General features: G+C 71.4%; 107 protein-coding genes and 2 pseudogenes (1 of these 109 only partly in view). 54 read left to right on the top strand and 55 right to left on the bottom strand.

The genetic code is table 11. From position 1 onward, the window contains the following. Positions 1–12: 12 nt before the first annotated feature. Positions 13–1161 carry a DUF418 domain-containing protein gene (locus ACIHFD_RS17910; RefSeq protein WP_397367830.1) on the top strand — a complete coding sequence of 383 codons (1149 nt, stop codon included), beginning with the start codon at positions 13–15 and terminating at the stop codon, positions 1159–1161. Here ACIHFD_RS17910 and ACIHFD_RS17905 read toward each other — a convergent pair. Further along, positions 1145–2248 (bottom strand): sensor histidine kinase, encoded by a 1104-nt coding sequence (locus tag ACIHFD_RS17905; protein WP_397367829.1) that lies wholly within the window; start codon positions 2246–2248, stop codon positions 1145–1147. The two genes, ACIHFD_RS17910 and ACIHFD_RS17905, sit on opposite strands and share 17 nt — an antisense overlap. Continuing rightward, on the bottom strand, positions 2245–2907 hold the full coding sequence (locus ACIHFD_RS17900) for a response regulator transcription factor (protein ID WP_397367828.1): 663 nt from the start codon (positions 2905–2907) through the stop codon (positions 2245–2247). The genes ACIHFD_RS17905 and ACIHFD_RS17900 overlap by 4 nt, the downstream gene beginning before the upstream one ends. Before the next feature lie 151 nt (positions 2908–3058). On the opposite strand from ACIHFD_RS17900, the gene ACIHFD_RS17895 reads away from it, so the two are divergent. Beyond that, complete coding sequence (locus tag ACIHFD_RS17895) at positions 3059–4585, top strand: hypothetical protein (protein WP_397367827.1); 1527 nt, start codon at positions 3059–3061, stop codon at positions 4583–4585. Here ACIHFD_RS17895 and ACIHFD_RS17890 read toward each other — a convergent pair. The 4 genes from ACIHFD_RS17890 to ACIHFD_RS17875 form a co-directional block, all read right to left on the bottom strand. After that, positions 4582–5193 (bottom strand): class I SAM-dependent methyltransferase, encoded by a 612-nt coding sequence (locus ACIHFD_RS17890; protein WP_397367826.1) that lies wholly within the window; start codon positions 5191–5193, stop codon positions 4582–4584. The two genes, ACIHFD_RS17895 and ACIHFD_RS17890, sit on opposite strands and share 4 nt — an antisense overlap. A 319-nt stretch (positions 5194–5512) precedes the next feature. After that, positions 5513–5932, bottom strand: a complete 420-nt coding sequence (locus tag ACIHFD_RS17885; protein WP_397367825.1) for a hypothetical protein — start codon at positions 5930–5932, stop codon at positions 5513–5515. Positions 5933–6104: 172 nt separating this feature from the next. After that, on the bottom strand, positions 6105–7301 hold the full coding sequence (locus tag ACIHFD_RS17880; protein WP_397367824.1) for a serine hydrolase domain-containing protein: 1197 nt from the start codon (positions 7299–7301) through the stop codon (positions 6105–6107). A gap of 40 nt (positions 7302–7341) precedes the next feature. Next, positions 7342–7719, bottom strand: coding sequence for a helix-turn-helix domain-containing protein (locus ACIHFD_RS17875; RefSeq protein WP_350730880.1), 378 nt, complete (start codon positions 7717–7719; stop codon positions 7342–7344). A gap of 451 nt (positions 7720–8170) precedes the next feature. Between ACIHFD_RS17875 and ACIHFD_RS17870 the strand changes: the two genes are divergently transcribed. The 4 genes from ACIHFD_RS17870 to ACIHFD_RS17855 all read left to right on the top strand — a co-directional run bounded on the left by ACIHFD_RS17870 (position 8171) and on the right by ACIHFD_RS17855 (position 12715). Beyond that, positions 8171–9796: a DHA2 family efflux MFS transporter permease subunit gene (locus ACIHFD_RS17870; RefSeq protein WP_397367823.1), complete on the top strand. Its 1626-nt coding sequence runs from the start codon at positions 8171–8173 to the stop codon at positions 9794–9796. Between the two features lie 129 nt (positions 9797–9925). Continuing rightward, the gene (pip, locus tag ACIHFD_RS17865; RefSeq protein WP_397367922.1) at positions 9926–10879 is read left to right on the top strand and encodes a prolyl aminopeptidase; all 954 of its coding nucleotides are present in this window, start codon (positions 9926–9928) and stop codon (positions 10877–10879) included. A 397-nt stretch (positions 10880–11276) separates the two neighbouring features. Then, positions 11277–12215 carry a hypothetical protein gene (locus ACIHFD_RS17860; RefSeq protein WP_397367822.1) on the top strand — a complete coding sequence of 313 codons (939 nt, stop codon included), beginning with the start codon at positions 11277–11279 and terminating at the stop codon, positions 12213–12215. Between the two features lie 101 nt (positions 12216–12316). Next, positions 12317–12715 (top strand): hypothetical protein, encoded by a 399-nt coding sequence (locus tag ACIHFD_RS17855; RefSeq protein ID WP_397367821.1) that lies wholly within the window; start codon positions 12317–12319, stop codon positions 12713–12715. A 308-nt stretch (positions 12716–13023) separates the two neighbouring features. On the opposite strand, the gene ACIHFD_RS17850 is transcribed toward ACIHFD_RS17855, so the two are convergent. Then, positions 13024–13728, bottom strand: coding sequence for a cytidylate kinase family protein (locus ACIHFD_RS17850; RefSeq protein ID WP_397367820.1), 705 nt, complete (start codon positions 13726–13728; stop codon positions 13024–13026). A 222-nt stretch (positions 13729–13950) separates the two neighbouring features. On the opposite strand from ACIHFD_RS17850, the pseudogene ACIHFD_RS17845 reads away from it, so the two are divergent. After that, positions 13951–14767: pseudogene (locus ACIHFD_RS17845) on the top strand (transposase); the annotation flags it as partial. Beyond that, a complete protein-coding gene (locus ACIHFD_RS17840; protein WP_397367819.1) occupies positions 14764–15456 on the top strand; it encodes a dihydrofolate reductase family protein in 693 nt (230 codons plus the stop codon). The pseudogene ACIHFD_RS17845 and the gene ACIHFD_RS17840, both read left to right, overlap by 4 nt. Before the next feature lie 340 nt (positions 15457–15796). Here ACIHFD_RS17840 and ACIHFD_RS17835 read toward each other — a convergent pair whose 3' ends face one another. Then, a complete protein-coding gene (locus ACIHFD_RS17835) occupies positions 15797–16747 on the bottom strand; it encodes an NADP-dependent oxidoreductase (protein ID WP_397367818.1) in 951 nt (316 codons plus the stop codon). Between the two features lie 49 nt (positions 16748–16796). Between ACIHFD_RS17835 and ACIHFD_RS17830 the strand changes: the two genes are divergently transcribed. Next, positions 16797–17411, top strand: a complete 615-nt coding sequence (locus ACIHFD_RS17830) for a TetR/AcrR family transcriptional regulator (protein ID WP_397367817.1) — start codon at positions 16797–16799, stop codon at positions 17409–17411. Positions 17412–17461: 50 nt separating this feature from the next. On the opposite strand, the gene ACIHFD_RS17825 is transcribed toward ACIHFD_RS17830, so the two are convergent. Then, positions 17462–18235, bottom strand: coding sequence for an IclR family transcriptional regulator (locus tag ACIHFD_RS17825; protein WP_350730894.1), 774 nt, complete (start codon positions 18233–18235; stop codon positions 17462–17464). A 126-nt stretch (positions 18236–18361) separates the two neighbouring features. Here ACIHFD_RS17825 and ACIHFD_RS17820 point away from each other — a divergent pair, with 126 nt between their 5' ends. From ACIHFD_RS17820 to ACIHFD_RS17785, 8 genes are all read left to right on the top strand, one after another. Beyond that, positions 18362–19336, top strand: coding sequence for an ABC transporter substrate-binding protein (locus ACIHFD_RS17820; protein WP_397367816.1), 975 nt, complete (start codon positions 18362–18364; stop codon positions 19334–19336). Next, entirely contained in the window at positions 19329–20318 is a 990-nt protein-coding gene (locus ACIHFD_RS17815) for an ABC transporter substrate-binding protein (RefSeq protein WP_397367815.1), read from the top strand. Before ACIHFD_RS17820 ends, ACIHFD_RS17815 begins: the two co-directional genes overlap by 8 nt. Beyond that, the gene (locus ACIHFD_RS17810) at positions 20315–21136 is read left to right on the top strand and encodes an ABC transporter permease (RefSeq protein ID WP_397367814.1); all 822 of its coding nucleotides are present in this window, start codon (positions 20315–20317) and stop codon (positions 21134–21136) included. The genes ACIHFD_RS17815 and ACIHFD_RS17810 overlap by 4 nt, the downstream gene beginning before the upstream one ends. Beyond that, positions 21133–21876: an ABC transporter ATP-binding protein gene (locus ACIHFD_RS17805; protein WP_397367813.1), complete on the top strand. Its 744-nt coding sequence runs from the start codon at positions 21133–21135 to the stop codon at positions 21874–21876. Before ACIHFD_RS17810 ends, ACIHFD_RS17805 begins: the two co-directional genes overlap by 4 nt. Next, positions 21873–23324: a hypothetical protein gene (locus ACIHFD_RS17800; protein ID WP_397367812.1), complete on the top strand. Its 1452-nt coding sequence runs from the start codon at positions 21873–21875 to the stop codon at positions 23322–23324. The genes ACIHFD_RS17805 and ACIHFD_RS17800 overlap by 4 nt, the downstream gene beginning before the upstream one ends. Positions 23325–23423: 99 nt before the next feature. Then, positions 23424–24200: an LLM class flavin-dependent oxidoreductase gene (locus ACIHFD_RS17795; RefSeq protein ID WP_397367811.1), complete on the top strand. Its 777-nt coding sequence runs from the start codon at positions 23424–23426 to the stop codon at positions 24198–24200. Next, positions 24190–25290, top strand: a complete 1101-nt coding sequence (locus ACIHFD_RS17790) for an LLM class flavin-dependent oxidoreductase (RefSeq protein WP_397367810.1) — start codon at positions 24190–24192, stop codon at positions 25288–25290. Before ACIHFD_RS17795 ends, ACIHFD_RS17790 begins: the two co-directional genes overlap by 11 nt. Continuing rightward, positions 25287–26168, top strand: a complete 882-nt coding sequence (locus tag ACIHFD_RS17785) for an ABC transporter substrate-binding protein (protein ID WP_397367809.1) — start codon at positions 25287–25289, stop codon at positions 26166–26168. The genes ACIHFD_RS17790 and ACIHFD_RS17785 overlap by 4 nt, the downstream gene beginning before the upstream one ends. A gap of 12 nt (positions 26169–26180) precedes the next feature. Here the strand turns inward: ACIHFD_RS17785 and ACIHFD_RS17780 are convergent, their stop codons facing one another. Together ACIHFD_RS17780 and ACIHFD_RS17775 are read right to left on the bottom strand one after the other, a co-directional pair. Next, entirely contained in the window at positions 26181–27395 is a 1215-nt protein-coding gene (locus ACIHFD_RS17780; protein ID WP_397367921.1) for an NAD(P)-binding domain-containing protein, read from the bottom strand. A gap of 51 nt (positions 27396–27446) precedes the next feature. Then, on the bottom strand, positions 27447–27995 hold the full coding sequence (locus tag ACIHFD_RS17775; RefSeq protein WP_355196847.1) for an OsmC family protein: 549 nt from the start codon (positions 27993–27995) through the stop codon (positions 27447–27449). Between the two features lie 78 nt (positions 27996–28073). Here ACIHFD_RS17775 and ACIHFD_RS17770 point away from each other — a divergent pair, with 78 nt between their 5' ends. Genes ACIHFD_RS17770 through ACIHFD_RS17760 form a run of 3 tightly spaced genes read left to right on the top strand, consistent with a single transcriptional unit; the run spans position 28074 to position 31119 of the window. Then, positions 28074–29306 (top strand): homoserine O-acetyltransferase, encoded by a 1233-nt coding sequence (locus ACIHFD_RS17770; protein ID WP_397367808.1) that lies wholly within the window; start codon positions 28074–28076, stop codon positions 29304–29306. After that, positions 29303–30640 (top strand): O-acetylhomoserine aminocarboxypropyltransferase/cysteine synthase family protein, encoded by a 1338-nt coding sequence (locus ACIHFD_RS17765; RefSeq protein ID WP_397367807.1) that lies wholly within the window; start codon positions 29303–29305, stop codon positions 30638–30640. The genes ACIHFD_RS17770 and ACIHFD_RS17765 overlap by 4 nt, the downstream gene beginning before the upstream one ends. Beyond that, positions 30637–31119: a CoA-binding protein gene (locus ACIHFD_RS17760; protein WP_363985524.1), complete on the top strand. Its 483-nt coding sequence runs from the start codon at positions 30637–30639 to the stop codon at positions 31117–31119. The genes ACIHFD_RS17765 and ACIHFD_RS17760 overlap by 4 nt, the downstream gene beginning before the upstream one ends. Positions 31120–31252: 133 nt before the next feature. Here ACIHFD_RS17760 and ACIHFD_RS17755 read toward each other — a convergent pair whose 3' ends face one another. Together ACIHFD_RS17755 and ACIHFD_RS17750 are read right to left on the bottom strand one after the other, a co-directional pair. Beyond that, on the bottom strand, positions 31253–31906 hold the full coding sequence (locus ACIHFD_RS17755; RefSeq protein WP_397367805.1) for a response regulator: 654 nt from the start codon (positions 31904–31906) through the stop codon (positions 31253–31255). Then, a complete protein-coding gene (locus tag ACIHFD_RS17750) occupies positions 31881–33017 on the bottom strand; it encodes a sensor histidine kinase (protein WP_397367804.1) in 1137 nt (378 codons plus the stop codon). The genes ACIHFD_RS17755 and ACIHFD_RS17750 overlap by 26 nt, the downstream gene beginning before the upstream one ends. A gap of 167 nt (positions 33018–33184) precedes the next feature. Here ACIHFD_RS17750 and ACIHFD_RS17745 point away from each other — a divergent pair, with 167 nt between their 5' ends. The 3 genes from ACIHFD_RS17745 to ACIHFD_RS17735 all read left to right on the top strand — a co-directional run bounded on the left by ACIHFD_RS17745 (position 33185) and on the right by ACIHFD_RS17735 (position 37472). After that, positions 33185–35047, top strand: a complete 1863-nt coding sequence (locus ACIHFD_RS17745) for a serine hydrolase domain-containing protein (protein WP_397367803.1) — start codon at positions 33185–33187, stop codon at positions 35045–35047. Positions 35048–35354: 307 nt separating this feature from the next. Next, positions 35355–36236, top strand: a complete 882-nt coding sequence (locus ACIHFD_RS17740) for a helix-turn-helix transcriptional regulator (protein ID WP_397367920.1) — start codon at positions 35355–35357, stop codon at positions 36234–36236. A 198-nt stretch (positions 36237–36434) separates the two neighbouring features. Next, complete coding sequence (locus ACIHFD_RS17735) at positions 36435–37472, top strand: zinc-dependent alcohol dehydrogenase family protein (RefSeq protein WP_397367802.1); 1038 nt, start codon at positions 36435–36437, stop codon at positions 37470–37472. A gap of 27 nt (positions 37473–37499) precedes the next feature. Here ACIHFD_RS17735 and ACIHFD_RS17730 read toward each other — a convergent pair whose 3' ends face one another. Beyond that, positions 37500–38474, bottom strand: a complete 975-nt coding sequence (locus ACIHFD_RS17730) for an NAD(P)-dependent alcohol dehydrogenase (protein WP_397367801.1) — start codon at positions 38472–38474, stop codon at positions 37500–37502. Positions 38475–38539: 65 nt separating this feature from the next. Here ACIHFD_RS17730 and ACIHFD_RS17725 point away from each other — a divergent pair, with 65 nt between their 5' ends. Further along, positions 38540–39196, top strand: a complete 657-nt coding sequence (locus ACIHFD_RS17725) for a TetR/AcrR family transcriptional regulator (RefSeq protein ID WP_397367800.1) — start codon at positions 38540–38542, stop codon at positions 39194–39196. 128 nt (positions 39197–39324) lie between these two features. Here the strand turns inward: ACIHFD_RS17725 and ACIHFD_RS17720 are convergent, their stop codons facing one another. Next, the gene (locus ACIHFD_RS17720; protein WP_397367799.1) at positions 39325–39918 is read right to left on the bottom strand and encodes an SRPBCC family protein; all 594 of its coding nucleotides are present in this window, start codon (positions 39916–39918) and stop codon (positions 39325–39327) included. 105 nt (positions 39919–40023) lie between these two features. Here ACIHFD_RS17720 and ACIHFD_RS17715 point away from each other — a divergent pair, with 105 nt between their 5' ends. From ACIHFD_RS17715 to ACIHFD_RS17695, 5 genes are read left to right on the top strand one after another with little or no spacing between them, the layout of a single operon-like run. After that, positions 40024–40416 carry a GntR family transcriptional regulator gene (locus ACIHFD_RS17715; RefSeq protein WP_357754576.1) on the top strand — a complete coding sequence of 131 codons (393 nt, stop codon included), beginning with the start codon at positions 40024–40026 and terminating at the stop codon, positions 40414–40416. Then, entirely contained in the window at positions 40413–41303 is an 891-nt protein-coding gene (locus tag ACIHFD_RS17710; RefSeq protein ID WP_397367798.1) for an ABC transporter ATP-binding protein, read from the top strand. The genes ACIHFD_RS17715 and ACIHFD_RS17710 overlap by 4 nt, the downstream gene beginning before the upstream one ends. After that, entirely contained in the window at positions 41300–42352 is a 1053-nt protein-coding gene (locus tag ACIHFD_RS17705; protein ID WP_397367797.1) for an ABC transporter permease, read from the top strand. The genes ACIHFD_RS17710 and ACIHFD_RS17705 overlap by 4 nt, the downstream gene beginning before the upstream one ends. Beyond that, entirely contained in the window at positions 42349–43767 is a 1419-nt protein-coding gene (locus ACIHFD_RS17700; RefSeq protein ID WP_397367796.1) for a S41 family peptidase, read from the top strand. Before ACIHFD_RS17705 ends, ACIHFD_RS17700 begins: the two co-directional genes overlap by 4 nt. 13 nt (positions 43768–43780) lie before the next feature. Then, positions 43781–44935, top strand: a complete 1155-nt coding sequence (locus ACIHFD_RS17695) for an alpha/beta hydrolase family protein (protein WP_397367795.1) — start codon at positions 43781–43783, stop codon at positions 44933–44935. An 87-nt stretch (positions 44936–45022) separates the two neighbouring features. Here the strand turns inward: ACIHFD_RS17695 and ACIHFD_RS17690 are convergent, their stop codons facing one another. Beyond that, on the bottom strand, positions 45023–45841 hold the full coding sequence (locus ACIHFD_RS17690) for an APH(3'') family aminoglycoside O-phosphotransferase (RefSeq protein WP_397367794.1): 819 nt from the start codon (positions 45839–45841) through the stop codon (positions 45023–45025). Positions 45842–45955: 114 nt separating this feature from the next. On the opposite strand from ACIHFD_RS17690, the gene ACIHFD_RS17685 reads away from it, so the two are divergent. Continuing rightward, positions 45956–46834: a hypothetical protein gene (locus ACIHFD_RS17685; protein WP_397367793.1), complete on the top strand. Its 879-nt coding sequence runs from the start codon at positions 45956–45958 to the stop codon at positions 46832–46834. 14 nt (positions 46835–46848) lie between these two features. Here ACIHFD_RS17685 and ACIHFD_RS17680 read toward each other — a convergent pair whose 3' ends face one another. Next, on the bottom strand, positions 46849–47301 hold the full coding sequence (locus ACIHFD_RS17680; protein ID WP_397367791.1) for a helix-turn-helix domain-containing protein: 453 nt from the start codon (positions 47299–47301) through the stop codon (positions 46849–46851). A gap of 224 nt (positions 47302–47525) precedes the next feature. Here ACIHFD_RS17680 and ACIHFD_RS17675 point away from each other — a divergent pair, with 224 nt between their 5' ends. Continuing rightward, complete coding sequence (locus ACIHFD_RS17675) at positions 47526–47657, top strand: hypothetical protein (RefSeq protein ID WP_397367790.1); 132 nt, start codon at positions 47526–47528, stop codon at positions 47655–47657. A gap of 46 nt (positions 47658–47703) precedes the next feature. Here the strand turns inward: ACIHFD_RS17675 and ACIHFD_RS17670 are convergent, their stop codons facing one another. Both ACIHFD_RS17670 and ACIHFD_RS17665 read right to left on the bottom strand, forming a co-directional pair. Continuing rightward, positions 47704–48555, bottom strand: coding sequence for a phytanoyl-CoA dioxygenase family protein (locus ACIHFD_RS17670; protein WP_397367789.1), 852 nt, complete (start codon positions 48553–48555; stop codon positions 47704–47706). Positions 48556–48599: 44 nt separating this feature from the next. Next, positions 48600–49607: a helix-turn-helix transcriptional regulator gene (locus ACIHFD_RS17665; protein WP_397367788.1), complete on the bottom strand. Its 1008-nt coding sequence runs from the start codon at positions 49605–49607 to the stop codon at positions 48600–48602. Between the two features lie 95 nt (positions 49608–49702). On the opposite strand from ACIHFD_RS17665, the gene ACIHFD_RS17660 reads away from it, so the two are divergent. Then, positions 49703–50119, top strand: coding sequence for a VOC family protein (locus ACIHFD_RS17660; RefSeq protein ID WP_397367787.1), 417 nt, complete (start codon positions 49703–49705; stop codon positions 50117–50119). 33 nt (positions 50120–50152) lie between these two features. Further along, positions 50153–51247, top strand: a complete 1095-nt coding sequence (locus tag ACIHFD_RS17655; protein ID WP_397367786.1) for a winged helix DNA-binding domain-containing protein — start codon at positions 50153–50155, stop codon at positions 51245–51247. 23 nt (positions 51248–51270) lie between these two features. Here the strand turns inward: ACIHFD_RS17655 and ACIHFD_RS17650 are convergent, their stop codons facing one another. The 6 genes from ACIHFD_RS17650 to ACIHFD_RS17625 are packed head-to-tail and all read right to left on the bottom strand — an operon-like array spanning position 51271 to position 58792. Then, on the bottom strand, positions 51271–53127 hold the full coding sequence (locus ACIHFD_RS17650; protein WP_397367785.1) for a hypothetical protein: 1857 nt from the start codon (positions 53125–53127) through the stop codon (positions 51271–51273). 2 nt (positions 53128–53129) lie between these two features. Next, entirely contained in the window at positions 53130–53960 is an 831-nt protein-coding gene (locus ACIHFD_RS17645; RefSeq protein ID WP_397367784.1) for a carbohydrate ABC transporter permease, read from the bottom strand. Next, positions 53950–54891 carry a sugar ABC transporter permease gene (locus ACIHFD_RS17640; RefSeq protein ID WP_355196890.1) on the bottom strand — a complete coding sequence of 314 codons (942 nt, stop codon included), beginning with the start codon at positions 54889–54891 and terminating at the stop codon, positions 53950–53952. Before ACIHFD_RS17640 ends, ACIHFD_RS17645 begins: the two co-directional genes overlap by 11 nt. A gap of 1 nt (position 54892) precedes the next feature. Continuing rightward, positions 54893–56146 (bottom strand): ABC transporter substrate-binding protein, encoded by a 1254-nt coding sequence (locus tag ACIHFD_RS17635; RefSeq protein WP_397367783.1) that lies wholly within the window; start codon positions 56144–56146, stop codon positions 54893–54895. A 19-nt stretch (positions 56147–56165) separates the two neighbouring features. After that, positions 56166–57770: an FAD-dependent oxidoreductase gene (locus ACIHFD_RS17630; RefSeq protein ID WP_363967923.1), complete on the bottom strand. Its 1605-nt coding sequence runs from the start codon at positions 57768–57770 to the stop codon at positions 56166–56168. 8 nt (positions 57771–57778) lie between these two features. Continuing rightward, positions 57779–58792, bottom strand: coding sequence for a LacI family DNA-binding transcriptional regulator (locus tag ACIHFD_RS17625; RefSeq protein WP_397367782.1), 1014 nt, complete (start codon positions 58790–58792; stop codon positions 57779–57781). A 274-nt stretch (positions 58793–59066) separates the two neighbouring features. Here ACIHFD_RS17625 and ACIHFD_RS17620 point away from each other — a divergent pair, with 274 nt between their 5' ends. Beyond that, the gene (locus ACIHFD_RS17620; protein WP_397367781.1) at positions 59067–60032 is read left to right on the top strand and encodes a hypothetical protein; all 966 of its coding nucleotides are present in this window, start codon (positions 59067–59069) and stop codon (positions 60030–60032) included. Positions 60033–60272: 240 nt separating this feature from the next. Here the strand turns inward: ACIHFD_RS17620 and ACIHFD_RS17615 are convergent, their stop codons facing one another. Beyond that, the gene (locus ACIHFD_RS17615; protein WP_397367779.1) at positions 60273–60893 is read right to left on the bottom strand and encodes a TetR/AcrR family transcriptional regulator; all 621 of its coding nucleotides are present in this window, start codon (positions 60891–60893) and stop codon (positions 60273–60275) included. 76 nt (positions 60894–60969) lie between these two features. Here ACIHFD_RS17615 and ACIHFD_RS17610 point away from each other — a divergent pair, with 76 nt between their 5' ends. Continuing rightward, complete coding sequence (locus ACIHFD_RS17610; protein ID WP_397367778.1) at positions 60970–61926, top strand: aldo/keto reductase; 957 nt, start codon at positions 60970–60972, stop codon at positions 61924–61926. Between the two features lie 140 nt (positions 61927–62066). Here the strand turns inward: ACIHFD_RS17610 and ACIHFD_RS17605 are convergent, their stop codons facing one another. Then, on the bottom strand, positions 62067–62807 hold the full coding sequence (locus ACIHFD_RS17605; RefSeq protein ID WP_397367777.1) for an SDR family NAD(P)-dependent oxidoreductase: 741 nt from the start codon (positions 62805–62807) through the stop codon (positions 62067–62069). A 354-nt stretch (positions 62808–63161) separates the two neighbouring features. Between ACIHFD_RS17605 and ACIHFD_RS17600 the strand changes: the two genes are divergently transcribed. After that, positions 63162–63344, top strand: coding sequence for a hypothetical protein (locus ACIHFD_RS17600; RefSeq protein WP_397367776.1), 183 nt, complete (start codon positions 63162–63164; stop codon positions 63342–63344). Between the two features lie 546 nt (positions 63345–63890). On the opposite strand, the gene ACIHFD_RS17595 is transcribed toward ACIHFD_RS17600, so the two are convergent. Beyond that, a complete protein-coding gene (locus tag ACIHFD_RS17595; RefSeq protein ID WP_397367775.1) occupies positions 63891–64727 on the bottom strand; it encodes an SDR family oxidoreductase in 837 nt (278 codons plus the stop codon). Between the two features lie 82 nt (positions 64728–64809). Here ACIHFD_RS17595 and ACIHFD_RS17590 point away from each other — a divergent pair, with 82 nt between their 5' ends. Further along, the gene (locus ACIHFD_RS17590; RefSeq protein WP_397367774.1) at positions 64810–65745 is read left to right on the top strand and encodes a cupin domain-containing protein; all 936 of its coding nucleotides are present in this window, start codon (positions 64810–64812) and stop codon (positions 65743–65745) included. A gap of 24 nt (positions 65746–65769) precedes the next feature. Here the strand turns inward: ACIHFD_RS17590 and ACIHFD_RS17585 are convergent, their stop codons facing one another. Then, positions 65770–66663: a LysR substrate-binding domain-containing protein gene (locus tag ACIHFD_RS17585; protein ID WP_397367773.1), complete on the bottom strand. Its 894-nt coding sequence runs from the start codon at positions 66661–66663 to the stop codon at positions 65770–65772. A gap of 118 nt (positions 66664–66781) precedes the next feature. On the opposite strand from ACIHFD_RS17585, the gene ACIHFD_RS17580 reads away from it, so the two are divergent. The 3 genes from ACIHFD_RS17580 to ACIHFD_RS17570 are packed head-to-tail and all read left to right on the top strand — an operon-like array spanning position 66782 to position 70372. Further along, positions 66782–67537: an enoyl-CoA hydratase/isomerase family protein gene (locus tag ACIHFD_RS17580; RefSeq protein WP_364254330.1), complete on the top strand. Its 756-nt coding sequence runs from the start codon at positions 66782–66784 to the stop codon at positions 67535–67537. Then, complete coding sequence (locus ACIHFD_RS17575) at positions 67534–69051, top strand: acyl-CoA synthetase (RefSeq protein WP_397367772.1); 1518 nt, start codon at positions 67534–67536, stop codon at positions 69049–69051. The genes ACIHFD_RS17580 and ACIHFD_RS17575 overlap by 4 nt, the downstream gene beginning before the upstream one ends. A 10-nt stretch (positions 69052–69061) precedes the next feature. After that, positions 69062–70372 carry an MFS transporter gene (locus tag ACIHFD_RS17570; RefSeq protein ID WP_397367771.1) on the top strand — a complete coding sequence of 437 codons (1311 nt, stop codon included), beginning with the start codon at positions 69062–69064 and terminating at the stop codon, positions 70370–70372. Positions 70373–70389: 17 nt separating this feature from the next. On the opposite strand, the gene ACIHFD_RS17565 is transcribed toward ACIHFD_RS17570, so the two are convergent. The 7 genes and pseudogenes from ACIHFD_RS17565 to pdhA all read right to left on the bottom strand — a co-directional run bounded on the left by ACIHFD_RS17565 (position 70390) and on the right by pdhA (position 76754). Then, complete coding sequence (locus ACIHFD_RS17565) at positions 70390–71352, bottom strand: ABC transporter permease (protein WP_397367770.1); 963 nt, start codon at positions 71350–71352, stop codon at positions 70390–70392. Then, complete coding sequence (locus tag ACIHFD_RS17560) at positions 71349–72194, bottom strand: ABC transporter ATP-binding protein (RefSeq protein WP_397367769.1); 846 nt, start codon at positions 72192–72194, stop codon at positions 71349–71351. Before ACIHFD_RS17560 ends, ACIHFD_RS17565 begins: the two co-directional genes overlap by 4 nt. Then, positions 72191–72583 (bottom strand): GntR family transcriptional regulator, encoded by a 393-nt coding sequence (locus ACIHFD_RS17555; RefSeq protein WP_397367768.1) that lies wholly within the window; start codon positions 72581–72583, stop codon positions 72191–72193. The genes ACIHFD_RS17560 and ACIHFD_RS17555 overlap by 4 nt, the downstream gene beginning before the upstream one ends. A 59-nt stretch (positions 72584–72642) precedes the next feature. Beyond that, positions 72643–73076: pseudogene (locus tag ACIHFD_RS17550) on the bottom strand (aminotransferase class I/II-fold pyridoxal phosphate-dependent enzyme). Positions 73077–73240: 164 nt separating this feature from the next. Next, complete coding sequence (locus ACIHFD_RS17545) at positions 73241–74665, bottom strand: dihydrolipoamide acetyltransferase family protein (protein WP_397367767.1); 1425 nt, start codon at positions 74663–74665, stop codon at positions 73241–73243. Next, a complete protein-coding gene (locus ACIHFD_RS17540) occupies positions 74662–75678 on the bottom strand; it encodes an alpha-ketoacid dehydrogenase subunit beta (RefSeq protein ID WP_397367766.1) in 1017 nt (338 codons plus the stop codon). Before ACIHFD_RS17540 ends, ACIHFD_RS17545 begins: the two co-directional genes overlap by 4 nt. Then, a complete protein-coding gene (gene pdhA / locus ACIHFD_RS17535) occupies positions 75678–76754 on the bottom strand; it encodes a pyruvate dehydrogenase (acetyl-transferring) E1 component subunit alpha (protein WP_397367765.1) in 1077 nt (358 codons plus the stop codon). Before pdhA ends, ACIHFD_RS17540 begins: the two co-directional genes overlap by 1 nt. Before the next feature lie 119 nt (positions 76755–76873). Here pdhA and ACIHFD_RS17530 point away from each other — a divergent pair, with 119 nt between their 5' ends. Beyond that, positions 76874–77365, top strand: coding sequence for an Lrp/AsnC family transcriptional regulator (locus ACIHFD_RS17530; protein ID WP_397367764.1), 492 nt, complete (start codon positions 76874–76876; stop codon positions 77363–77365). A gap of 42 nt (positions 77366–77407) precedes the next feature. On the opposite strand, the gene ACIHFD_RS17525 is transcribed toward ACIHFD_RS17530, so the two are convergent. Continuing rightward, a complete protein-coding gene (locus ACIHFD_RS17525; protein WP_397367763.1) occupies positions 77408–78211 on the bottom strand; it encodes an enoyl-CoA hydratase/isomerase family protein in 804 nt (267 codons plus the stop codon). 1 nt (position 78212) lies between these two features. After that, on the bottom strand, positions 78213–80264 hold the full coding sequence (gene paaZ / locus ACIHFD_RS17520; protein WP_397367762.1) for a phenylacetic acid degradation bifunctional protein PaaZ: 2052 nt from the start codon (positions 80262–80264) through the stop codon (positions 78213–78215). A gap of 108 nt (positions 80265–80372) precedes the next feature. Here paaZ and paaA point away from each other — a divergent pair, with 108 nt between their 5' ends. Genes paaA through ACIHFD_RS17480 form a run of 8 tightly spaced genes read left to right on the top strand, consistent with a single transcriptional unit; the run spans position 80373 to position 86747 of the window. Beyond that, positions 80373–81317, top strand: coding sequence for a 1,2-phenylacetyl-CoA epoxidase subunit PaaA (paaA, locus tag ACIHFD_RS17515; RefSeq protein ID WP_397367761.1), 945 nt, complete (start codon positions 80373–80375; stop codon positions 81315–81317). After that, positions 81314–81607, top strand: coding sequence for a 1,2-phenylacetyl-CoA epoxidase subunit PaaB (gene paaB, locus ACIHFD_RS17510; RefSeq protein WP_192783751.1), 294 nt, complete (start codon positions 81314–81316; stop codon positions 81605–81607). The genes paaA and paaB overlap by 4 nt, the downstream gene beginning before the upstream one ends. Positions 81608–81620: 13 nt before the next feature. Further along, on the top strand, positions 81621–82457 hold the full coding sequence (gene paaC, locus ACIHFD_RS17505) for a 1,2-phenylacetyl-CoA epoxidase subunit PaaC (protein WP_397367760.1): 837 nt from the start codon (positions 81621–81623) through the stop codon (positions 82455–82457). Continuing rightward, entirely contained in the window at positions 82454–82954 is a 501-nt protein-coding gene (gene paaD / locus ACIHFD_RS17500; protein WP_397367759.1) for a 1,2-phenylacetyl-CoA epoxidase subunit PaaD, read from the top strand. Before paaC ends, paaD begins: the two co-directional genes overlap by 4 nt. Position 82955: 1 nt before the next feature. Continuing rightward, the gene (paaE, locus tag ACIHFD_RS17495; protein ID WP_397367758.1) at positions 82956–84011 is read left to right on the top strand and encodes a 1,2-phenylacetyl-CoA epoxidase subunit PaaE; all 1056 of its coding nucleotides are present in this window, start codon (positions 82956–82958) and stop codon (positions 84009–84011) included. Between the two features lie 11 nt (positions 84012–84022). After that, positions 84023–85201: a thiolase family protein gene (locus ACIHFD_RS17490; protein WP_397367757.1), complete on the top strand. Its 1179-nt coding sequence runs from the start codon at positions 84023–84025 to the stop codon at positions 85199–85201. Next, complete coding sequence (locus ACIHFD_RS17485) at positions 85198–85929, top strand: enoyl-CoA hydratase/isomerase family protein (protein ID WP_397367755.1); 732 nt, start codon at positions 85198–85200, stop codon at positions 85927–85929. The genes ACIHFD_RS17490 and ACIHFD_RS17485 overlap by 4 nt, the downstream gene beginning before the upstream one ends. Beyond that, the gene (locus tag ACIHFD_RS17480; RefSeq protein WP_397367754.1) at positions 85926–86747 is read left to right on the top strand and encodes a 3-hydroxyacyl-CoA dehydrogenase family protein; all 822 of its coding nucleotides are present in this window, start codon (positions 85926–85928) and stop codon (positions 86745–86747) included. Before ACIHFD_RS17485 ends, ACIHFD_RS17480 begins: the two co-directional genes overlap by 4 nt. On the opposite strand, the gene ACIHFD_RS17475 is transcribed toward ACIHFD_RS17480, so the two are convergent. Next, entirely contained in the window at positions 86735–87379 is a 645-nt protein-coding gene (locus ACIHFD_RS17475; RefSeq protein ID WP_364254283.1) for a TetR/AcrR family transcriptional regulator, read from the bottom strand. The genes ACIHFD_RS17480 and ACIHFD_RS17475 overlap by 13 nt on opposite strands. Before the next feature lie 223 nt (positions 87380–87602). Here ACIHFD_RS17475 and ACIHFD_RS17470 point away from each other — a divergent pair, with 223 nt between their 5' ends. Continuing rightward, the gene (locus tag ACIHFD_RS17470; RefSeq protein WP_397367753.1) at positions 87603–88556 is read left to right on the top strand and encodes an AraC family transcriptional regulator; all 954 of its coding nucleotides are present in this window, start codon (positions 87603–87605) and stop codon (positions 88554–88556) included. A 12-nt stretch (positions 88557–88568) separates the two neighbouring features. On the opposite strand, the gene ACIHFD_RS17465 is transcribed toward ACIHFD_RS17470, so the two are convergent. From ACIHFD_RS17465 to ACIHFD_RS17430, 8 genes are all read right to left on the bottom strand, one after another. Continuing rightward, entirely contained in the window at positions 88569–90140 is a 1572-nt protein-coding gene (locus tag ACIHFD_RS17465) for an arylsulfatase (RefSeq protein ID WP_397367752.1), read from the bottom strand. Positions 90141–90187: 47 nt separating this feature from the next. Beyond that, complete coding sequence (locus ACIHFD_RS17460) at positions 90188–90841, bottom strand: TetR/AcrR family transcriptional regulator (RefSeq protein ID WP_397367751.1); 654 nt, start codon at positions 90839–90841, stop codon at positions 90188–90190. Between the two features lie 43 nt (positions 90842–90884). Next, on the bottom strand, positions 90885–92345 hold the full coding sequence (locus ACIHFD_RS17455) for a sulfatase (RefSeq protein ID WP_397367750.1): 1461 nt from the start codon (positions 92343–92345) through the stop codon (positions 90885–90887). Between the two features lie 401 nt (positions 92346–92746). Next, a complete protein-coding gene (locus ACIHFD_RS17450) occupies positions 92747–93892 on the bottom strand; it encodes an epoxide hydrolase family protein (RefSeq protein ID WP_397367749.1) in 1146 nt (381 codons plus the stop codon). 579 nt (positions 93893–94471) lie between these two features. Beyond that, on the bottom strand, positions 94472–95683 hold the full coding sequence (locus ACIHFD_RS17445) for a cytochrome P450 (protein ID WP_397367748.1): 1212 nt from the start codon (positions 95681–95683) through the stop codon (positions 94472–94474). A gap of 30 nt (positions 95684–95713) precedes the next feature. Continuing rightward, the gene (locus ACIHFD_RS17440) at positions 95714–95869 is read right to left on the bottom strand and encodes a hypothetical protein (protein WP_397367747.1); all 156 of its coding nucleotides are present in this window, start codon (positions 95867–95869) and stop codon (positions 95714–95716) included. 13 nt (positions 95870–95882) lie between these two features. Continuing rightward, positions 95883–96242 (bottom strand): TetR family transcriptional regulator, encoded by a 360-nt coding sequence (locus ACIHFD_RS17435; protein WP_397367746.1) that lies wholly within the window; start codon positions 96240–96242, stop codon positions 95883–95885. 111 nt (positions 96243–96353) lie between these two features. Then, positions 96354–97004, bottom strand: a complete 651-nt coding sequence (locus tag ACIHFD_RS17430; protein ID WP_397367745.1) for a TetR/AcrR family transcriptional regulator — start codon at positions 97002–97004, stop codon at positions 96354–96356. 193 nt (positions 97005–97197) lie between these two features. Here ACIHFD_RS17430 and ACIHFD_RS17425 point away from each other — a divergent pair, with 193 nt between their 5' ends. Together ACIHFD_RS17425 and ACIHFD_RS17420 are read left to right on the top strand one after the other, a co-directional pair. Continuing rightward, a complete protein-coding gene (locus tag ACIHFD_RS17425; protein ID WP_397367743.1) occupies positions 97198–97398 on the top strand; it encodes a ferredoxin in 201 nt (66 codons plus the stop codon). Further along, on the top strand, positions 97395–98579 hold the full coding sequence (locus ACIHFD_RS17420) for an NAD(P)/FAD-dependent oxidoreductase (protein WP_397367742.1): 1185 nt from the start codon (positions 97395–97397) through the stop codon (positions 98577–98579). The genes ACIHFD_RS17425 and ACIHFD_RS17420 overlap by 4 nt, the downstream gene beginning before the upstream one ends. Positions 98580–98639: 60 nt before the next feature. On the opposite strand, the gene ACIHFD_RS17415 is transcribed toward ACIHFD_RS17420, so the two are convergent. The 4 genes from ACIHFD_RS17415 to ACIHFD_RS17400 are packed head-to-tail and all read right to left on the bottom strand — an operon-like array spanning position 98640 to position 102909. Then, positions 98640–99467, bottom strand: coding sequence for an alpha/beta fold hydrolase (locus ACIHFD_RS17415; RefSeq protein ID WP_397367741.1), 828 nt, complete (start codon positions 99465–99467; stop codon positions 98640–98642). 31 nt (positions 99468–99498) lie between these two features. Beyond that, on the bottom strand, positions 99499–100467 hold the full coding sequence (locus tag ACIHFD_RS17410) for a TolB family protein (protein WP_397367740.1): 969 nt from the start codon (positions 100465–100467) through the stop codon (positions 99499–99501). Between the two features lie 23 nt (positions 100468–100490). Further along, the gene (locus ACIHFD_RS17405; protein WP_363968002.1) at positions 100491–101165 is read right to left on the bottom strand and encodes a response regulator transcription factor; all 675 of its coding nucleotides are present in this window, start codon (positions 101163–101165) and stop codon (positions 100491–100493) included. Further along, positions 101158–102909, bottom strand: a complete 1752-nt coding sequence (locus tag ACIHFD_RS17400; RefSeq protein ID WP_397367739.1) for a sensor histidine kinase — start codon at positions 102907–102909, stop codon at positions 101158–101160. Before ACIHFD_RS17400 ends, ACIHFD_RS17405 begins: the two co-directional genes overlap by 8 nt. Positions 102910–103042: 133 nt before the next feature. On the opposite strand from ACIHFD_RS17400, the gene ACIHFD_RS17395 reads away from it, so the two are divergent. Further along, positions 103043–104383 carry a serine hydrolase gene (locus ACIHFD_RS17395; RefSeq protein WP_397367738.1) on the top strand — a complete coding sequence of 447 codons (1341 nt, stop codon included), beginning with the start codon at positions 103043–103045 and terminating at the stop codon, positions 104381–104383. Between the two features lie 9 nt (positions 104384–104392). On the opposite strand, the gene ACIHFD_RS17390 is transcribed toward ACIHFD_RS17395, so the two are convergent. Continuing rightward, the gene (locus tag ACIHFD_RS17390) at positions 104393–105235 is read right to left on the bottom strand and encodes an NAD(P)H-binding protein (RefSeq protein ID WP_397367737.1); all 843 of its coding nucleotides are present in this window, start codon (positions 105233–105235) and stop codon (positions 104393–104395) included. A gap of 84 nt (positions 105236–105319) precedes the next feature. On the opposite strand from ACIHFD_RS17390, the gene ACIHFD_RS17385 reads away from it, so the two are divergent. Further along, entirely contained in the window at positions 105320–106177 is an 858-nt protein-coding gene (locus ACIHFD_RS17385) for a helix-turn-helix transcriptional regulator (RefSeq protein ID WP_397367736.1), read from the top strand. Positions 106178–106183: 6 nt separating this feature from the next. Here the strand turns inward: ACIHFD_RS17385 and ACIHFD_RS17380 are convergent, their stop codons facing one another. The 3 genes in view from ACIHFD_RS17380 to ACIHFD_RS17370 are tightly spaced (at most 14 nt apart) and all read right to left on the bottom strand, a layout consistent with a single transcriptional unit that may run on beyond the window. Then, complete coding sequence (locus ACIHFD_RS17380; RefSeq protein ID WP_397367734.1) at positions 106184–109291, bottom strand: DUF2961 domain-containing protein; 3108 nt, start codon at positions 109289–109291, stop codon at positions 106184–106186. A gap of 11 nt (positions 109292–109302) precedes the next feature. Next, complete coding sequence (locus ACIHFD_RS17375) at positions 109303–111336, bottom strand: N-acetylmuramoyl-L-alanine amidase (protein ID WP_397367733.1); 2034 nt, start codon at positions 111334–111336, stop codon at positions 109303–109305. Positions 111337–111350: 14 nt separating this feature from the next. Beyond that, positions 111351–111565, bottom strand: partial view of an FG-GAP repeat domain-containing protein gene (locus ACIHFD_RS17370; RefSeq protein ID WP_397367732.1) — the end only. 1258 nt of this gene lie beyond the right edge of the window; only the last 215 of its 1473 coding nucleotides appear in the window; its start codon lies off the right edge, out of view; the stop codon is at positions 111351–111353.

The raw sequence follows: 111565 nt of genomic DNA, 5'->3' as shown, positions 1-111565 counted from the left end.
AGCTTCGGGTCCATGACACAAGTGAGCACGCCGCTCGCCGGCCGGGTCCACGAGATCGACGCGGTGCGCGGTTTCGCGCTCGCGGGCATCCTGGTGGCCAACATCGGCTTCTTCGCCGACCCTGGTTACGCGGTCAACGGCACCATGCCCATCCCCGACGGGCCCGTGGCCACGGTCATCACCGCCCTCGTGCTGACCAAGTTCTACATCATCTTCTCGTTCCTGTTCGGCTACTCGTTCACGCTGCAGATGCGCTCGGCGGAGCGGGCGGGCGCGAGCGTGCGGGCCAGGACGCTGCGCAGGTGCTTGGGCCTGTTCGTGATCGGCCTGGCACACGGGATCCTGCTGTGGATCGGGGACATCCTCACCCTGTACGCCATGCTCGGCCTGCTCCTGCTCGCGCTGCGTAACATCAGGCCGAAGACCGCCGTCGTGATCGGATCGGTCATCGTCGGCGTGCTGGCCCTGCTGTGGACCGGGCTGGCGTGGCTGTCCACCCTCGACCCGACGGCCGGCCAGGCTCCGGTGGCCGACACCGCGGCGGCAGCCCACACGCTGGCCCTGGCCACCGGCAGCCCGCTCGACGTGCTGACCCTGCAACTGGAGCTCTACCCGCCGCTCGTCGCGATGGTCTGGATCTTCCAGGGGCCGATGGCGCTGGCCATGTTCCTGTTCGGGCTGGCGGCGGGCAGGTCCAGGCTGCTGGAGGAGACCGGGCGGTGGTGGCATCTCGCGCCGCGCGTCCAATGGATCGGCTTCGGCCTGGGCCTGCCCGGCGGGATCCTGCTCGCGCTGACGGCCGGTGCGGGAGGCACGTGGGAGCTGGCCGGCATGGCGGTGTCCACAGTGACCTCGATCCTGCTGTCCGCCGCGTACGTGGTGACCCTGCTGCGGGTGATCCGGCGTTTCCCCGCCGCCGGGCGCGCGCTGTCCCCCGCCGGGCGGGTGGCGGCCTCCAACTACGTCGGGCAGTCGGTGCTGTGCTGCCTGGTCTTCACCGGGTACGGCCTGGCGCTGGCGGGCAGACTGTCGCCGCTCGCCGTGATGGGCGTGGCCCTGGTGATCTACACGGTCCTGCTCTGGCTGAGCGCGCGCTGGCTGCGTACGCACCGCTATGGACCGGTCGAGTACGTCCTGCGCCGCGTCACCAACTGGGCTTAGCGAACCGCACGGTGATGGACAGGCCGCCTTCGGGGCGTGCGCGGGTGGTGAGGGTGGCGTGGTGGGCTCGGGTGACGGCATTGACGATGGCGAGGCCGAGACCGTAGCCGTCACGCCGGCCGTGACGATCGGGCGCCAGTTTCTGGAAGGGTTGGAAGAGGCGTTGGATCTGGTCGTCGGGGATGACCGGCCCGCTGTTGGTGACCGTCAGGGCCACCTGCGTGCCGGAGGTCTGCGTGGTGACCTTCACCTGCCCGTCCGCGTGGTTGTGGCGGATGGCGTTGTCGATGAGGTTGGCGACGAGGCTTTCGATCAGCCTCGGGTCCCCGGCCGTCACCGCGGGCGTCAGGTGTTCGGCGAGGTCGATGCCCGTCTCGGCTGCCTGGGCGCGGCGGGAGGCGAGCACTCCTTCGACGACGTGGGCGAGGTCGAAGGTGTCCCAGCGGGTGACGCCGCGCTCGCTGGTGGCCAGGGCGAGCAGCGCCTGCACGAGCCGCTCCTGGTGTCCGCCGAGAGCCAGGGCCTCCTGGCAGGCCGAGCGCAGGGTGTCGGTGTCGGCGTCGGGGTCGGCGAGGGCGACTTCGAGGAGGGTACGCAGGCCGGCGAGGGGGGTGCGCAGCTCGTGGGAGGCGTTGGCGACGAAGTGTCGTTGGGCGTCGAAGGACGCCTGCAGGCGGGCGAACAGGTCGTCGAGGGTGTGGCCGAGCTCGGTCAGCTCGTCCGTGGGCTCGCCGAGGTCGAGGCGCCGGTCGAGGTTTCCGGCGGAGATGACCTTGGCGGTGGAGGTGATGGCGCGCAGCGGGTGCAGGAACCGGCCGGCGACGTACCAGCCGAGAGCCAGGGCGACGGGAATGAGAATGACCAGGGCGACGGCGGATCCCATGAGGAGCTGGGGCAGACTGATCCCGGACTCGGTTTCGATGCTCGCGCCGGTGGAGGGCTGACCTACCGGTTTGGCCGCGTGGATGCCGACGAGCGGGACGTCGACGAAGATGAGCACGAAGACCCCGGCGGCGTAGATGCCCGCCGCGTAAGCCAGCGCGAGCCGCGTCTGCAAGGACCTTCTGGCGAGTTGCGGGGAGGTCATGACGACCCGATGCGGTAGCCGCCTTCGCGGATGGTCTCGATCACGGGCGGTTCGCCGAGCTTGGCCCGCAACCGGTGCATGGTGTGCTTGACGGCGCTGCTGAAGGGGTCGGCGGCCTCGTCCCAGACGCGTTCGAGCAGCTCCTCGGCGGAGATGACCACGCCGGGCACGGCGAGCAGGCATTCGAGCAGGGCGAACTCCCTGTGGCTCAGCTCAAGGCGCCAGCCGGCCCGGAACGCGATCCGGCGGGCCGGATCGAGGGTGATGTCCCCGCAGGCCAGGGTGGGCGGCAGCGGCGGGGTGGCGCGGCGGGCCAGGGCCCGGACGCGGGCGACCAGTTCGGCGAACGCGAACGGCTTGGGCAGGTAGTCGTCGGCGCCGAGACTGAGCCCGTCGACGCGGTCCTCGATCGTGCCGGAGGCGGTGAGCATCAGTACGCGGGTCTCACAGCGGCTGTGGGCCAGTCGCCGGCAGATCTCGTCCCCGTGGACGCCGGGCAGGTCGCGGTCGAGGATCACCACGTCGTAACGGGTGGCGGCCAGGCGGTCGAGGGCCGCGATTCCGTCCAGGACGACGTCGACGGCCATGCCCTCGCGGCGCAGCCCGGTTCCGATGGAGCGGGCGAGGACCTCGAAGTCTTCGACGACGAGGACCCTCACCGCCGTTCACCGCCGGTCGTCGTGCGGGCTGAGCGGCCGGACCGGCCGCCGGGTCGAGGTGCCATGGGTCAACGATGCCAGATGCCCGGTTCCAGCCAGGTCGCAGCGGCTGCGACCCTGCTGGAACCGGGTGCCGCGTACAACCGTCGGTATGAGTTCATTCACGCCCCACCGATCCGGCCAGGACCGTTTCCCGCCGCTGCTGCGCGCGGAGTGGACCAAGTTCCGCACCGCGCGCGGCTGGGCGCTCGCCATGGCGGCCTCCGTACTGGTCACCGTGTCGCTCGGGCTGCTGATCGCCGGGGGCGCCCGCACCACCTGCGTGACCGGGAAGGGGGAGGGCCCCTGCCCCGCGCCGCTGGTGGGGCCCGACGGCACGGCGGTGAAGGACAAGTACTACTTCGTGCACCAGCCGCTCAAGGGGAACGGCAGCATCACCGCCCGCGTGTCGGACATGACCGGGCAGATCCGGCTGCCGGACGCCGTACCCGGGGTGCGCAACGTCAAGGAGGGAGTGGTGCCGTGGGCGAAGGCCGGGCTCCTCGTCAGGCAGAGCCTCAAGGAGGGCACACCGTACGCCGCCGTCATGCTCACCGGCGATCACGGCGTGCGGATGCAGTACAACTTCACCCACGACGTGCCCGGCGGTCCGCACAACGGCCCCCAGTGGCTGCGGCTGACCAGGTCGGGCGACACCGTCACCGGCTACGAGTCGGACGACGGCAAGGCCTGGACCGAGGTCAGCACGGTCAAGCTGACCGGGCTGCCGGAGACGGTCGAGATCGGGATGTTCGCCACCTCACCTGGCGCCTTGTGGACCATGGCGAAGGCCTTCGCCCAGGCCACCGCCACCTTCGACCAGATCACGCTGGAGGGTGCGAACGGTTCGTGGCGCCGCGACGACGTCGGCGTCTCGATGGAGTCCGACGGCAAGACCCCGCATCACCCGGGCGGGGTCGTCGAGTCCGGCGACAAGCTCATCGTGACCGGGGGCGGTGACATCGCGCCCGCCACCGTAGAGGGCGGCCTGCGCGCCGACCTCATGCTGATCGGCGGGGCCGTGGGGCTGATCCCGGTGCTCGTGGGGGCGGTCACCTTCTTCACGGCGGAACACCGGCGCGGGCTGATCAGGACCGGCCCGCCGGCCGCCCCGCATCCGGCGCGGCTGCTGGCGGCCAAGGCCGTGGTGGTCGGCGCGGTCGCGTTCGTGACGGGGCTGGTGGCCTCAGGGGTCGTGATCCCCGTCGGCCTGGCGATGTTGCGCGCCAATCAGAACCCGATCCAGCCGCTCACCCTGGCGACCGAGTTTCGGGTGATCGTCGGCTTCGCGGCCCTGACCGCGGCCGCCGCCGTGCTGGCGCTGGGCCTCGCGGCGCTGGTCAAGCGGGGCGTCATCGCCATCGGGCTGGCCGTCGCGCTGGTCGTCGTGCCCTACCTGCTGGCGACCGCGGGCCTGGCGCCATGGCTGCTGATGATCACCCCTGCCGCCGGGTTCGCGATCACGCAGAGCGTCCCCACGTTCGCGCATGTGGACGTGGACCCGTCACTGATCGGGGGCTACTACCCGCTCCCGCCGTGGGCAGGGCTGGCCGTGACCTGCGGCTATGCGGCCATCGCCCTCGGGGCGGCGATCGCCGTACGCCGCAGGAAGGTGCCAGGTCAGGTTCCGCTCACCTAAGAGGGCGGATTGTCGGCCAGCACGCAGGCAACGGGCGGGTCGAGTTCGAGGGTCTCGACCCGGAGACGGGTGAAGCCGGCCTGGGTGAGCAGGTCCTGGAGCTCTTGGGCGGCCCGGACGGTGGTGTCCCGGGTGGCACCGGGGCAGCGGGGCTGGCTGACGAGCGCGATGCGTCCTCCGGGGCGGAGCAGGCGGCGCAGCTCGCTCAGCCGTTCCACCGGGTCGGGCCAGAACCCCACGGAGTTGACGGCGAGGATGGCGTCGAGCGGCTCGCCGAAGCTCGGCAGTTGCTCCACGGAGGCGTGCGTGAGGTGCACGCGGTGGGCGCGGACGGCGGCGGCGTTGCGACGGGTGGCCTGCCGGACCATGGCCTGCGAGTGGTCGACGCCGAAGACGTGGCCCCGGGTGGCACGCCGGGCGAACTCGCCGATGGCGATGCCGGGGCCGAAGCCGATCTCGAGCACCCGGTCGGTGGGCCGCACGTCCAGCAACGACACCGCCCAGATGTTGCGCTGCCGGTTGGAGGGACGATGAGCGAACATCTGGCCGTTCGCCCATCCGACGATGCCCCGGGGGTGGTGCGCCTGGCGCACCAAGTACCTGATCACGCGTTGCTTGAGAGATGTGCCTGCTGTCTGCATGATCGCCAGTCAACGACTTCAAGTGCGCTTGAAGTCAAATGGGTGAGCGGCTGCGCTACTGGCCGGCTCCCGTGCCCGGATCGCCGTTCCCCGCGCCCAATGGCCCGGTCGGCCTCAAGGTCACCCCCGACGGCCGGCACCTGTACGTCGCCGGCAACGATCCCGACGCCGAGTCGCCTCCCGGCGGCCTGCTCGGCTTCACGATCCTCGCGGACGGCTCGCTCAAGCCGACCGCCGAGTCCCCCGTCCACCCGGCCCCGCACCCTCTCGGTAAGGTGCCGGCTCCTCACTCCCACTCGATCTCGCGCAGCGCGGCCGCACCCTCGTCCGGGTCGCTGATCACCTCGTCGTCGCCGTCCTCGTCGGCCGGCAAGAGGACCCGGGGAGACAGCTCGATCAGCGAAGCGACGAAGGCCCGCCAGGTCTCCTCGGACAGTGACGACTGGTCGCGGGTGATCAGATCGAGAATCCGGTCCGGGGAGTCCTGGAAGGAGATGGACAGCCGCGCCAGGTGCTCCTCGGATTCGAACTCGAATCGGATCGCGCTGGTGTCCGGCAGGTACCTGATCCGGAGCGTGGCGTCGTCGTTCCGGTACGTGTGGTCGACCCAGCGCCATCCTTGGCCGCTTTCGGCCTGCCATCCGCAGCTCTCCAGCCGGACCTGGATGTCGTCGATCAGGTCACCCTGTCCGGGCGAGGTCGCCATGCGTCGAATACCAGCCTTGGTCACTTGCTGTGGCGGATCGCCGCCCGTACGGCCGTGTAGATGACGACCCAGAGAGCCGCCAGGGGGATGAGGAACGCGAAGATGATCTCAACTAAACCGATGTTGGGCATGCCCAGAACATAAGGGACCGGGGTTGGAGAACGCTTGACGATCACTTGCCGTACGGCGCGGTCAGATCACCGCGGGCATTCCGGACCGCGGCGAGAAGGTTCGCGGCCCTCAGGTCCGGCACGCCTTCCAGGACGTGGTTCATGACGTAACCGAAGGCGAGACCGGTCGCCGGGTCGGCGAAACCGAGCGAGCCGCCGCGCCCGGGGAATCCGAAGGCGGTCGGGGAGTACCAGAACGCGTCCGGCGTCGGGAGGCCGAAACCGGTGCCGATGCGGACGGGCATGCGCAGGATGCGGTCGATGCCACTGACCTGTTCCGCGGTCGCGGCGGTCAGGGTGCCGGGGGTGAGAATGCGGTGCCCGTCGACCTCGCCGATGAGCGCGGCGTAGAAGCGGGCCAGCGCGCGGGCCGTGCAGATGCCGTTGGTGGCGGGCATCTCGGCGGCCTGCTCCTCCGGCCTGTTGTGGTCCAGCGGGGGCGTGACGACGGCGAGCGAGCGCCTGGTCAACGACGTGGGGTCGGCGAAGGCGGTCATGACCTCGCGCAGGGGTTCGGGAAGGGCGTTCAGGTCGATCCGGGCCATGGCCTGGAAGTCGGGCGGGGTGTCGATGATCCGGCTGACCCGGTGCCGCTCGGTTTCCGGCAGCCCGATCCACAGGTCCAGTCCGAGCGGGGCGGCGATCTCGTCCGCGAGGAACGTGCCCAGGCTGCGGCCGGACACCCGGCGGACGACCTCTCCGACGAGCCAGCCATAGGTGAGCCCGTGGTAGCCGTGGTCCGTGCCCGGCTCCCAGTACGGACGCTGGGCCGCCAGCGCGGTCACCATGGGCTCCCAGGCGATCGCCTCCCGCGGGGTGATCGGCTGGTCGATCGCGGGTAGCCCGGCCTGATGGGTGAGCAGCCACCGCACCGGGATGCGCTTCTTCCCGTTGGCCGCGAACTCCGGCCAGTACTCCGCCACGGGTGCGTCCAAGTCCAACTCGCCCCGCTCGGACAGCAGAAGGGCGCAGGTGGCCGTGACGGCCTTGGTGGTGGAGTAGACGAGTTGCAGGGTGTCGCGCTCCCAGGGGCGGCCGGTGCCGGGGTCGGCGATGCCGCCCCACAGGTCGACGACCTTCCGGCCGTGCAGGTAGACGCTGACCGCGGCGCCTGTTTCCGGCTCGCCGGCCAGATCGGCCGCGAACGCCTCGCGTACTGCTTCGAATCCCGGTGCGGTATCTCCGCCGATTTCGGGCATGCGTCATCGCCTTCCGTGCTGATGGGTTTGGGGAAGGGTTTCAGCCGCGCCATTTCCCGACGAGCCAGGCGCAGATCTCCGGCTCGGTCATCTCGGGAAACTCCTCGCCGAACGTGGCGAGCGCGCGTATGGCCTCGTCCCGGGTCAGGCCGCGCGACCCTGCTTCCTTGAGGTACTCCTGACGTGCGAGGGAAGGACGGCCTCCGCCCGCGCCGCGGCCGGGCAACCCCTCGCGCCACCGCACGATCTCCGCCAGCCGATCGGACCGCCAGCCCGGAGCTCCGTCGACTTCGACGTCGGGCAGGGGGAACGGGTGATCGGAGTCGTCCGAATAGCGGCTGCGCCACTTGTGCACCGCATGACGGCTCACGCCCAGGGCCTCGGCGATGCCGAGGACACCGAGGTAGCGCTCGATCATGGGTGCACCTGCTTGTCTGTGCGGCCTCCTTCGCGGATTTCCAGTACTACCACGGCCGACGTGGAGATCTCCCCAACGTCGTCTCTAGCGAAGACAACGTTAGCGCGCCGAGAGAAACCTCGTCTACAAGAGAGACGAGCTTTTCGAGAGCGAGCCATCGGGCCGGCCGAACCGCTGTGCTAAGCTTCGAGCCGACTTCTCACCGTTGGGCTTTCCGCCTCGCCAACCAGCTTCACCCGGGTCCCGATGACACGGGGAAGGTGGAAGTCACCCACTACATCCTGGAAAAGGGTGTTCTGTGACGGTGGCGACGCGTGTCAACCCTCCTGCTCCTTTGCGAGCCTTCGGGAATCTGGCCGGGGACCATTCCGGCGTGAGCGCTGTCGGACATCAGCGGCCTTGCTCCGCGTCGCCACTCCAGCAGACGGTTCTCCTCAGGGAGGTCTCCGGAGTGCCGGAATTCAAATCCGCCGGACAACCGGTCACGCAGCGTCCGTGGCTGGTTCTCGCGATCATGTGCATCGGCTTCTTCATGTCGTTGCTCGACGGATCCATCGTGAACGTCGCCATCCCCACACTGATCCACAGCATCGGCGCCTCCTACGACCAGGTGCTGTGGATCATCGACGGCTACCTGCTCATCTTCTCGGTGCTGCTGATCACCACGGGGCGGCTGGGGGACATCTTCGGATACCGCCGGGTGTACGTGATCGGCATCGTCGTCTTCACCGTCGCCTCGGCACTGTGCGGGCTGGCCGGCTCACCATCCCAGCTGCTGGCCGCCCGGCTGCTGCAGGGATTGGGCGGGGCGCTGCTGTTCCCGCAGGTCATCTCGTCAATCCTGACGATCTTTCCACCGCAGCTAAGGGGCCGCGCGTTCGGCCTGTTCGGCGCGATCGTCGGCTTCGCCCCGATCGTCGGCCCGGTCCTCGGCGGCTTCCTGCTGGCCCACCTCGACTGGCGCTGGATCTTCTTCATCAACGTCCCTGTAGGGATCATCGCCGCCGTGCTGGCGATGACCGTCGCGCCGCCCATGCGCCCGTACCGGCGACACCGGCTCGACCTGGTCGGCGTCGCGCTGGCCACCGCCGGGCTGAGCGGCATCGTGTTCGGCCTGATCGAGGGAGAACGCTACGATTGGGGCACCGTCACCGGGCCGATCAGCATCCCCTCGGTCATCGTCGCCGGCGTCGCGCTGCTGGCGGTGTTCGTCGTCTGGCAGCACCGGCAGCGCGAGGAGCCCCTGATGCCGCCGGCCCTGTTCGGCGTGCGCAACTTCGCGGTCGGCAACGGGGTCGGGTTCGTCTTCCAGCTCGGGATGATCGGCATCATGTTCGTGGTGGTGCTGTACCTGCAGATGGCGCGCGGGTACTCGGCGCTGGAGACCGGTCTGGTGGTGCTGCCGAACGCCGTGCTCACCGCGGTCGGCTCGGCGTACGCCGGGCGGCTGTCGGACACCTTCGGCGGCAAGTACATCCTGATGACCGGGATGACGCTGCTGGCCGGCGGCCTGCTGGTGCTGGTCGCCATGACCGGACCCAGCAGCAGCGCGTGGAGCCTGCTGCCCGGGTTGACCATCATCGGGCTCGCCGGCGGCGCCACGTTCGCACCACTGCAGCAGGCCACCATGGACGGCGTCGATCCCCGGCTGGCCGGGGCGGCCTCCGGCGTCTCCAGCACCATCCGGCAGATCGGCGGCGTCCTGGGCACCGCCGTGCTGGGCACCCTGCTGTCGGCCCGTCTCTCCTCGACCCTGCGCACCGAGGCCGAGGAACGCGCCGGTCAGCTACCGGAGCATCTGCGGGCACGGTTCATCGACAGCAGCACGGCCGCCGCGCACCACTACAGCCCGCCCACGCCGCCCAGCGGCCTGAACCCTGCCACGATCAGCCTGTACGAACGCGTCACCGCCGACACGTTCGCCGCCGGCTTCGTCAACGCCATGCAGACCACCCTTGTGGCATGCGCCATCGCCCTGGTGGCCGCCGCCCTGCTCTGCTTCTTGTTCAGCTCCCGCAAGGAGGTGACGACCGAGCCCGCCCAGAACCGGCAGGCCGAAACCGCACCACAGGACTGACCCCGCGATGACAATGGTCGCGGTCCGACGGCCGCGACCATTGTCGCTCCGTCACCCGGTGCGCCCGCCCGCCCCGGTCGGCGCGGTGCGCGATCGCCCGGTTCGGGTGGTCTACTTGATCACATGGCGCTGAAAGAGTTCTACCCGCCGATCGAACCGTACGACTCCGGTCTGCTCGACGTCGGAGACGGCAACGAGATCTACTGGGAGATTTGCGGAAACCCGGCCGGCAAGCCCGCGGTCTTCCTGCACGGCGGGCCCGGCGGCGGCATCCTGCCCGCCTTCCGCCGGTTCTTCGACCCGGCCGCGTACCGGATCGTGCTGTTCGACCAGCGCAACTGCGGCGCCAGCCGGCCGAGCGCCGCGGACCCGGGGGTGTCGCTGCGGCACAACACCACCTCGCACCTGGTCGCCGACATGGAGCGGCTCCGCGAGCACCTGTCCGTCGACCGCTGGCTGGTCTTCGGTGGAAGCTGGGGCAGCACCCTCGCCCTGTCGTACGCCCAGGCCCACCCCGACCGTGTCACCGAACTCGTGCTCCGCGGCATCTACCTCGTCCGGCCCTCCGACGAGGACTGGACGTTCACCTCCGCCGGTGCGGCCCGCCTCTTTCCCGCCGAGTGGGCCGCGTTCCGCGACGCGATCCCCGCCGACGAACGATACGACCTGATCGCCGCGTACGGCCGCCGCATCGGCGACCCCGACCCTGCCGTCCATCTCCCGGCCGCCCGCGCCTGGATGGACTGGGAGTTCTCGGCCAACACCCTGCTGCCTGTCGACCCGCCGGAGCTCGACCACGACGCTATCCTCCTTTTCGCCCGCATCACCCACCACTACATCAGCAACGGCGGCTTCCTCCCCAAGGAGGGCCTCCTGGCGGGCGTCGACCGCATCCGGCACATCCCCACCGTGATCGTCAACGGCCGCTACGACATGAAGACGCCGCCCGACCAGGCATGGGATCTGCACCAGGCCTGGCCCGAGGCCGAGTTCCACCTCGTCGAGGACGCGGGCCACGGCGGCGCCGAACCCGGCACCCGACACCGCCTGATCGACACCACCGACCGCTTCCGCCGACCTTGACGGCCACGCCGTCCTCGCGACTGCGGCGGCCCGGTGGGCGGGTCGCCGGGGGTCGCGGAGCCGGCCGGCCACTTCGCGCCCTCGCCGCAAAGCCGCCGCAGCGCCTCGCCGGGCCCGTCGCGATGACGCCGCGCTGGTCGACCGCATCATCGCCGAGCTGCGCCGCCTATGAGCCCCCCAAGCGCCGTGCCGCGCCCGCGTGCGCAAATGCCCTGCCCACCACCTTGATGACCGCCGCCGCGGTGGTCAGCCGACGCCCCCTTGATGTGGGTCTCCAGTTCCTGTCCTGGCTGGAGCGGACCTTCGGCCTGCGCCCCGCCGACGCCCCGGCCGCGCGAGCCGAGCTCGGTGACTGCCTGGTTGGAACGTCTGGGGTCGTTCGTTCGTCATCCGAAGTGTGACGAGCTCTTCAGATCTCGACGAGCGGCTGCGCGTGGCGGCCGCCCGAACGCACCGTGCCGACCACCTGCGGCGCCAACTCGCGGCCACCAAGGAGCAGATCCAGCAGGCCCACCTCACCCTGACCGGCCTGGAGAAGGACCTGTCCAAGGAGGAGGCCGACGTCACCCGCCTGGAAGGCGGGCTGACCGCTTTCCTGGCCCGCCTGGTGAGCCAGCGCGAGGAGCGGCTGGAGCGCGAGCGTGCCGAGGCCGCCGCCGCCAGGCAGCGGCTCGACGGCCACCGGGCCCGGCTGGCCCAGATCGAAGCGGACGCGCGGGCGATCGAGGCCGAGCTGGCAGGGCTCGCGACGGCCTCGGAGGAGTACGAGAAGCTGCTGGCCGAGAAGGAGCGGCAGCTCCTCGCCCGTGGTGATGCCCGCGCCAGCGAGCTGACGGACCTCGGCGCCGCCCTCGACCGTGTCTCGGCGGAGCGGCGGGAGCACACGGAGGCGTACCAGGCCGGGCAGGCTGCACTCCACGCGCTGGCCCAGGTGCTCGGCTACCTCGGCTCGGCCAAGGGCGCCTCCACCTGGGACCTCTTGGGCGGCGGCCTGATCGCCGACGCCGTCGAGCACAACCGGCTGCGCTCCGCCGACGAGGCCGCCTGGCACGCCCAACGGGCCCTGGACGTCTTCTCCCGCGAACTCGCTGACGTCGGCGTCTCCGCGCGAGCCCGCCTGCCCAAGGTGGACACGCGGTGGTTCGTCGACACGCTCTTCGACAACATCATCACCGATCTGATGAAGCATCAGCGCATCGAGAACACCCGCGCCGAGGTCGAGCGGACGGCCCGATGGGTCCAGGACGTAGGGACGCACCTGCGGCACCGCGACGCCGAGCTGTCCAAAGAACGAGAGCGACTGCTGGCCAGGCGCGAGGAGCTACTGCGCGGTTGAGGCGTCCGAGCGGGCCGGGACTGGCTTTGCTGAGCCGGGGTCACCGAGAGCGAATCCGTACTTTTCACGAGTTTCGCCTACGTCGGGTTCCGTCGGCCACGATGGTGCCTCTGCACGGCGCCATATCCATCCCGGTACGCGACAAACCGGAGATCCATGGGTTTCGGCCGGGTTCGATGACGGCACGGCTGGGCGGCCGTGGCCGGCGGCGCGAGACCCTGGGCTTCGGCCTCGGCGAGGTCGCCGCGCTGGTGACTCCCGTGGTGTGGCCGGCGGTGGACCATGCGGTGCAGCGGATCGTGGGGGCCGAGGCGGACGTCGGGGCAGCAGGGCGAGGTCCGCGCCGCGCAAACTCTTCGCAGGCCAGCCGAAGCTGTGATGGTTGCACCGCAATCCCGCTCGACGAGCGAGTCCTCGCGGCTCGCACGACGCTGCGTTTCGTAGTGCTCCCGCTGCGGTTGGCGGCGGTCGGCGCGAGCATGGTTCCCGGGGCCGTCTGACATCTCCTCGCGTCGTCCGAAACGGCCGGCAAGGAGGCGGCTTGCCGGCTGGCGGCGGGCCTCGATCCCGGCGCATCCATGAACGCGAGCCACATCCAGTACGCCCAGAACGCGTCCGCGTTCAAGAAGTGCGCGGCGCAGTATCGCCAAGACTTCAGTGGGGTCTCGCTCGGCGTGGGCCGCAGGCTCGGTTCCATGGCGGCCGCCCGCCGGTCTTCGACGCACAGGCCTACAAGGAACGCAACACCGTCGAGCGCTGCTTCAGCAAGCTCCGCCAGTTCCGTGCGGTCGCGACCAGGGAGCAATTGTCAAATCCCGTGTATCGATGAGTGTGGTGGGACTTCCCAGGTCGGCCGTTGGAGCTGATTGTTGTACACGATGATGTCGGCGTGGTCGGTTGGGCGGGCTGTGGCGAAGTAGAGCTGTTGTGAGGGGATATAGCGGTTGCGCCAGGACCGTTCGATTTCGGCGGTGTCGGCGGTGGATCCGACCAGCGCTGTGCCTCGGTCCCGGGCGCGATCTACCGTCTGCTCGAATGGGACGGACACGAAGATGCGCAGGTCCCACCGGTCGATGAGTTCTGGGCGCAGCAGGAAGACGCCGTCGAAGAGCAGTACGGCGTCTGCGGGGGCGGTCGTGGCCGGCGGGGACGATGGGGTGTCGGTGTCTCTGTCATAGACCGCGTGTTGGAACCTTCGGTCTCCGCCTGGGCCCAGCGGATCGAGCAGGACCCGGCACAGCGCGGCGTGGTCGTGGGCGTCGAAGTAGCAGCCTTCGGCCGAGTACTGACCGCGTCGGTAGCGCTGTGCACGAGGGAAGAGGAAGTCGTCGATGGTCGCGCGGATGACGTCGCGGTCCTGCGCGCGCAGGACGACGGCGAGCTCGTCGGCCAGCGTGGTCTTGCCGGCGGCGGGTGGCCCGTCGATGGCGACCCGCAGCGGGTGCGCGGTCTTGACGGACCTGATCGCCTCGGCCAGCCGGCTGATGAGCTCGCCGCGGGTGCCTTGGTCCATTGCTGCCTCTCTCACGGTGTCTCTGTTTTAGCACCGCATGTCAGGCTGCGGTCGCCGGCTCGCATTCGACGAGGACGCCTCGTTCGAAGCGGGCTCCGGCGCGGACGAGGGCGACGAGGTGGAGTAACGCCCAGTCTTGGCCCACCCGCGCTGCCGCCTGCGGTGCGATCTTCGAGTTCATCGAGGGCTGGTACCCTGCACCGCTTGCACAGCAGCCTGGGTTACCGCTGCACCGGCTGTGGGCGTGTGTGGCGGCAGGACACGAGCCGGGTGGCCGAACCGCGAGCCCGCCTGTCGCGGCGTGCGCTGCGCTGGGCGTTGGAGGCCATCGTGTGCCGGCGCCTCACGGTCGCTCGGGTCGCCGAGGCGTTGGCCGTGTCGTGGAACACCGCGAACGACGCGGTGCTGACCGGAGGTCGCCGCGTGCTGATCAGCGACCCGCACCGTCTCGACGGCGTGCAGGTCATCGGCGTCGACGAGTACGGCACTGGCCCGGCGCGGCTGCTGGACATGGTCGAAGGCCGCTCCAAATCGACGGCCGAAGCAGCGCCTTCCGCGACGGGATCGAGGTCGTAGCGATGGACGGGTTCACCGGCTTCACGACCGCCGCCGCGTGCTGGGCACCGGCGTCGAGTTGCTCACCGACCGACAACCCCAAGGACCGACTGCCCTGCCGTGTTCGCCACCGAGCAGCACGTCGACGTCGAGGCGACCTGGGGCATCTACCAACGCGTCGTCGCCGAATACCGCAACCCGGATCGAACCTCCGCGAAGACCATCACCGTCATCATCGCGGCGGTGCCCGCGGCCCTGACCGAGCTGATCACACTCGGGCGAACGCTCAAACGCCAGGCCGCCGACCGTGCCGGCCTACTTCGATCGCGCCTGCACCAGCAACGGACCGAAAGAAGCGATCAACGGCCGCCTCGAACACCTGCGCGGCTCCGCGCTGGGCTTCCGCACCCTCGCCAACGACATCGCAAGATCACTACTCGAGGCCGGCGGGTTCAGACCACAACTACACACTCGAATCGGATGAGCCCGGAAAGTTTTGAAAGAAATCCGGGAGGCGTGTCGGATCGGGGCGGTGGTGTTCGTAGCAGGGGTGAGGCCGCCACAAGGCGCGCGACCAACTGTCCGCAAGGAGACACCATGACTGCCACGTACACCTTCGACATCTTCTCCACGCTCGACGGCTTCGCCAACCACAACGGCGACTGGGGCGGCTACTGGGGCAAGCAGGGCCCCGAATTCCTCGCCTATCGCGCCGCTGCCTACCGCGACCCGCTGCGCATGGTGCTCGGGGCCAAGACCTACTCCTCGAACGCGCCGTTCCTTGACGCAGGCTTCGACCGCAGCCTGTTCGACGGGTGGATCACGCGCATGTTCGACTCCCCGGTCACGGTGCTCTCCAGCCGGCTGACCGAGCCGCTCGAGTGGCCGGGCACGACCATCGAGTCCGGCGATCCTGTCGAGGTGGTCACGCGCCTCAAGGCCGAATCCGATGTGCCGCTGCGCTCCCACGGCAGCCTGACGCTCAACCGGGCGCTGCTGAACGCCGGCTTGATCGACACCATCGAGGTGACGGTCTTCCCAGTGATCTCCGGGACGACCGGCGTGGACCGGATCTTCGACGGTGCGGACGACTTCGACCTCGAACTGCTCGAGGCCCGGACCTTCGACGGCCACACGCAGGTGCTGACCTATCGACCGACCCGACACGGTTGATCGGCGACGGGGCGTCGTTGAGCCATGCCGGGATCGTCATCCTCGCCGCGTGCGTGGTGTATGGCGCTGTGCAACCTCACCGACTACGTCGCCCGGTCGCTGCTCGAGACCGGCGGATTCATATCCCAGTTACACCGGTTACCGACCGGACAGACGTGCGCCTGTGGCGACCATGGGCCGGTAAGGCTGGGAATTCCTGCTGAGGAAAGGTCGCCCGCCCGATTCGCGTTCTCCTCCACGAGCGTCACCGCGTCGTCCAGGATGAAGCCCATCAATCGCGTGGGGGCGATCGGGCTCGGAAGCGGCCCAGCACGTACGGCGTGTGGGTCGGTGGGGCTGGTCAGTTCACCAGCACGATCTTCCCGCGAGCGTGACGGCTCTCGCTCAACTCGTGCGCCGCAGCGGCCTCGGTGAGCGGGAACGCCGCCGCGACCGGCACCCGTAGCCGGCCCTGCCCGGCGAGCTCGACCGCGATGCCGAGGCCGTGCGCCGCCAGCGGGTCGGCGGCTCCAACGGCCGCCGCCGTGTCGCCGGCCGGCACGCCGTGCGACAGGTGCACGCCGAGGGCCGCCGCGGTGAGGTCGGGAGCGATCGTCACCACGCGCGCCGGGTTCCCGGTGATGGCGATCAGGTCGGGCAGCGCCCCTCCTGCGCAGTCGAACACCGCGTCCACCCCACCTGGTGCCAGCGTGCGGACCCGTTCGACCAATCCCGCCCCGTACGTCGTCGGCACGGAGCCCAGCGAGCGCAGGAAGTCGTGGTTGTGCTCCCCGGCCGTGCCGATGACGGTGGCGCCACGGGCGACCGCGAACTGCACGGCGACTGTACCCACCCCGCCGGCCGCGCCCTGCACCAGCACGGTGTGCCCGGCGCCGACCGCGAGCCGGTCGAGCACCCGGGTGGCCGTCTCGACGCTGCCTGCGGCACCACCGGCCTCCTCCCAGCTCCACGTGGCCGGTTTCGGCGCCCAGGCGACCAGGACCGCGTGATCGGCGTTGGCGCCGCGCGCGGTCGTCGCGGTCATGCCGAACACCTCGTCGCCGACCCCGACACCCGTGACGCCGTCACCGACCTCGTCCACCACGCCGGCGGCGTCGAACCCGGTCCGGTACGGGAACGTCACGGGCACCACGTCACGCATCTTCCCTGAGCGGATGGACGTCTCTCCCGTCGACAATCCGGACGCCCGTACGGCGATGCGGATCGTCCCCGGCCCGGCATGCGGTTCCTCGACCTCGGCGACATGCACCACGCCGGCCGGGCCGTACTCCGAAAACTGAACTGCTCTCATGCGCCGTACCGTAACGGAACACCCCGTCCGTTTGACTAAAGTGAGAGCGGTGACGGCCGAAGTGAGTCAGAAGCTGCGCTCGGACGCCCGCGACAACCGCGCGCGCATCCTCGCGGTCGCCCGCGCGACCTTCGCCGCCGAAGGCCTCGATGTGCCGATCCGGGAGATCGCCCGGCGCGCGCAAGTCGGCGCGGCCACCGTCTACCGGCACTTCCCGACCAAGGAAGCGCTGCTCAGCGAGGTCTTCGCCGAGCCGATGGCCATGTGCTCGGCGGTCGTCGAGGAAGGGCTGGCGCAGGCCGACCCGTGGCGCGGGTTCTGCCTGGTGATCGAGAAGCTCATGGAGGTGCACGCCCTCGACCGGGGTCTGTCCGGCGCGTTCACCTCGCAACTGCCGTACTTCACCGCGGACCGCGACCGTACGATCCGGCTGCTGCTCCAACTCATCCGGCGCGCGAAGGAGGCGGGCGGCCTGCGGGCGGACTTCGTCCTGGAGGACTTCATCCTGGCGATGATGGCGAACGAGGGCATCCGCGCCGAGTCACCCGAGCAGCGAGCGGCGGCGTCGCGCCGTTTCGCGGCCCTGATGATCCAGTCGTTCCGCGCCGACCCCGTCCGCGCGCCGCTTCCGCCGGCGGTCCGGCTGCTGCCGGCCGTTCAGTAGCGCCTCGGCGCTCGGAGAGGGGCCTCCGTGAGACGACGGGCAAAACCGCTTCACTCGGAGGTGCGCAGGCGGCGCTCGGCGGGTGGGATCAGCAGCACTTCCAGCGCCCGGGCGCAGGCCCGCGCGTGCGTGACGAACCAGTCGATCCGCGCGTCGCTCATCACCAGCGGCGTGGAGCGCACGGCCAGCGCGTAGCGTACGTGGCCCTGCCGGTCGAGGACCGGCACCGCGACCGTGCGGATGCCGTCGCCCGACTCCCCGTCGTTGAGCGCGTACCCGGCCTCGCGTACGCGGTCCAGTTCGGCGCGCAGCTCGCCGTGGTCCACGATCGTGCGGCCGGTCAGCGGCCGCAGGGGCCCGAGCGCCTCCAGGTCCGCCCTGCCCTCCGGGTCCCAGGCCAGCAGGACCTTGCCCAGCGCCGTGGAGTGCAGCGGGCGGCGCAGGCCGATGCCGCTGTCGGGGTTGAGCGAGCCGCCGCTCAGGATGACCGCGTGCCTGTCGTTGCGGACGGCCAGGTCCACGGTGGCGGAGGTGATGCGGGCCAGCTCGGCCAGTTCGGGCGGGATGCGGTGCAGGCCGCGCCGGTGGAAGGAGAGCTGTCCCAGCTCGGTGATCGACGGCCCGAGCCGGTAGCGGCCCGTGCGCGCCTCCTGTTCGAGGAAGCCCGCGGCGGTCAGCGTCCTGGCCAGGCGGTGCGTGGTCGAGGTGGACAGGCCCATCCTGCGCGAGAGGTCGGACAGGCTGAGCGAGGCGTCCCCGCCGCCGAAGCAGTCGAGCACGCCGATCGCCCTGCGTACGGACTGCACGCCGCCTTCTGCTGCCATGCGGGAAACTCCGTCTTCCGAGTAGGGAGAGCCGTGACCAGGTGAGAGCGGGTCCGGCCGGGAACGCTTCCCGCATCGCGGGATATTCTTTGCATTTCCTACCAATTTACAAGCAAACTCTCTGCCATGACCACAGCCGCACTCGACACCATCTGGTTCACCCGCTGTCCCGTGCCCACCGCGACGGGCATCGCGGCGGACCAGGGCTGGCTGGCTGGGGAGTTCGCCGCCGACGGGATCGAGGTCCGGTCCCTGCAGGACGACTCGCCTGACGTCCCCCGCGAGACGCACTACACCCACGCCCTGACCGGCCTGTTCCGCGAGGGCGGCAACGTGCCCGCGCTCTGGGCGCGCTCCCGCGGCGAGGCCACCCGGCTCATCGGGCTCACCTGGATCGAGGAGCACCAGGCCGTCCTGGTCCGCGCCGGCACCGCTCTGGAGCGCCCCGAGCAGCTCAAGGACCTGCGCCTGGCCGTTCCCCGGCACCGCATCGCGATCGACTTCTGGCGGGCCATGGCCCTGCACGGCTTCCACGGAGCCCTGTCGCTGGCCGGGCTCGGCCTCGGCGACGCCGAGCTGGTGGACGTCGCGGCCGAGCCGGGCGGCGGCCAGTGGGAGGCCGAGCTGGCCGCGCTGGCCGCCGGCGAGGTGGACGCGGTCTACGTCAAGGGCGCGCTCGCCGTCGAGGCCGCTCTGCGCCATGGCGCGGAGGTCGGCATCGACCTCGACGCCGTGCCGGACCGGCGGGCGCGGGTGAACAACGGCACCCCGCGGCCGATCACCGTGCACCAGCGCCTGCTCGACGAGCACCCGGACGTGGTCACCCGCTTCCTCGGCGTCCTGCTGCGGGCGGCCGACTGGGCCGCCGATCACCCGGCGAAGGTCGCCAGAATCCTCGGCGCCGAGACCGGAGCGGGCGCGACCGGTGTGGCCGCCGCCTACGTCCCCGGCGCCTCGCTCCACCTGGACCTGTCGCCCGAACGCCTCGACCTGCTGGCCGTGCAGGAGCGCTTCCTGCGCGGCCACCGCTTCCTCGAATCGCCCGTGGACGTCGCGGCCTGGGCCGACCACACCCCGCTCCAAGGAGTCACCCATGCGTAAGCTGCTGCTCGCCGTCCCTCTCGTCCTCCTGGCCGCGGCCTGTGGCGGCGGCACCGGCGCCACCACCGCCCAGGAGCAGGTGGTCGTCCGGATCGCGGACCCGGGCAACAGCGGCTTCCTGGCCGTCGCGAAGAAGGACGGCAGCCTGGACGCCGCCCTGGCCAAGGTCAACGCCAAGGTCAAGTGGGCCGGCGACTTCTCCGTCTTCGCCCCCGCCGCCCAGGCCATCAACGCCGGCTCGCTCGACATCGCGACCGGCTCGATCACCTCCGGCGTCACCGCGCTGGCCGTCAAGCCCAGCTTCAAGATCTTCGCCACGGTGCCGCCCGACCTCGCCGGCGAGGGGATCGTGGTCAAGAACGGCTCGCCGATCAAGTCGGTCGCGGACCTGGCCGGGCGCACCGTGGCCGTCGGGCACGGCGGCACCAGCGAGTACCTGCTGCTCAAGGCGCTGCAGACGTTCAACGTGCCGGTGGACAAGGTCAAGCGCGTCTACCTGCTGCCGCCGCAGACCGCGCCGGTCTTCGGCTCGGGCAAGGTGGACGCCTGGTCGACGTTCTCCACCTTCCTCATCCCCGCCGTCACCGACCTGGACGCGCGGATCCTGGCCGACGGCGAGGCCATCAAGTCGGACAACTACGTGATCTACGTGGCCGCCAACAAGCTGATCGACGAGCATCCCGAGGTGGTCAAGGCCCTGTTCGAGTTCCTCAAGGAGGGCAGCGCGAAGGAGATCGCCGACCCGGCGGCGTACCTGAACGTCTTCACCCAGGCGGGCCCGCAGGCCGTGCAGGGCAAGCAGAAGGACCTGGTGGTCGACATCCAGAGGAAGGGCAAGCCCGCCCAGGCGGTCACCGCACCCGAGATCGCGAAATATCAGGAGGTCGCGAAGTTCTTCCTCGACCAGAAGGTGCTCACCGCGCCGCTGGACGTCTCCCAGCACGTCGTGGACGTGACGACGCTGGGGAACGCGAAGCAATGAGCGCCGCAGTGCAGGGGCTCGTCGCCCCGAACCCGCCCCGCGCCGCCGGACGCCCGCCCGCGCTGACGTTCGCGCTGCGGACCATCGGCCCCGTCCTGCTGCTGGCGGCCTGGTACGCGGCCACCGCCTCCGGCGCCCTCACCAAGGACGTGCTCGCCGGCCCCCAGGACGTCGTCAAGACCTTCGGCGAGCTGTGGGCCGACGGCCAGCTCCCGGAGGCGCTGCGCGTGTCCGTCACCCGGGCCGGCCTCGGCCTGGTGCTGGGCGCCTCCACCGGACTGCTGCTCGGCGTCGTCTCCGGCTTCACCCGGCTCGGCGAGGAGCTCGTGGACTCCTCGATGCAGGCGCTGCGCGCCATCCCCTTCCTGGCGCTGACCTCGCTGTTCGTCGTCTGGTTCGGGATCGAGGAGGCCTCCAAGATCCTGCTGATCGGCGTGGCCTGCACCTTCCCCATGTACGTCAACGTCTCCAGCGGCGTGCGCAACGTGGACCGCAAGGTCGTCGAGGCGGCGCGCTCGTTCGGCCTGGGCCGGCTCGCGATCGCCCGCGAGGTCGTGCTGCCGGGCGCGCTGCCGTCCGTCTTCGCCGGGCTGCGCCTGGCCACCACGCTCAGCGTGATCGCGCTCATCGCGGCCGAGGAGATCAACGTGACGGCCGGGCTCGGCTACCTCATGGCCCGCGCCACCGACTACCTGCGCACCGACATCCTGGCGCTGTGCGTGCTGCTCTACGCCGTGATCGGGCTGCTGGCCGACCTGGCGCTGCGGCTGGTCGAACGGGGGACGATGCCCTGGCGCAAGGCGGTGAGCATCCGATGAGCACCCCAGGATCGGCGGGCCTCGCCGTACGGACGAGAGGGCTGCGCAAGGTCTTCGGCGAGCGCGCCGTGCTCGACGGCGTGGACCTGGACGTGCGCCGTGGCGAGTTCCTCGCGCTGCTCGGCGCGAGCGGCACGGGGAAGACCACGCTGCTGCGCATCCTCGCCGGCCTGGACGCCGCCACCGGCGGAACCGTGCTCGTACCCCCGGTGCGCACGGTCGTCTTCCAGGAGCCGCGGCTCATCCCCTCCAAGCGCGCGCTCGCGAACGTGATCATCGGGCAGGGCCGCTCCGCCCGTGCCAAGGGGCTCGAGGCGCTGGCGGAGGTGGGCCTGAGCCGGCACGCCGACGCCTGGCCCGCGACGCTGTCCGGCGGCGAGGCCCAGCGGGTGGCGCTGGCCAGGGCCCTGGTACGCGAGCCGGAGCTGCTCCTGCTGGACGAGCCGTTCGCCGCGCTCGACGCGCTCACCCGGCTGCACATGCAGGACCTGATCGCCGAGTTGTGCGCCCGGCACCGCCCGGCCGTGGTGCTGGTCACCCACGACGTCGAGGAGGCGATCCTGCTCGCCGACCGGATCGCGGTGCTGCGCGAGGGCCGGTTCGTCACGGACCTGCGGGTCGGCATCGACCGTCCGCGCGACAGGACGGACCCCGTCTTCGTCGAGCTGCGCCGCCGCCTCCTCGCCGACCTCGGCGTCGACACCCACGCGGGCACGCCGCGCGAAGAGGTGGCACGGTGACCGCTCCGGCCGCGTGGATCGACGAGAACGCGCCCGTGCTGACCGGGCTCGCGGACCGTATCTGGGCCTACGCCGAGCCGTCGCTGCGCGAGTGGCGCTCCGCGCTGGCCACCGCCGAGGTGCTGCGTACGCACGGCTTCGCGATCTCGTGGGGTACCGCCGGTCTGCCGGCCGCCTTCGTCGCCACCTCCGGTGACAGCGGCCCCGTGCTCGGCTTCAACGTCGAGTACGACGCGCTGCCCGGCCTGTCCCAGCGCGCCGGCGTCCCCCGCCACGAGCCGACCGTGTTCGAGGGCGACGAGTACGCCCCCGCCTACGGTCCCGGCCACGGGTGCGGCCACAACGCCCTGGCAGCGGCGGCGACCGGCGCGGCCATCGCCGCCGCCAGGGCCCTGCGCGGCCGGGCGACCATCAAGGTGTTCGCCTCCACGGGCGAGGAGCAGCTCGTCGGCAAGGCGTACGCGGTGCGCGACGGCGCGTACGACGGCCTCGACGCCTTCCTCGACTGGCATCCCGCTCCCGTCACCGGAACGGGCTGGGACGTCACCAGCGCGCTGTACTCGGCCACGTTCTCCTTCCTCGGCTCGCCCGGCCACGGCTCGAACCCGCTGGGCACCCGCAGCGGCCTGGACGGGGTGCTCCTGCTGACCGGCATGATCGAGCGCCTGCGCGCGGGCAACGTCTCCCCGTCGGGCCAGATCGGCTACGCGATCGGCGGGGGTGGCGCTCCCAACGTCACCCCCGACCTGCAGACGTTATGGGCCTACGTCCGCGAGGCCACCCACGAGCGGGCCAGGACCCTCTATGACAAGGTCGTGGCCTGCGCCGGGGCCGCCGCCGTCGCCAGTCAGACCCGGCTCGAACACCGGCTGGTGACGGCGATCAGACAGGGGCTCGGCAACCGGGCGGGCGCGGAGCTGCTGCACCACACGATGAGCGAGCTCGGTCCGCCCGCGTTCACCGACGCCGACCACGAGTTCGCGGTGCGGCTGCAGGAGGCGATCGGCAGGCCGGGTTCCGGCCTGGCGGCAGGGGTCCTGCCCCTGCGCCCGCCCACCGGGCCGGACCTGGGCGGGCCGTCCAGCGACACCTCGGAGGTGAGCTGGACGGCACCGCACCTCAGCCTGACCGCGGCGGTGGTTCCGATCGGCGTGCCGCTGCACTCGTGGGCGGCCACGGCCGCCACCGGCACCACGATCGCCCACGCCGGGCTGCTGGCCGCCGCCCGCTACCTGGCCGCGGCGGCCGTCACGCTGGTCGAGCAGCCCGAGACGCTGGCGGCGGTCCGACAGGAGTTCGCCGCCCGTGAACGGGGGCCGGGACCGCTGCCCGCCGGGGCGAAGCCTCCGTACCACCTGCCGCCGCCCACGTTCCTCCAGGAGACGGGGCAGCCGGCGCGCCCGATCAGGACGCCGCCCGTTTCCGCCGAACTCCTAGGAAAGATCTGACATGACCGTCCTGCTCATCTCCGGCCGCATGATCGACCACCTGTCCGGGCGGCCCGCCGCGGTCCTGCGCCTAGCGGCGGTGGCATGATGACCCACCCCGTGACATCCCGCTTCCACGTCGTCCTCCCCACCAGGAGCGCCGCCGCGCCGGAGTTGCCCGCGTTCGTCACCGACGTGCGGCCCGCCCTGACCGATCCGGCCGGACGGACCGCCGTGGCCGCGGACCTGGCGGGGCTGGCGGGGGCGCTGGTGCCGTTCGATCCCGGCGGGCAGGAGTCCCTGACCGTCGCCGCGAACGTCCTGCGCCGTACCCGGCACCTGCGCGTGGTCGCCGGGTTCCACGCCGCGGCCGCCACCCCCGTCTACGCCGCCAAGCTCTCGGCCTCGCTGCAGCGCTTCGCCGCCGGCCGGCTGGGCTGGCGGCTCGCGGTGGACCTGGACCCGGCTGCGGCCAGGGCGCAGGGAGACTTCCTGACCGGCGCCGATCGCCACGCCCGCGCCGGCGAGTTCCTGACCGTCGCCAAGGGCGTCTGGCAGGGCGGGCCGTTCGACTTCCGGGGCGACTTCTACGAGGTCGCCGCGGGCGGCTTCGGCCCGCCGCTGTCGGCGCCGCCCTTCCCCGAGGTGCAGCTCTCCGGCACCTCCCCCGAGGCCCTCGCGCTGTCGCGGCGGCACGCGGACGTGCACGTCTTCGCCGAGGGCGACGACCTGGACGCCCTCGTCCCCGAGCTGCCGGGCCTGCGCTACGGCGTCCAGCTGTCCTCGCTCGACCACGTGGAGGAGTACGCCCGCCGCGGCGTGAGCGAGTTCTTCGTCCCCGCCGAGGACGTCTACCACCTCGGTGAGCACCTCAAGGAGCAGGCTCTTGCCGGTTGACATCTACTGGCGCATCCACATGGAGGGCGACCAGCCGTCGCTGCGCCGCAGGGTCCGCAGCCGCGGCGGCTTCGCCCAGGGCGGCACCGCCCCCGGCACCCGGGACGGCCGCGACGACGGCTACACCCACGCCGACTACATGGCCGAGGTCGCGCGGGCGGCCGAGGAGTCCGGCTTCGTCGGAGGGCTGCTGCCGAACTTCCCGCACACCGACGACCCGTGGGCCGCCGCCGCGACGCTGGCCCGCGAGACCACCTCCTACCGCTTCATGGTGGCCTTCCAGCCCGGGTTCCTGCACCCGGTGCAGGCGGCCCGGATGACGGCCACGCTGCAGCGGGCGACCGGCGGCCGGATCGTCTACAACGTCATCTCCGGCGGCGGCGGTCCCGCGCAGCTCTGGTGGGGCGACAAAGTGGACCACGACGACCGCTACGCGCGGACTTCGGAGTTCCTGGACGTGCTCAAGGGCGTCTGGCAGGGCGGGCATACCCATCATGGCCGCTTCTACCAGGTGGAGGACGCGGGTCTGCCGGAGGAGCTGGCCGGGCAGCCGTTCCCGGAGATCTTCTTCTCCGGCTCCTCCCCCGCCGCCATCGACGCCGCCGGCCGGCACGCCGACTACTACCTGTCCTGGCTGGAGCCGTTCGACGCGCTGGCGGAGAAGTTCGACGCCGTACGCGCGCACAGCGCCACGCCGCCCCGGTTCGCCGTGCGCGTGGACGTGCTGGCCCGGGAGAGCGAGGAGGAGGCGTGGGAGGAGATCCGGCAGGGCTGGCAGGCCAGGCCGCGCGGCGACGACTCCGGCGGGGGCGACTCCGTCGGCGTGCGGCGCAGCCGTTCCTTCCTCGCCGGGGCCGGTGACGACCCCCGCGCTCTGGAGGTCGCCCCGAACGTGTGGGGCGGGTTCGGCCAGTTGCGCGACGGCCCCGCCTTCGGCCTGGTCGGCGACTACCACCAGGTCGCCGACCGCCTCGACCAGCTCCTGGACCTCGGCGTGGACGCCTTCATCCTGGCCGGAATCCCCCATCTCGAAGAGGCCCGCCGCGTGGGCCGCCAGGTTTTGCCGCTACTGAAAGGACGCACCTCATGACCACCCGAGCCGGCTTCTTCCCGCAGAACAACACCTTGTGGGTGGCCCGCCACCGCGACCTGCTGCCCGGCGTGGAATGGGTGGACCTGAACGCGCTGGGCCGCGGCGCGCCGGTCGATCCCACCAGGGCCCTCCCGTCCGCCCACGGCGACCACCTGTTCGACGGCGGGTACGACTTCATCGGCACCGGCTCCACTCCCCCGGTCACCGCCCAGGCCAAGGGGCACGACATCGTGTACGTGGCGATCTCGGAGCCACGGGTCGAGAACGGCCGCCTGGTGGTGCGGGACGACTCGCCGATCGGCTCCGTGGCGGAGCTGAAGGGCAGGCGGGTGGCCCTCGGCCACGGCTCGTGGCAGACCACGCTCCTGCTGCTGGCGCTGGAGCGCGCCGGGCTCGGCTGGGGCGACATCGTCCCCGTGGACGCCTACGGCGACGCCGCCGAACTCCTGGTGAACGGCGACGTGGACGCCTGGGTGGGCTCCTACCCGTACCTGACGCCGGTCGAGTCGCGCACCAGGACGCTCGTGGAGACCAACGGGCTCTTCAGCCACCGCTCGCTCTGGTTCACCCGCCGCGACTTCGCGCGGGACCGGCCCGACGAGCTGGCCAGGATCGTCACCGCGCTCCAGGAGGCCGACCGCTGGACCGCCGGGCACCCGCGCGAGGCGGCCGCCCTGTTCGACGGCGACCTCGACGCCTGGGAGCACGCGCTGCGCACCCGACCCTGGGGGTTGCACCCGGTCAGCGAGGAGTTCGTCGCCGAGCAGCAGCACGCCGCCGACCTCTTCCACGCCAACGGGCTGATCCAGAAGAAGATCTCGGTCGCGGACGCCGTACTTCCCGAGATCGGCGAACTGGTGCTGCGGACCCGCTGAGCCGTCCGGGGATCACCGTCGTACGGCCAGATACCGCGCGAGGTGGTCGATCACCTCGCGCGCGTCGTCCTCGATGCCGTGGATGAACGTGGACCTGCGCCGCCGCAGCACGGGCAGCCCCAGCGCGTACAGTCCCGGGCTGTCGACGACGCCGCCGTCGTGGCGCAGCCGGCCCTTCTCGTCGATCACGGGCACGTCGAGCCAGCCGTAATCGGGCCGGAAACCCGTCGCCCACACGATCGTGCGGATCTCGCCGCTCCGCAGGTCGAGCCGCAGGCGCGCCGACTCGGGCACCCGGGTCGGCGCGAAGCGCTCGGGCGGGCCGGCCTCGGCGTCGCGGCCGCGCGTACGCGCCCACTCGTCGAACGTGCCCAGCAGGCGCTCCATCTTGAGGTCCGCGAGCGAGAACACGTTGCGCAGCCCGCCGGAGAACAGCGCGCATCCGTCGCGCACGGCCGCCCAGCGGCCGACCAGCTCGACACCCATCGAGGTGAGCGCGTTGAGATCGAGCGTCCCGCGCTCGGGAGTGCCGACGAGCTGGGGCGATGGCAGCCGCCGGGCCCGCGCGAGATCGTCGACCTCGTCGTAGCGCTGGTCCCACACGCCGGAGGCGTCCATCCACCACAGCACGTCGCGCCCGCGGTAGGTGCGGGGCAGCCGCACGTGCTCCCCCACCGAGAGCCTCACCGGCCGGCCGGACCCGCGCAGCTCGGCGGCCAGCTGCACGCCGGTCGCCGACGCTCCCACCACGAGCACCCCGCCGTCGGGCAGCCGATCGGGGGCACGGTAGTCGAACGGCGTCAGCTGCTCGACGGACGACGGCACCTCGTCGCCGAACCGCGGCACCGCCGGCCGGTTGCAGGCCCCGCTGGCGATGACCACCGTCCGGCAGCGGATCTCGCCGCGGCTCGTGGTCACGTGGTATCCGTCGCCGGTACGCCGGACGGACGTGACGTTCGTGCCGGTCCGGACGGGAGCCCGGGAGAACGCGGCGAAGCGCTCGATGAACTGCGTCACCTCCTTCGTGGTCATGTAGCCGTCGGGCTCCGGGCCTTCGTAGCGAAGGCCCGGCAGGCGGCTCTGCCAGTTGGGGGTGAGCAGCCGGAAGGAGTCCCAGCGTTCGCGCCGCCAGGAGTTCGCCACCTCGCCGCGCTCGATCACCAGGTGATCGAGCGACCGTTCGCGCAGGAAGTGGCTCGCGGCGAGACCGGAGTGGCCCGCGCCGATGACGACCGTGGTGACATGCTCGATGGCTCGGCCTTTCAGGCTTTCAGGCTTTCAGGCGACGTCGACGGTGACGTTCGTCGGGTTGGTGAGGGCGTCGAACACGGCCGACCGCTTCTGGGACTGGGCCACCAGCGCCTCGATCTCCTGCTTGGAGGCGTCCGCGTCGATGGTGAACGTCACCTTGATGTCGTTGAAGCCGTTGCGGACGTCGGCGTCGACGCCGAGGATGCCGCGGATGTCGTGCTCGCCTTCGAGCGTCGCCTCGACCGAGCGCAGCTGGATGCCGCGGTTCTGCGCGACGGACGCCACGCCGGCCGTCAGGCAGCTCGCCAGGCCGACGAGGAGGTACTCGATCGGCGTGATGCCGTTGTCCTCGGCCGCGAAGACCTCGGGGTGGTCGGCGTCGAACACCGCTTCGGTCCGGTGGCTCTGCTCCTGCCCGAGCCCGAAGAACTCCTTGACCGTGGTGGTGCTGTGGACGCCGTTCTGCCACCTGGAGGATGCCCGCCAGACGAACTGCGCGGCCTCGGGTGCGCCTTTCAGCGCCTCGCGCGCGTCCAGCAGCGCCTGCACGTTCACGCCGTTGGCGACCGTGGTCATGTCCCGCCCCTTCTGGATCTTCCCGCATTCCCGGTAGGTATTTGACCATACACGCGCCGTGGCGGCTACCATAGCCCTATGTCGCAGCCAGCCCCGGCGCTCGCGGCCGGCACGATCGGCACGGTCGGCACCGTGGAAACCCGGTACCTCGACCTGCCGGAGCCGCTACACCTCGACTGCGGCCGGGAGCTGCACCCGGTCCGCGTGGCCTACGAGACCTACGGCGCCCTCTCGCCCCGGCGCGACAACGTCGTCCTGGTGTGTCACGCGCTCAGCGGCGACGCCCATGCCGCGGGCCTGGCGAAGGCGCCGTCCGGCCAGAGCACGCGCGACGGCTTCGGGGCCGAGGACCGCGACGGCGCGGGCGGCAAGGGGCTCGGCTGGTGGGACGGGATGATCGGCCCCGGTAAGGCGTTCGGCACCGACCGGTTCTTCGTCATCTGCACGAACCTGCTCGGCGGCTGCCGCGGGACGACGGGTCCGTCGTCGATCGACCCGGCGACGGGCAGGCCGTACGGGCCGGACTTCCCCGTGGTCACGGTCGCGGACATGGTACGGACGCAGCGAGCGTTCCTCGACGTCCTGGGCATCGACCGTCTCGCGGCGGTGGCCGGGGGCTCGCTCGGCGGCATGCAGGCGCTGCAGTGGGCGATCCTGTTCCCCGGCCAGGTCGACGCGGTCGTGGCCATCGCCAGCACGCACGCCCTCCACCCACAGGGGGTGGCCTGGAACGCGATCGCGCGTGACTCGATCATGCGCGATCCGGCCTGGCAGGGCGGCCACTACTACGGCACGGGCCGCGCGCCCCATGCCGGCATGGGGGTGGCGCGGATGGTCGGCCACATCACGTACCTGTCCGCACCCGCGCTGAGCGAGAAGTTCGGCAGGCGGCTGCAGTCCGCCGACGCGCTCCGCTACACGATCACCGAGCCGGAGTTCGAGGTGGAGAGCTACCTGCGCCACCAGGCCGACTCGTTCGTCAAGCGCTTCGACGCCAACACCTACCTCTACACCTCGCGCGCGCTGACGTATTTCGATCTCGCGCGGCAGCATGGCGGCGGGTCTCTCCCGCAGGCGCTCGAAGGCGTTTGCGCCCGGACGCTGCTCATCGCCTTCAGCTCCGACTGGCTGTACCCGCCGTCGGCGTCGGAGGAGATCGAGCAGGCGCTGCGCGCCCTCGGCAAACCGGTCGAGTTCGAGGTGATCGAGGCGCCGTACGGCCACGACTGCTTCCTGCTCGAGGAGGCGCGGCAGACGCCCATCATCCGCCGGTTCCTGGCCGGGGCGACGTCGAGGAAGGGGTCTTCGTGACCGATCAGTTCCCCCGTGCCGAGCAAGCCCGCGCGTTCGGGTTCGAGACCCGGCAACTGCACGCCGGGCAGCGGCCCGACCCGAACACGGGCGCCCGTGCGGTGCCGATCTTCCAGACCACCAGCTATGTCTTCGAAGACCCCGAGTCCGCGGCGGCGTACTTCAACCTGCAGGAGTACGGGAACACGTACTCGCGCATCATGAACCCGACCGTCGCGGTGTTCGAGGAGCGGGTGGCGAACCTCGAGGGCGGCAGCGGCGCGGTGGCGTTCGCCAGCGGGATCGCCGCGCAGGCGGCCGCGCTGTTCACGCTGCTGCAGCCGGGCGACCACGTCGTCTCGTCCTCGGCGCTGTACGGCGGGACGGTGAACCAGCTCAAGCACCTGCTGCGCAAGATGGGCGTGGAGCTGACGTGGGTCGATCCCGACGATCCGGACGCGTGGCGCCAGGCGGTGCGGGTGAACACGAAGGCGTTCTTCGGCGAGACGATCGGCAATCCCGCCGGTAACGTGCTGGACATCGAGACCGTGGCGGCCATCGCCCACGAGCACGAGCTGCCGCTGATCGTGGACAACACGTTCGCGACACCGTACCTGTGCCGCCCGATCGAGTGGGGCGCCGACATCGTGATCCACTCGGCGACCAAGTTCATCGGCGGCCACGGCACGAGCATCGGCGGCGTCGTGGTCGAGGCCGGCACGTTCAACTGGTCCAACGGACGGTTCCCGGTGGTCGCGGATCCGTCTCCCGCCTACCACGGCCTGCGATTCCACGAGACGTTCGGGACGTACGGCTACCTGATGAAACTGCGGGCCGAAACCCTGCGCGACCTCGGCGCGGCGCTCTCGCCGTTCAACGCCTTCCTGTTCCTGCAGGGGCTGGAGACGCTGTCGCTGCGCATGGACCGCCATGTCGACAACGCGCGGGCGGTCGCGGCCTTCCTCCAGGGCCACGAGCTGGCCTCCAACGTGACCTACCCCGGCCTGCCGGACAGCAGGTACCGGCCGCTGGTGGAGAAGTACCTCCCGCGCGGCGCCGGCGCCGTCTTCTCCTTCGACTGCGTCGGCGGCCGGACCGGCGGGCAGAACCTCATCGGCGGCCTGACGCTCTGGTCCCACCTGGCGAACGTCGGCGACGCCAAGAGCCTGGTCATCCACCCCGCCAGCACGACGCACCGCCAACTCGGCGACGACGAACTGCGGGCGGCCGGCGTCGGGCCGGGGACGGTGCGGCTGTCGGTCGGCACCGAGTCCGTCGAGGACCTGATCTGGGATCTGGAGCAGGGTTTCGCCCGCGTCGCCGAGACGAACGGAAAGAAGGTGGGGACGCCATGACCGATCTCGGGCGATACCAGGACCCGCTGACGATCCAGCGCGTGCTGCACTCCACCAGGACGATCGCGATCGTGGGCCTGTCGGGCAACGAGCTGCGAGCCAGCTACTTCGTCGGCTACTACCTCAGACGGCACGGCTACCGGGTGATCCCCGTGAACCCCCGCGAGAGGGAGATCCTCGGGGAGACCAGCTACCCGAGCCTGCTCGACGTGCCCGTTCCGGTGGACCTCGTGAACGTCTTCCGCGCGCCGGACGCGCTGCCCGCCATCGCGGAGGAGACCGTGGCGATTCGCGCCGGCGCCCTGTGGTGCCAGTTCGGCGTGATCAACGAGGAGGGCGCGCGGATCGCCGGGGACGGCGGCGTGACCGTGATCATGGACCGCTGTCTCAAGGTCGAGCACGCGCGGTATGTGGGCCGGATGCACTGGCTCGGCTTCAACACCCAGCGCATCACGTCCGTCCGCGCCGGGCTCCAGTAACCACCCCTCGGCCCGCGGGCTCGCGTGCCAGCCGGGGTCGGCGCCGTCAGTAACCGGTGAACGCGATGTCGCCCTTGGCCGTGCCGCGCGTTCACCAGGTGCCGGTGCCGCCCGTCGACGCGTGCGGAGACGCTCAGTCCACCAGGCCGGCGCGGTAGGCGGCGATGGCCACCTGGACCCGGTTGGTGACGGCGAGCTTGTCGAACAGGTGGGAGATGTGGCTTTTGACCGTTGCCTCGCTCATGTGCAGACCGGCCGCGATCTCGGCGTTGGAGCGGCCGAGCCCCACCTCGGTGAGCACCTCGCGCTCGCGGCCGGTGAGGGTCTCCAGCCGGGCGAGCGCGTCCCGGCGGCGCCGGACGGGCGCGTCGTTGGTGACCCGGTGGATCAGCCGCCGCGTCACCTGCGGGGACAGCATCGCGTCACCGCCGTGCGCCAGGCGTACGGCACGGATCAGGTCGTGGGGCGAGGTGTCCTTGAGGAGGAATCCGCAGGCCCCGGCCTCCAGGGCGGTGAAGACGTGCTCGTCGCTGTCGAACGTGGTCAGGATCACGACCGCGGGCGGACGGACGAGCCGGCGGATGGCCTGGGTGGCGGCCAGGCCGTCGGTCCGCGGCATCCTGATGTCCATCAGGATGACGTCCGGCCCCAGGCGGTGAACGGCGTCGACCGCCTCGTCCCCGTCCGCGGCCTCCCCCACGATCTCCACGTCAGGTGCGGATTCGAGGATGAACCGCAGCCCGGCGCGGATCAGCGACTCGTCATCCACCAGCAGCGTTTTGATCATATGTGTCCCCCGGCAACCGGCCCTCGAGACGCCAGCCTCCCGCATCGTCGGGCGCGCCGCGTACCGTTCCGCCGATCAGCCGGAAACGTTCTGCCAGGCCCACGAGACCGGCCCCGGCGCCGGAGGGGCGGGCGGCGGGGTGGAGCGAGCGCTCGTTGGTGACCGTGATGGTGATGCCGTCCTGCGGGCTCCCGGTCACCGAGACGGTGACGGGTGCTCCGAAGGCGTGTTTGTGCGCGTTGGTCAGGCCTTCCTGCACGAGCCGGTAGGCGGCCCGGGCCGTGGCCACCGGCAGCGTGTCGAGGTCGCCATGCAGGGTGACGGTGTTGCCGACCGCCGCCCAGGACTCCACCAGTCGCCGCAGGTCGGGAAATATGTCGTCATGTCCGGCCCGCAGCACGCCCACGATCTTCCGCAGCTCTTCGAGGGCCTCCTGCGCGGTGCCCCGGATCAGCGCCGCCTCCCGTTCGATCCGTGCCGGTGCCGCGCCGGGGTTGACCTCCAGGCCGCCGGCGTGCAGCGAGATGAGGGTGACCTTGTGCGCGAGCACGTCGTGCATCTCCCGGGCGATCCGGCCGCGTTCGGCGGCCCTGGCCTGTTCGTCGCGCAGGTGCCGTTCGGCCTCGGCGCGCTCCGCGCGTTCGCGCAGTGATCGGGTGAGCTCGCGGCGGGTGGCGACGTACCCGCCCGTCACCAGTACGGCGGCGGTGGCGGCCAGCGCGGGGACCAGCGCGTCCGTGCCGAGCCTGCCCTCGTCGACCCACTGCTGCGCCACGAACCCCGCCACGCCGATCACCGCCAGCGCCGCGAACCGCGCGCCCAGCCGCGCTCCCGCGCCGGAGAACAGGCCGATCAGCAGCGGCCCGGGGTTGCCCGACAGCGCGTACGCGCCCGCCCCGACGGCGGCGACCGCGGTCGGCCACCGATCGCGGAACCACAGCGCACCCGTGGCGACCAGCCCGGCGGCGGCGATGACCACGCGCGGCAGCGGCGCCCACGGCGTCTTGACCGCCAGGACCGTCAGGAACAGGCAGACCGTCACGGAGACCACGCTGATCGCGCGCGGGCCCGGCGCGCGGACCCGCCGCAGCACCTCCCGGTACGTCACCATCGGCCCAGCGTAGCCAGGGCGGCGGCGCGTCACCTCCTACGACCGTCGATGCCGGCCGTCCGGAGATCTCCGACTTTAGTGTGATGCGGCGATGGCCGTGATGGCGATGCGGCCGGGCCCGCGCAGGCGCCAGCGTTGATGACCTCGACAACGTCAGGAGTCACGCCGTGCGCCCAGTCCCCCTCCTCCGCCTGCTGATCGTCGCCGCCCTGTCGCTGGCGGCCCTCTGGCCCCCCGCCACGGCGGCGGCCTCGGCGCGCATTCCGGACACCCGTGAGCTGGCGGACTTCTTCGACGCCGCGATGGCCAAAGGACTGCGGGCCAACCATGTGCCGGGCGCGGTGGTCTCGGTGGTGGGCGGCGGGAAGATCCTCTTCAGCAAGGGGTACGGCCTGGCCGACCGCGAGAACGGGACGCCGTTCGACCCCGGCACCTCCTTGGTGCGGATCGCCTCGATCACCAAGCTGTTCACCTGGACCGCGGTGATGCAACAGGTGCAGCGGGGCAGACTGGACCTGCACGCGGACGTGAACCGCTACCTCACCACCTTCCGCATCCCCGCGACGTACCCGCAGCCGATCACGCTCGCGCACCTGATGGACCACACCGCCGGGTTCGAGGACAGCACCATCGGCGTGGGCGCGCGCAGCAAGGCCGATGTGCCGCCCCTGGGCACGTATCTCGCCGAGCACGTGCCGGCGCGGGTGCGCCCGCCCGGGCAGGTGTCGGCCTACTCGAACTACGGCGCGGCGCTGGCCGGGTACATCGTGGCGCAGGTGAGCGGGCAGCCCTACGACCAGTACGTGAAGGACCACATCCTCGACCCGCTCGGCATGCGGCACAGCACGGCCTCCGAGCCGGTCCCCGCCCCCTTGGCCGCCGGCCAGGCACGCAGCTACGACTACGAGGACGGGACGTACCAGCGCAAGCCCTTCGTCTTCGACAACCTCGCGCCCGACGGATCGATCAGCGCCACCGCGGACGACATGGCCCGCTTCATGATCGCCCATCTGGAGGACGGGACCCTCCTCGACGAGCCCACCGCCCGTCTCATGCACCGGCGGTCCTTCGCCGCCGACCCCCGCATCGACGGGTACGCCCACGGGTTCAAGGAGCAGACCCTCAACGGGCATCGCGTGATCATGCACGACGGCAGCTGGGAAGGCTTCCAGAGCGCGCTGCTGCTGGTGCCCGACGCCGACATCGGCCTGTTCGTCTCCACCAACAGCGTGGGCGGCATCGACGCCGTCACCGAGTTCCTGCCCGCCTTCTTCGACCGCTTCCTGCCCGGCGAGCGCGCCGCGCCCTCAGCTCCTCCCTTCAAGTCGGCCACGCCCGTGGCGGGCTTCTACAGACCGGCCCGCACGGTCGAGTCGACCATCGAGAAGGTGCTCACCCTCACCACCTCCTCCCGGCTGCGGGTCGAGGCCGGCGGGAAGCTCGCCTTCAAGGGCATGACGTGGAGCCCGCTGGCTGCGGGGCTCTACCAGCAGGACGGCGGCTCCCAGCGGCTGGCGTTCGTCACGGACGGCGCCGGCGTCACCTACGCGGCCACCGACGGGCCCGCCTACGAGCTCATCCCCTGGTGGGAGACCCCTCCGGCCAACGTCATCGTCGTCCTGTCGTTCGCCGTCACCGCCCTGACGGCCGTGCTCGGCCTGCCGTTGGCCGCCGCGGTCCGGCGGCTGCGCGGACGTCCCTCTGAGACGCCGCGCGCCTGGCGTGCCGGTCGCCTGCTCGCGGGCCTGGGCGGCGCCGTCGGGCTGGTGTTCGTCGTCCTGTTCACGCTGACGCTGATCGGGGACACGAGCATCCTGTACGGCGTGCCGGCCTCCCTGCGGGTTCTGCTGCTCCTTCCCCCGCTGTTCCTGGCCCTCACCATCGCCGCGATCACCACCACCGTGATCGGCTGGAGACACCGGCACCTCGGCGTCCTGGCCCGCGCTCACCAGGTGACCCTGCTGGCCGGAATGCTGGCCCTCGTCTGGTTCTGCCTGCACTGGAACCTGCTCGGCTGGCAGTTCGGCTGACCCCCCGCCGCCCGGCCGGGACGATGACCAGCACGACGACGAGGAACGCCACCGCCGGCAGGACGGCCGAGCCGGTCAGCGCGGCGCTCACGTGAGCGGTGACCGCTGCCGGGCCGGACCGCGGTCGGGCGTGCCGCAGAAGATTGTTCTGCGGCGCCTTCGGCGCGGATGGATCGCATGCTCTTGTGCGGGTCGGATGCCGCCGGTCAACGGGGATCCGGGCGGCCGAGGGAGTGACCGTCGTTCGGGGTACTGGCGTTACCTCCTTCACACCCGTCACCTTGCCTACCCTGGGGTTATGGGCCAGATCGAGCACCGCGCCGAAGTCCGCGAGTTCCTCAGCACGCGGCGCGCCCGCATCACGCCCGAGCAAGCGGGACTGCCCGCCTACGGCGGCAACCGCCGCGTCCAGGGACTGCGGCGGGAGGAGGTTGCGATGCTCGCCGGCGTCTCCATCGACTATTACGTCCGCATGGAGCGCGGCAACCTGTCCGGCGCCTCCGACAGCGTGCTGGACGCCCTGGCCCGCGCCCTGCAACTGGACGAGGCCGAGCGGGAGCACCTGTTCGCGCTGGCCCGGGCGGCCGGGCCGGGCCAGCGGCAGCGGCGCACGCCGCCGGCCACGGTACGGCCCGCCATCCAGCAGGTGCTCGACGCCATCACGGACGCGCCGGCCTGGATACGCAACGGCCGCCACGACATCGTCGCCATGAACCGCCTGGCCCGCGCCCTGTACTCCCCCGTCCTGGCCGACCCGCGCCGCCCGGCGAACACCACCCGCTTCCTCTACCTGGATCCGGCCGCGCGGGAGTTCTTCGTCGACTGGGACCGGATCGCCAACGACGCCGCCGCCATGCTCCGGCTGGAGGCGGGCCGCGCCCCGCACGACCGGGCGCTGATCGAGCTGGTCGGCGAGCTGTCGACGCGGAGCGAGGTCTTCCGGGAGCGCTGGGCCTCCCACGACGTGCAGTTCCACCGCAGCGGCCGCAAGCGGCTGCGTCACCCGGTGGTCGGCCGGCTCGACCTGGACTTCGAATCGATGGAGCTGCCGTCGGAGCCGGGCCTGACCCTCAACGTCTACACCGCCGCCCCCGGCAGCCCCGGCGCCGACGGCCTCAGGATGCTCGCCAGCTGGGCCGCCACCCAGGACCTCGCCGAGGCGCAGCCGACGGCCGCCGACCAGCGCTGACCAGCGCCGACCTCATGGGGGGCTCTGCCATTACCTGTAACGGCAGGCCCTGCCACATGCCCGGGTGAGCCTGTTCTATGGAGCTTGACCAGGGGAAACCTTGGCATTCGACGCGGCGGCGGGGGTGGCCGCGGCCCGTGGCCCCGGAGCCGCCCCGCCGCACGCCCGACGACGAAGACAAGAGACGGAAAACCTTTGATGCGAGCTACTTTCATGTACGGTGCCGGCGACGTGCGCGTGGAGCACGCGCCCGACCCGGTCCTGCGCGAGCCCACCGACGCGATCGTCCGCATCCTGCGCTCGTGCGTCTGCGGTAGCGACCTGCACCCGTACCACAACCTGCCGGCCTCGGAGCAGGGCACGCCGATGGGGCACGAGTTCCTCGGCGTGATCGAGGACCTCGGCCCGCAGGTGTCCGGGCTCAAGCGCGGTGACCTGGTCGTGGCGCCGTTCGCCTACTCCGACAACACCTGCGCCCTGTGCCGCGAGGGCCTGCACACCTCCTGCCCCAACGGCGGCTTCTGGGCCTCCGGCGACGTCGGCGGCGGCCAGGCCGAGGCGATCCGCGTCCCGCAGGCCGCCGGCACCCTTGTCAAGCTGCCCGTCGGCGAGGACTCCGAGCTGCTGCCGTCGCTGCTGACCCTGGCCGACGTGTACGGCACCGGCTACCACGCCGCCAAGCAGGCCCAGGTCAGCCCGCGTACCACGGTGGCCGTCATCGGCGACGGCGCGGTCGGCCTGCTGGCGGTGCTGTCGGCCAGGCAGCTGGGCGCCGAGCGAATCATCCTGATGGGCCGCCACGACGACCGGACCAAGCTCGGCATCGACTTCGGCGCCACCGACGTCGTGCCCGAGCGCGGCGCCGAAGGCATCGAGAAGGTACGCGAGCTGACCCGCGGCCAGGGCGTGCACGCGGTGCTGGAGGCCGTCGGCTACATGAACGCCTACGAGACGGCGGTCGGCATCGTCCGCCCCGGCGGGGTGATCAGCCGCGTCGGCGTTCCGCAGTACGAGGACGCCCCGGTCGGGTTCGGCAGCCTGTTCGGCCCCAACATCACCCTGACCGGCGGACCCGCCCCGGTGCGCGCCTACATCGAGGACCTGCTGCCCGGCGTGCTGGACGGCACCGTCGAGCCGGGCCGGGTGTTCGACCGCACGGTCACGCTGGACGAGGTGCCCGACGGATACCGCGCCATGGACGGCAGGACCGCGCTGAAGGTCCTCATCCGGCCCTGACCATCCGCCCCTGGGCGACGCCAGGTCTCAGACGACGCGGACGATGATCTTGCCGCGCACGCCGCCCGCCTCCAGGGCCCGGTGCGCCTTGGCAATCTCCTCCAGCGGGAACACGGTGTCCACGACCGGGCGGATGGCGCCGCTCTCCACGTACCGGGCCAGATCGGCGAAAAGGCGGTGGGTGGGCTGACCGCTGAAGAAGCGCACGCGCCGCCGGCCGTACACGGTGGAGGCGGCGAGGTACGACAGCGTCGAGGCGGCCCGGTTGACGTCGAAGGCGATCGCCACCATGCGACCCGACGGGGTCAGCAGGCGCCGGTAGGCGGGGTGCTCGGTGCCCACGGTGTCCAGAACCACGTCGAACCGCGGCAGATCAGCGGGCCGCGTGGTGGCGTAGTCGTAGACCTCGTGGGCCCCCAGGTCACGGACGAGGTCGAGGTTGCGCGCCCCGGCCAGGGCGGTGACGTGGGCGCCGAGTGCCCTGCCGAGTTGCACCGCCACGACGCCCACGCCGCCGCTGCCGCCGCGTACGAGCAGGCGCTCGCCCGGCCGCAGCGCCGCCTTGTCGCGCAGCGCCGTGATCGCCGTCGTCCCCACCGGGAGCGCCACGGCCTCCACCAGGTCCAGGCCCGCCGGGACGAGGGACAGCTGACGGGGCCGGACGATCAGGTATTCGGCGGCACTGCCGAACGTGCGGCCCAGCACGCCCCACACCCGATCGCCCACCCGGGGGCCGGGTTCGGCCGGGTCCGGGCCCAGGGCGACGACCTCGCCGGTGAAGTCGAGCCCCATGCGTTTCGGGAACCCCCGCCGCGTCAGCCCCGTCACGAGCCGCAACTTGCCCGCCCGGCCGTGCAGCTCGCCGCCGTTCACGCTGATGGCGTGCACGCGCACCAGCACCTCACCGGGTCCGGGGACCGGCTTGGGCACCGTGCCCACATACAGCACCTCCGGCGGCCCGTACCAGTCGAACAGGGCCGCGCGCATCTCAGTCGCATTCATCTCCACGTGAGCGACGCTATCGGGCTAAACGGATGGGACCGTCCACTTACGCTAATGTGAGAAACATGCCTGGTCATCCCTCTCAGATGGAGCCCGCGCCGGCGCTGCGGGCCGACGCGCGGCACAACCGCGTACGCATCCTCGAGGCCGCGCGGGAGGCGTACGCCACGCGCGGGCTCGACGTGCCCATGGCGGCCATCGCGCGGCGCGCCGGGGTCGGCGTGGCCACGCTCTACCGGCGCTTCCCCTCACGGGAGTCGCTGATCACGGAGGTGTTCGGCGACGAGCTGACCACGTGCGCGTCGGTCGTGGACGAGGCGCTGGCCGATCCGGACCCGTGGCGGGGGTTCTGCTCGATGATCGAGACGGTGTGCGCGATGCAGGTCGCCGACCGGGGGTTCACCGAGGCGTTCCTGACGGCGTTCCCCGACGCGATCGACTACGAGCGCACGCGGGTGCGGGCCGAGCAGGGCCTCGCCGAGGTGGTACGGCGGGCCAAGGCCGCCGGGCGGCTGCGGGCCGACTTCGACCCGGCCGACCTGACGCTGCTGCTCAAGGCCAACTGCGGCGTCGCCACCGGGACGAACGAGGTCGCGGCGGCGGGGTCGCGGCGGCTGGTGGCGTACCTGCTGCAGTCCTTCCGCGCCCAGCACGCCGAGCCCCTGCCGCCGGTGCCGCCCCTCACCCTCGACCTCCTGCACGGGCAGGCGACGGCACGGTAGCCCCGGGACGGGTCGATGCCTCAATCAGCACAGGTACTACGAGGTCCGCGGTTGCGACTACCTGAAGCCCATTGAGGGCAACGCCACCACGGGCTACTTCTTCTGGCACGCCTGCGCGTAGCCGCCGATCACCAGCCGCCGGTGCGGGCTTCGGCGGTGGCCTTCAGGGCGTGCAGCCAGGCCTCGAGACCCTTTCCGAGGAAGTCGGTGGCCAGGGGGACGTCGGTCTCGATCTGGTCCCCGGCATGGGTCTCCTCGGTCCGTACGAGGACCCCGCCCTTGACCTGCGTGAAGGTCCACACATGGACACCCCGGTCGATGCGCAGCCCTTCGCCGATCGCCGGGCCGGTCCAGCGGATGCACTTGTGGTGCTGCAGTTGCCGCACGGTGGAGGTGATGACCAGCGTGGTCGGCGGGCTGACGGGGGTCGCGGGCACCGGCGTGGTCCACCGGAACCGCGAGTTCTCGCGGAGCGGGCCGGAGTCCAGGCGCTTCATGCTGGTCACGGGCTTCTGCCAGGTGGGCCAGCCTTCCACGTCGGTCTGGAGTTCCCAGATGGTGCGCAGGGGCGCCTTGATCAAGGTCTCGGTCCGGTAGCGGATCTTGGCTGCGGGATCGACCCCTTCCCCGCGGCACTGGAGCCCACCACCGTCGTAGCCGGTGACGGCCTGCGCGGGCGGGACGTTGCCCGCGAGGCCGCCTGCGACGACGAGCGAGATCATGAGCGCGCTGATACGCCTGCTGACTGGGCCGACGACACCGATCCTTATGATCCTTTAACATCTAGAGTCCTAAAGTGCTAGCAAGCTAGATAAATGGAGAAATCGGTGATCGAGTTCCATCTGGACGGCAGGTCGGGTGTCTCGCCGTACCTGCAGATGGTCCAGCAAGTACGGCACGCGCTGCGGCTCGGCCTCCTACGCGAAGGCGACCAGCTGCCGACCGTCAAGGAGGTCGTGGCACAACTGGCGATCAACGCCAACACCGTCCTCAAGGCCTACCGCGAACTCGAGCACGAGGGCCTGGTGGCCGCCCGGCCAGGGGTGGGGACGTTCGTGACGGCGACGCTCACCGACACCTCCCTGGCCGCGCACGGCCCGCTGCGGATGGAACTGCAGCGCTGGCTCGCCAAGGCCCGCCGAGCCGGCCTCGACGACGAAAGCATCGAGGCCCTCTTCATGACCACCTTTCGGACCTTCGCTCAGGAGGACATAGCGTGACCGCCGTCCTGCAGGCCCAGGCACTGGGCAAGAAATACGGCAGACGCTGGGCGCTGCGCGAGTGCACCATCGACATCCCGGCGGGCCACGTCGTCGGGCTCGTGGGCCCCAACGGAGCCGGCAAGACCACGCTCCTGAAGCTCGCCAGCGGCCAGCTCCAACCCTCGGCGGGCGGCATCACCGTGCTCGGCGGCCGACCAGCGGCCACACCCGCCCAGCTGGCCAGGATCGGGTTCGTCGCCCAGGACACCCCCGTCTACGCGGGCCTGACCGTCGCCGAACACCTGCGGCTCGGAGCCCGGCTCAACCCCCGCTGGGACGACACCATGGCACGAGAACGCATCGCGCAACTCGGACTCGTCCCCGGACACCGAGCGGGCAAACTGTCCGGCGGCCAGCGCGCCCAGCTCGCCCTCACCCTGGGCCTGGCCAAACGGCCCGAGCTGCTGATCCTGGACGAGCCGGTCGCCTCCCTCGACCCGCTGGCCCGCCGCGAGTTCCTGCAGGGGCTGATGGAGGCCACCGTCGAGCACGAGTTCAGCGTCGTACTCTCCTCCCACCTGGTCTCCGACCTGGAACGCGTCTGCGACTTCCTCGTCGTGCTCGTCGACTCCCGCGTCCAGATCGCCGGAGAGGTCGAGGAGCTGCTCGCCACCCATCACCGCCTCACCGGCCCGCGCCGCGACCCCGACCGGCTGCCCGCCGACCAGCAGGTGATCTCCGCACGCCACACCGAACGGCAGAGCACGTTCATCGTTCGTACCGACGCCCCGATCCACGACCCCGCCTGGACGGTCAGCCGGCTCAGCCTGGAAGACCTCGTCCTGGCCTACATGGACAAGCGCACCGCCGAGAACCGGCGCGTCGCCCTGGAGGTCCAGCGATGATCTGGCTGACCTGGCGCCAGCTGCGCGGCTCGGCCGCGATGCTGGCCGCCCTGCTCGTCGTCCTCGCCACCGTCCTGGCCCTGACCGGCCCGGACCTGGCCTCGGACTACTCCACCGGTATCGCCGCCTGCACCCAGGACGACACCTGCGGCCGCTTCTACGACCGGTTCTTCGGCGCGCACGACATGCCCTTCATGGCCGTCAGCCTCATCGTGCTGCTCCTGCCCGCCGTCGTCGGGCTCTTCTGGGGAGCACCGTTGATCACCCGCGAGCTGGAGACCGGCACGCACCTGCTGGTGTGGAACCAGACCATCACCCGCGGCCGCTGGCTGGCGGTCAAGCTCGGGCTCACCGGCCTGGTCGCCATGGCCGCCGCCTGCCTGTGCGGCCTCGCGGTGACCTGGTGGTCCGACCCCCTGGACAAGTCGGCCCCGGGCGACCTGGCCTTGATGACTCCCCTGGTGTTCGGCGCGCGCGGCATCGCCCCGATGGGGTATGCGGCGTTCGCCTTCGTCCTGGGCGTGACCGTGGGCATGCTGGTGCGCCGCACCCTGCCCGCCATGGCCCTCACGCTGGCCGTCTTCGCCGCGATCCAGCTCGCCATGCCGCTGCTGGTCCGGCCCCACCTGATGACCCCGGTCACCTCGACCTTCGAGCTCAGCGAGACGAACGTGGACGGTTTCGGCATAAACCGTGACCAAGGCGGACGTGTGGAGGTTCGCCTGAATGCGGCTGTTCCCGGCCACGCGGGCGCCTGGGTCCTGTCCAGCGATCTCGTCGATCCGTCCGGACGTCCGACCGCCGGCCCCGAGCCCGGAATCGGGATCGTCCAGATCTCGACGACGTCGGGACCCTGCGCACCCTCGCCGTCGGCAGGGATGGGCGCGTGCCCGGCGGAGATCAACCGGCTCGGCTACCGGCAGAAGGCGACCTACCAGCCCCTTGAGCGCTTCTGGCCCTTCCAGTGGATCGAAACCGGGATCTACGCCCTGCTCACCCTCGGCCTCACCTGGCTCTCCTTCTGGTGGATCCGCAGGCGCCTGTCATGACCGCCATCAGGACCATGACGGCCGGACTCGCCCTCCTCCTGGCCGCGGCCTGCACGGCGCCGACGCCACCGCGCAGCGAGGCGAGCACCGCAGCCGGTACGGCCTGCGCGCGCCCCCAGGGCCCGGCCGCGGCGGAGACGGCCACCACCATCGACGTCATCGAGCAGGCGTACTTCTGCATCCTCGGCAACTACTACAGCGGCGCCACCCTGGACGCCCGCTCGCTCCTGACCACCGCATTCGCCGCCCTGACCCAGGAGCTCAACCGCAACGGACGCGACCTGCCCGAAGCCACCATGCCGGCACTGACCGGCGACCGGAAAGCCGACTGGACCGCCTTCGAAACCGCCTACCGCAAGACCACCGACCAGGTCCCCGACCTGCGCGACAAACTGGCCGTCGCCACCCTCGAAGCCCTCGTGGCCGCCCTCGGCGACAACCACGCCGCCTGGGCCCACGACACCAAACGACCCCCCGACTACCACGACGGCGACGGCTACGGCCTGGGCCTCGAGGCGAACGTCAACGGCCCGCAGGTGCAGGGCAACCCCGGCGTCGCCCTCCCCCCGCTGTTCGTCACCACCGTGCAGGGCGGCGCGGCGCAGGCCGCCGGACTGCGCCCCGGCGACCTCATCGAATCCATCAACGGATCGGCACCCTTCATCGACGGCAAGCCCACCCCCGCCATCGCCGCCCTCTACCCCCGATACCCGGAGGCCCGCCCGGTCCGGCTGCGGCTCCTGCGGCAGAGCACCGGCCGCCGCTGGAACGTGACCCTCAAACCCGGCCTCTACCAGCGCGACCTGGCCACCCTGCAAGTGGTCCAGTCGAAACTGCTGGACGACGACATCGCCTACGTACGGATGCGCGGATTCGCCCCCGACTCCGCCGACAGAGTGCTCAAGGCGATCACCAGACTACGCACCGGCCGCACCCTCACCGGCGTCGTCCTGGACCTGCGCGGCAACGGCGGCGGCAGCCCCCAGGAGGCGATCCGGCTGGAGAGCGCGTTCGCCCACGGCAAGGCCACCGCCCACCTGTGCACCGTCGACGGCAGGTGCGAGACCCTGCGGACCGACGACACCGTCCCACTGGTCAACCTGCCACTGATGGTGCTCATCGACCGCAGCTGCGCCTCGGCCTGCGAACACTTCACCTCCGCCGTCAAAGACCTTCGCGTCGGCCAGCTGATCGGCACCAGAACCGCCGGCGTCATCTCCGGCCCGGCACAGCCGTACCTCCTCGCCAACAACACCGCACTGAGCTTCCCCACCCGACACCACCTGGGGCCCGACCACGAGGTGATCGACCGGATCGGCGTACCCCCCGACCACCACGTCCCCCTCACCCCTAAGGACGCGGCCACCGGGCGAGACCCCGCCCTGGCCAAGGCCCTGACCTTGCTGCACAAGTGAACGGACCTCTCCGATGAGACACCTCCTGGCAGTCGCCGCCGGACTGGCCGTCCTCGCCGCGTCCGCCTGCTCCGAACCCACCCCGCCCCGCTCCGCCGCCCCCTCGGCCACACCCACCGGCCCGGCCACCCTGCCCGCCCCCACCGGCCCCCACCCCGTCGGCACCACCGCCCTGTACCTCAACGACACCTCCCGCCCCGACCCCTGGGACCTCGACGCCAAAACCCGACAGCTCAAGGTCACCCTGTGGTACCCGACCAAGCAGCGCGACGGACAGCGAGCCCCGTACATGACCCCCAAGGAATCCGAGCTCACCCTGAAGGGAGGCAGGATCGCGGGCGTCCCGGACGACACCCTGAGCAAGACCCGAACGAACGCCACCAAAGACGCCGAACCCACAGGCCGCGACCTTCCCCTGGTGGTGTTCTCCCCCGGCTTCACCAAACCGATGAGCACGCTCACCGCCCTGGCCGAGGACCTGGCCAGCCGCGGCTACGTCGTCGCGGGCATCGACCACACCTACGAGAGCTACGCCACGACCCTCGCCGACGGGCGCGTCGCCGAATGCCTCGCCTGCGACAGCGACGCCGACCCCGGCTTCGGCACCGGCGTGGTCGCGGGCCGGGCCGCCGACGTCTCGTTCGTGCTCGACCAACTGCCCTCGACCTGGAACGGCGCCGACCGGATCGACCGCTCCCACATCGCCATGGTCGGCCAGTCCATCGGCGGAGCCGGCGCCATGGCGACCATGGTGAAGGACCCCCGGATACGCGCCGGGATCGACATGGACGGCACCACCTACGCCCGGATCCCCAAAACCGGATTCTCCCGGCCCTTCATGTTCATCGGTTCGCCGCAGCACATCCCCGGCGGCCGCGACAACTCGTGGGACCGCGACTGGAAACTGCTCACCGGCTGGAAGCGCTGGATCGTGCTGTCAGGCGCGGACCACCAGTCCTTCACCGACCTCCCGCTCCTGTCAGGCGCCCTCGGCATCAAACCCGCCTACGGCATCCTGCCCGCGGCGCGCGCCGCCGAGCTCACCCGCACGTACGTGGCGGCCTTCCTCGACCAGCACCTGAGATCGCAACGGCAGCCCCTCCTGGACAAGCCGTCCGCACGCTACCCCGAGGTCAAGTTCTGCCCCGCGACCTGCGGCCAATCCTGAGACCCGTCGCGGAGCCCGTGGTTTTGTGCTGTTCTGGATGGGTTTTGCCTCAGCCGACGCCCTTTACATTGTAGATTTCCACCGGCGCTAACCCCAGGTGAGCGGGTCGAGGTGGAGGTAGAACCGCTCGCGGTCACGGTCGAGGACGATGCCGTACCGCTCCGCGAACCTCTCGTCCGCCAAGCCCGCCTCCCGCTCGTCGGGCCACGTCTCCCGCGCGTTGGCGAGCAGGAGCGCGATGTCGGCGTAGGGGTCGGCCCGTCCGAGGCGGCCGAGGTCGATGAAGCCCGCCACGTCCAGGGTCTCCGGGTCGAGGATGATGTTGGGCAGGCACAGGTCGCCGTGGCAGACGACCGTCTCGGCGGCCTCTTGCGCGAGGCGGTGCTCCAGCTGGGGTTCGAGGCGGGCGAGCAGTTCGCCGGCCGGCGTGTCCTGCTGTTCTTCCGGGAGGAACTCGGGGTTGACCGCGCCCCGCGCGACGACGTCGCGGGCCGTGGCGAACATCCATGTGAGATCCCGCGCGAACGGGCACCCGCGAGCGGGCAGGTCGTGCAGGCGGCGTACGGCGTCCGCGATCTTCTCCCAGGCCGGCCGCAGCCCCGCGGCCGGGACCCGATCGGCGGGGACGCCCGCGACGGCGCTCGTCACCAGGCAGGCGCCGTCGGCCGTGGCGCGCCAGTCGAGGACGCGCGGGCCCGGAACGCCCTGCGTGCCCAGCCACTCGACGCGGTCCCGCTCCTCCTCCAGCGAGGTCACGGAACCGGCGGGGACGCACTTGGCGTATCGGGTGCCGTCCTCGGAGCGGAAGACATCAGCCCCGGACTCGCCGCCGGTGACGGGGATCCATCCGTCCCCGTCGCGGCCGTCGCACAGCAATGCCCGAAAGGCCGATGTCGAGTCGATCATGTGAATCACCCTAGCCGCCGGGGCCGACCGTGAAGCCCGCTTCCCCCTCACTGGGGAGGGGCCTGCCTCTTGCGGGGGTGCCCGGGCACCCCCGCCGGCCGCGAGGCTCCTGCCATGCGTCTACACATCGAGGTCCGTACGCTCGTGCTGGTGCGCCGCGTCGCCGGGTTCGGCGCGGCGGCGGCGATGTCCCTCTACCTGCTGGTCAAGCTGGTCTGGATCGCCGCCGAGGTGTGGCAGGGCACGGCCCAGTGGGTGCTGCTCAACGCGATCACGGTGGTGATGGCGCTGGCCGGCGTCGCACTGGGCCTGGCGCTGGCCCAGTCGTGGGGGACGCGGCTGCCGGGCTGGCTGGTGCTGCCGCTCGGGTGGGTCGCCGGCGGCTTCCTGGTGTCCATGATCCCGTACATGATCGTCGCCGGCCTGGTGGCGCCGAGCGCGCCCGAGCCGGCGGCCACCACCCCGGCCTGGGAGAGCGCGCTCATCGGCGTCGGGTTCGCGGGCATGGCGGTGGCATTGGTCGTGGGCCTGCCGCTCTTCCTGCGTGAACGATGGCCCCGCGCCTTCACCGGACGGGTGGGCCGGGAACGAGCGGACGGCCGCTTCCTTTGGGTGTTGCCGCCGCTCGTGGTGCTCACCGCGGCCTGGATCGCCTGGGCCGCGGGAAGCACCTACGGGCTGCTCACGGTGTGCGACACCCAGGGCAGGCTCCTCATGGCCAACAGCGCGCTGTGCGCGGCGGGCGCCGGTTGGAGCCTGTGGGCGCTCGGCCCGTGGAGCAGCGGGCGGACGCCGGTGTGGCTGCCCATGGCCGTGGGGTTCGTCGCCTCCGGGTCGTTGTTCTCATGGGGAGCGTGGCGGCTGGCGTGGCTGGTGGCCGGAACGTACCGGCCGGTCGAACTTCCCGGGGTGGCCGTGGCCGAGCACTGCGTCGCCGTGGTCGCGGGCCTCGCCGTCCTGGTGGCGTTGACGCAGGCGTACGGGCGCCGGTGAGGGTGCGGGTTGGGTCAGGGGGCTTGGACGAGCGGTTGCAGCACCGTGAGGCCGTAGGACTCCGCCGGTGACGGCGGGGCGGCCTCCGGTGCGGTGCGGCGGAACGTGGTCGGCGCCATCCCGTAGATCGCGCGGAAGCGGCGGGAGAAGTGGTAGGCGTCCGCGAAGCCACACTGCGCGGCGATCGCCCGCATGGACAGGTTGCTCTGCCACAGCAGCGGTTCGGCCCTGGTCAGGCGGAGGAGTTCGAGGGCGGCGACCGGACCGACCCCGAACGTGCGGCGGAACGTCCGGCACAACGTGCTCGGCGAGACGCGGGCGGCCGAGGCGAGCTCCCGCATCGGGACCGGCCTGGCCACCCCGTCGGACCAGTGCTCGCGCACCGCGCGCAGCATCGCGGTCACCGGTGACGGCAGGACCGACGGCGGGCGCTGCGCCGGCGCCGGATCGGCCAGGAACGTCAGCACCAGCAGGCGCAGCGTCTCGCAGGCCTGGACCCGCCACCGCGGCGGGCACTCGGCCCAGCCAGAGCAGATACTGGCACAGGGCGCCCATCGGGTCGTGCCGCCCGGTCAGGTCCCGTACCAGCGGCCAGTCGGCCGGCACCTGGCCCGTGAGCGTGAAATGCACGTACGCGTGCCGGGTCGGGGTGCGGGGATCCCAGCGGAACGCGTCACGCATACCCGGCCGGATGAGCAGCAGCTTTCCCGGGGTCAGCGACAGCGCGACGTCGTCCCACAGCCAGGTGGCGCTGCCGCGGAGCAGCCAGACGAACTGGTACGACCTGGCCTCCCGCGGGCCGAACGTCGAGCCGGGCGGATAGTCCGCGACGCTCGGCTCGAGCCGGGCCACCAGATCGACGGAGATCGTCATCTGTCACAGCCGCCATCGCGATTCGGGCGGATCCGCGGCCGGCGCACGTCCTGGAGCCCTTTGTAGGCGTACGGGTCGGTGCCGGCGACGAGGACGACGTCCCGGAAGTCCGCCTGCGCCATGCCCGTCCCCTCCGCCGGGACGGCCCAGGGCAGCAGGGATTCGGCGCTCATGTAGTGGTTGACCAGCGCCCGCCGGTAACCCCGCCGTCCGGTGTTGGGCAGCGACTTGTGCAACAGGTAGCCGTTGAACACCACCACGGCCCCCGCCGCGACCTCGACGGGCACCGCGTCGGAGTCGTCGAACGGGAAGCCGTAGGACTCCACCGTGCAGTCGTAGCGGGGGTCGTCGTGCTCGCGGTTCGGGTAGAGCACGCCGCGCCGGTGCGATCCGGGCAGCACCCAGAGGCACCCGTTCTCCACGGTGGCGTCGTCGAGCGCGATCCAGGCCGCCGCGAGCGAACGGTCGCGGGTCGGGATGAACAGCTCGTCCTGGTGCCAGGCCTGCCCCGGCTCACCCTCGGACTTGATGAACAACATCGACTGCATCGCCTTGACGTTCGGGCCGATCAGCGAGGTCAGCGCCGAGACGATCGCCGGATGGCGCATCGTGTCGAGCATCAGGCCGGACAGCTTGTGCGGGTAGTGGACGCACAGGAACCTGCGCAGCACGTCGTCGTCGCTGTCGGCGTCCCCGGCGGGGAGCGCGCCGCTGATGTCGCCGAGCTCGCCCCGGCAGATGCGGACGGCCTCTTCGAGCAGCTCGCCCACCTCGCCGGGGTCGAGGGCGCGGTCGAGGACGAGGTAGCCGTCGCGCTCGTACGGGGCCTTCAGGCCGGGGTTCGTCATCGCCCCATCATCGCCATCGCGGCCCGGTCCCGGCCATGGCCCGATCACGCATCCGGATGGCGAATCGTGTCATCCGCCGACGCCACCTGGGACGAAGAGGCGCCGGCGTAGCGGCGGGCCAGGTGCGCGAAGGCGTCCTTGAGCGCGGCAGGGCCGACGACCTCGATGTCGGCGTCGAACCTGCCGACGCTCGCGGCCAGCCCGACCCAGGACCAGGACCCCAGGATGAGCCGGCACCGGTCCGCGCCGAGCTCCTCGACCACCCCGTCGTGAACGTAGGGGGACACGGCGGCGGCCGGCAGGCCGAGGATGACCTCGCCGCGGCAGGGCCAGTCGCCGGAGCCGCCGGAGCCCCGGAACCGATCGGCCACGAAGGCGGCCACCCCTCCCCCGGGCAGCTCGCGCGGCGCGAAACGGGGCCCCGTGGGGACGCGCGGCGCGATCCGGTCGGCCCGGAAGGTCCGCCAGTCCTCCCGGTCGAGATCCCATGCCACGAGATACCAGCGCCCGCCCCAGGTGACGAGGTGGTGGGGCTCCACGCGGCGCGGCGGGCCGCCGTCGTCACCTCCTGGTGTGGCGTAGCCGAAACGCAGCACCTCCCGGGCGCGTACGGCGGCGCCGACGGACACCAGCACCCCGCTGTCGACCTGGGGATCTGGCGCGTACCGCTCGACGGCGGTGATCTGGAGGGCGTCGATGCGGTGGCGCAGCCGTGCGGGCATGACCTGCCGGACGGTGGTCAGCGCGCGGGCCGCGGCCTCCTCGATGCCGGCGCCGGTCGTGGTGGCGGCCTGGAGCGCGATGGCCAGGGCGACGGCCTGCTCGTCGTCGAACAGCAGCGGCGGCAGCCGCGTACCGGCGTCGAGCCGGTAGCCGCCCTCGGGACCCTTGGTGGCCGCGATCGGATAGCCAAGCTCACGCAGCCGGTCGACATCGCGGCGCACGGTGCGCGGGCTGATGCCGAGGCGCTCGGCCAGCAGCGCTCCCGGCCAGTCCCGGGGCGCCTGGAGCAGCGAGAGCAACGACAGCAGCCGAGCCGAGGTTTTCTGCACCCGTCCAGTATCGCCCGGAGAAGAGGCCACAACCTGACCGCTACCCCTGAAAGTGTGGTCGGCGACCGGGAAGACGACCGACCAAGGAGCACATCATGTCCGTGAACACCGTGACCCATCTGAACTTCCGCGGAGACGCCCGGGCGGCGCTCGCGTTCTACCAGTCCGTGTTCGGCGGGGACCTGGCCGTGATCACCTACAAGGACGCCGGAAACGTCCAGGAGCCGTCCGAGGCCGATCAGGTCATGTGGGGCCAGGTGAGCGCCGCCGGCGGATTCGAGGTCATGGCCTACGACGTGCCCTCGCGCCTGCCGTACAGCCGGGGAGAGAACGCGTTCTTCGTCTCGGTGCGCGGCGAGACGGCCGAGGAGATCACCGCGTACTGGGAGAAGCTCTCCGACGGGGCGACCGTGCTGCAGCCTCTGGGGCCCGCGCAGTGGGCCCCGCTGTACGGGATGCTGACGGACCGGTTCGGCGTGACCTGGGTCATCGACGTCGCCGCCCAGTACTGATCATCACAGAACGCGCTGCGGCAGGATGATCGCATGACTGTGCTCGACATCCGGACACTCAACCGCGCGACGCTGGCGCGGCAGCTACTGCTCGACCGCGCCGACTTACCGGTGCGGGACGCCGTCGCGCACCTGTGCGGCCTGCAGGCGCAGGAGCCGCAGGAGCCGTTCGTGGGGCTCTGGTCGCGGCTGCGCGCGTTCGAACCGGCGGCGCTCTCGGACCTGCTGACCGGGCGTCACCTGGTGCGGACCATTCTCATGCGCCGCACCGTTCACCTCCTCACCGCGGAGGACGCCCTGGCCTGGCGCGCCCGCCACGACGCCATGCTGCGCCAGCGCATGCTCGGCACCTACCGCCGCGAGCTCGACGGGGTGGACCTCGACGAGCTCCTGGCGGCGGGCCGGGCGGTGATGGCCGACGGGGAGCCCCGCTCGATGGGCGAGATCGGGCGGGCGGTCGCCGAGCGCTGGCCGGCGCCGGGACCGCGCGTGCTGGGCGAGATGCTGGTCGCCGCCCTCATCCCGATGGTGCAGCTGCCGCCGCGCGGGCTGTGGCGGACGAAGGCGGGCGTGAGCAACGCGCTGCTGTCCTCCTGGCTCGGCCGGGAGATCGACCCGCCCGCCCCGAACGGCTCGGACCCGGTCGGCGAGGCGCTGGTGCGGCGCTACCTGGCCGCCTACGGCCCGGCGGCCTCGGCCGACCTGCGCGCCTGGTGCGGCCTGGCCGGGCTGCCCGGCGCGGTGGCCGCGGTACGCCCCGAGCTCGTCTCCTTCCGCGACGAGCGCGGCCGGGAGCTGCTGGACCTGCCCGACGCGCCGCGTCCCGACCCCGGCACGCCCGCGCCGGTGCGGTTCCTGCCCGCCTTCGACAACGCGATCCTCGGCTACCACGACCGCGGCCGGATCATCGACGAGGCCCACCGCGGCCTGTCGGTCGCCGGCGCCCGCGTGGTCCTGGTCGACGGCCGGGTCCGCGCGACCTGGACCGTCGAGGACGGCACGGTGGCCGTCACGCCGCTGGGCCGCCTGTCCGGAGCCGACCGCGACGCCGTCGGCGAGCAGGGGCGGGCCCTGGCGGCGTTCCTGTCCGACGGCGACAGCCACCGCGTGCGGATCGGCGACGGCTGAGGTCACCCAGCCCGTCGGACGCGTCACCCCATGATGACCGTGAGGTCGAACGTGCCCTGGTGCGGGATGCGGAGGGCGTGGAAGCGGCGGGCGCCGTCGCGGAAGTAGCGCACGCTGCCGGCCTCCAGGGTCGCCTGCAAAGGGGTGTTCCAGCGCAGGCGGATCGTGGTGCGGCCCCTGCGGAGGTCGAACCCGTCGGCGGTGGCGGTGGTCGTGCCGCCGAACGCCGCCCGGGTGCCGTCGGTGAAGGTGAGGACGTCCGTGGGATGCAGGACGAGGGGGATCTGCTCGGTGGCGGCGGCGTTCGCCGTGACCGTGCGCCGGATCGCCCGGCGGGTGACCAGGACGTCCGTGGTGACGTTCGCGTTGCCGTAGCGGATGCCGAGGGCGGCGGGGGCCCGGCCGCCGCTCCACTCGTGGCCGCCGGGGGCGCCGTGGAAGTAGGTGGCGGGCAGGGAGCCGTTGGAGTCGGGCGCCTGGCCGGGGAAGACGGTGGACCAGCAGGCGTAGTTGTTGTCGTTGAGCCCGCAGATGATCGTGCCGGCGTCGGGGTGCCACAGGAAGGTCAGGCCGGTACGGCTGCGGGAGGCGCGCGTGCCGAAGTAGCCGCCCAGGTACAGGCCGGGCTTGCGGACGTACAGGAAGTCCTGGCTACCGTCCCTGCGCAGCTCGGCGAAGTCGTTCGAGCGCAGGTAGGGCAGGTCCGCGATGGCTTCGGCCCGCTGCCGCCTGCTGGGGAACCGCTCGCCGTACAGGCCGTGGGTGAGGATGCGGGGCGAGGTGTCCTGCTTGGCGAGCGGGGTCACCGGCTCGGTGGAGGCCGCCCAGGCCGAACGGGCGTCGGCCAGGTCCTCGCGGGCGGTCATGAAGGCCGACAGCAGCGGCACCTGGCGGGTGAACGTCCAGTTGAGCGCGGTCCTGTCGGGATCGGGCCGGACCTCGTCGTACCAGCGGGCGCTGGTGCGGGTGGAGGGGGCGACGTTGACCAGGTATCCGGCGCCGTCGGGCTCGCGCAGCAGGTTGTAGGACAGGAAGCCGGTGAACGCGCGGGCCATGTCCACCAGGTGCGCGTCCTGGCTGTGGAGGTAGGCGTCGGCCAGCTCGGGGAGCATGACCTCGAAGTTGTAGTTCATGTCGTGGCCGCCCTCCTCGTAGAAGAAGCCGGCGGGGCTCTGGCCGACCGCGGGGAGCCGGGCGAACGCCTCGGTCAGGCGGGTGGCGAGCGCGGGGTCGGGGTCGAGCTGGAGCGCGTGCGTGGCCCCTGCCAGGCCTGAGGTGGTCTGGTTCGCCCAGGTGAGGCGATCTTGCCAGACGACCCGGTTGCCGGCGTCCAGGAACCACGTCATGGCCTTGCGCAACGCGGCGGTGAGCTGCGCCTGCCGCGCGGGCAGCGCCCCGGACGCGCGCAGGAGGCGCAGGGTCTTGGCCAGGTAGCCGAGGCCGAACCCGGTGGGGGCCAGGCCGTGCTGGTCGCGGCTGTACTCGGGGAAGGAGCCGTCGGGGTGCTGGAGTGACAGGTAGTGGCCGAGCGCCGCGTCGAGCGCGGCCAGCAGGCTCGCGTCCCCGGCGTACGGGTTCCACGGGCGGGCGTTGGCGTGGAACCAGGCCAGCGTGAAGACGTGCTCCTGCACGCGGGCGTTGTACGACGCCGCCGGCGTACGCCACCAGCCGCCGGCGAAGAAGCCGCTGCCGTCCATGTCGTTGACCATGGGTGCGAGGGTGGCCAGGTACGGCGCGAAGCGCTGCTCGTGGGGGGCGAACGACGTGCGGTCCAGAGCCGGCGGCAGGGAGGGGATGGCGGCGAAGGCGGTGCCGGGCGCGAGCACGGGGACGGCCGGGAGCAGCGCGGCGGCGCGGAGGAGGGTGCGGCGGGAGAGCATGGTCAGCCTTTCAGACCGGTGTGCGCGAGCCCCTCGATGAACTGCCGCTGGGCCAGCACGAAGACGACCAGGATGGGCAGGGCGGTCATCGTGGCGGCGGACAGCTGCACGTTCCACAGGGGCGAGCCGTAGGCGTCGACGAACTGGGTGAGCGCCTGCGGCAGGGTGAACTTCGACGGGGTCGACAGGAACACGATGGGTTCGAGATAGAGGTTCCACGAGTGCAGGAAGGTGAAGATGGCGACGGCGCCGAGCGCCGGCCTGGCCAGCGGCAGCACCACCCGGCAGAAGGTGCCGAAGCGGCCGAGCCCGTCGACCCTGGCGGCCTCCTCCAGCTCGTCCGGCAGCGTGATGAAGAACTGCCGCATGATGAACGTCGCCAGCACGCTGGGCGCGCCCAGGATCGGCACCAGGATCAGCGGCCAGTGCGTGTCGGTCATCCCCGCCGCGTGGAACATCTGGAACAGCGGGACGATCGTCACCTCGCTGGGGATCAGCAGGCCGACGAGCACGACCAGGAAGAGCACGTTCTGGCCGGGGAAGCGGATGCGGGCGAAGGCGTAGCCGGCCATCGCGGCCACCGCCATCGTCCCGGCGGTCACCACCGCGGCGATGTAGAGGCTGTTGAGGTACTGGTGCCCGAACGGCTGCAGCTCGAAGACCCGGCTGTAGGTGGAGAAGTCGAACCTGGAGGGCACCAGCGCGGGCGGGAAGGCGAAGATGTCGCTGATCGGCTTCACCGACGAGGTGACCATCCACCAGGTCGGGAAGACGAACGGCACGCACAACACGCACAGCAGCGCGTACAACGCGAGCTTGACCCTACGACTCATGGAAGACCCACCTCCGGCGCAGCCGCCACTGCAGCAACGTCAGCGCCGCGACGATCAGGAACAGCAGGACCGACAGGGTGGCGCCGTAGCCGAGGTGCCGGAACTGGAAGGCCTGCTGGTACAGGTAGTAGACGAGGACAGTCGTGGACATACCGGGCCCGCCCTGGGTGAGCACGGCGATCTGCGCGAACACCTGCAGCGACCCCACCACGGTGATGATCGAGGTGAGCAGGATCGTCGGGCTGATCAGGGGCACCGTGATCCGCAGGAACCGGGTCCAGGCGCCGGCGCCGTCGAGCTGCGCCGCCTCGTACAGCTGGCGCGGCACGCCCTGGAGCGCGGCCAGGAACAGGACCATGTTGAGCCCCACGTTCTTGACGACCTGGACGACGACGACCGACAGCAGGGCGGTGGTCTCGCCGCGCAGCCAGTTGGGGCCGTCCACGCCCGCCGCGCCGAGCAGGCCGTTGATGCCGCCGTCCTGCTGGAGCAGGAACTGCCAGACGATGGTCCAGGCGACCAGCGACACCAGCACCGGCGAGAAGAACAGCGTGCGGAAGAACGTGGTGCCGCGCAGCCGCTGGTCGAGCAGGATGGCCAGGGTGAGGGCGAGGGCGAGGTTGAGCACGACCAGGCCGACCGAGAAGAGCGCGGTGCTGGTCAGCACCTGCCCCATGTTCGGGTCGGCGAGCAGCTTGGCGTAGTTCTCGCCCCCGACGAACTCGAACGTGCCCGCCAGCACGTTCCACTCCTGGAGGCTGTAGTAGACGACCAGGCCGAGCGGCAGCAGGACGAACAGCGCGCTTCCGGCGAGCTGCGGCGAGATCAGCAGGTAACCGACGAGGGCGTCGCGCCGGGGGATGGTCCAGAAGTGGCGGGGCCGGGCGGCGGCGCGGTCAGCCACCCGGTTGCCGAGATCCGTCACCGCCACGTCATCCGCCCAGCAGCGGCTGGATCTTCGCGCACACGCCGTCCAGCACCGCCTTGACGTCGGCGTCCGGCTTCCACAGCGGGTCGAGTGCGGCCCTGGCGGTCTGGGCGAGCTCGGCCTGCCCCTTGTGGCTGGGCTTGACCACGCCCTTCTCGATGCCGTCGATCACCACCTTCTGGAGCTGATCGCCGTTCAGCAGGGGGCTGGTCTTGGCCATGGTGTCGGCCGTCAGCAGGGAGGTACGCGCGGGCGGGAAGTACGCGGCGAGCTTGGCGGAGTTCGCGGAGTTGGTGAAGTAGGCCAGGAAGTCGGCGGCCTGCGCGGCCCTCGGCGACTTCTTCAGCACGCCGATCCCGGCCTGGCCGATGACCGCGTACTCGCCCTTCGGCCCGGCGGGCAGCGGCACCAGATCCCACTTGAACGTCGCGTCCTTCAGCATGGCGGCGCGGGAGATCTGGGCGACGGCCATCGCCGTGTCACCGGAGAAGAAGTCCACGGAGGTGCCCGGCCCCGGCATGGACTTGTCGGTGAAGATCGCCTTGTGCATGAACGTCATGGCTTCGACCATCTCGGGCGCGTTGAACTGGCACGTGCCGCCGTCGTCGCTCCACGCCTTGGCGCCCCAGCCCTGCCAGACGGTGGCGAGGTTGTCCCAGGCCTTGTAGTCGAAGTTGAGGATGGTCAGGCCGTTCTTGCCCTTCGCCGCCACGGCCTTGTTGATCTCGTTGGCGTGCTCCCAGTCCCACTGGCCGGCCTTGATCAGCTCGCGCGGCGCCTTCTGGCCCGCGGCCTTGACCAGGTCGGTGTTGACGAAGACGCCGAAAGGCGAGGTGGAGAACGGGTAGGCGTACAGCTCGCCGTCGCGCTCCCACAGCCGGGTGGCGGCGGGGACCAGCTCGGCCGCGTTCTCGACCTTGCTCTTGAGCGGGACGAGGGCGCCGGAGCCGACGAAGTCGGGGGCGGAGTTCTCGAGGATCCAGGCCAGGTCGGGGGCGTTGCCGCCGGCGATCTGCGTGGTCAGCGTGGTGGTGTAGTTCTCGAACGGGATCGGGTCGAAGGTGATCTCGCCGGCCTGCGGGTGGGACTTGCGGTATTCGGCGGCGATCTCCTTGAACAGCTTCAGGTGGGCCTCGTTGGAGGTCCAGATCGACATGCGCAGCGGCTGCGGGCCCTGCGCGGCCGGCGCTTCACCGCCGCCACAGGCGGTGACCGTAAGGAGGGCGGCCAGAGCGAGGGCAGCCAGGGGTGCTTTCATGGGGGATCTCCTTCTGGCGTCAGTAGCCGGTGACGTCGGGCCAGCGCAGCTCCACGCCGTCGCGGACGAGCCGGTCCTGGTAGTCGGCCAGGAGCCGGCCGTCCGCGCGCACGGCGTGCGGCGTGGTGGCGCGGTCCAGGCAGAAGGCGGCGAGCGCGCCGGCCGCCTCCCCGACGTTCCACTCCACCGGGTGCAGGCGGTAGGCGCCGTTGGTGATGTGGGTGGTGCCGATGTTCTTGCAGGCGGGCAGCAGGTTGCTCATCCGCTGCGGGATCAGCGCCCCGAGAGGGATCTCGAACGGGGAGCAGGCGACGTCGATGTAGTTGTCGCCGCCGGTCGACGGGTGCAGGTCGATGCGGTACATGCCCACGCCCACCGAGTCGTGATAGGAGACGGCGCCCTTGTCGCCGCGTACCGCCACGGACAGGTCCTGTTCGGTGACGGTGGTCAGGGCCCGGACGCGCCGGGACTCGCGGATGTAGGGGGCCTGGGCGAGCCCGTCGGCGCCGCCGGTGACGTCGCCGCGCAGCCGCAGGCCCGGGTAGCCGGTGCCGCCGTCGTGGCGGGGGGCCTCGGTCTGCAGCCAGTACAGCACCGACATCGACAGCTCGCGGGCCGCCGCCAGGTGCCGGTCGGCGTCCGGCACGTCGATGACCGGCCCCTCCAGGTAGTCGATCATCGGCCAGTTGACCAGCGCGATGTCGCTGTCGTACGCGCCCGGCAGGAAGTTGTCGCGGGCGGCGATCCTGCGGAACGTCCACAGGTTGCCGTCCCCCGGGTTGACCCGCTGGTCGGCCGCCACCAGGCGGGGGTCGTCACCCGGGTTCGGGGTGAAGGAACGCTCCACGATCTCCAGCGTCCGCGGGCTCGGGCAGCGCCACGACAGCAGCCGGTCGCCCCAGAAGGGCGGCTGGTAGGCGCGCCAGAAGTCGTACGAGGCGGGCTTGTCGACGGTGTGGTCACCGTCCACGTGGTCGATCGCGAAGCACACGGACACGGCCTGCATGTTCATCGGCTGCGCCGCCGCCGGGGCGCTCGGCTCGCCGGTGTCGGCCTGCGACTCGAAGCCGGTCACGTACTCGGTGCCGGTCAGCGGCAGCAGCTCGCCGGTCTCGGTGGCGTCCAGCACGTACGGCGCCACCGCGGTGATCTCATCGCCCCCGTCGCGGTGCGCGAGCCGCACCGCCGTGACGCGGTCGCCGTCCACCTCGGCCCCGACCGGCCGGTACGGCTGGAGCACGCGCAGCCTGCCCGACCCCCGGTACGGGGCCAGCATGGCCTCGATGACCGCGACCGCGACCCTGGGCTCGTGGCACAACTTGCTGACGTGCCCGGCGCCCGGGTTCAGCTCCGGCCACGCCCGCGCCCGCTCGGTCAGCGGGTAATGGTCGCGGTAGTAGCGCCGGATGCCGTCACGCAGCGCGCGGTAGCTCGCCGTGACGCCGAACCGCTCCACCCAGGTATGCTCGTCCGGCGGCACCGCCTGGCTGGTGAGCTGGCCGCCCAGCCAGTCGTACTCCTCGGTGAGCACCACCGATCGCCCGGCCCGCAGCAGGGCCAGCGCGGCGGCCACGCCGCCCAGCCCACCGCCGACGACGAGCGCGTCTGCCGATATCTCAACCACGTGGGGGATTACCTCTCCTCATGTACGGGTGCCAGCGTCGATCCCTCGACCAGCTCGCACACCAGCAGTTCCTGCGGGATGCCGCCGCGTTCCAGCACCTGGGTGAGCAGCTCGACGGCCCTGCGGCCCATCTCCCGCCGGGGGATGCGGAGCCCGGAGAAGTCGATGTCGGTCGACACCGGCCTGGTGGGCGCGCCCATCGCGACCATGGACAGGTCGCGCGGCACGTCCAGCCCGCGGGCCTCGGCGGCCTCGGCGATGGCCACGCCGTCGGCCAGCTCCTCGGCGAACACCACGGTCGCGCCACAGTCGAACAGCCCGTCCGCGGTGGTCAGGTGCAGCCCCTCGACACCGGCCGCGGCCACCCCTTCGGTGAAACCGCGAAACCGGTCGGCGTAGGACTCCGGGCCCTCCCCCGCTCCGACGTAGGCCATCCGCCGGTGCCCGAGCGCCGCCGCCCGCTCGACCAGCGCGCGCACCGCCGGCGGGTAGTCCGCCCCGACGTACGGCACCGGACCGCCCGCGTCGTCGCGGCGGCCGACCGAGACGAACGGAATGCCCTCGGACAGCAGCCTGGACAGATCCTCCCGGTCGATCGTCCGGCCGAGCAGGACGCATCCGTCGGCCAGCCGGATCCGGCTCTCCGCGCTGAAGATCCGCCGCCGCTCCCCCTGCTGCACCTTGGCGCTGGTGAACAGCAGCAGGTCGCAGCCCGCCTCCTCGACGCACTCCTCGATCCCGACCAGGAACGGGTGATAGAAGTCGGCGCTCTCCGCGGGGAAGACGGCCTCGTAGGTGAACACGCCGTAGATGCGGTTGCGCCGTTCGACGAGCCGGCGCGCGGCGGGGTCGGCCACGTACCCGGTCTCCCTGATCACCTGAAGGACCCGATCGCGGGTTTCGGGCGAGATCCGTACCTCGCCCTCGGCCCTTCCGTTGAGCACCAGGGACACCGTCGTCTGGCTCACTCCAGCCATGCGCGCGATGTCCTGCTGCGTCAGCCGCCGCCCTGAAGCAGTCACAGTGCGTATCACCCGTCGTTTCGATAATGCGTATTAGTTCGGTCATTCTGGGACCGGGCACAACTGGGCGTCAAGAGATAATCGCTGAGTAATTCGTATTAGCAGTGGTACGGCTTCCTCCGGCCATGGCAACATACAGTGACGCCGAGGGGCGCCGGCGAGTCGAAGACACTGCCGGCCGCACGGCGCCCATCGCCTGTCGCGACCAGGATCGGAGGGCATGTTGACCATCCATCAATCAGGCCGGGACTTACGTCCGCCCACCCGACGCGGCGTGTTACGCGGCGCCGCTTCTCTGGCCGCCGGGTCTCTGGCCACCGCCGGCCTCGTCGCCCGGCCTGCCACCGCCGGGACCGCCGCCCAGCCGGCGGGCATGCCGGTGTTCCGATACGTGCGGGACGCTCTCGCCCTCCCCCTGCACTACAACCGCACCGGAGAGTTCATCTTCCCCTGCATCAGAGGGGTGTACGACAAGCTCGGCAACCCGCGCTCGCGCTACTACCTCTACTACGCCCCCCATGAGAACCCCGGCGGCATCTGCGTGGCCTTCAGCGACACCTTGGAGGGCCCGTTCCACGACTACAGCGGCAACCCGATCATCGACAGGTACCTGCCCACCACGACGGTCAGCCACGTGTCCTCGCCGCACGTCACCTGGGACGCCGCCACGAAGCAGTTCTTCTGCTACTTCCACGGCGAGAACTTCACCACCCGCGTGGCCCGCTCCACCGACGGCATCGCCTTCACCGACGAGACCCCCATCCTGAGCACCCGCCTGGTGTCCGGCACCTCCGAGACCTCCTACGCCCGGGTCTTCGAGCATTCGCTTCCGGGCCGCGGCAACAAGTACGTCATGGTCTTCATGGGCGTGAAGAACGGCCGCCGCCTCTTCTACGGCTGGTCCCCCAACGGCTGGGACGGCTGGCAGTTCAGCCAGCAGTCGCTGGTCAACCCCGAGCCCGACGGCGTGACCGACATCTCGGGCCCGTCCCTGGTCAAGCGCAACGGCACCACGTACGTCGCGTACCACGGCAACGACGGCAACATGCGCATCACCGAGGTCGGCAACGCCTTCGACAAGGAGGTCCACCTCGGCGTCTTCCACTCGCCGATCGCCTCGGACAACGGCCGCGTGGCCGCGCCCTCGTTCGGCACCCAGGGCGGGGTCGAGTTCATGTTCTACGAGGCCGGGCCCCGGCTGCAGGCTCGCATCTGCATCGCCCGCGCCGTTCCCGCCTGACCTGCCCGCACGTCCGGGCACCCGCTTGCCCGTCGACGACCTCGCTGTCAGGCCGGACCCCCGGAGCGACCCGGCCTGACAGCACGATGGAGTGGTACCAGGCGTCGTTGTCGATCACGTAGACGTCGGGACGGCGGCGCGGATCGCGCTCGCGCCGGGCACGCCCAGTGCCGAGTGCGGCGCGATCCGTGGGCGTGCCACCTCCGCACGCTCGGTCCTGTCGCTGGGTGCGGGCCGCCGCTACCGGCCCGCGCCGGGGAGGAGGGCGTCGACGAGCAGGTCCAGGAGCCGGCCGGTCTGCTCGGGGGTATCACGGGCCGCCGTGGCGAGAAAGATGCCCAGGAGCATCGTGGTGACCTCGTCCGGGTCGACGTCCGCACGGAGTGAGCCCGTTTCGGCGCCCTTGGCGAGGATCATCGCGATCGCGGCGGTGATGCGTTCCCTGGTGGTGGAGGTCGGGATGCGGCCCGAGGCCTGGCCGGCGCGCAGCGCGTCGGCCATCCCGCGTTTCACCGCGCTGAACGCCGCGTACCGCTCCATCCAGGCGCGCAGCGCGACCTGCGGCGGGAACCGTTCGAGCAGGACGGGGGCGCTCGTGGCGATGTCGTCGAGCTCGGCGGCGTAGACCGCCTCCACCAGCGCTTCGCGGGTGGGGAAATGGCGATAGAGGGTGCCGATCCCGACACCCGCCTCACGGGCGATGCTTTCGAGCGGGACGGTGTCGTCGGCCGCCGCGAAGGCGGTCCGGGCGACGGCGATGAGCGTGTCCCGGTTGCGCTGGGCGTGGGCACGCAGCGGGCGCTGTGTCGCGGCCGGCCGCTCGGCGGAGGTGCCGGCGGACACCGATTCGGGCGAACTCAAAGCGGAGGAACCTCCGGTATTGCTCTATAGTCAGTCAGAGATATCGGAGGATCCTCCGTTATCTCTGACATCCTACGTGGACGGGATCCTCATGGCCTCCAGCAACCCCCTTTCCGACGCACAGCCGGTCAACGCCCTTCGGCCCGGCGGCACCGCGCCGTTCGCCGGACGTACCGTCTCCCGCGTCGGCTACGGCACCGCACAGCTCGAACGCCTGCACCACGACCGCGACACGGCCCTGGCGCTTCTGCGCCGCGCGATCGACCTCGGCGTCGACCACATCGACACCGCCCAGTTCTACGGCAACGGCTTCGCCAACGAGCTCCTGCGCGAAGGGATCCGGCCACAGGACGACGTCATGGTCGTCAGCAAGGTCGGCGCCGACCCCAACCCCGGCGGCCCGATCCCACTACGCCCCGCGCAGCGACCCGAAGAACTCCGCGCCAGCGTCGAGGACAACCTCATCAGCCTCGGCCTGGAGCAGATCCCGGTCGTGAACCTGCGCCGCCTGGACGCCGGCCCCGGACTACGGGCCACGGGCGACCAGGCGGTCGACCTCGACGACCAACTCGCCGTGATGACGGCGATGCGCGACGAGGGCAAGATCGGCGCGATCGGGCTGGGCAGCGTCACCCTCGACGGGCTGCGCCGGGCGATCCCCGCCGGCATCGCCTGCGTACAGAACGCCTACAGCCTCGTCACCCGCGACGACGAAGCCCTGCTCCAGCTGTGCCAGGCCGAGGGGATCGCCTGGGTCCCGTTCTTCCCCCTCGGCGGCGCCTTCCCCCAGATGCCGAAGGTGACCGACGAGGCGGCCGTCCTCACTGCGGCGGCGTCCCTCGACCGCACACCCTCACAGGTCGGCCTCGCCTGGCTGCTGCACCACGCCCCCCACGTCCTGCTCATCCCCGGCACCTCCAGCATCAAGCACCTCGAAGAGAACATCGCCGCCGCCACGATCACCTTCGACCGTGCCACGCTCAACACGCTCGACGCCGTCCCCTCCCGCTCGGCAGAGGTCCCGCTCGGCTGATCCCCGCTTGAGGCTGCTGTCAGGCCCGGCGCAGGGTTCTGGCGTACCAGCAACCTCCGATCTGACGCCGTCGATTGAGGCCAGGACGCGGCCTTGTGTCTCCGGTCGTTCCGTGAACTGGTTGCCATGGGAGGGCCGGCTCAGCCGCGCGCGACGTAGCCGCCGTCGACCGGCAGGGTGACCCCGGTGATATAGCTCGACCGCGGGGAGGCGAGGAAGAGGATCGCTTCGGCGACCTCCTCCGGACGGCCGAGGCGGCCGAGCGGGTTGCCCGTACGCCCCCACTCCTCGAACATCTCTTCACCGAGGGCCTTCACCACGTTGTCGGTCCTGGTGTTGCCAGGGGCGACGGAGTTGACCCGCACCCCGCGATCGCCGAACTCGGCGGCCCAAGAGCGAGTGAGCGCGTCGAGCGCAGCCTTCGTCGCCCCGTACGCGGCGGCGTCCGGGATGCCCTGAAGAGCGGCGATCGAGCTGACATTGACGATGCTGCCGGACCCCTTGGCCTCCATCCTCGGCGCGAGGGCGGCGGTCAGGAAGAACGGCCCCCGTACGTTGGTGTCGAACACCTGCATGAACGACTCCAGATCCTGCTTCGGGGTCGGCATGAAGGGGTAGACGCCCGCGTTGTTGACCAGGATGTCGACGTCACCGGCCTCGTCGGCAAGCCGCTGCAGCGCGTCCAGGTCGTTGAGATCCGTGGGAACGGCACGAGCCCTGCCACCCGCGGCCTCGATCTCCGCGACCGTTTCGGTGAGGCGATCGGCGCTGCGACCGGCGACGATGACGAAGGCCCCCTCTCGGGCGAGCGCCAGCGCGGTCGCCCGGCCGATGCCCGAGCCGCCTCCGGTCACCAGCGCGGTCTGGTTCTGAAGTTCCATGATCGAGCCTTTGATCAGAGAAATGCCGAGCCTGAGGCCGCTCCAGCGAGGACCAGGACCGCGATCACACCCTCTGCCGGTCACCAGCGTTCAGCCCGACTCCCGTGACCGAATATCCCCCTGACCAGCCACGATACACGCGACGTCCGAACGACCCACTCGGGGGCGAAGGTCGGATGTTGGTCAGGTTGTTGCACCATTCCCACCCGACGCCTTTACGATGTAGATTCGTTCGGCGCAGAAGGACGGGAAGAACACCACCGCCTTCGTTGAGCCCCCAGCGCCACGATCGAGAGCGACCGGCGTTCGGGACCTCGCGGGTGCAAGGCCCCCGCGATCGGCGGTTTCCCGGGCGTGGCGACGGTCGTCGATCCGGAGCCCTTCGTCTGCCATCAGGGCTTCGGCGACGACACCGCCGTGGTGAACCGGACCCGGGGCACGATCCTGATCTTCCCGGACTTCGACTGCCGGACCAGGATCTTCGACCCGGTCGAGCCCGGCGAGGACAGGTACGGCAGCTTCCAGGCGCTCAACTGAGCCGATCCCAGAGGCCCGGCGGCACAGCGGTCGTCGAGACGCCCGGGGTGCCGCCGGTGCGCGCTCGGCGCTCTTCGATCTTGGCCCATTCCGCCACCGACCGGTCCCGACGATCGGCCCTGGCCCAGGAGTAGACGTCGACCCTGCGGCGGACGGAGGCCGGGCATGCTCGATGGCCGGCTCGTTCTGCCTCGCGCAGGCACGCGGCGCTGTAACGGAGATCGACTATCGTCACCGATCGCCACGGGTCTCCCCGCCGATCACCTCCAGCGGGAATCGGGCGGTCAAGGTGATGGGCGGTGCGGGACATGGGGCTCCCCTGGTAGCACCGCCAGGTATCTCCTGGCGGACTACGTGAAGCCGGTCGGCCCCGTTGATCGCTCGTGATCCATGGCCGGACCCTAGCATCGCGGGCGGCGAGGTCGCTCAGGTCGCACGAACGGGCGCGCGTCCGTGGATCCACAGCGCCGCAGGCCGAAACTGGTCCCGCTCTGCGCCCATCGCTTCCTGCCCGGCGGACGCGGCACATCCGGCAGCCCTCGGTGGTCAGTCCCAGTGGCCGGCGGCGGCGGTCTCGACGACGTAGTCCTCGAACGACCTCGGCGGCCGGCCGAGGGCCCGTTCCACGCCGTCCGAGACCGGCGAGCCCCGGCCGTCGCGGACGGCCACGAAAAGGCCGGTGAGCAGCCGGGCGACGTCGGCGGGGACGCCGTTGGCGACCTGACGCTCGACGAAGACCTCGGGCTCGACGTCGACGTGACGGATCGTCCGCCCGGTGGCCTTGCCGATGAGGTCGGCCGCCTCGCCGAAGCTGATCGCCCGCGGGCCGGTCAGCTGGTAGGTCCGGCCGCCGTGGCGATCCTCGGTGAGCGCGGCCGCGGCGACCTCGGCGATGTCCTCGGCGTCGATGAACGGCGTACCTCCGTCACCGGCGGGCAGGACCAGCTCTCCGGAGAGAACCCCCTGCCGCCAGAAGCTCTCACTGAAGTTCTGCGCGAACCAGTCCGGCCGCAGGATGGTCCAGCCGACGCCGGAGTCGCGCACGGCCTGCTCGGCGGGCTTGAGGGGATGGCTGTCGCCGGCCTCGCCGACGCCGTAGGCCGACAGCAGCACCAGCCGCCGCACCCCCGACGCGACCGCCTCGGCCACGAACCTGGGGATGCGCGCGCGGTGGTCGACACTCCCCCGCAGGTCCGGCTCCAGGAGGTAGGCGGCGGTGACGCCGTCGAGCACGGACGCCCACGTCGTCGGATCGCCCAGGTCGAAGGGGAGGTCTCCGCTGGTACGGGCCACCGCCCGTACCGGATGGCCGGCGCTCCGCAGACGCCGGACGATGCGGCGGCCGGTCTTGCCGTTGCCGCCCAGGATGAGGATGTTCGTCATTCCCCCAAGGGAACTCCAGAACGCGAAGACGATCCATGGGAGAACATCCGGAATACCTTTGTGATCGTCTACCGTGATGGGCATGGATGTCCTGAGCGATCTGCTGCACCGGGCCCGCGCCAGGAACGCGCTGGTCAGGAAGCTGGTCCAGCGGCCGCCGTGGTCGCTGGGCTTCGCCGACGCTCCCCCGCTCACGGTCGTGGCCACGCTCGGCGGCCACGCGTCGGTCCGGCTCGGCGAGGACGTCGCCCCCGTACATCTCGCCGCCGGTGACATCGCCCTCATCAGCGCCACGAGCCGCTACACGATCGCCGACAGCCCCTCCACCCCACCCCAGGTGGTGATTCAGGGACAGCAGAAGTACGCCGTCGGCGGCGACCAGGTGGCGGCTCACCGGAGCCTGGCGCCCCGCACCTACGGTGACGGCCTGCCCGGGGCCACGGTCATGATCCGGGGCGCGTACGAACTCCGCGGCGACGTGGGCGACCGCCTGCTGGACATGCTCCCGCCGCTGGCGGTCGTGCCCGCCGGGCCGCGGACCCGAGCGGCGCTGGATCTGCTGGCCACCGAGATCGCCTGCGACGAACCCGGCCAGGACGCCATCCTCGACCGCCTCCTGGATCTGGTGCTCGTGCTGGCGTTGCGCGCATGGTGCGCCAGGCCGGATCCGGCCCTGCCCGCCTGGCATCGGGCGCTGGCCGACCCCGCGATCGGGGATGTGCTGCGCCTGCTGCACGAGGACCCCGCCCACCGATGGACGGTCGCCGAGCTGGCCGCCAAGGTCGGCATGTCCCGCGCCGCCTTCGCCGCCCGCTTCACCAGCCTGGTCGGCGAGCCCCCGCTCACCTATCTCACCGGCTGGCGCATGGCCCTGGCGGCGGACCTGCTCCGTGACACCGAGGCGACCGTCGCCACCGTGGCGCGGCAGGTCGGGTACGAGGACGCCTTCGCCTTCAGCGTGGCGTTCAAGCGCGCCCGCGCTCTCAGCCCCTCGGCCTGGCGCCGCCAGGCCCGCTGACCTCCGCCGTCGCGGACCGCGGCGCTAGGCATGGCCGACCTCGCGCAGCCCCGCGAGGGCCGCGCCGGCGAAGGCGGTGGCGACCTCGCCGCCCTGCACCGGCAGCCACACCGCCGAGGTCGACCAGGTCAGCCGGGGTTCGTCGATCGGCCGCCACACCAGCCCGGCGGGCAGCTCGTCGTACGGCTCCTCGTTGAGGTGCGCCCCCAGCCCCGACATGACGAGGCCGTGCACGAAGTGGGGGTTTCTGGCGTGCCTGATCGCGCCGGGCAGGAACCCGTTGTCCCGGCACGCCTCCAGCACGTGGTCGTAGAGCTGAGGCGCCATCTCCCGGGGGAAGATCACCAGCGGTGACCCGTCGAGCGAGCGCAGGCGTACCACCTCCTGACCGGCCGCGCGGTGGCCGGCGGGCAGCACCACGCCGAGCCGCCGGTGGACGACCTCGCTCGACTCCAGCCCCACCGTGTCGCAGGGATGCCGGACGAGGCCCACGTCGAGCTCCTCCGCGCGCAGCTTGGCGAGCTGGCTGGCGGTGGTCAGCTCGTGCAGCTCCAGCAGCACGTCGGGAACGCGCTCGGCGAACGTGGCCACCAGCGTCCTGAGCGCCATCGGCGTCGTGTCCGGCGGCACCCCGGCCCGGAGCACGCCCGAGTCGCCCGGGCGGATGCGGCGCATGGCCTCGCGGGCCGCGTCCGCCCGCTCCAGCACCCCGCGCGCATGCTCGAGCAGCAGCGCGCCGGCCTCGGTGAGCGAGACGCGGTGCGGGTTGCGGTCGAACAGCCGGACGCCCAGCTCCCGCTCCAGGTCGCGGATGCGCTGGGACAGCGGCGGCTGCGCCATGTGCAGCCGTTCCGCGGCCCGGCCGAAGTGCAGCTCCTCGGCGACCATGACGAAATACCGCAGGTGGCGTAGCTCCATCACCCCGACCATATCGCTCTGATATCGCCAAGAGTCCACATTGATGTTGGCCAGCGCCCCGCAGGACCTGGTTATATCCCCGACAAGCCTGTTGACCTGCGGAGGGACGCTAGTGAGTGTGCTGCTGGACCGTGACGGACCCGTCGCGGTGATCACCTTGAACCGCCCGGAGAAGCTGAACGCCTGGACCGCCGGGATGCGGGAGCGGCTGATCGAGCTGCTGCGCGCGGCGGGCGCCGACCCGGAGGTGGGCGCCGTCGTCCTCACGGGGGCGGGGCGCGCCTTCTGCGCCGGTCAGGACCTGGGTGAGACGGCCGGGATCGACCCCGACGACCACGCCGCCTCCGACGCCTGGATCGACGGCTTCGACCGGCTCTACCGGGCGGTGCTCGACCTGGACAAGCCGGTCGTGGCCGCGGTGAACGGGGTGGCGGCCGGGTCGGGGTTCCAGTTCGCGCTGCTGGCCGACCTGCGCATCGGCCACGCGGGCACCCGGATGGGCCAGCCGGAGGTGCTGTCGGGCATCCCGAGCATCACCGGCATCTGGGCCATGTGGGGCGTGCTCGGCCGAGCGAAGACCATCGAGTTCGCGCTGACCGGACGCCTGGTGTACGGGGCGGAGGCGGAGCGGCTCGGCCTGCTGACCAGGCTCGTGGCGGAGAACGACGTGCCGGCCGCAGCCGTGGCGCAGGCCAAGGAGCTGGCCGCTTTGCCCTCCGGCGCGGTGGCGCTGACGAAGGGGCGGCTCAGGGAACTGGAGCGGGACGCCCTGGCCGACTCGGTCGCGGCGGCGAAGAAGGTGCACGCCGCCGCGTACGCCACGGGCGAACCCCAGCGGGAGATGGCCCGTTTTCTGAAGGGGCGCGCCAAGTGACCGAGTGGAGCGTTCCCGGACGCTACAACATGGCCGTGGACGTGGCCGACCGCCACCCCCGCGAGAACCTGGCGCTGATCTTCGAAGATCACACGGGAGCGCGCGAGGAGGTCCGCTGGGGCGCCGTGCAGGACCGCTCCCGCCAGGTGGCCGCCTGCCTGCGCGGCCTCGGCGTCCGCCCCGGCGACCGGGTCGCGGTCATGCTCCCCCAGCGCACCGACACCCCGGCGACGTACCTGGGCGTGCTGCGTACCGGCGCCGTGCTCGTGACCATGTCCCTGCTCTGGGCCGACGACCAGATCGCCTACCGGCTCGCCGACTCGGGCGCGTCCGTGCTGGTCACCGAGGCGGGCGCGATCCGGCGGGCGAGCGGCTACGGCGGGACCGTGGTCGACGTGGACGACCCGGCGATCGGCCTGCTGACGCCGGAGTTCGAGGACGCCGACACCGCCGCCGACGACCCCGCGCTGATCTTCTACACCTCCGGCACGACCGGTCCCGCCAAGGGCATCGTGCACGCGCACCGCACGCTGCTCGGCCACAACGAGTTCCGGCACTGCCATGACCTGCGTCCCGGCGACGTCTTCTACGGCGCGGGAGAGTGGGCCTGGTCGATGGCCAAGCTCATGGGCCCGCTCAGGGCGGGCGCGACGCACCTGGTCTACCGGCCGGCGGCCGGGTTCGATCCGGAGGGGCTGCTGGCCGGCATGGCGCGCAACGGCGTCACGACCGGCCTGGTCAACCCCACGTTCCTGCGCAAGATGCGCGAGCAGCTGCCCGACGCGGGCCGCCGTCACCCGCAGCGGTTCCGTACGATCTGCTGCGCCAACGAGCCGCTCACCGCCGACCTGATCGGCTGGTTCCGCGACCAGTTCGGGGTCACGCTGCTCGACTACTACGGCTCCACGGAGTCGTACCCGCTGATCGGGAACTTCCCCGGCGTCCCGGTCAAGGAGGGGTCCATGGGCCGGCCGCTGCCCGGCTGGGACGTGGCGCTCCTCGACGAGCACGAGCGGCCGGTCCCGGCGGGCGAGGTCGGCGAGATCTGCCTGCGCGCGCGGAGCAACCCGCAGTTCCCGCTCGGCTACTGGAACCGCCCCGAGCCCTCCCGGGAGGTGTTCGGCGGCGAGTGGTTCCACACCAAGGACCACGCGCGGGTGGACGAGGACGGCTACTACTGGTTCCTCGGCCGCGTCGACGACGTGATCAAGACCTCCGGCTACCGCGTCGGCCCCGACGAGATCGAGGAGGCGCTGCGCGCCCATCCCGCCGTCGCGGACGTGGGTGTGGCCGGGGTGCCCGACCCCGTGCGCGGCCAAGCCGTCAAGGCGTGGATCCGGCCGGCGCCCGGCCACCTGCCGGGCGAGGAGCTGGCACGGCAGATCCGCGAGTTCGCCAAGAGCACGCACTCGCGCTTCGCCTACCCCAGGGAGATCGAGTTCGTGGACGAGCTGCCCCGGTCGGCGACCGGGAAGATCCAGCGCGCCCAGCTCCGACTCCGTCACCAGAAATAGGGAGCAAGCAATGACCCCCCACACCTCCACTGACGTCCGGCGCAAGGTCACCCTGGCCTCCGCCATCGGCAACTTCGTCGAATGGTTCGACTCGGCGGCGTACGCGGTGATGTCCGCGACGATCGCCAAGCTGTTCTTCCCCGACTACGACACGACGGCCGCGCTGCTCGCCACCTGGGCGATCTTCGCGGGCGGGTTCGTCGCCCGCCCGCTCGGGGCCGCCTTCTTCGGCAGGTACGGCGACCGCCTCGGCCGCAACAGGATGCTGGCGCTGACCATCCTGACGATGAGCGGCGCCACGTTCCTCATCGGCATCCTGCCCACCTACGCCTCCTGGGGCATGGCCGCGCCGATCCTGCTGTTCCTGCTGCGCTGCGCCCAGGGGTTCTCGACCGGCGGCGAGTACACGGGGGCGTCGGCGTTCATCGTGGAGTACGCGCCGGAGGGGCGGCGGGCCCGCTTCGCCGCCGCCGTGCCGGTGACCGTGGGCCTGGCCAGCGTGGCGGGCTCCGGCGTCGGCTTCCTGATCACCTCGACGGTCACGACCGAGGCCCTGCAGAGCTGGGGCTGGCGCATCCCGTTCCTGCTGGCGGCGCCGCTCGGGCTCATCGGCCTCTACCTGCGGTCCAAGGTCGAGGACACGCCCGTGTTCCGGTCGCTGCAGCAGCACGACGCGGTCGAGCCGGCGCCGCTGCGCGAGGCCGTACGCCGCTGCGGTCGCCAGATCGCCACGCTCTTCGGCTACAGCATCACCAACGCCGTCGGGTACTACCTGATGAGCAGCTACATGATCGCGTACATGTCGGAGGAGCTCGGCTACACCAAGAGCCAGGCCCAGCTCACGAACGTGGTCTCGATGCTCGCCTACAGCGTGGCCTGCCTGTTCGCGGCGGCGGCCAGCGACCGGTTCGGCCGCCGGCCCATGCTCGTCGTCGCGTGCGCGGGCTTCGTGCTGCTGCCGCTGCCGGCGTTCTGGCTGATGGGGTCGAGCCTGGCCGGGGCGATGGTCGGCACGTCGGTGCTGGCGATGCTCGTGTCGGTGATCGGCACCTCCAACGTGCCCGCGCTGGTGGAGATGTTCCCCGCGAAGGTGCGGGCGAGCGGCTCGGCCATCGGGTACACGGCGGCGTACGTGCTGTTCGGCGGCACCGCCCCGTTCGCGGCGACCGGGCTGGTCTCCGCGACGGGCAGCGCCGTCGCGCCCGCGTACTACATGGTGGGGCTCGCGGCCGTGTCGCTGGTGGTGGTGCTGACCTCGTTCAGGGAGACCCGCGGCCTGCGGCTGGACCGGGGCGTGGACGAGGTCACCAGCGGGGCCTGACCGGCGGAGCCGGCCGGTCAGCCGGGGCGGCGGAGGGTGCGGCGCACGGCCAGGCCGCCGAGGGCCGCCGACGCGAGCGCCAGGATTCCAGCCTCGGTCCACTGGAATCGCCAGAACCGGGACGGCGGATGGTAATACACCGCGTAGCGGTAGCCCTTGCCGAACAGGCACGCCTGCCACGCCTCGGCATTCCTGTTGCTCTGCCCCGCGTCCACCCGACGCGGGCAGCCGCTGCTCGACGGCTCGGCGACCTCCCGCCCGGACGGCTCCACCCAGGCGGCGCTCACCAGCCGGACGTCGGGATTGTCCAGCAGCACGGTGCCGGACAACTCGGTACGCACCGGCTCGGCGTAGTGGTCGCTCAGCTGGAACAGCGTGAACATCGTCACCGTTACCCCGGCCACGACCAGCGCCATCGCGGGCAGCGTACGCCGGAACAGGGTGCCGGCCAGCGTGCCCAGTGCGAACGCGTACAGCCACCACGCCGCCGGCTCCACGCCGACCATGTTGAACACGCCGATATTGCCGAACGTGGAGTCGACCCCCTCCCTGAACACCGGCCGCCACAGGCTCACCATGAGCGACAGCAGCAGCCCACCCGCCACGACCGCCCCGCCCAGGGTCGACAGCTTGACCGCCAGCCACCGCCACACGGGCACCGCCTGAGTCCAGGCCAGGCGGTGGGTGCCGCGCTCGTACTCGCGGCCGAGCAGGGGCGCGCCCCAGAACGCCCCGATCAGCGCCGGCGCCACCAGCGGCATCCAGCCGAACACCGAGTAGACCGCGTCGTAGCGCCGCCCGAGCGCCACCGCCAGGTCTCCGCACTCCACAGCGGGCCCCGGGCAGCCGGGCGGGGCGTGCTCGGTCACGTACCGGCTCGCCTCCACCGCCGAACCCAGCAGCAGCACCCCCAGCAGCGCCAGGAAGCCCGCCGTCACCAGGAGCTGCGCCCGGTGCTGGCGCCACGTCACCCAGATCACGCGCTCACCCCCGTCAGCTCCGGAAGTGCCGCCGACTCGGGACTGCGCAGATAGCCCATGACGAGCTCCTCCAGCCGGGGGCGCCGCGCCTGCCAGCGTGGATCGAGCGGGGGCACTCCCCTGACCAGCATGCTGACCTGCCTGCCGGCACGGCTCGCGCTCACCACCTGCATCCCCGCCACCGATGCCCCGTCCGGTCCGGTGAGCACGAGATGCCCGTCGAGGAGGTCCTCGATGTCACCACTGACCTGCAGCCGGCCCCCGTTCAGCACGATCAGCCAGTCGCACGTCTCCTCCAGGTCCGAGACGACGTGCGAGGACAGCAGCACGGTCAGCTCCCGCCCGGCCATCTCCGCCATGATCGAGCGCATCACGTCGTGGCGGGCCAGGGGGTCGAGGTTGGCCAGCGGTTCGTCCAGCACGAGCAGGTCGGGCCGGCAGGCCAGCGCCATCGTGACCGCCACCTGCGCCTGCTGCCCGCCCGACAGCCCGCTCACCTTCCGCTCCAGCGGGATGCCCAGCCGGGCGAGCCGGTCCGCACCGGCGGCGTCGTCCCAGCGGGTGTTCATGCGGCGGCCGAAGGTGAGCATCTCGGCGACGGTGAAGGTCTCGTACAGCGGCTTGTCCTGGGCCACGAACGCCACCTCGCCGGCCACACGGACGCTTCCCAGCGTGGGCCGCAGCAGGCCGACGGCCGCGTGCATGAGAGTGGTCTTGCCCGCGCCGTTGGGCCCGACGAGCGCCGCCACGCGTCCCGCAGGCACGGACAGCGAGCAGTCGCGCAACACCCACGTACGGCGATAGCGGACCCCCAGGCCGGTCGCCTCCAGGGCGGGACTCATGCCGCGCCCTCCTTCGCGGCGTCGGCCAGGACCACGGTGACCAACACCCGCAGGTCCTCCTGGTCGAGCCCGGCCGCGCGGGCCTCGCGCACCCACGCCTCCAGCCCGCGCCGCAGCCGCGTGTGCTCGGCGAGCGTCGCACCCGCGACGCCCCGCTGAACGAACGTCCCCATCCCCTGCCGTCCCTCGACCAGCCCTTCGCGCTCCAGCTCCCGGTACGCCTTGAGCACGGTGTTGGGGTTGATGGCCAGGCTCTCGACCACCTCGCGGGCAGTCGGCAACTGGTCACCGGGCCGCAGCGCACCGAGCCTGAGCGCCTGTTTGACCTGGTGAACAAGCTGCAGGTACGTCGAGACCCCCGAGCCGCGGTCCAGGTTGAACTCGATCAACCGAAAACACCCTTTCACTATTTGAGTAGTGAAAGGGTGTTGTATTCGGGCGCCCGTTGTCAACCCTGCTGTCGTTGCCAGGTTGCGGCCAGGGTGAGAAAGGCCGCGTTCTCCTCCGGCAGGCCCACCGTGACGCGCACGCCCTCTCCCGGGAACGCCCGCACGATCACCCCGTTGGCGTGGCAGTGGTCGGCGAAGGACGCGCTGTCGTGACCGAGCGGGGGCCACAGGAAGTTCGCCTGGGACGGCGGCAGGTCATAGCCGAGGGCCCGGAGCTCGCCGGTGACGCGGTCGCGCTCTTTGACGGTGAGGGCGACCCGCCTGTCCACCTCCTCGTGCTCGCGGAGCGCCGCGATCGCCGCCTCCTGGGCGAGGGCGCTGACGCTGAAGGGCGTTGCGTCTTGCGTACCTGGGCGATGATCTCCGGTGGCCCGACGCAGTAGCCGACCCGCAGCCCGGCCAGCGCGTACGCCTTGGAGAAGGTCCTGAGCACGACGACGTTCGGCCGGTCGCCGACGACCGCCACCCGAAGACCGCCTCGCTGCCCGGCCCGCACACCGTGTGCAGGACCTGCCCGCAGACCTCGGACGAGCCCGTGCCCACGGCGATGCGATCGGTGCTCACCTCGTGGCGGGCGGCCGGCGCTTCGAGCAGGCGTCAGACGTGGGCGAGCAGGATGGCGGGGTTCTCCACGCAGTCGGCCACGAAGCGCAGGAAGCCGCCTGCCGCGCCGCCGTCGCAGACGCGGTGGTCGAACGTGAACGACAGCTGGGTGACCTTGCGGGGCACGACCGCGCCGTCCTTCACCCAGGGGCGGTCGATGATGCGGCCGACGCCGAGGAGCGCCGCCTCGGGATGGTTGATGATCGGGGTGGATCCGTCCACGCCGAAGACGCCGTAGTTGTTGAGCGTGAACGTGCCCCCGGTCAGTGCCGCGGGCGGCAGCGTGCCTTCGCGGGCGAGGGCGGTGAGCCTGGTCAGTTCGGCGGCGAGTTGCGCGGTCGTCATGAGGTGCGCGTCGCGGACCACCGGCACGACCAGGCCGCGATCGGTCTGGGCGGCGAAGCCGAGGTTGACGTGGCCGTGCCGGACGATCTCGGCGCGGGCGGTGTCGACCGAGGAGTTCAGCTCGGGGAAGCGGCGCAGGGCGGCCACGCAGCTGCGGGCCAGGAGCGCGAGCAGCCCTATGCCGAGGTCCGGGCGGCCCCGCCGGAGCGCGTCCTTGACCTCGAGCAGGCCGGTGGCGTCGACGTCCACCCAGGTGGTGGCGTCGGGGATCTCGGTACGGCTGCGGCTCAGCTTGTCGGCCACCGCCCGCCGCAGTCCGCGCAGGGGGATGCGCTCGGTCCGGAGCGGGGTTCCGGTCGCCTCCGACGTCGTCCGGGTTGCGACCGATGTCGTCCGGGTCGCGGCGGACGCTGTCCCGGTCGCGGCCGACGTCGTCTCGGTCGCTCTCGGTGTCGCCGGGGCGACGGCGGAGGCGGCGGGGGTGGCCATGGCGCGTTCGACGTCGCGGCGGAGGATCACGCCGCGGGGTCCGGTGGGGGTGACGGCGGCGAGATCCACCCCGTGCTCGTGGGCGAGCCTGCGCACGAGCGGGGAGATCACCCGAGGCGCCTGCCGCTCACCGGCCGCGGCCGGGGCAGCAGGCGCGGCCGGCGACGCGGACGCGGGCCGGGAGGCCGGGACCGTAGGTGGCCGGCCGGGGGTTGCGGGAGCCTTTCGGGAGCGTCGGCGAGTGGTGGGGGTGTGGCCGGTGCCGTAGCCGATGAGGACATTTCCGGATCCGGCGCGTTCCTCCTCCCGGTAGCGCTCCGCGGCGGCCGAATCGCTCACGCCGCCCGCCGGGCCGACCTCGATGAGCGGCTCCCCCACCGACAGGACGGCCCCCGCCGAAGCGTGCAGGCTCAGCACCGTCCCCGCGTACGGCACAGGCACCTCCACCGCCGCCTTGGCGGTCTCGACCTCCACCACGATCTGGTCGATCTCGACGGTGTCCCCGACGGCGACCTTCCAGTCGACGATCTCGGCCTCCGTCAGCCCCTCGCCCAGGTCGGGCAGGCGGAACACGTGCCGCGTCATGACGCCTCCCCGCCCAGGTGCGCCAGATCGGGCTCGTCACCGAACTGGAGCCGATCCACCGCGTCCAGCACCCGGTCGGCGTCCGGCAGATGCGAGTGCTCGAGGATCGGAGGCGGGTACGGGATGTCGAACCCCGTGACCCGCAGCACCGGCGCCGCCAGCGAGTGGAAGCACCGCTCCTGCACGCGGGCCGCGATCTCCGCGCCCACCCCGGCGAACCCCTGGGCCTCCTGGATCACCACGCAGCGCCCGGTCTTGCGTACGGAGGACACGACGGTCGAGTCGTCGAACGGGACGATCGTCCGCAGATCCACCACCTCCAGGTCGAGCCCGTCCTGGGCCGCGGCGTCGGCGGCCTGGAGCGCCACCGAAACGCTCGGCCCGTAGGCGACCAGCGTCGCGTCGCGGCCCTCGCGCAGCACCGCCGCCCGCCCGAACCCCGCCGCCCGCCGGTCCCCGACAGACGTCTCGCCCTTGGACCAGTACAGGCGCTTGGGTTCCATGAAGATCACCGGGTCGGGGTCGGCGATGGCGTCGCGCAGCAGCCAGTACGCGTCGTCGGCCGTCGCGGGGGTCACGACCTTCAGGCCGGGCGTGTGCGCGTAGTACGCCTCGCTGGAGTCGCAGTGGTGCTCGACGCCGCCGATGCCGCCCGCGTACGGGATCCTGATCACCATCGGCAGCGACAGCCGACCGCGCGTGCGGTTGCGCAGCTTGGCCACGTGCGAGGCGATCTGTTCGAAGGCCGGGTAGGCGAACGCGTCGAACTGCATCTCGATCACCGGCCGGAAGCCACCCATGGCCAGCCCCACGGCCAGCCCCACGATCCCGGCTTCGGCCAGCGGCGTGTCGAAGCACCGCTCCTCGCCGAACTCCTTGGTCAGCCCGTCGGTGATGCGGAAGACGCCGCCCAGCGGGCCCACGTCCTCACCGAAGACGAGAACGCGTTCGTCCTCGCGCAGGGCGTCCCGAAGCGCGGCGTTCAGCGCCTGCGCCATGCTCAGAGTGGTCATCAATCCTCCAGCTCGGACGCCAGCAGGGCCCGCTGCTCGCGCAACTGGGGCGTGGCCTCGGCGAAGACGTGCTCGAACAGCTCGAACGGATCCACCTTCGGATCGGCGTTCATCTCCGCGCGCACCCGGGCGGCGAACTCCTCGGCGGCCTCGTGCGCCGCGTCGACGGCGTCGGCGTCGAGCACGCCGCGCCCACGCAGGTAGGTCTCCAGGCGGGCGAGCGGGTCGGCCGCCTCCCACTGCTCGACCTCCCGCTTGTCCCGGTACCGGGCGGCGTCGTCGGCGTTGGTGTGGGGGTCCATCCGGTACGTGTGCGCCTCCACCAGGAAGGGGCCGCCGCCCGTACGCGCGTGCTCCACGGCCTCGGTCAGGACGGACAGCACCGCGACGAGGTCGTTGCCGTCCACCTGCTCGGACCGGATGCCGTACCCGATGCCCTTGTACGCGAGCGCGGGCGCGGCGCTCTGCTTGGCCAGCGGCACGGAGATCGCGTACTTGTTGTTCTGCACGAAGAACACGACGGGCGCGTGCAGGACCGCGGCGTAGTTCAGCGCCTCGTGGAAGTCCCCCTCGCTGGTGCCGCCGTCGCCGATGAAGGCCATGACGACGCCGTTCTCCTTCTTGCGGCGCAGGGCGTCGGCCATGCCCACGGCATGGATGGTCTGGGTGGCCAGCGGGGTGCACTGGGGCGCGACCCGGGTGGCGGCGGGGTCGTACCCGCAGTGCCAGCCGCCCCGCAGCAGGGTCAGCACCTCGACGGGGTCGAGGCCCCGGGAGACCAGCGCCACCGAGTCCCGGTAGGTCGGGAACAGCCAATCGTCCTCGCGCAGCGCGAGCACCCCGGCGATCTGGCAGGCCTCCTGCCCGCGGCTGGAGGGGTAGACGGCCAGGCGCCCCTGCTTGGTCAGCGCGGTCGCCTGGCGGTCGAAGCGGCGGCCGACGACCATCCGGCGGTAGGCCTCCAGCAACCGCTCCTCCTCCGGCACCTGGTAGCCGGTGGGCGGCTGGACCGCCGTGCCGTCCTCGGCGACGAAGCGCACCGGCACGGGTGAGGGCAGAAGGACGTCGACGGACATGCGACGCTCCCTTTCTCTGGACGTTTGACAGGGAAAGCGTCCGTGCATGGAGCCAGGTGTTCAAGACATCAGGCATGATGAGCGACAAAAGGTCTGAAACCAGTCTTCAGGAGGACCGATTGTCGTTCAACGACGGTGCCGGAGAGGGGTCGGCGGGACATTCGGCCGCGCCGCTGGACGGGGTGGATCGGGCGATCATCGCCGAGCTGCGGCGGGACGGCCGGATCTCGATGCGCACCCTCGCCGAGCGGGTGCACGTCTCCCGGGCCAACGTCTACGCCAGGATCACCCGGCTCATGGACGCCGGGGTGATCACCGGCTTCACGGCGCGGATCGCGCCGCACAAGGCCGGCCTGGGCACCAGCGCGTACGTCTCGCTCACCATCGAGCAGAACTCCTGGCGCGCGGTGTCGGCCCGGCTCCGGGAGACTCCGTACGTCGAGAACTTCGCCCTGGTCGGCGGCGACTACGACGTCCTGGCGCTGGTCAGGACCCCGGACAACGCGACGCTCCGGCACGTGGTGCTGGAGCTCATCCAGGACATCCCGGGCATCCGTGCCACCCGCACGTGGCTGGTGTTCGAGGAGGCCCGCGGCGCCGGAGCCGGGTGACGGGCGCGCCGGCCTTCGAGGAGACGCGGGCCGGCGCGGGGTTCAGCGGCCCTCGAAGGTGGGTTTGCGTTTGTCGAGGAACGCCTCCACCGCTCCCGCGTGATCCGCGGTCAGCCCCAGGCGGGCCTGGGCGCGGGCCTCGGCGGTGAGTGCCGCGCCGAGGTCCTGGTCCCAGGCCCCGGCGATCAGCCGCTTGGACTCGGCGTACGCGGCGGTCGGCCCGGCGGCGAGCCGGGCCGCGAGCTCGCGCGCCACCGCACCGGCCTCCTCCCGAGGGACCACGCGCCCCGTGATCCCCCACTCCACCGCCTGCCGGGCGCCGAACGACTCGCCGAGCAGGACCAGCTCCTTGGCCCTGGCCTCGCCGACCGCCCGTACGAGCGTCAGGGACAGCCCCGAGTCGCACGTCAGCCCGATCGCCGTGAACGCCGTCGCGAAGACGGCCTCCTCCGCGAGCACCCGCAGGTCACAGGCCAGGGCGAGGGCCAGACCGGCGCCGACGCACGTGCCGTTGACGGCGGCGACGATCGGTTTGCCCATGGTGGTCAGGAGCCGGACGATCGGCGCGTAGTGCTCCTCCACGGTGTCGAAGGCGTGCCCGGCGTCCGAGCGGAGCGCCGCCGCGTGCTCGGCGAGGTCCTGGCCGACGCAGAAGGCGGTCCCCGCCCCGGTCAGCACCACCGCGCGTACGGCGTCGTCGGCCGCGACCTCCTCCAGCGCCCGGCGCAGCGCCGTCTTCAGCCCGGTGTCCAGCGCGTTGCGGCGGTCCGGGCGGTTGAGGGTCAGGACGGCCACGGCGCCGTCGCGTTCCAGCAGGATCGAGGCCCCGTCCGGCTCAGGCTCCACCTCAGGCCTCCTGTCTGGGCAGCGGCCAGGTCTTGGCCACGAGGGTCAGCACGTCGTACGTGGCGACCGGCTGGCCGTCCTGGTTGGCGACGACGGCGTCCCAGCGGACCTCGCCGTAGTCGGCGGAGCTGCGCGGGGTGATCTGCTTGACGGTCAGCGTCACGTCGATCGCATCGCCCGCCTTCACGGGGGTGAGGAAGCGCAGGGAGTCGACGCCGAAGTTCGCCAGGACCGGTCCGGGCGCCGGGTCCACGAAGAGCCCGGCGGCCAGGGACACGACGAGGTACCCGTGGGCGACGATGCCGCCGAACAGCGGGTTGCGCGCGGCGGCCGCGGCGTCGGTGTGCGCGTAGAAGGTGTCCCCGGTGAACTCGGCGAAGTGCTCGATGTCGGCGAGCGAGACCGTGCGCGGCGCGGAGGCGATCGTGTCACCGACGCGCAGCTCCGCCAGGGACTTGCGGAACGGGTGAACGTCCGACTCGGCGCGCGCGGCACCCGTGGTCCAGCGGCCGGTGACCGCGGTGAGCAGGTCCGGGGAGGCCTGGACGGCGGTGCGCTGCATGTGGTGCAGGACCCCGCGGACGCCGCCCAGCTCCTCGCCGCCGCCGGCCCGGCCCGGGCCGCCGTGGACGAGGACGGGCAGCGGCGAGCCGTGCCCGGTGGACTCCTTGGCGTCGTCCCTGTCCAGGACGAGGACCCGGCCGTGCCACGGCGCCAGCCCCAGCACGACGGTCCGCGCGACCTCCGGGTCGTGGGTGGCGACGGAGGCGACAAGGCTGCCCCTGCCGCGCGCCGCGAGCGCGATCGCCGAGTCCAGGCCGTCGTAGGCGAGCACGGTGGCGACCGGCCCGAACGGCTCCACGTCGTGCGGCTCGGTGGCCCCGGGACGGGCGCGCAGCAGGAGCGGAGTCATGAACGCGCCGCGTTCGGCGTCGCCGTCGAGCAGGGAGGAGCCGGAGGGGTCGCCGAAGGCGATCTCGGCGCCGGCCCGCAGCGCCTCGACGGCCTTGCGCACCTCGTCACGCTGGCCGAGGCTGGCCAGCGCGCCCATCCGTACGTCCGGATTGCGGGGATCGCCGACGGTCACCTTGGCCAGGCGCGCGGCCAGCGCCTCGACGACCTGGCCCTCCATGGCCGAGGGTACGAGGACCCGGCGGATGGCGGTGCACTTCTGGCCCGCCTTGACCGTCATCTCGGTGACGACGCCCTTGACGAACAGGTCGAACTCCGGGTCCTCCGGCCGCACGTCCGGCCCCAGGATCGAGCAGTTCAGCGAGTCGGCCTCGACGCCCAGCAGGACGCCGCCGTCCAGCACGTTCGGGTGGCGGCGCAGGATGCCCGCGGTGTGCGCGGAGCCGGTGAAGGCGACGGAGTCCTGGACGGTCAGCTCGTCGAGCAGCCCTCCGGCGCCGCCGGAGACGAGCTGGAGCGTGCCTTCGGGCAGGATGCCCGACTCGACGATCAGCCGTACGGCCAGCTCGGTCAGGTACGCGGTCTGGCTCGCGGGCTTGACGATCGAGGGCAGCCCGGCGAGGAAGGCCGGGGCCAGCTTCTCGAGCATCCCCCAGACCGGGAAGTTGAAGGCGTTGATCTGCACCGCGACACCCGGCCGCGAGGTGTAGAGGTGCTGGCCGACGAACGTGCCGCCCTTGCCCAGGCGCTCCAGGCCGCCGTCCAGGACGACGGTGTCGTTCGGCAGCTCGCGCACACCCTTGCCGGCGTAGCTGAACAGGGTGCCGATGCCGCCGTCCACGTCGATCATCGTGTCGCGCGAGGTGGCGCCCGTACGCACGGACAGCGCGTACAGCTCCTCCTTGCGCTCGGTCAGGTGCTTGGCCAGCGCCTTCAGCAGGGCCGCCCGCTCGTGGAAGGTCAGGGACCGCAGCGCGGGCCCGCCGGTGTCGCGGGCGTGGCGGACCATCGCGGCGACGTCCAGCCCCCGGCTGGAGATCCGCGCGACCTCCTCGCCCGTGGCGGCGTCGAGCAGGGGCTCCCCTTCATCGGCCGCCCGGAACCATCGTCCGGCGGCGTAGCTCTCCAGCAGCGCGCTCACGCGTCCTCTCCTCTCCACGGGCCCCTTGCGGAGGTACCCCAACACGTGCCACGGTATTACTGACCGAGCGATAAGTAAATACGACTCGACGCCCGAGGAGGGAAATCGATGACGACGACACCGGCGGAGCCGGAAGCGCTCGAAGCCGCGTTCGAGGCGACGATCGCGCGCCACGACCGGATCGAGCCCCGGGACTGGATGCCGGACGCCTACCGCCGGACGCTCGTACGCCAGATCGCCCAGCACGCGCACTCCGAGATCATCGGCATGCAGCCCGAAGGCGCGTGGATCGGCCGCGCGCCGTCCCTGCGCCGCAAGGCGATCCTGCTGGCCAAGGTGCAGGACGAGGCCGGGCACGGGCTGTACCTGTACTCGGCGTGCGAGACCCTGGGCGTCTCCCGCGCCGAGCTGACCGAGCTGCTGCTCACGGGCCGGCAGAAGTACTCCTCGATCTTCAATTACCCGACGCTGTCGTACGCCGACGTCGGGACGATCGGCTGGCTGGTCGACGGCGCCGCGATCTGCAACCAGGTGCCGCTCTGCCGCACCTCGTACGGCCCGTACGGGCGCGCCATGATCCGCATCTGCAAGGAGGAGTCGTTCCACCAGCGGCAGGGCTACGAGCTGCTGATGACGATGATGAGCGGCACCGACGCCCAGCGGGCGATGGTCCAGGAGTCGGTGGACCGGTTCTGGTGGCCGTCGCTGATGATGTTCGGCCCGCCGGACGCCGACTCGCCCAACAGCGCGCGGTCGATGGCCTGGGGCGTCAAGCGCAACTCCAACGACGAGCTGCGCCAGAAGTTCGTGGACATGACGGTCCCGCAGGCCGAGGCGCTGGGGGTGACGCTGCCCGACCCCGACCTGCGCTGGAACGCCGAACGCGGCCACCACGACTTCGGCGAGCCCGACTGGGAGGAGCTCGCCGCCGTGATCCGCGGTGACGGGCCGTGCAACGCGCAGCGCATGGCGCACCGCCGGGCCGCACACGAGGACGGCGCCTGGGTGCGCGAGGCCGCGTCGGCGTTCGCGGAGCGGGCGGGCACGCGATGAGCGCCGACCGGCGGGAGTGGCCGCTGTACGAGGTGTTCGTCCGCGGCAAGCGGGGCCTCAACCACGTGCACGTCGGATCGCTGCACGCCGCCGACGACGCGATGGCCGTACGGCACGCGCGTGACGTCTACACCCGGCGCAACGAGGGCGTGAGCATCTGGGTCGTGCGGGCCGACGCCATCACGGCCTCCAGCCCGGACGAGAAGGACCCGCTGTTCGCGCCGAGCGGCGACAAGGTCTACCGACACCCGACGTTCTACGACATTCCCGACAACGTCCCGCACATGTGATCGGTTGGCACTCATGAACGACGAATTCGCCGGCGACTCCTCGCAGTGGGCCTTCGGCACCGGCTTCGAGGACCCCCTGGCCGGGGTCGACACCACGGTGCCGCCGGGCGTGGACGCCGCCGAGCTGGCCGCGTACTGCCTCACGCTCGGCGACGACGCGCTGATCATGTCGCAGCGCCTGTCCGAGTGGTGCAGCCGGGCGCCCGACCTGGAAGAGGACATCGCGCTGGCGAACATGGCACTCGACCTGCTCGGACAGGCCCGCCTGCTGCTGTCGCGGGCGGCCGCCGCGGATCCCGGCGTCGTGCCCGCCCTGCCCGAGGGCTCGCCGGTGCCCGCCGAGGACGCGCTGGCGTACTTCCGCGACGCGGAGCAGTTCCGCAACGTCCGGCTCGCCGAGCTGGAGAACGGGGACTTCGCGCACGTCGTCGTGCGGCTGCTGCTGTTCTCGGTGGCCCGGCTCGCGCTGCTGGAGCGGCTGCGGACCAGCCGTGACCAGGTCCTGGCGGCGGTGGCGGCCAAGGGCGTGAAGGAGATCACCTACCACCGCGACTGGGCGGGACGCTGGTTCCGCACCTTGGCACAGGGGACCGGGGAGTCGCGGCGCAGGCTGGTGGCGGCGCTGGACGCCCTGTGGCCGTACCAGGCCGAGCTCACCGAGTTCGGCGAGGACCTGCGCCACGAGGTGGACGGCGTCCTCGACCAGGTCTTCGCCGTGAGCGGCGTCGAGCGGCCCGGCCGCGCGCCGCTGGCCGGCACCGGCCGCGACGGCGCGCATACCGACGCCCTCGGCCCGCTGCTCGCCGAGATGCAGGTCGTCGCCCGCGCCCACCCGAGCGGGCGCTGGTGAGCGCCCGCGACCGGGCCGCCGAGGTCGCGGCGCAGGTACGCGACCCCGAGATGCCCATGCTCACGCTCGCGGACCTCGGTGTGCTGCGCGGCGTCGAGGTAGCCGGTGGCGAGGACGTGGTCGTGTCGATCACCCCGACGTACACCGGCTGCCCGGCCATGGCGACCATGCGCGACGACCTCGTCCACCGGCTGCGGGAGGCCGGGTTCGACCGGGTCGAGGTGCGGATCGTCCTGGATCCGCCCTGGTCGAGCGACTGGATCACCGAACGCGGCCAGGCCGCCCTGCGGGAGGCCGGGCTGTCGGCCCCCGGCCCCGCCCCTCGGCGCAGCGGCCCGATCCCGCTCACGCTGGGGCCGGCCAGGAGCGCCCCGCCCTGTCCGCGCTGCGGGTCGGCGGCGACCCGGCTGACGTCCGAGTTCGGCGCGACCGCCTGCAAGGCCCTCTACCGCTGCACCGGCTGCCTTGAGCCGTTCGAGCACGTCAAGGAGATCTGACATGGCCGCTTTCCACCCGCTCACCGTGTCGGCGGTGGACCGCCTGTGCGAGGACGCCGCGGCGATCACGTTCGCCGTCCCGGACGAGCTGCGCGAGGCGTACGCCTTCCGCGCCGGGCAGTCGCTCACCCTGCGCCGCGTCGTGGACGGGCGGGAGGAGCGCCGGTCGTACTCGATCTGCGCGCCGGCCGGCGCGCGGCCCCGGATCGGGGTCCGCGAGATCCCGGGCGGGCTGTTCTCGTCCTGGCTGGTACGCGAGGTCGCGCCCGGGACGCGGATCGAGGTCCAGACGCCGACCGGCTCCTGGCGGGCCGACCCCGCCACGGGCGAGCGGCACCTGTGCGTCGCCGCCGGGTCGGGCATCACCCCAATGTTGTCGCTCGCCTCGACCGTGCTCACCCACCCGCAGGCCCAGGTGTCGCTGCTGTACGGCAACCGGACCAGCCGGACCGTGATGTTCGCCGAGGAGCTGGGCGACCTGAAGAACCGCTACGGCCCCCGGCTCCAGGTGGTCCACGCGCTCTCGCGGGAGCCGCGCGACGTCGAGCTGTTCTCGGGGCGGCTCGACGGCGACCGGCTGCGCCGCCTGCTGACCGAGGTGGTGCCGGTCGAGGTGTTCGACCACGTCTGGCTCTGCGGGCCGCTGGCGATGATCCAGGAAGCGCGTACGGTGCTCGCCGACCTGGGCGTACCCGCCTCCCGCGTGCACGTCGAGCTGTTCTACGTCGACGAGCCGCCGCCGCAGCCGCGACGGGCCGCGGACGGGGTCGCGCCCGGCGCGACGAGCGAGCTGACGACCGTGCTGGACGGCCTGCGCACGACCTCGACGGTCTCCCGCGACGCGACGCTGCTCGACGGCGCCCAGGCGGCGCGCGCGGACCTGCCGTTCGCCTGCAAGGGCGGCGTCTGCGGGACGTGCCGCGCGGTCGTACGGTCGGGCGAGGTGGACATGCGCCGCAACTACGCCCTCGAACAGGCCGAGATTGACGCCGGGTTCGTTCTGACCTGCCAGACATTTCCGGCCGGCGAGCGCGTCACCGTCGACTACGACGCATAAGGAGCCCACTGATGCCCGAATCCTTCGTCGTCTCCGGCGTGCGGACGCCGATAGGCCGCTACGGCGGCGCGCTCGCCCACGTCCGGCCCGACGATCTGGCCGCCCTCGTCGTGGGTGAGGCCGTCGCCCGCGCCGGGATCGCCCCGGATCTCGTGGACGAGGTGGTGCTGGGCGCGGCCAACCAGGCCGGCGAGGACAACCGGAACGTCGCCCGGATGGCCCTCCTGCTGGCGGGCCTGCCCGACTCGGTGCCCGGGTTCACCGTCAACCGGCTCTGCGCCTCGGGGCTGACCGCGGTCGCGACCGCGCGTGCCCTGATCGCCGCCGGGGACGCGGACGTGGTGGTCGCGGGCGGGGTGGAGTCGATGACCCGGGCGCCGTGGGTGACCGAGAAGCCGGCCAAGGCGTTCGCGAAGCCGGGGCCGTCGTTCGACACCTCGATCGGCTGGCGGTTCACCAACCCGCGCTTCGACGCCGCGACCACCGCCTCCATGCCGCAGACGGCCGAGACCGTCGCGCGGCGCTGGGGGCTGACCCGTGAGGAGCTGGACGCGTACGCGCTGCGCTCCCACGAACGGGCGGTCACAGCGATCAAGGAGGGCCGGTTCACCGGCGAGATCGTCCCGGTTCCCACGGGTGCGGGCGTCGTCGACACCGACGAGGGGCCGCGGCCGGACACGAGCCTGGAGCAGCTGGCGCGGCTGCGCCCGGTCAACGGCCCCGACGGGGTCGTCACCGCGGGCAACTCCAGCTCGCTGAACGACGGCGCCGCGGCCGTCGTCGTGGTCAGCGACCGCTTCCTCGAACGGCACGGCCTGACGCCCCGCGCGCGCCTGGTGGCGGCGGCCAGCGCCGGGGTGGCGCCGGAGATCATGGGCGTCGGCCCGGTCCCGGCGACCCGCAAGGCTCTCGAACGCGCGGGCTGGGCCGTCGGCGACCTGGACGCCGTGGAGCTGAACGAGGCGTTCGCGTCCCAGTCGCTCGCCTGCGTCCGGGATCTCGGGCTCGACCTCGGCCGCGTCAACGCCGACGGCGGCGCGATCGCCCTCGGGCACCCGCTGGGCGCGTCCGGCGCCCGGATCCTCGTCACCCTGCTCGGCCGGCTCGAACGCACCGGAGGGCGGCGCGGCCTGGCGACCATGTGCGTCGGCGTCGGCCAGGGCAGCGCTCTCCTGGTGGAGCGCCCATGACCAGCCTGATCGTCGAGGAAGGCGAGGACCGGGTGGTGTGGCGGCTCAACCGCCCCGAGGTCCGCAACGCGATCGACCGCGAGCTGGTCGCCAGGCTCCACGAGGCGTGCGCCGCCGTCGAGGAGGAGCCGCGCGTCGTCCTGCTCACCGGCGAGGGCACGACGTTCGCGGCCGGGGCGGACATCGCCCAGCTGCGCGAACGCGACCTGTACGACGCGCTGCGCGGCATCAACTCCAAGCTCTTCGACCGGATCCACCGGCTGCCGATGCCGACCGTGGCCCTGCTCGACGGGTACGCCCTGGGCGGCGGGGCCGAGCTGGCCTACGCCTGCGACTTCCGGATCGGCACCCCGAACACGCGGATCGGCAACCCGGAGACGGGCCTCGGCATCCTGGCGGCGGCCGGGGCGGCCTGGCGGCTGGCCGAGCTGGTCGGGGAGCCGCTGGCCAAGGAGATCCTGCTCGCGGGCCGGGTGCTCACGGCCGCGGAGGCGCACGCCGTACGGCTGCTCAACGAGGTCGTGGAGCCGGAGGAGCTGATGGCGGCCGGGCACCGGCTGGCCGACCGGATCACCGCGCGGGCGCCGCTGGCGACCCGGCTGACCAAGGCGGTCTTCCACGCCCCTCGGGGCGCGCACCCGTTCGTGGACGACGTGGCTCAGGCGGTCCTGTTCGAGACGGAGGAGAAGCACGTGCGCATGACGGCATTCCTGGAGCGGCGCTCATGAGCCTGCCACGGACGGTCGGCGTCTTCGGCGGCGGGCGGATGGGGTCCGGGATCGCGCAGGCGTTCCTGACCTCGGGCAGCCACGTGATCGTCGTCGAGGACGGTCCGGAGGCGGCCGAGCGGGCCAGGGGGCGGGTACGCGACGGCCTGGCCAAGGGACACGCGGACCCGGACGCCCTCGCGCGGCTGCGGACGACCTCGGACCACGGCGGGCTGGGCCCGTGCGAGCTCGTCGTCGAGGCGGTCCCGGAGGACGCGGCGCTCAAGGCCCAGGTGTTCGCCCTGGTCGAGAAGGTGGCGCCGGGCGCGGTGCTGGCCTCGAACACCAGCAGCCTGTCGATCGGCGCGCTGGCCGCCGGCCTGGCCGCGCCGGAGCGCTTCCTCGGGCTGCACTTCTTCAACCCCGTCCCGGTGAGCGCGCTCATCGAGATCGTCACCGGGCCGCGTACCGATCCGGCGCTCGTGGCGCTGGCCCAGGAGTGGGCGGCCGGGCTGGGCAAGACGCCGATCACGGTCGCGGACTCGCCGGGGTTCGCCAGCAGCCGGCTGGGCGTCTGCCTGGCGCTGGAGGCGATGCGGATGCTGGAGGAAGGCGTCGCGAGCGCGGCCGACATCGACACGGCGATGACCCTCGGCTACCGGCACCCGATGGGGCCCCTGCGGACCACCGACGTGGTGGGGCTGGACGTGCGGCTCGCGATCGCCGAGCACCTGGCGCGCGAGCTGGGGCCCCGGTTCGAGCCGCCGCGGATCCTGCGCGACCTGGTCGCAGACGGGCATCTCGGCCGTAAGACGGGCCAGGGCTTCTACACCTGGTGAGACCCGCCGGCCTCGTGCCGGGCCAGGCCGTCGAAGGCGATGGCGGTGATGGCGTCGGCGACCATCGCCCGGTCGTAGGCGCCGTCGGGCCGGTACCACTCGACCAGCGAGTTCACCATGCCGAACAGCAGCCGGCTGACCAGCGTCGCCGGCACGTCGTCGCGGAGCGCGCCCTCCGCGACGGCGTCGGTGACGAGCGCGGCCAGGCGGTCGTCGAGCCAGCGGCGCCGCTCCAGCGCCGCCAGCTCGACCTCGCTGTTGCCGCGCACCCGCAGCAGGAGCGTGACCGAGGGCTGGTGCGCCACCAGCACCTCGACGCTGCGGCGTAGCACCTCGCGCAGCCGTCCGTACGCGCTCGTCCCGGCCTGGTCCCTGGAGGCCTCGGTCACGACGGCGGTCAGCTCGTCGAGCGCGTCGTCCAGGGCCTGGCCGAGCAGTTGCTCCTTGCCGGTGACGTGGTGGTAGATGGCCGGCTTGGTCAGGCCCAGCTCCTTGGCCAGGTCGCCCATGCTGGTGGCGTCGTACCCCTTGCGGTTGAACAGCTCCACCGCGGCGCGCAGGACCGCGGCCTGGTCATGGCCGGGACGGCCACGCCCGCGGCGCGGGGACGGTTCGGCAGGCTGAGTCGTCACGAATGCAGCATCTCACGACGGATCAGACGCCCCTCCACGCGCAGCAGATGGGGTCCAGGTCATCGCGCTCAGCGTGGCGTCACGCAGAACTCACGTCGTGGGCATTTTAGCCGCGGGCCGCCAAAAAGCGATTGATTTGAAAATTCTTCAAAGCATTCGGATTTACGTTTACAACGTCGCGATCCAGTCGTTAATCTGCTGAATGCGAAAGGGAATCAGCGCCATGAAAGACTTGAACGCGATGAACCACCCGGTTGTCACAGCAGATGTCGACCAGATGCGCGATTTGCTGGTGCAGCATTTCCCGCCTTACTATCTCGAAATCGGCAAGCCGCACCCGTGCGGCGCTCGATACCAGCTTCTCCACAAAGGAAAGATCGCTCTGCACACCGCGACATACGGGGCGGAGATTCGCGTCGGAACGTCGGAGTCGTTCAACTTCTATGCGGTCATGATGCCGTTGCGGGGAACCGGCGGGGTGACGCTCAACGGGCAGGACGTCACCGCGCCGATCTCCCTCATCGGCCCCAAGCAGAAAATCGACATGCGTTGGAGCCTCGACCACGAGGTGTTGATGATGCAGATTCCGTTGGCGGCCATGGAAGAGGCACTCGAGGCCTACCTCGGCGATCCTCCCAAGGAGCGGCTGCGGTTCGAGCCTGGGGTGGACGCCACCGGCGCGCTCGGCCACGCGCTCAGAATGGTGTCATCGGGCGGCACGCTGCTCTTCGCGGCTTCGAAGCTGGCCGAGCATCACTTCGAGCAGTTTCTGCTGCACACCTTGCTCGCCTCCCAGCCGCACAACTACTCGGACGCACTCAGCGAGTCCGCTGCCCCCTGGACCCCCGCCGCTCTCCGGCGTGCCATCCGCTACTGCGAAGACCACGCCGGCGAGGCGATCTGCCTCGGCGACATCGCCGCCGCGGCCAGAGTCAGCGTCCGTACCCTCCAACTCGGCTTCCGTGAACATCTGCAGACCACCCCGATGGCCTATCTCCGTTCCGTACGGTTGGCTCACGTACACGCCGATCTCGTCCGCATCGCGGACACGGGCAGCCGGACGACCGTCACGGAGGTGGCCCTGCGATGGGGATTCACCCATCTCGGCCGCTTCTCGGCCCTGTACAGGCAGACCTACGGCCGGCTTCCGTCCAGCACCCGGCAAGGACACCGATAAGTCCGTCGGCGCCTACCTCAGCGCCTCGGTCTCGGGCCGGCCCCGGCGGCGGAGGTCGGCCAGCACGTCCGACCAGGGGATGACCGCGTTGTCCTTGGCCCATTGTTCCCAGACCGCTGCGAGCTCCGCGACGAGCGACGGCTCCCGCGGGGCGAGATCCTCGCTCTCGCCGCGGTCGGCCTCGATGTCGTACAGCTCCCAGGGGCCGCCCCACTCGCGTACGAGCTTCCAGCGCCCCCGTCGTACGGCCGCATTGCCGATGTGTTCCCAGCACAACGTCCGGGGTTCGTCGGCGGCGGGAAGGTCGTCGCCCCGCCACACGGGCAGCAGGCTGTGGCCCGCCGTGTCCGCGTGGCCGTCCGCCGCCTCCACGATGGTGGAGGTCAGGTCGACCAGGTGACCGGGGCGCCGTTCGACCCGGTCGGCGGGCAGGTCGCTCGGCCACGACACGATGAAGGGGGAGGCGACACCACCCTCGTGAACCCAGCGCTTGTAGAGGCGGAAGGGTGTGTTGGACAGGTTCGCCCAGCCTCGGCCGTAGCTGACGTAGCCCTGCTCGGGACCGGGCATGATCCGGGGGGTGTTGCCCACCTCGACCGGTTCGCCGAGCCGGGTGTGCCGGGGGCAGATCTCCTCGCCCAAGAACGGCTGTCCGGGACGGTGCGGCAACTCCTCGGCGCACCCGCCGTTGTCGGAGAGGAACATCACGATCGTGTTCTCGCGGGTCCCTGACCGTTCGAGCTGGTCGAGGACCTGACCGATGCCGCGGTCCATCACCTCGACCTGGGCGGCGTACGTGGCCATCCGCTCCACCTGCCAGGCGTGGTCGTCGACGTCGGCCCACGGTGGAACCGCCTCGTCCCGCGGGGGCAGTTCCGCGACGCCGGCGACACCGAGGTCGGCCTGGCGCCGGAAGCGTTCCGCGCGGAGCGTGTCCCAGCCGGCCCGGTACCGCTCGCGGTATTTCGCGATGTCGGCCTCTCGGGCGTGCAACGGCCAATGGGGAGCCGTGTACGCCAGGTAGAGGAAGAACGGCGTGTCACCGGCCGAGGCGCGGGCGACGAAGTCGCGGGCGTGCTCGCTGAGGTCGTCGGTGATGTAGTAGTCCGGATCCGCGTGTGCCTCGGGCACCCTCGATTCGCCCGACATGAGCGGCGGCTGGTAGTAGCTGCTGCACCCGGGCAGGATGCCGTAGAACTCGTCGAATCCGCGGCGTGTGGGCCACGTGTCGTTGGGTGTCGTGGTGTCGGACGACAGGTGCCATTTGCCGACCAGCCCGGTTCGGTAACCCAGGCCTTTCAGCCTCTGCGCGAGAGTCGGGACGCTCTGGTCCAGGGAGCCCCGGTAGCCGGCCGGCCTGTTGTCGCGCGTCAGGACGCCGATTCCCACGGAGTGAGGGTGCCGGCCGGTCAGCAGGGCCGCGCGGGAGGGGCTGCAGCGCGGCGTGACGTAGAACGACGTCATCCGGACGCCGCTGCGGGCGAGGCGGTCGAGGTTCGGAGTATCGATCTCCCCACCGAAGCTGCCGAGGTCGGAATAGCCGAGGTCGTCGGCGAGGATCACGATCACGTTGGGGGCTGGCATGCGGGCCTTTCCGTTTCCGTCGGAGGAGTGTGATGTGCCGGTTGTGCTCACGTATCCGGTGTCTCGCCGGCCGGCCCGGCCGGGTTCGTGTTCGGCCGGGTCAGTGAGCGCAGCAGGTCGGCGAACTGGCGGACCGCCTCCGCCCGGCTCACCGCGTCGGGGTCCAGCAGCCATTGGATGCGCAGCCCGTCGGCGAGCGCGATGAGCCAGCGCGCGACCGTCTCCGTGGTCAGCCCCGGAGGCAGGTTGCGCTCGTCGATCACCTCGGTGAGCCACCCCTGCACGGAGATCACGATGGCCCGGTACCGCTCGACCCACCATTCGTGGGACGGGTGCTCAAGGCTCAGCCCCTCCGCCGACAGCAGGGCGAACAGCTGGACGAGCACGGGGTTACGCTCGTTGTCCTCGAGGGTGCGGAGGAACACCTCCATCCGGTCCTCCCCCTCGGCCAGCCGGCGCCGCGAGTCCTCCCGGTTCCTGTCCTCGCGGTCCTGCAGCACGGCCATCAGGAGCGAGGCCTTGCTGGGGAAGTGATGCAGCAGACCGGCCTGGGAAATGTCGGCCTTCTCGGCGACTTCCCGCAGGCTCACGGCATTGAAGCCGTTGGCGGAGAACACGGTGACGGCCGTGTCGAGGATCTCGCGGCGGCGTTGGTCGCCGTGCGGGCGCGTGACGACCTTTCTGCGTCGCCTCTTCGGCACCGCGGCGCCGTCCTGAGCCCCTCCGTGTGGTGCGGAGCCCCCGTCATCCATCGCTCTTCTCCCGTACGTCGTCGTGGTCAGCTGTCTCGCTGGACGCGGTCGAACTCCCCCGCCGGCAGAGCAGCGTGGCCACGAGGTCATCATCGAGGCAGGCCAGCAGCTCACGCACCGTCGCCGGTTCCGAACCGGCCAGGTCCGTGGTCTCGTACGGATCGGACTCCAGGTCGAACAGGGCCGGCGCGGGCAGGTCGGCGCTCACCACGAGCTTGCGCGTCCTGGTGGAGACGGCACGCCAGCGTCGCAGGGCCACCCACCGGTTGTCCCCGTAGTGACGCTGGGCGAGCTCGATCTCGCGGGCGGACCGGTCGAGCCCGGACACGACATGGTCGCGGTGCTCGGGCGTCTCCCCTCGCACGACGGGCAGCAGCGACCGCGCGGTCATCCACTGCGCGGGTGCCAGCCCCGCGACGTCGAGGAACGTCGCGGCCAGGTCCTCCAGCGAGACCAGGGCGTCGCTGGTGAGGCCAGGGTGCCTGACGACCGGTCCGGCGATGATCATCGGGATGCGGATGCTCGGGTCCAGGGCGACCTGCTTGCCCCAGATGCCCTGGTCACCGAGCATCTCGCCATGGTCGCTGGTGTAGACGACCACCGTGTTCTCCAGCTCCCCCCGTTCCGCGATCAGGTCGAGCAGCCCGCCGACGTGGCCGTCGATGTTCTCGATCATGGCCGCGTAGCGGCGCCGCACCTCCTGGTGGCGGGGGTCGGCCGGATCCTGACCGGCCGGAACCGGGAACTCGACGTCCCGCCACCTGTCGATCAGCCCTGGCGGCACGTCCATCGGATCGTGCGGGCCGGCGAAGTTCACCACCACGTGCCAGGGCCGCCCCTGAGGGCAGCTCGACAGGACGTCGCGGGCGTTGCGCGCGATCCAGTTGTCCAGGTAGGCGTCCTCCGGCAGCGGGCTGGGCTCGACGTCGAAGTAGGGCTCGTGCCGTCTGCGTTCGAAGTCCCGCAGGTGCAGGCACGCGACCCCGCGTCCGTACAGATGGTTCATGTACGGCCCTTTGGGTCCGGTACGCCCCGACCAGAGCGAGTCGAACTTGCCCTCGTTGTCGATGCCACCGTCCAGACCCCACTCGCTCAGGCACCGCGAGCCGTCGAGGTTCCAGTCGAAGGTCGCCTTGTGCAGGTCGAACTTCCCGACGCCCGCCACGTGGTACCCGGCCTCGTCCCGGAGCGTCCGGAAGTAGGTACGCGCCTCCGGCGGCAGATCGTGGAAGTTGCTCGGCACCGGGCCGGAGTCGTAGTCCAGACCGGTGGCCAGGCAGGCCCGCGCCGGTGCGCACAGCGGCGCGGGAGTCACGGCACGGCGGAAGGTCATGCCGCGCTCGGCCAGTCTCCGCAGGTGCGGCGTGCGTACCGGCAGGTCGCCCGTTCCCTCGATCCAGTCGTAGCGGTGCTGGTCCGCCACGATCAGGAGCACGTTCGGTTGTTTCGGCATCACACCTGGCCCAGAACATCCAGCAGGCATGGCGATCGTTCCTCGCGTTCTCGTCCTTCCCATTCCACGAGCACTTCGTGGAATGTAACGGGACCATACCTAACTTACCGAGTACTCGGTAGGTTAGCGCGACAAAAAATTAGGGGCCATGCTTCCGGATCGTGCTGCGGCACCGTCAACCTGCTCAGGCTCATGGCCGATGAGCTGCGTCTCGACGCGCTCGAGACCGCGGTGGCACGCGAGTCGCAGGATCCGGTGGGCCGCCGAGCGAGGCGCGTGGACGGCCGGAGGCCGAATGGCGGTGGATGCACTGTGGGCCGGTCGGCAACAGCGTGCCGGCCGGCACCGGTCAAGGTCGGCCTCGGACCGCCGCCATCGGAGTGTGGCGGCGGTGTGAACGGTCAGCGCAGGGAGCGGAAGAACTCGCGCACGTCGGCGACGAATGGGCCAGGCTGTTCCAGGGCCAGGAAGTGTCCGCCGCGCTCGAATTCGGTCCAATGCACGATGGTGTGATCGCGTTCCGCGAAGCGACGGATGGCGACGTCCTGGGTGAGGGAGACCGCCACGCCGGTGGGCACGGTCCCGGGGTCGCGCGGCGCCCAGGCCGAGGGGTCGTGGTGGGCCTCGTAGTAGAGGTGGGCCGAAGAGGCGCCGGTCTGCGTGAACCAGTAGATGCTGACGTCGGTGAGGAGGGCGTCGCGGCCGACGGCGTCTTCGGGCAGGTCCGCGGCGCTGTCGGTCCATTCCTTGAACTTCTCGGCGATCCAGGCGAGCTGACCGGCCGGGGAGTCGTTCAGGCCGTGCCCCAGGGTCTGCGGACGGGTGCCTTGGATCTTGTCGTAGCCGCTCTGCTCCTGCTGCCAGTGCTCCAGGCGCGCCAGCCGCTCCAGTTCGGACGTGGTCAGGCCGTCCATCTCACCGTCGGCCCCGATCGGAAAGGTGACCAGGGCGTTGACGTGCACGCCAAGGACGCGCTCGGCATCTTGGCGGCCCATTTCCGGGGCGACGAAGGCGCCGACGTCGCCGCCCTGCACGCCGTAGCGGGAGTAGCCGAGCCGGTTCATCAGCTCGGTGAAAGCGCCGGCGATGCGGCCGTGCGTCCAGCCCGCCTCGCGCAGCGGAACGGAGAAGCCGAACCCCGGCAGAGAGGGGATCACCAGGTGGAAGGCGTCGGCAGGGTCGCCGCCGTAAGAGCGCGGGTCGGTCAGGGGGCCGACCACGTCCAGGAACTCGGCGATCGAGCCGGGCCAGCCGTGGACGAGCATCAGCGGGGTGGCGTCGGCCTCGGGAGAGCGAATGTGCGCGAAATGGATGGTCTGCCCGTCGATGTCGGTGGTGAACTGGGGCAGTTCGTTCAGCCTGGCCTCGTGCTTGCGCCAGTCGTAGCCGTCGGCCCAGTAGGCGGCGAGCTGCTGCAGATAGCCGGTCGGGACGCCGCGGCTCCAGCCTTGGCCGCCGATCTCGCCGCTCCAGCGGGTACGGGCGAGCCGGTCTCGTAAGTCATCCAGCTCGTCCTGCGGGATGTCGATGCGGAACGGGTTGATCATCGAACTGTTCCTTCCAGCAACGGAATACTTATATGAAAAAGGCGGTGGACCGTTGTTTGCGGTTCACCGCCATTCTCGGGGAACGGGCTCATGCCGCCGGCTGCCCCAGCCACGCTCTGGATGACCCCTCTGCCTGGGGTCGAGCAGCCGCCGCGCTGATTTCATCAAGAAAGTATGCAACTCCCGCGCTTACCCCGGAGAAATGCGCGGTGCCGCCTGAATTCATGGAGTGGGGGTTTCTCCCGTGATGCGGACGCTGTCGCTCTCGTCACCCACGACCGTACTCGGGACAGCGCCGTTACCCGACTCCGGACCGGCGGCCACGGCCGGCGATGCGGCGACCACGACGCCTCCCACCCCCATGGCAAGTGTCGCGGCCAAGACAAGCAGGACACGATTCACGTTCAGTTTCCTTTCGCAGGGCCGGAGATGCCGATGCCTTCTGGCCATGCGAGCCTATGAGCGTTGCACGAGCTCCCACTATCCACATAGCGCTCATGCCGATTCGTTCACCGGATAGGCGCGGGCACGTGTCTCCTTGCCCGGAACCGGCGGCTCGGAGCTCCTACCGTTGCCGGGTCACCAGGTGACGGGGAGCTCGAAGACGCCGTAGACCAGCCCGTTGTGCTTGAACGGCACCCGGTCCAGCTCGGTGGCCAGTTTCAAGGTCGGGATGCGCCGGTAGAGGGTGCCGTAGACCACCTGCAGTTCCATGCGGGCCAGCGGCTGGCCGAGGCACTGGTGGACGCCGAAGCCGAAGGCCACGTGGCGGCGGGCGTCGCGCCGGATGTCCAGCTCGTCGGGGTCGGGGAACGCCCCGGGGTCGCGGTTGCCCATCTCGTTGACCATGATCAGTCCTTCACCGGCGCGCACGGTCTGCCCGGCGACCTCGAGGTCCTCCGTCGCGACGCGCAGCCGCCCGTTGTGGACGATGTTCAGGTAGCGCAGCAGCTCTTCCACGGTGGAGGCGACGAGCTTCGGGTCGTCGCCGCCGCGCAGCAGGGCGAGCTGGTCGGGGTGCTGCAGCAGCGTGAGAGTGCCCAGGGCGATCATGTTGGCGGTGGTCTCGTGGCCGGCGATCAGCATCAGCGCGCCCATCCGGGCGGCCTCGTCCTGGGCCAGCTCGCCGGCCTTGACCCGCTCGGCCAGCCCGGACAGCAGGTCGTCGCCGGGGTTGGCGAGCTTCTCGCCGACCAGGCCGTCCAGGTACGCGTGCAGCGCCTGGTGGCCCGCCTGCCGCTCCTCGGGGGTCGAGGTCCGGTTGATGATGGTCTTGCTGGTGTCCTGGAAGAAGTCGTGGTCGGCGTACGGGACTCCGAGCAGCTCGCAGATCACCAGCGACGGCACCGGCAGGGCGAACGCCTCCACCAGGTCCACCGGCTTCGGGCCGGCCAGCAGATCATCGATGAGGTCGTCCACGATCTTCTGCACGGACGGGCGCATGGCCTCGATACGCTTGATGGCGAACGGCGCGGTGACCATCCGGCGCAGCCGGGCGTGCTCCGGGTCGTCCATCCCGATGAAGCTGCGCTTCACGCCACCGGCGGGCAGCGGCACCGTGGCGGGGTAGCCGGGGTTGCTGAGATCGGCGCTGACTCTGGGGTCCGCCAGCACGGCGCGCTGTTCGGCGTAGCCGGTGACCAGCCAGGGGATGCTGCCGTCCCAGAGCCGGACCCTGGTCAGCGGGCCCTGCTCGCGCTGGGCGTACAGGCCCGGGGCCGGGTCGAACGGGCAGCGGGCCTCTCGCGCCATCGGGAACTCCGGCACCTCGGCCAGGCTTTCGGTCGTCATAGGAGTCGGTCCTTTCCATGAATCTTTCGCTTACGGCAGGCCGGTCACGCGGGCCCGCCAGAGTCCGGCGATCGCGTCGATCAGGCTGGAGGCGAGGTCGTCCCAGCTCGGATGGCGGGTGGGAGTGCCCTCGGCGAGGGCGCGTTCCCGCTCGACGCACATCTGCGCGATCAGGTGACGTGCCATGACGGATCGTTCGTCACGCACGAAGGGCGGCAGGCCGGGCAGGCACCGGTGCAGGCCGCCCACGAGCATCCGCAGCGAGGCGGACGATAGCGCCTCTTCCATCATGATCTGGTGGAGGGCCGGCGGCTTCGCCGACCATGGTCACCCGCAGCCGCTCCATCTCGCCGGTGTGCTTGCGCGCGATGGCGCGTACCAGGTCGGCTTTGGCGCCGAAGTGGTAGCCCACGGCGGCGCTGTTGCCCTGACCCGCCGTCTCGCTGATTTGACGGTTGGACACCGCGTGGATCCCGCGTTCGGCGAACAACCGCTCCGCCGTGGCCAGGATCACGTCACGCGTCGCACTGCCGCGTTCCTGCCGCATCGCCTTGCCCACGACCGTTCCTCTGCTCGGCGGCCTGTCTGTGCCACATAGTGAATCACATGATTTAATCTAGTCAATCATGTGATTCACTATGTGGCACAGGACGACGGGGAGGCCCCGGGCTTACGGGCGAGGCGTCACCGGGGCCTGCCACAGGCCGACTATCGCGTCGATCAGGCTGGAGGCGAGGTCGTCCCAGCTGGGCTGGAGGGTGGTGGCGCCCTCGGCGAGGGCGCGTTCCCGTTCGACGCACATGTGCACGATCACGTGACGCGCCATGGCCCAGCGCTCCTTCTGCACGGTGGCCGGCAGGTCGCTCAGACACCGGTTCAGGCCGTCCACGAGCAGCCGCAGCGAGGGCGACGGCAGCGATTCCTCGACCGTGATCTGGTAGAGCGCCGGATCGGCCATCACCTGCGCGCGGAACCGGGCGTACCAGGTGGGGCTGCCCTGCGCTTCCAGATGCCGGGTGAACGGGCGCACCAGGCAGGCCACCCAGTCGCGCACGTCCGTCGAGCCGGCGGCGTCGGCGACCATCCACACCCGCAGCTGCTCCATCTCGTCGGCGTGCCTGCGCGCGATGGCGCGTACCAGGTCGGCCTTCGTACCGAAGTGGTAGCCCACCGCGGCGCTGTTGCCCTGACCCGCGGCCTCGCTGATCTGGCGGTTGGACACCGCGTGCACCCCGTGCTCGGCGAACAGCCGCTCCGCGGTGGCCAGGATCACCTCCCGCGTCGCGCTCCCCCGCTCGGGCCGCGCAGTCCCGCCCGCCATCACCCTCTCCTCCCTGTGGCCTTCACCGCATCGTAGGGAACCTCACATCCACCCAACTCAATCATATGATTTAATTAAATCAAGCGACTGACTTACACATCTCGCGGCGAAGGCTCCTCCAGCGCCGTCCTGGCGCCACCGATGACCCAACCCAAAGGCCGCCTGACTCATCCCCCTAAAGGAAGACGAAACCATGAAAGTCACCATTGACCAGGACAAGTGCTGCGGCGCCGGCACGTGCGTGCTCGTCGCGCCGGACGTGTTCGACCAGCGAGACGACGACGGGATCGTGATCCTGCTCAACGGGCGGCCGCCCGCGGAGCTCCACCCCGTCGTCCGCGAGGCCGCCGACGTCTGCCCCGGAGCTGCGATCTTCGTGAGCGAGGACGCATGAGCACCCCCGGCCACGTGCTCGTGGCCGGCGCCTCCGCCGCCGGCCTGGCCACCGTGGAAGCCCTGCGCCGCAAGGGATACGAAGGCCGGGTGACCGTCCTGGGCGCCGAACCCCACCTGCCCTACGACCGGCCACCGCTGTCCAAGCAGATCCTGTCCGGCAGCTGGGAACCCGAGCGAGCCCAGCTGCGACCCCCGGCCACGCTGTCCGCGCTGAACGCGGAGTTCGTGCTCGGCGACCCGGCGACCGGGCTGGACGTCTCCTCCCGTACCGTGCGCACGGCATCGGGACGCGTTCTGAGCGCGGACGCGGTGGTGGTCGCCACCGGACTGCGCCCCCGCACGCTGCCGGACCAGGCCGGGCTGGCCGGCGTCCACGTGCTGCGCACCCTCGACGACGCGCTGGCGCTGCGGGCCGACCTGCTGTCCTGCACGCGCCTGGTGGTCGTCGGGGACGGCGTGCTCGGCGCCGAGATCGCCGCCACCGCGTGCGGCATGGGCGTGAACGTCACCCTGGCAGGCCCTCAACCGGCGCCGCTGGCCTGCCAGCTCGGCCGACCGGCCGCCGGGCTGCTCGCCGACCTGCACACCGAGCACGGGGTCGAGCTGCGGCTCGGCGCCGCCGTCAGCGGCCTGACCGAACGGCACGGCCACGTCACCGGGGTACGCCTGGAGACCGGCGACGTGCTGCCGGCCGACGTCGTCGTGGTCGCGTTCGGCGCCGCCCCGGCCACGGACTGGCTCGCCGGCAGCGGGCTCGACCTGGACAACGGGCTGGTGTGCGACTCCCGCTGCCGCGCCGCGGAAGGCGTCTACGCGGTCGGCGACGTGGCCCGCTGGCACCACGAGACCCTGGGCAGGTCGCTCCGGCTGGAGAACCGGACCAACGCCACCGAACAGGCGATCGCCGTCGCCGGCAACCTCCTCGGCGACGACCGCCCCTACACCCCGATCCCCTACTTCTGGACCGACCAGTTCGGCGCCAAGATCCACGTACACGGGATGCCGTCACCCGACGCCGAGGTGTCCATCGCGGAAGGCTCGGTGGCCGAACGCCGCTTCGTCGCCGTCTACCGCCACGACGGCCGGGCCACCGCCGTGCTCGGCTGGAACATGCCCAAACAGGCGCGTCAGCACCGGCAGGAGCTCACCGCGACTTCCCTGCTCGCTGGATCGGCCTGACCGGCAGGCCGCGGTCACCTTGAGAGAGCGGCGTGGCCGCGGCTTCCGACCCCGGCGCCTTTACATTGTAGATTCATGCCGGATGAGCCAGGCGCGGATCTCGTCCATGAGCGGGACGGGCGCGTCGTGGTGGACCAGGTGACCGGCGGCGTCGATCAGCGAGAGCTCCGCGGCGGGGATCAGGCCCTGCAACCGCCGGCCGATCTCGGTGGGGATCCACGCGTCACAGGAGCCCCACAGGATCCGTACGGGGATGCTGATGCGGCCCAACTGTTCCTCGTTCTCTTCGAGGAAGCGCTCGTCATAGTGGGCGATCTGCCGGTAGAAGGCGGGCTGGCCGTCCTCCCCCGTCCACGGCCGCACGAGGGCGTCGAGATCGTCGTCGCGCAGGCCGCGGTGGCTCGCGCCCTGAATGTAGGCGCGCACGATGGCGGTGTGGATGTACGCCGGCAGCTGCCCCAGGACGTCAGGATGGTCCTGCACGAACCTGAAGAAGGGTGAGCCGCTGGGCGGGATGGCCACGACGTCGACGAGCATGAGCGAGGCGTAGCCGACGCCCAGGATCAGGTGCGTGCGCAGCGACACCGCACCGCCGAAGTCGTGGGCGATCACGTGCGGCCGCTCCAGCCCCCAGTGCGCGAGCAGCGCCGCGAACGCATCGGCCTGCGCGCCGAAGTCCACGGGATGCTCGGCATGCTTGGACGAACGGCCGTATCCGGGCATGTCCCACAGGTAGACGGTGAAGTCGCGGCTCAGGGCCTCCGCGAACGGCTGCCACAACGCCGACGAGAACGGCGTGCCATGACAGAACACCACCGCCGGACCGGCGCCCGCGCGCCCCCAGGCGATCCGCCTCCCACACCACTCGAATCGCTCCGTCATCTCCATGACTACCCATGGTAGTAAGTCGTGCTCTGGGTCAGCGGTCGGGCGTGTAGACCAGATCCACCTGCTCCCGGTTGGCCTTCGCGGAGAACGTCGCCAGCACCCGCGTGATGTCCCCGTTCAGATCCGTCACCACCGCCCGGGTGCCATTGTCGTCGTCGTGGACCACCGTGGCCAGGTGCTGGTCGTCCCACCACCCGATCGTCCAGTCCCTCGACTCGTCGTTGACCCGCTTGACCAGCTTGCCCGATGTGAAGTCCCACACGCAGAAGTTCGAGGCGTCCATCGACAGGCACAGCGTGAGAAGCTGCCTGCCCGAGGGCGAGAACGCGTCCGCGCCATGCATGATGCCGACCTTGCGCAGGGTGCGATGCGTACGTCCGTCCTGCCGGATCACCCGAACGTTCCACTCCTGGTCCCAGTAGTTGGCGGTCAGGTACCGGCCGTCCGGAGTCCACTGAAAGAGCGCGTCCTGTTCGACACCGCGGGTGGTGACGGCCTTCGAGGCACCGGTGACGGGGTCCACGATCACGAACCCGACAGTGGTGATCCCGTTCTTCTGGATGCTGAGGACGAGCTTGCGGCCGTCCCGCGTCCACGCGGGGTAGGCGGTGCTGAGCGGCTTGCGTACCGTACGGATGCGCTTGGCCTTGCCCTTGGCGTCGAAGATCACGACAGAGTCGTACGCCCCGGGCGAGGAGTACGGCACGCCCGCGACCTTGCCGCCCTTCGGCGCCGGCACCAGTTCGTCGTACCCCTTCTTCTTCGTGAAGGAGATCCCGTCGGCGGAACGGAGGTAGGCGGCGCGGTGGGATGCCGACACCTCCTTGCTGATGGCGGTCACCCGCCACGGGTCACCATCTCGTTCATGCAGCACGACGCCCGCGTCGGGCACGTTCACGTCATGGTCGCCGAGCGGCCGGGCGGCCGCGGGCGCGGCGGTGACCGCGGCCAGGAGCAGGGTCGCAGACAGCGCGCCGGGTAACGGCAGGGAGTGGATCATCGTGGCAGCATAGTCGCCCGCGCCTATCGATCGGGGCCCAGGTAGGCGAGGACCGCCGCCACCCTCCGGTGCACGTCCCCGCTGTTCTCCAGCCCCAGTTTCGTGAAAATGGCGTTGACGTTCTTCTCCACCGACGAGATCGACAGATGAAGCGCCCTGGCGATGGCCGAGTTGGAGCGGCCGCGTGCCATCTCCCGGAGCACGTCGCGTTCGCGGCCGGTCAGTGCCTCCTGCTGGCCGCGGACGTCCCGCCTGGCGAGCAGGCCCTCCACGACCTTCGGGTCGATGACGGAGCCGCCGCAGGCCACCGCCCTGATGGCCCCCAGCAGCTCGTCCAGGTCCCCGACCCGGTCCTTGAGCAGGTAGGCGTAGCCCTCGGTGCCGTGCTTGAACAGCTCGAACGCGAACAACGCGTCCGCGAACTGCGACAGCACCACGACCCCCACCCCCGGATGCGCGGTCCTGATGCGGTGAGCGGCGTCGATGCCCTCGAAGCCGGGCCGCCAGTCGCCGCCCGGCATCCGGATGTCGGTGACCACGACGTCGGGGCCGAGGCGGCGGACGGCGTCGAGGAGTTCGTCGGCGTTGCCGACCGCGCCGACAACCGTGATCTCGCCCGACATGTCGAGCAATTGGCGGGTTCCTTCGCGTACGAGGTAGTGGTCGTCGGCGACCACCGTACGGATCCGCTCACCCATCGACCGGCACCCACGCCTTCACCCGTGTCCCCTTTCCCGGCGAGCTGTCGAGGTCGAGCCCGCCGCCGAGCGCGTCCAGCCGGTCGGACAGCGTGGCCAGCCCCCTGCGGGCGGTGGCCCCCGGGTCGAAGCCCTTGCCGTCGTCGGCGACCGTGGCGCGCAGGCGGCCGCCCGCGTGCGACAGGCCCACCTCTATGGTGGCGGCACCCGCGTGTTTGAGCGCGTTGGCGAGGGCCTCGTTGACGGTGAAGTACATCGCGCCCTCGACCTCGTCCTTGAACCGCCTGGTTCGCAGCCCGGGGTCCGAGGCCACCGTCGTGTGCACGGGCAGGCGGGAGCAGCGTTCCTCCACCGCCTCCACCAGGCCGCCCTGGCCGAGGGCCGACGGGTGGATGCCGGCCGCCAGCTCGCGCAGGTCGGCGAGCGTCTGGCGGGCCTGTTCGCGCAGGTGGGCGAGCATGTCGGGGCTCGCGCCGGTGGAGCGGGCCAGCTCCAGACCGGCGATGAGCGCGACGAGCTGCTGCTGAACGCCGTCGTGGATGTTGCGTTCGATGCGCCGGCGTTCCGCCTCCTGGGCGTTGACCAGGCGGGTGGCCAGGCCGGCGCTCTGGATGGCCAGCCCGGCCGGCACGGCCAGCGCCTCCAGGAGCCGCCGGTCCACGCGCGTCAGTCCGCCCACGCCTCGGGGACCGCACTCGATCCGGCCGAGCCCTCCGTGTACCGGCACCGTCAGCGTCGCCGGGCCCTCCTGCCGGCCGGCGACCACGCGGGTGCCGTCCGCCAGCGTCACGGCCGCCCAGGTGGCCTCCAACGCGGTGCGCACGGCCGCGGCCACCCGGCCGAGCTGCTCCGCGGGCTCGGGCGCGTCCTCCAGCGCGGTGCCGAGGTCGGACAGCACCTCGTCCACCGTCGGCCGCACGTCGAAGATCAGGTGCAGGCGGGAGCCCCGGATGCCGATCCCGATGTCGAGCAGCCGGTGGCGGACCACGGTGACCCCGATCGCGACGGGCAGCGCCCCCGTCATGGCCATCGTCCCGAACAGCGCGAGCATTGGCAGCCTCGCGAGGAACACCATCTGAACGACGCCGCCCAGCAGGCTCACGGCCACGCCCCCGACCATCCAGGTGTACTGCCGGCGCTCGACCCGCGCGCTGCGCCGCCGGCGGAGCACGAGCCCGCAGAACCCGATCGCCGCCATGATCCACGTGATGAGCTGGCCGGCGGCCGACATCAAGAGCCCGACCAGGGTGAGCGTCGACTCCAGGACCCGCGTCGGCTCGCGCGCGACGCCGCCGCTCAGCGTGTTCCCCACGGCGTGCAGGGCGATCGCGATGCCGGAGATCCACGCGAACGCGCGCCAGCGGCGCGACGGCAGCCGTCCTTCGGGGAAGAGCAGCGGGACGAAGATCCAGTTCAGGCCGTAGAAGACAGCGAGGACGGAGGAGAGCGGGGCGGTCAGCCAGAGCGGCACCGTGCCCATGATCGACAACCCCGCGCCGGTCAGGCCGACCCCCAGGAAGAGTGCGCAGAACAGGAGCAACCAGCCGTACCGCAGCTCGGGACGCCGGGTGGCCAGCAACCAGCCCAGCGCGGGCATGAGCAGCGCCACCACCATGTACACCCATTCGGTCACGGGGAGGGGGACGCCGCTGCTCGCCGCGATGCGGCTCGTGATGATCACGTTGGCCACGATGCCGGCGGCCGCGCCCGTCGCCAGTACCCCGGCCACCAGCCTCGAACCCATAAGCCCCCATCGTCGTGAGTGATCGGCGAGAGGGCTATGAGGTTATCCGCATATTTCGTACGGCCATCCCCACCAGCCAGACGGTGGCTCCCATGGTGGCCCGCCGCAACCCCGCCGCGATTGCCTGAGCACCATGAGAAACAACAAGCCCGTCCGCTTTCTGACGGCGGCAGCCGTCGCGGCCACGATGACGGCGGTCTGCGTGGGCCAGACCGCGCCCGTGCAGGCCGCCGCCGTCGCCGCGCCCGAGATCCCCGACACGCCCGCGGGCCGGCAGTTGCGCTGGCTGCTCGACGCCGCCACGCGCCCGCCGATCCCGGAGAGCGAGCTGAGGCAGCACTTCGCCGCCGAGTTCCTCCAGAGCGTCCCCGCCGACCGGCTGAACCAGACCCTGACCGCCTTCAAGGGCATGCGGTTCCAGGAGCTCACCAGGTCGGAGAGCGCCCTGCTCGTCGCCACGGTCGAGGCGGCCGGCGTCCTGTTCGACCTGTCGCTCACGACGGACGGCGCCGGCCTCATCAGCGGCCTGCTGTTCCGGCCGCAGGTCTCCCCCGCGCCCAAGGACTGGGCGGAGCTGGACCAGCGGCTGAGCAGGCTCGCGCCGCAGGCCGGCTTCATCGCCGCGGAGGTGGCCAAGGACGGCGCCTGCCGCCCCGTGCACTCCGTCGCCCCCGGCACGGCGCGCCCGCTCGGCTCCATGTTCAAGCTCTACGTGCTGGGGGCCGTGGCCGAACGCATCGCGAGCGGGGCGTTCGGGTGGGACACCCGGCTCACGATCACGCCGGAGCTGAAGAGCCTGGGGTCGGGCGAGCTGCAGAACCGCCCGGACAACAGCAAAGTGTCAGTGCTGGAGGCCGCCAAGCTGATGATCTCCATCAGCGACAACACCGCCGCCGACCTGCTCATCCACCGGGCCGGCCGCAAGAACGTCGAGCGTACCGCGCGGGCCTGGGGCGTCCGCGACCGGCGCGACACCCCCTGGCTCACCACGCGGGAGATGTTCGTGCTCAAGGGCGCCGGCTACCCGCGGCACGCCAAGAAGTACCTCTCACTGGGAACGGCCGGGAAGCGGGCCTACCTGGACAAGGTGGTCGCCAAGGTCCCGCTGTCCCGCGTCGCCGGGTGGACCGCGCCGCGCGGGCTGGACACGATCGAGTGGTACGCCTCCCCCGCCCAGGTGTGCCAGGCCTTCGCCCGGCTGTCGAAGCTGCCCGACAAGCACGTCGGCGAGGCCCTGTCGATCGACGACGCGGGGCTCGCGCTGGACAGGGCCCAGTGGCCGTCGGTCTGGTTCAAGGGCGGGTCGGAGCCCGGGGTGAGCGACGTGGGCTACCTCGCCAGGACGGCGGACGGGAGGTCGTTCGTGGTGACGACCCTGGCGATCGATCCGAAGACCCCGTTCGACCAGGCGCGGGCACTCTCGGAGCAGCTGGGGCTGACCCGTGGCGCGTTCGCGCTGGTCAAGGGTTCCTGAAGGCCACGATCACGAGGGCTCGTCGCGGAAGTCCTCGGCGTGGTCGCGGGCCCACTCGCCGTACGTGCGGGCGGGCCGGCCGGTGACCTTCTCGACCGTGTCCGTGGGGGGCAAAGGCCGGTCGACGGCGGCGGCCGACTCCTTGATCACCACGTCGGCGACCTGGGGCGTCGTCCAGGCGCTCAGCTCCGCGCGGTATTCCTCCAGATCCTGGACGACGAAGCGCACCGGACGGCCGATGGCCTCGCCGATCAGCTCGGCCTGGCGGCTGCGGCTGACCAGCTCCGGCCCGGTCAGCGGGTAGGTCGCACCTTCGTGTCCCGGCTCGGTCAGGGCGAGGGCGGCGACCGCCGCGATGTCCGCCTCGTGCACGGGGGCCGAGCGCGAGTCCGGGAACGGGTCGCGGACCACCCCCTCGGCCCGGACCGACGGCGCCCACTGGAGCGTGTTGGTGGCGAAGGCGCCCGGGCGCAGGAACGTCCAGGCGATTCCCGAGCGGGCCACGGCCTGCTCGGCGTCGCCGTGCATGCGGCCGATCGCGTCGGTCGAGGTGGGGTCGGCGAGCAGCGCGGACAGCAGGACGATGTGCTCCACCCCGGCGGTCGCGGCGCGGGTGACGAAGTCGTCCAGGCCGCGTCGCTCGGCGTACAGGAAGACCCTGGTGACGCCGGCGAGCGCGGCGTCGAACGTGTCCGGGTCGGCGAGGTCGCAGAGCACCGTTTCCACCCCGGCGGGCAGGCGGGCCGCGCCCGGGTTCCGGCCGGCCGCGCGGACGGGCTGTCCCGCGGCGAGAAGTCGCTGTACGAGGCCGCGCGCGACGTGCCCGCGCGCCCCGGTCACCAGAATCGTCATGCCACCAGGTTGGCCGCGCGGCCGGGACGGCGGGTAGGCCCCCGTGGGCCTGGGACTCGTGATACCAGGCCATGATGGAAGACGATGAACAAGGACGAGCTGGGCAGTTTTCTGCGGAGCAGGCGCGAGCGGGTCAGGCCGGAAGAGGCGGGGCTGGCGCCCGGCCGCCGGCGCCAGACGCCGGGCCTGCGCCGCGAGGAGGTCGCGCTGCTGGCCGGGATCTCGGTCGACTACTACATCCGGCTGGAGCAGGGCCGCGGGCCGCAGCCGTCCGCGCAGGTGCTCGCCGCGCTGAGCCGCACGCTGCGGCTGACCGGCGACGAGCACGACTACCTGCTGCGGATGGGCGGCCAGGCCCCGGTCCGGACCGGGGCCCCGCCGGAGGTTCCCGAGCACGCGCTGCGCCTGCTGGATCGCTTCGAGGAGTTTCCCGCCGTGATCGTCAATGTCTGCTGGGACCTGCTCGCCTGGAACCGGATGCTGGTCGCGCTCATCGGCGACCCGGCGGCCAGACCGCCCCGCCGGCGCAACACGCTGCGCTGGCTGTTCGGCGGCGCTCCCGCCCTGCTGAGTGATCACGCCGACCACGCCCGACAGGCCGTCGCCGATCTGCGGGCCAGCGGCCGCTACCCGGACGATCCCGACGTACGGGAGATCGTGGACGAGCTGACGGCGGCCAGCCCGCTGTTCGCGGAGCTGTGGGCGGCGCAGGACATCGAAGTGCAGCGGACCGTGACGAAGCGAGCCATGCACCCGGTGGTGGGCGTGATGGAGCTCGATTGCGATGTCCTGCCCCTGCCCGGCGGGGAACATCGCATCGTCCTCTACACCGCCGCCCCGGGCTCGCCATCACACCGCGGGCTCCAGCGTCTGCGAGCACTCACCGAAAGCAGCTCGATGAGCCCGCTCCCGGAGGGACGGGAGCGGGCTCGGGTGCCGTGAGGCAGGTCAGCGGATCTGGCTCGGTTGCGGCCACTCCGTACCGGCGGCGAAGTGGTCGTGCCACTTGATCGGCGTCGGCTGGAAGTGGCCGGCCTCCGAGGCGGCCACGAACACGTCCGCGGCGTCGCCCCTCGTGAAGGCGATCACGTCGGCCTTGCCGTCGGCGTTGACGTCGCCGACGCCCGGGACCTGGTCGCCGCCCGCGAAGTTGTCGTGCCACTTCCAGGCGTTCTCCACGAACCTCCCGCCGTCGGACAGCGACACGAAGACGTCGGCCGCCGCACCGCCCGTGAAGGTCGCGATGTCGTCGCGCCCGTCGCCGTTGAAGTCACCGACGGCGGGTGTCTCCGAGCCGACGGCGAAGTTGCCGTGCCAGCGCCACCCGTCGTGCCGGAAGACGCTGCCGCTGGACAGCGCCACGAACACGTCGGCGGACGTGCCCCGGGTGAAGGCCGCGACGTCGTCCCGGCCGTCGCCGTCGAAGTCGCCCACGGCGGGGATCTCCGTGCCGGCGGCGAAGTAGTCGTGCCACTTCCAGCCGTTCTGCACGAGCTTCGTCCCGTCCGACAGCGACACGAAGACGTCGGCGGCGCTCCCCCGGGTGAACGTCGCCGCGTCGTCGCGGCCGTCGCCGTCGAAGTCGCCCGTCAGGGCGATCTCCTGGCCGACGGCGAACGAGTCGTGCCACTTCCACCCGTCCTGTACGAACCTCGTCCCGTCGGAGAGCGAGGCGTACACGTCGCCGGTGCTCCCCCGGGTGAAGGTCAGCACGTCGTCCCGCCCGTCCTTGTCGAGGTCGGTGCGGGTGGGCGTGCCGGTGCGGCCGGAGACGACCGGCCCGGCGGCGGCCGTGCGGCCTGACAGGTCCACCGCCTCCACCCGGTAGTACCAGGTCGCGCCGGCGGCCAGCGGGCCGTGGGTGAAGCCGGGCGCGCGGGTGGTGCCGAGCAGCGTGTTCTGCGCGGACGGCGAGGTGGAGCCGTACACGCGGTATTCGCGGATGCCGAGGTCGTCGTCCGGCTCGCGCCACGTGAGGTGCAGCGCGTGCCTGTCGCCGCCGACCAGGGACGGCCCCTCGCTCGCCGTGGGGGCCCGGTCGTCGGCGTGCTGCGCCGGGACGAGGCTGTCGGCGGCGTACCGGGCCGCGGTCCACGGAGGCGCGCCGGCCGTGGGCCGCAGCTCGACCCTGATGGTGGACTTGCCCGCGGTCGCGCTCACCGGCAGCGCGAACGTGTCCGCCAGCCAGCGCTGGGTGCCGTTGCCGAGCGGCTGCCGCCACTCGCCGACGTCCACCCCGTCCACCAGGACCCGGGCCGCCTGGCCGGCGGCAGCCTGGTCGGAGGTGCGCCGCAGCAGCACGCCCGCGTTGCCGGCGTCCACGCCGAGCTGGAACGACACGGGGCTCGACGTGGACCGCGTCACCCCGCGCACGGTCTGGTGGTCCTCGTCCCCCTCGTACACCGAGGCGAGCGTGGCCTGGGTGGCGGCGCCGCTCTCCCGGTAGTCGTGCGCGGCCCTGCCGGCCGCGTCGCCGACGTCGAGGACGCTCGTGCGGTGCGTGCCGAAGGTGGGCTGCGCGTAGAGGAACGCGGTGGAGCCGTACGTGGCGGGCTTGTCGTTCTGCGGGCCGTGCTCGATGCCGAACCTGAGCGCGGAGGAGAACTCCACGCCGTCGGAGAGCATGAGCCGGTACGCGGCGTCGCATTCGTACGGGCAGCCGCCGCCGGCCTTCTCGTGCGCCGGGTTGCCGGCCAGCGGATCGTTGAACTCACCGCGGTTGAAGTACCAGCCGGACTCGTAGAAGTCCTCGGTCCCGGAGCCGTGGAGCTGCGGCGTCAGCGCGCCGTCCACGTATGCGCGCTCGTCGCCCTCCAGGTACTCCCGCGTGAGACCTTCGGAGATGAGCCCGGTCATGGTGTGCGAGACGCCGACGAACTTGCCCCGTCCCGTGCGGTCGGAGAACAGCCAGTCGGAGTCACGGACGACCGAGCCGCGCCGCGACTCGGTGGTGAAGTAGCCGGCCTGGCCGCCGGGCGCGAGCGCGTCCGCCCAGGAGGCGTCGGCCGCGGAGGTGACCTGCACCTCCAGGTCGTCCAGCGTGCGCCCGGTACCGTTGACCAGGCTGACCCTGGCCTCGGACCGGTACGGCATCGGCCACCACGTCGTGTACCAGCCGCCGCCCGCGGTGTCCACGGCGAACAGCAGCGACTTGACCGGGTACTCGCCCAGTCCGGCGCCGAAGAACTCGCCGACCGGAGAGTCGACGGTGGTCCGGCCGTCGAAGTCGAGCCGCAGCCGCAGCCCGGCCAGGGCGTCGTCGGTGGCCGACGCGTCCGGGACCCGCACCCGCAGCGCGGAGATCGCGCCGGAGCCGGTCACCCGGGCGAACTCGCGCTGCTGCCCCGCCGTCAGGCTCGCCTTCTGGGTGACGGTCTGCGCGCCGGGCCGGGCCGGCTTGGGGTCGCGGGTGCCGGACGCCTTCAGCAGGTTGACGACGTCGGAGGCGTTCTCGGCGGGGTCGAACCGCCGCACCCCTTCCGCGTCGGGGAAGTGGCGGTAGGTGACGTGGTAGAAGAGCGGGTTGTGCTGCGTGTACACCCGCATGGACTGGCGGTACGGCATCGGCACCTTGATGTAGACACCGCCCGAGCTCTGGTCGGCGTTGGCCACCAGCGGGAAGACGAACGGCCCGCCGACCTGCCCGTTGACCAGGCTCTGCAGCGGCGCGCTGACGACCACGGCGCCGTCGAGCTCGATGGTGATCGTGCCGGTGGCCGACACGTCGCCGCCGTCCCTGGTGAACCAGATCGAGGAGATCTCGCCGGCGCCCGTGTCCTCGGCGATCACGCACTGGCTTCCCGAGGTGCGCAGGCAGGAGTACACGCCGCCGAACCCGTCCTGGAAGTTGGCGCCGGCCCGGTCGAAGCTGGAGAACTGCCGGGTCTGGGTACCGGGGCTCAGGTACGGGAGCCGGTCGAGGCGCCGGAAGACGTCCCAGCCGATCGGCCCTTTGTCGGCCCCCGCCGCCGCGACAGCGGGCTGCGCTGTCACGGCGACGGGGGCGGCCACGAGAAGCAGGCTCGTCGCCAGCGCGGCGAGCAGCTTTCGCATCATCCGCGTGCCTTTCACAGGGTGGTCTCGCCGTTGAGGCCGAAGAAGTCGTGCCACTTGACCCCGGCCCCGAAGGCCGACGTGCCGTTCGACAACCCCACGAACACGTCGTTCGTGGTTCCCTTGGTGAAGGTGACGATGTCGTCCTTGCCATCGCCGTCGAAATCACCGGTGTAGGGGAACTCGCCGTTCGGAGCGAACCAGTCGTTCCACTTCACGCCCGGACCGAAGCCCTGACCATCCGAAATCGCGACCCACACATCACCGAGATTGTTGTTCGTGAACGTGACGATGTCGTCCTTGCCGTCACCATTGACGTCCGCGATCCGGGGCTGCTCACCGGCGAGCGCGAAATTGTCGTGCATCTTCACCGCGGCGTTGAAACCCGTCCCGGTGGACGTCGCCACATACACGTCATTCGTCGAACCCTGAGTGAAGACGATGATGTCGTCCTTGCCGTCACCGTTGACATCACCCACGGCCGGGTATTCGCCGTTCAAGGCGAACCAGTCATGCCATTTGACGCCGGCGCCGAATCCATGGTCGTTGGACAAGGCCACGTACACGTCGTTGGCCGTGCCACGGGTGAACGTGACGATGTCGTCCTTGCCGTCACCGTCGAAATCGCCGACCGCCGGCACTTCACCGCTCGGCGCGAAGAAGTCGTGCCACTTGGTCGCCGCCCCGAAGCTGTTCCCGGTGGACGGCGCCACGTAGACGTCGGCGTTCGCCCCCTGAGTGAAGGTGACGATGTCATCCTTGCCGTCGCCGGTGAAGTCGCCGGTCAGCGGGACCTCGCCGCTCAACGCGAAGTAGTCGTGCCACTTGACCGACGTGCCGTCGAAGGCGTTGCCGGTCGACTTCGCCACATAAACGTCGGCGTTCGCGCCGTGCGTGAAGGTGACGATGTCGTCCTTGCCGTCACCGTCGAAGTCCGCCGGAGAACCGCCCAGGAGCGAGCCGCCGCCACCGTTCACGAGGGACATGTAATAGTCCCAGTTCCAGTGCGGGCCGGGGTCGGTGTGGTCGTTGCCGGGGAGCTCATTGTGGCCGACGATGTTCGCGCGGGTGCGCGGGATGCCCCACTTGTCGGCCAGGTAGCGGGTCAGGGCGGCCGACGAGCGGTACATCGCGTCGGTGAACCACGACGGGTTGTCCACGAAGCCCTCGTGCTCGATGCCCAGGGCCTCGGCGTTCGAGGACCGTGCGTGGTAGGCGGTGTCGGTGTCGCGGACCATCTGCGTGACGTCGCCGTCGGACGAGCGGATCACGTAGTGGGCGCTGACCTGCGCGGACGGGTTCTGGAACCAGCTGATCGTGCCGGCGTAGGAGCCCTGGGTGACGTGGATGACGATCTTGCGGATGGGGCTGGAGCGGCCGGGCGAGTAGTTGTTGCCGTTGGCGGGGACCCAGTGCGCCGGCGGGTAGTCGGTGCTCAGGATGCCGGCCTGGGGTTCACCGGTGGTGGCCGCCAGGGGCTTGACCTTCTCGTACGTGCCGCGCTCCGGCCTCACCTTGCGCGGCTGGACGACGACCTCGGCCTTGATGCCCTGGGCGAGCAGGCCGTAGACGGTGTCGGCGTACAGGCGGGCCACCTGGTCATCGGCGGCGCCGCCGTAGCGTGCGACGACCGGGTACCAGGCGTTGACGTCCTTGCGCTTCGACGCGTCGAGCCCCGCCTGGTCGGCGAGGGCACGCAGGACCGCCGCGCCGCCGCGGATGTTGGCCGCGGTGTCGCTCTTCAGGTCGGTCTCGGACTCGCCGGTGAGCTTGGCGGCCTGTTCGAGGCTCTTGTGCTGCGGATTGCTCACCAGGTGCATGACGCCGTAGCCGTTGTCGCTGCTGGGTGAGCCGTTGTGGCCGTCGAGATGCGTCTCGCCGTAACCGACCGCCACGAGCAGGTCCTTGGGGACCTGGTATTCCGCTGTCGCGTCGGCGAACGCCCTGTCCAGCCCGTCCGCCTGGGCGGCGACGGCGGGCCTGGCGGTGAGCAGCAGCCCGCCGACGGCCGCGCATAAGGCGGCCTTACGCACATGCTTCCACTGCATTGTTCCGGCTCCTTCTAGAGGGTGGTTTCGCCGTTCAGGCCGAAGAAGTCGTGCCACTTGACCCCGGCGCCGAAGGCCGACGTGCCGTTCGACAGGCCGACGAAGACGTCGTTCGTGGTGCCCTTGGTGAAGGTGACGATGTCGTCCTTGCCGTCACCGTCGAAATCACCGGTGTAGGGGAACTCGCCGTTCGGAGCGAACCAGTCGTTCCACTTCACGCCCGGACCGA

Source organism: Nonomuraea sp. NPDC051941, from assembly GCF_044593615.1.
Note: the sequence above shows the minus strand (reverse complement) of the source record. Positions and strands in the feature narration are given on the sequence as shown.

Coding starts and splice junctions, on each gene's coding strand:
- ACIHFD_RS17910 (WP_397367830.1), top strand. CDS start 13: ATGACACAAGTGAGCACGCCGCTCGCCGGCCGGGTCCACGAGATCGAC.
- ACIHFD_RS17905 (WP_397367829.1), bottom strand. CDS start 2,248: ATGACCTCCCCGCAACTCGCCAGAAGGTCCTTGCAGACGCGGCTCGCG.
- ACIHFD_RS17895 (WP_397367827.1), top strand. CDS start 3,059: ATGAGTTCATTCACGCCCCACCGATCCGGCCAGGACCGTTTCCCGCCG.
- ACIHFD_RS17885 (WP_397367825.1), bottom strand. CDS start 5,932: ATGGCGACCTCGCCCGGACAGGGTGACCTGATCGACGACATCCAGGTC.
- ACIHFD_RS17880 (WP_397367824.1), bottom strand. CDS start 7,301: ATGCCCGAAATCGGCGGAGATACCGCACCGGGATTCGAAGCAGTACGC.
- ACIHFD_RS17875 (WP_350730880.1), bottom strand. CDS start 7,719: ATGATCGAGCGCTACCTCGGTGTCCTCGGCATCGCCGAGGCCCTGGGC.
- ACIHFD_RS17855 (WP_397367821.1), top strand. CDS start 12,317: ATGGTGCCTCTGCACGGCGCCATATCCATCCCGGTACGCGACAAACCG.
- ACIHFD_RS17850 (WP_397367820.1), bottom strand. CDS start 13,728: ATGGACCAAGGCACCCGCGGCGAGCTCATCAGCCGGCTGGCCGAGGCG.
- ACIHFD_RS17840 (WP_397367819.1), top strand. CDS start 14,764: ATGAGCCCGGAAAGTTTTGAAAGAAATCCGGGAGGCGTGTCGGATCGG.
- ACIHFD_RS17835 (WP_397367818.1), bottom strand. CDS start 16,747: ATGAGAGCAGTTCAGTTTTCGGAGTACGGCCCGGCCGGCGTGGTGCAT.
- ACIHFD_RS17825 (WP_350730894.1), bottom strand. CDS start 18,235: ATGGCAGCAGAAGGCGGCGTGCAGTCCGTACGCAGGGCGATCGGCGTG.
- ACIHFD_RS17820 (WP_397367816.1), top strand. CDS start 18,362: ATGACCACAGCCGCACTCGACACCATCTGGTTCACCCGCTGTCCCGTG.
- ACIHFD_RS17815 (WP_397367815.1), top strand. CDS start 19,329: ATGCGTAAGCTGCTGCTCGCCGTCCCTCTCGTCCTCCTGGCCGCGGCC.
- ACIHFD_RS17810 (WP_397367814.1), top strand. CDS start 20,315: ATGAGCGCCGCAGTGCAGGGGCTCGTCGCCCCGAACCCGCCCCGCGCC.
- ACIHFD_RS17805 (WP_397367813.1), top strand. CDS start 21,133: ATGAGCACCCCAGGATCGGCGGGCCTCGCCGTACGGACGAGAGGGCTG.
- ACIHFD_RS17785 (WP_397367809.1), top strand. CDS start 25,287: ATGACCACCCGAGCCGGCTTCTTCCCGCAGAACAACACCTTGTGGGTG.
- ACIHFD_RS17775 (WP_355196847.1), bottom strand. CDS start 27,995: ATGACCACGGTCGCCAACGGCGTGAACGTGCAGGCGCTGCTGGACGCG.
- ACIHFD_RS17770 (WP_397367808.1), top strand. CDS start 28,074: ATGTCGCAGCCAGCCCCGGCGCTCGCGGCCGGCACGATCGGCACGGTC.
- ACIHFD_RS17760 (WP_363985524.1), top strand. CDS start 30,637: ATGACCGATCTCGGGCGATACCAGGACCCGCTGACGATCCAGCGCGTG.
- ACIHFD_RS17755 (WP_397367805.1), bottom strand. CDS start 31,906: ATGATCAAAACGCTGCTGGTGGATGACGAGTCGCTGATCCGCGCCGGG.
- ACIHFD_RS17750 (WP_397367804.1), bottom strand. CDS start 33,017: ATGGTGACGTACCGGGAGGTGCTGCGGCGGGTCCGCGCGCCGGGCCCG.
- ACIHFD_RS17735 (WP_397367802.1), top strand. CDS start 36,435: ATGCGAGCTACTTTCATGTACGGTGCCGGCGACGTGCGCGTGGAGCAC.
- ACIHFD_RS17730 (WP_397367801.1), bottom strand. CDS start 38,474: ATGAATGCGACTGAGATGCGCGCGGCCCTGTTCGACTGGTACGGGCCG.
- ACIHFD_RS17725 (WP_397367800.1), top strand. CDS start 38,540: ATGCCTGGTCATCCCTCTCAGATGGAGCCCGCGCCGGCGCTGCGGGCC.
- ACIHFD_RS17720 (WP_397367799.1), bottom strand. CDS start 39,918: ATGATCTCGCTCGTCGTCGCAGGCGGCCTCGCGGGCAACGTCCCGCCC.
- ACIHFD_RS17705 (WP_397367797.1), top strand. CDS start 41,300: ATGATCTGGCTGACCTGGCGCCAGCTGCGCGGCTCGGCCGCGATGCTG.
- ACIHFD_RS17700 (WP_397367796.1), top strand. CDS start 42,349: ATGACCGCCATCAGGACCATGACGGCCGGACTCGCCCTCCTCCTGGCC.
- ACIHFD_RS17695 (WP_397367795.1), top strand. CDS start 43,781: ATGAGACACCTCCTGGCAGTCGCCGCCGGACTGGCCGTCCTCGCCGCG.
- ACIHFD_RS17690 (WP_397367794.1), bottom strand. CDS start 45,841: ATGATCGACTCGACATCGGCCTTTCGGGCATTGCTGTGCGACGGCCGC.
- ACIHFD_RS17685 (WP_397367793.1), top strand. CDS start 45,956: ATGCGTCTACACATCGAGGTCCGTACGCTCGTGCTGGTGCGCCGCGTC.
- ACIHFD_RS17675 (WP_397367790.1), top strand. CDS start 47,526: ATGAGCAGCAGCTTTCCCGGGGTCAGCGACAGCGCGACGTCGTCCCAC.
- ACIHFD_RS17670 (WP_397367789.1), bottom strand. CDS start 48,555: ATGACGAACCCCGGCCTGAAGGCCCCGTACGAGCGCGACGGCTACCTC.
- ACIHFD_RS17660 (WP_397367787.1), top strand. CDS start 49,703: ATGTCCGTGAACACCGTGACCCATCTGAACTTCCGCGGAGACGCCCGG.
- ACIHFD_RS17655 (WP_397367786.1), top strand. CDS start 50,153: ATGACTGTGCTCGACATCCGGACACTCAACCGCGCGACGCTGGCGCGG.
- ACIHFD_RS17650 (WP_397367785.1), bottom strand. CDS start 53,127: ATGCTCTCCCGCCGCACCCTCCTCCGCGCCGCCGCGCTGCTCCCGGCC.
- ACIHFD_RS17645 (WP_397367784.1), bottom strand. CDS start 53,960: ATGAGTCGTAGGGTCAAGCTCGCGTTGTACGCGCTGCTGTGCGTGTTG.
- ACIHFD_RS17635 (WP_397367783.1), bottom strand. CDS start 56,146: ATGAAAGCACCCCTGGCTGCCCTCGCTCTGGCCGCCCTCCTTACGGTC.
- ACIHFD_RS17605 (WP_397367777.1), bottom strand. CDS start 62,807: ATGGAACTTCAGAACCAGACCGCGCTGGTGACCGGAGGCGGCTCGGGC.
- ACIHFD_RS17595 (WP_397367775.1), bottom strand. CDS start 64,727: ATGACGAACATCCTCATCCTGGGCGGCAACGGCAAGACCGGCCGCCGC.
- ACIHFD_RS17590 (WP_397367774.1), top strand. CDS start 64,810: ATGGATGTCCTGAGCGATCTGCTGCACCGGGCCCGCGCCAGGAACGCG.
- ACIHFD_RS17585 (WP_397367773.1), bottom strand. CDS start 66,663: ATGGAGCTACGCCACCTGCGGTATTTCGTCATGGTCGCCGAGGAGCTG.
- ACIHFD_RS17570 (WP_397367771.1), top strand. CDS start 69,062: ATGACCCCCCACACCTCCACTGACGTCCGGCGCAAGGTCACCCTGGCC.
- ACIHFD_RS17560 (WP_397367769.1), bottom strand. CDS start 72,194: ATGAGTCCCGCCCTGGAGGCGACCGGCCTGGGGGTCCGCTATCGCCGT.
- ACIHFD_RS17545 (WP_397367767.1), bottom strand. CDS start 74,665: ATGACGCGGCACGTGTTCCGCCTGCCCGACCTGGGCGAGGGGCTGACG.
- ACIHFD_RS17540 (WP_397367766.1), bottom strand. CDS start 75,678: ATGACCACTCTGAGCATGGCGCAGGCGCTGAACGCCGCGCTTCGGGAC.
- pdhA (WP_397367765.1), bottom strand. CDS start 76,754: ATGTCCGTCGACGTCCTTCTGCCCTCACCCGTGCCGGTGCGCTTCGTC.
- paaA (WP_397367761.1), top strand. CDS start 80,373: ATGACGACGACACCGGCGGAGCCGGAAGCGCTCGAAGCCGCGTTCGAG.
- paaB (WP_192783751.1), top strand. CDS start 81,314: ATGAGCGCCGACCGGCGGGAGTGGCCGCTGTACGAGGTGTTCGTCCGC.
- paaC (WP_397367760.1), top strand. CDS start 81,621: ATGAACGACGAATTCGCCGGCGACTCCTCGCAGTGGGCCTTCGGCACC.
- paaE (WP_397367758.1), top strand. CDS start 82,956: ATGGCCGCTTTCCACCCGCTCACCGTGTCGGCGGTGGACCGCCTGTGC.
- ACIHFD_RS17490 (WP_397367757.1), top strand. CDS start 84,023: ATGCCCGAATCCTTCGTCGTCTCCGGCGTGCGGACGCCGATAGGCCGC.
- ACIHFD_RS17485 (WP_397367755.1), top strand. CDS start 85,198: ATGACCAGCCTGATCGTCGAGGAAGGCGAGGACCGGGTGGTGTGGCGG.
- ACIHFD_RS17480 (WP_397367754.1), top strand. CDS start 85,926: ATGAGCCTGCCACGGACGGTCGGCGTCTTCGGCGGCGGGCGGATGGGG.
- ACIHFD_RS17470 (WP_397367753.1), top strand. CDS start 87,603: ATGAAAGACTTGAACGCGATGAACCACCCGGTTGTCACAGCAGATGTC.
- ACIHFD_RS17465 (WP_397367752.1), bottom strand. CDS start 90,140: ATGCCAGCCCCCAACGTGATCGTGATCCTCGCCGACGACCTCGGCTAT.
- ACIHFD_RS17455 (WP_397367750.1), bottom strand. CDS start 92,345: ATGCCGAAACAACCGAACGTGCTCCTGATCGTGGCGGACCAGCACCGC.
- ACIHFD_RS17450 (WP_397367749.1), bottom strand. CDS start 93,892: ATGATCAACCCGTTCCGCATCGACATCCCGCAGGACGAGCTGGATGAC.
- ACIHFD_RS17445 (WP_397367748.1), bottom strand. CDS start 95,683: ATGACGACCGAAAGCCTGGCCGAGGTGCCGGAGTTCCCGATGGCGCGA.
- ACIHFD_RS17440 (WP_397367747.1), bottom strand. CDS start 95,869: ATGGCACGTCACCTGATCGCGCAGATGTGCGTCGAGCGGGAACGCGCC.
- ACIHFD_RS17430 (WP_397367745.1), bottom strand. CDS start 97,004: ATGGCGGGCGGGACTGCGCGGCCCGAGCGGGGGAGCGCGACGCGGGAG.
- ACIHFD_RS17425 (WP_397367743.1), top strand. CDS start 97,198: ATGAAAGTCACCATTGACCAGGACAAGTGCTGCGGCGCCGGCACGTGC.
- ACIHFD_RS17420 (WP_397367742.1), top strand. CDS start 97,395: ATGAGCACCCCCGGCCACGTGCTCGTGGCCGGCGCCTCCGCCGCCGGC.
- ACIHFD_RS17415 (WP_397367741.1), bottom strand. CDS start 99,467: ATGGAGATGACGGAGCGATTCGAGTGGTGTGGGAGGCGGATCGCCTGG.
- ACIHFD_RS17410 (WP_397367740.1), bottom strand. CDS start 100,467: ATGATCCACTCCCTGCCGTTACCCGGCGCGCTGTCTGCGACCCTGCTC.
- ACIHFD_RS17405 (WP_363968002.1), bottom strand. CDS start 101,165: ATGGGTGAGCGGATCCGTACGGTGGTCGCCGACGACCACTACCTCGTA.
- ACIHFD_RS17400 (WP_397367739.1), bottom strand. CDS start 102,909: ATGGGTTCGAGGCTGGTGGCCGGGGTACTGGCGACGGGCGCGGCCGCC.
- ACIHFD_RS17395 (WP_397367738.1), top strand. CDS start 103,043: ATGAGAAACAACAAGCCCGTCCGCTTTCTGACGGCGGCAGCCGTCGCG.
- ACIHFD_RS17390 (WP_397367737.1), bottom strand. CDS start 105,235: ATGACGATTCTGGTGACCGGGGCGCGCGGGCACGTCGCGCGCGGCCTC.
- ACIHFD_RS17385 (WP_397367736.1), top strand. CDS start 105,320: ATGAACAAGGACGAGCTGGGCAGTTTTCTGCGGAGCAGGCGCGAGCGG.
- ACIHFD_RS17380 (WP_397367734.1), bottom strand. CDS start 109,291: ATGATGCGAAAGCTGCTCGCCGCGCTGGCGACGAGCCTGCTTCTCGTG.
- ACIHFD_RS17375 (WP_397367733.1), bottom strand. CDS start 111,336: ATGCAGTGGAAGCATGTGCGTAAGGCCGCCTTATGCGCGGCCGTCGGC.